The following is a 104956-nucleotide window of genomic DNA, read 5'->3' as shown; positions in this document are numbered from 1 at the left end:
GGCTTGCCGGCGGAACGGCGTACGAGATCCGCGGCGTTGGCGTCGAACGCCTCCAGGTCGACGATCGCGAGCGGCGCGTCGAGGTGTGCTCCTTACTCCTCTACCCCTACCCCTACCTCTGCCCCGCCCCTTCCCGGATGTGTCGATATGCGGCTGACGCCGTTCAGCCGTGCCGGTACGCCACCAGGGAGATCCCGACGTAGTGCACGACGAAGGCGGCCAGCGTGAAGGAGTGGAAGATCTCGTGGAAGCCGAACCAGCGGGGTGACGGGTTCGGGCGCTTCATGCCGTAGATGACGCCGCCCACGCTGTAGAGCAGACCGCCGACGATCACCAGGACGAGGACCGCGATCCCGCCGGTACGCAGGAAGTCCGGCAGGAAGAAGACGGCGGCCCAGCCCATCGCGATGTAACAGGGCGTGTAGAGCCAGCGCGGTGCGCCCACCCAGAAGACCCGGAAGGCGATGCCCACCAGCGCCGACGCCCACACCGCCCAGAGCAGCACCTGGCCCTTGGTTTCGGGGAGCAGGAGCAGCGTCAGGGGGGTATACGTCCCCGCGATGATCAGGAAGATGTTCGCGTGGTCGAGCCTGCGGAGTACGGCCGTGGCGCGCGGGCCCCAGTTGCCGCGGTGGTAGACGGCGCTCACGCCGAACAGCAGGCAGGCCGTCAGGACGTAGATCCCGCAGGCGATCCGCCCCCGGGTCGAGTCGGCGAGCGCGGTGAGCACCAGGCCGGCAAGCAGCACCGCGGGGAACATGCCGGCGTGCAGCCAGCCGCGGAGCTTGGGCTTGATCAGGTGCGGGTGGGAGGGGTCCGGTTCGGCGGCCGGGGTGCCGCAAGGGCCCCGATCGGCGGTGACGAGGCTGGTTGCGTCGGGGACGGGCGCAGTCATGGCAGGCATGGTACCTACGGAGCCGTAGGCACTGGATGAAGTCTTCGCTGCCGCGATGTGTCCGGATCTGCCCCGTGGTGATGCTCACGTGTGAGGGGCTCTGGACAGATGGGCGGCATCGACGGATGATCAAATGAGTGCGGTCGGCACCGGATGAGCAGCTACGACGCATCCGGGTCGAGGCCCCCAAGGGGCGTCACGGCGGAACCTGTAACAGAACCCCGTAAACAGAACCGCTTAAACAGAACTCCGCAACAGAAGAAGCGGCGCACCCGCCGCTGACACACAAAACCCCTCATCAGCCTTCACTTAGGAGCGATCGTGGCGCGCGACTTCGCGGCTCCCGGAACTGTCCCCACCCAGCACCAGGAGCTGGTCTCCTGGGTCAACGAGATCGCCGAACTCACACAGCCGGACCGGGTGGTCTGGTGCGACGGTTCGGAGGCGGAGTTCGAGCGCCTGGCCGAGGAACTCGTCGCCAAGGGCACGTTCAAGAAGCTCGATCCGATCAAGCGCCCCAACTCCTACTACGCGGCCTCCGACCCGTCCGATGTCGCCCGTGTCGAGGACCGTACGTTCATCTGTTCCGAGGACGAGGAGGACGCCGGCCCGACCAACCACTGGAAGGCCCCCGCCGAGATGCGGGAGATCTTCGAGGGGAAGGAGGGGAATGGTGGGATCTTCCGGGGCTCGATGCGCGGGCGCACCATGTACGTCGTCCCGTTCTGCATGGGCCCGCTCGGCTCCCCGCTCTCCGCGATCGGCGTGGAGATCACCGACTCGGCGTACGTGGCCGTCTCGATGCGCACGATGACCCGGATGGGTCAGGCCGTCCTCGACGAGCTCGGGACCGACGGCTTCTTCGTGAAGGCCGTGCACACCCTCGGCGCCCCCCTCCAGGAGGGCGAGGCGGACGTGCCGTGGCCGTGCAACACCACGAAGTACATCTCGCACTTCCCGGAGTCGCGCGAGATCTGGTCGTACGGCTCCGGCTACGGCGGCAACGCGCTGCTCGGCAAGAAGTGCTACGCCCTGCGCATCGCCTCCGTGATGGCCCGGGACGAGGGCTGGCTGGCCGAGCACATGCTGATCCTCAAGCTGACGCCGCCGAGTGGTGAGGCGAAGTACGTCGCCGCCGCGTTCCCGTCGGCCTGCGGCAAGACCAACCTGGCCATGCTGGAGCCCACGATCTCCGGCTGGACGGTCGAGACGATCGGCGACGACATCGCCTGGATGCGCTTCGGCGAGGACGGCCGCCTGTACGCGATCAACCCGGAGGCCGGGTTCTTCGGCGTCGCGCCCGGCACCGGCGAGCACACCAACGCCAACGCCATGAAGACGCTCTGGGGCAACTCGGTCTTCACCAACGTCGCGCTCACCGACGACGGCGACGTCTGGTGGGAGGGCATGACCGAGGAGACCCCGGCCCACCTGACCGACTGGAAGGGCAACGACTGGACCCCCGAGTCCGACGTCCCGGCCGCGCACCCCAACGCCCGCTTCACCGTCCCCGCCTCGCAGTGCCCGATCATCGCGCCCGAGTGGGAGGACCCCAAGGGCGTGCCGATCTCCGCGATCCTCTTCGGCGGGCGCCGCGCCTCCGCCGTACCGCTGGTCACCGAGTCCTTCGACTGGAACCACGGGGTGTTCCTCGGCGCGAACGTCGCCTCCGAGAAGACCGCGGCCGCCGAGGGCAAGGTGGGCGAGCTGCGTCGCGACCCGTTCGCGATGCTGCCGTTCTGCGGCTACAACATGGGCGACTACATGGCCCATTGGATCAAGGTCGGCGAAGGCAAGGACGCGGCCAAGCTGCCGAAGATCTACTACGTCAACTGGTTCCGGAAGGGCGCGGACGGCAAGTTCGTGTGGCCCGGGTTCGGTGAGAACAGCCGCGTCCTGAAGTGGATCGTCGAGCGGCTCGACGGCCGCGCCGAGGGCGTCGAGACCCCCATCGGCATCCTGCCGACCAAGGAGTCCCTGGACACCGAGGGCCTCGAACTGTCCGACGAGGAGCTGGACTTCCTGCTCACGGTCGACAAGGAGGTGTGGCGCGAGGAGGCCGCCCTGGTCCCCGAGCACCTGAACACCTTCGGCGACCACACGCCCAAGGAGCTGTGGGACCAGTACCGCGCGCTCGTGCAGCGCCTCGGCTGAACCCTGTAAGCCTCGCCAGCCGTCCGTGGCGCCCGGCCCGCGAACCTCCCCGGTCGCGGGCCGGGGCCGTTCAGTGGGCGCCCGCGGGCTCCCGCTCCCGCAGGGCGGCGGTGTGCGCGTCCATCCGCTCCGCGGCGAGGATCGCCGCCGCGGTGTCCGCGCGGGAGGCGGCCACGACCAGGGCGCGGCCCGCGAGGGCGTGGGCGCGCTGGTGCAGGGCCGCGAGGTGGGGCTCGTGGATGGCGGCGGCCACGGCCGACCGTACCGGCGGCGTGCCGCCGCGCAGCCGGGCCACCTGGCGGGCCAGCTGCTCGGCCGCGTCGTCCAGTTCGGCGGACGGGGCGAGGGCGCGCAGCTCGTCCGTGACGGCGAGCAGCGCCGCGAGGTGACCGGCGAGCTGGATGTCCAGCTCTTCTTCGCGGGAGCGGTGCGGGTAGTTCTGGTCGGGGGTGCCGGCCATCGTGTGGACCGACTTGCTGCGGATCGGTTCGTACATGGTGGATGGCCTCCTGGTCTCTCAGGAAGCCATCCTAGCTTAGATTCAGTCTAAAGTTGAGTCCGGTCCCTAAGGCCCAGGTCGGGACGGGGTCAAGGCCAGGTCAGGGGGGTCAGGTCAGAGCCAGGTCAGGGCTGGCTGTAGCCGTCCAGGAACGTGCCGATCCGGGTGACCGCGTCCGCCAGGTCGGAGGCCTGGGGGAGCGTGACGATGCGGAAGTGATCGGGCTCCGGCCAGTTGAAGCCCATACCGTGCACGACCATGATCTTCTCGGCGCGCAGCAGGTCGAGGACCATCTGCCGGTCGTCCTTGACCTTGAAGACCTTGGGGTCGAGCCGCGGGAAGAGATAGAGGGCGCCCTTGGGCTTGACGCAGGTCACGCCCGGGATCTGGGTGAGCAGGTCGTACGCCGTATCGCGTTGCTCGAGCAGCCGTCCGCCCGGGAGTACCAGGTCGTTGATGGTCTGCCGCCCGGTGAGCGCCGCGACCACGCCGTGCTGGGCGGGCATGTTCGCGCACAGACGCATATTGGCGAGGATCGTCAGGCCCTCGATGTACGACTCCGCGTGCGCCCGCGGCCCGGAGATCACCATCCACCCGGTCCGGTAACCGGCCACGCGATACGCCTTCGACATGCCGTTGAAGGTGAGCGTGAGCAGGTCCGGGGCGAGGGCGGCGGTCGGGGTGTGGGTCGCGCCGTCGTAGAGGATCTTGTCGTAGATCTCGTCGGAGCAGACCAGGAGGTTGTGGCGGCGGGCGATGTCGGTCAGGCCGCGCACCACGTCGTCGCTGTAGACGGCGCCGGTCGGGTTGTTCGGGTTGATGATGACGATCGCCTTGGTGCGGTCGGTGACCTTCCGCTCCACATCGGCGAGGTCGGGCATCCAGTCGGACTGCTCGTCGCAGCGGTAGTGCACGGCGGTGCCGCCGGAGAGCGAGACAGCGGCGGACCACAGCGGGTAGTCCGGGGCCGGTACGAGCACCTCGTCGCCGTCGTCGAGCAGGGCCTGCATGGCCATGACGATCAGCTCGGAGACGCCGTTGCCCATGAAGACGTTCTCGACGTCGGACTCCACGCCGAGGGTCTGGTAGTGCATGACGACCGCGCGGCGGGCCGCGAGCAGCCCCTTCGCGTCGCCGTAGCCGTGCGCCGTCCCGACGTTGCGCAGCACGTCCTCGAGGATCTCCGGCGGGCAGTCGAAGCCGAAGGCCGCCGGGTTGCCGGTGTTGAGCTTGAGGATGCGGTGGCCTGCTGCTTCGAGCCGCATTGCCTCTTCGAGAACCGGGCCCCGGATCTCGTAACAGACGTTGGCGAGCTTCGTCGACTGGATCAGCTGCATGTCGCAACTTTACGAGGGTGTTTCCGGGGTGCGCCTGGTGTTTACGGCCACGTGGGCCCCGGCAGGCGGCCCGGGGCGGGGGGCTTGCGGAAGGGAGCCTTCCATCGCAATGCGCCGGTCGGTGTGCGCGTGGGAATCCCCGGTGGCAGGTGGAGTGCGGCTTGGAAGTGCGGTGCGGGCGGAGTGGGGTGATTTGCGCCACGATGTTGCCCGGCGTCGCGTCCGCTCGGGCGTCACCGCGACCGTCGTACGGCCTGGCCCGCGAGCACATCCGTACGCCGTCCGTCCTCGATCACGAAGCGGCCGTCGATCAGGACGTGCGGGATGCCGACCGGCAGGGTGCGCGGCGCCTTGAAGGTCGAGCCCGCGGCGACGGTGTCCGGGTCGAAGAGCACGAGGTCGGCCCGGTAGCCCTCGCGGACGTACCCGCGGTCGGGCAGCCGGAGCCGGGCCGCGGGGCGGGACGTGAGGTGGGCGACGGTTTCCTCCAGGCCGAGGACGCCGAGGTCCCGTGCGTACCGCCCCAGATACTGCGGGAATGTGCCGTACGCCCGCGGGTGCGGCTTGAAGCCCTGAAGGATGCCGTCCGAGCCGCCGGTGTGCACGTGGTGCTTCATGATCGCGCGGACGTTGTCCTCGTGCCCGACGTGCTGGAGGATCGTCGACCCGAGCCGGTCGTCGATCAGCAGGCGGCGGGCGGTGGTCCAGGGGGCCTCGCCCCGCATGTCGGCCGACTCCTGGATGGTCCTGCCCACGCAGGACGCCAGACCGGGGTCGCTCACGCCCGAGATCTCGATGGTGTCCCACTCGATGGGCACACCGTGGCAGCCGTCGGACCCGATCTCTTCGAGGTGGTGGCGGATCTTCTCGGCCGTCCCGTCGTCCTGGAGGCGGGCGAGGATGGCGTCCGGGCCGCCCTCGCTGACCCAGCTGGGGAGCATCGCGACGAGGGTGGTGCAGCCGGGGGTGTACGGGTACGTGTCGAGGCTGATGTCGGCGCCGTCGGCCAGGGCGTCGTCGAGGAGGGTGAGGAGGTCGTTGGCCTTGCCCTTGTTCACCCCGAAGTTCATGGTGGCGTGGGCGAGGTGGAGGGCGCAGCCCGCCTCCCGGGTGAGGGCCACCATCTCCTTGTACGCGTCCAGGGCGCCCGCGCCGTACGAGCGGTGGTGCGGGCAGTAGTAGCCGTCGTACGCGGCCACGACCCGGCAGAGCTCGGTGAGTTCGGCGTCCTTGGCGTACATGCCGGGCGTGTACGTGAGCCCGGAGGACATACCGACGGCGCCCTGCTCCATGCCCTCGGCGACCAACTGCCGCATGCGGTCCATCTCTTGGGGCGTGGCGTCGCGGTCGTCCCAGCCGACGGCGTACATCCGGACGGTGCCCTGGGGGATCAGGTAGGCGGCGTTCACGGCGATGCCGTGGTTGCCGTGGGCGCGGTCGAGGGCGTCGAGGTAGCCGCCGACGGTGCGCCAGCTGAAGTCGATATCGGAACCGTCCCCGTTCCAGCCGGTGATGGCGTTGCGGACCTCGGCGAGGGTGCGGTCGTCGACGGGGGCGTACGAGAGGCCGTCCTGGCCGAGGACTTCGAGGGTGACGCCTTGGGCGGCCTTGGCCTCGTGGCTGGGGTCGCGGAGGAGGGCGAGGTCGGAGTGGGCGTGCATGTCGATGAAGCCGGGGGAGAGGGCGAGGTCGTCGGCCTCGAGCTCCTGTGGGGCGGAGGGACGGGGGCCGTTTCCTTCGCGGTGGATCTCGGCGATGCGGCCGTTCTCGATGCCGACGTCGGCGCGGTAGGAGGGCTCGCCGGAGCCGTCGATGACGCGGGCGTTGCGGATGACCAGGTCCATGGGGGTGCCTCTCTGAGGGGGTTTTCTCCCCGCCCCGCCCCTTCCCGAAAGCTTGCAGCGGCTTCGGGGCTGCCGCCCCGGACCCTGCTGCAGATATCGCGCTGAACGCGCTCGTCCTCAAACGCCGGACAGGCTGATAGTTGCCGGGCGGGCTGAAAGCCCAGCCCCCGCCGGGTGGGTGGGGGAGGTGGGGGCCGAATCAGCCCCTCCGGCGTTTGAGGAGCGGGGGTCCGGGGGCGGAGCCCCCGAAGCGCCGTCAGCCACGCGGCGTTAGCCGCATATTGATGCTGTCGGGAAGGGGCGGGGCTGGGGAACGAAAGCGCGTCCGGCCACGGACCGGGGCCCGGGGCGGAGCCCCGGTCGTACGGGCGCGCGGGGTGCCGTCAGAAGTACGTGCGGATGTAGTCCGTGACCGTGCCGTCCGGCTCCACCAGCGGGATCAGCTGCCACTTGTCGAAGGACGTGCACGGGTGCGAGAGGCCCATGCCGAGCCAGTCGCCGACCTCCAGGTCCGCCCCGGCGTCCGTGCGTACCCAGCCGTGCTGGTCGGAGAGGCCCGTGACCCGTACCCCCGTCGCGGGGCGCACCTCGCCGGTGCGGGTGTCCCGTACCACCTGGGCCTCCGGCAGGTGCAGGTCGTACGCCGCGTCCCGCTTGCCCGCGTTCACGAAGGCCTGCTCGGGCGTCGGCCGGGACACCACCTGGGCCCAGAGCCGGAACGCGGGCTCCAGGGCGCCCTCGTCCGGGACCCGGTTGAAGGGGGTCAACTTCCGGTAGTGGCCGTCGTCGTGCGAGACGTACGCGCCGGAGCGCAGCAACTTCATGACGGGCAGGGAGAGTTCGGGGATCTCCGCGAAGACGTTCGCCACCGCGTCGAACCAGGCCGAGCCGCCCGCGCTCACCACGATCTCGTCGAGCCCCGCGAAGCGGCCCGCCTTGTCGAAGTCCGCCGCAAGCCCGGTCAGGCGGCGCAGCCAGGACGTCACCCGCTCCGGGTCCGCCTGCGGCACCTCGCCCTCGTACCCGGCCACACCCACCAAGCGGAGCGTCTCCGTCGCCGCCACCGCGTCAGCGACCGCCGCGCACTCGGCCTCCGTACGGACGCCCGTGCGCGCGCCGTCGCCCGCGCCGAGCTCCACCACCACGTCGACCGGCCGGGACGCGCCCGCCGACCGCAGCGTCTCGTCCATCAGCTCCACGCCGCGTACCGAATCGACGTAGCAGAGGAAGCGGAAGGAGGGGTCGGAGTCCAGCTCCGTCGCCAGCCAGCGCAGCGCCGCCGCGTCCACCAGTTCGTTCGCCAGGAAGACGCGGCGAACGCCGAACGCCCGTGCCACGCGCACCTGGTGCGGCACCGCGAGCGTGATGCCCCAGGCGCCGTGCCGCTCCTGGCGGGCGAAGAGCGCGGGGGCCATGGAGGTCTTGCCGTGCGGGGCGAAGGCCAGGCCGTGGCGGGTGGAGTACGCCTCCATGACCGCGAGGTTGTGCTCGACGCGCTCGGCCGACAGGGCCAGGACGGGGGTGGTGAAGCCGCCGGTGAACAGGTTGCGGCGCTGTGCGGCCAGCTCGCCGACCGTCAGGCCCGCGGCGTCCGGCGGCAGGCCCTTGAAACGGAAGTCCACCCGTTCGTTCGCGAGTTCCGACGCGAGTTCCGTCAGGCGCTCGACGGCGTTGTCGGCGGTCATGGAGCCTCCTCCAGGCGGGGCGTCACAGGGGTTATTGCAATATATGCAACGGTCATTGCGTATGTCGCTTGATGCTGTCTAGCATCCGGGCCAACGCCGGGTCAACGGAGCCGTTGGCCCCCAAGCCGCAGGCCAAGCAGCCGTAGCCGTAGCCGCAGCCCCAGCCCCAGCCCCAGCCGTGAGGAGAACGACCCACCGTGACCGCCACCGGACCCGCCGCACCGCGCACCGCCGCCGACGAACCGGACGTCGTCGCGCTCGGCGAGTCCATGGTCGCGTTCCGGCCCTCCGGACCCGGACGCCTCGCCGATGTTTCGTCCTTCGACCGTGGCATCGGCGGCGCCGAGTCCAACGTCGCCTGCACCCTCGCCCTCGCCGGGCACCGCGCCCGCTGGGTCAGCCGCGTCGGCGACGACGGCTTCGGTGAGCATCTCGTCTCCGCCGTCGCCGCCTGTGGTGTCGATACGTCGGGGGTCGTACGCGATGCCGAGCGGCCGACCGGGATCTACTTCCGTACCGCCGGGGACCGGGCCACCGACGCCCACGAGGTCGCCTACTACCGCGCCGGATCCGCCGCCTCCGCCATGTCCCCCGCCACCATGGACCTGGACGCGCTGCGCTCCGGCCGGATCCTGCACCTGTCCGGCATCACCGCCGCCCTCTCGGACGACTGTCTCGCGCTCGTACGGGAGTTGACCGCCCCACGGCCCGGCCGCGCCCTCGTCTCCTTCGACGTCAACTACCGGATGAACCTGTGGCGGGACCCCGCGCAGGCCGGGCCCGTCCTGCTCGACCTCGCGCGCGGCAGCGACCTCGTCTTCGTCGGCGCGGACGAGGCCGAGGCCGCCTGGGGCGTCAGCGGCGGGCCGCGGGCGGTGCGGGCCGCGCTGCCCGAGCCGGAGCTGCTCGTCGTCAAGCAGGGGGCGCGCGGCGCCGTCCTCTTCACCGGCGAGGAACCGACGTACGTGCCCGCCCTGACTGTCGACGTCGTCGCCGCCGTCGGCGCCGGGGACGCCTTCGCCGCCGGGTTCCTCTCCGCCACGCTGCGCGGACTGCCCGCCGAGACCCGGCTCCGGCACGGCCACCTGATGGCCGCCGCCGCCCTCACCGTCCCCGGCGACCTGGGCACCCCGCCCGCCCGCGCCGAGGCGGACCGCCTTGCCGCACTCCCGGCCGACCAGTGGGGCACACTGCGCCTTGGCCCCGCCTGGACCCGTACCGGGGCCGGAACCGGGGAGGTAGTCACCACATGAGCCAGACCGTCGACCGGGCGCTGAGCATCCTGCCGCTGCTCGCGGAGGGGCCCGCCGACCTGGGGCAGGTGGCCGAGCGGCTGGGCGTGCACAAGTCGACCGCGCTGCGGCTGCTGCGCACCCTGCACGAACACGGCCTGGTCTACCGCCAGTCCGACCAGCGCTACCGCCTCGGCGCCCGCCTGTTCGCGCTCGCCCAGGAGGCCGTCGAGAACCTGGACGTACGGGAGATCGCGCACCCGCACCTCGTCGAGCTGAACGAGAAGATCGGGCACACGGTCCACCTCGCCGTCTACGAGGAGAACGAGGTCCTCTACATCGACAAGGTGGAGAGCCGCTACCCGGTACGGATGTACTCCCGCATCGGCAAGCCCGTCGCGATCACCGTCGCGGCCGTGGCCAAGCTGCTCCTCGCCGATCTGTCCGAGCCCGAGCGGCGCGCCGTCGCCGAGAAGCTCGACTACCCCATGTACACGCCCCGTTCGACGCCGAACGCCGCCGCCTTCCTCAAGGAGCTGGCCACCGTGCGCGAACAGGGCTGGGCCACCGACCTCGGTGGCCACGAGGAGTCCATCAACTGCATCGGCGCCCCCATCCGCGGTGCGGACGGCCGGGCCGTCGCCGCCATGTCGGTCTCCGCGCCGAATGTCGTCGTCACCGCCGAGGAACTCCTCACCCTGCTGCCGCTCGTTCGCCGTACGGCAGAGGCCATCAGTCGCGAATACTCCGGCAAGGCGCCCAACACCCCGCAGAAGGAAGCACGTTCATGAGCACCCAGCAGAACACCGCACAGAACACCGCGCAGAACACCGCACAGAGCACCGAGAAGATCGCTCTCACCCCCGCCACCCACACCACCCCGCCCGCGAAGTTCTCGCACGGCGTGAAGAAGGGCAACATCCTCCAGGTCGCCGGACAGGTCGGCTTCCTGCCCGCCGAGGAGGGCAAGGCCCCGACCCCGGCCGGGCCCACCCTGCGCGAGCAGACCCTGCAGACCTTCGCCAACGTCAAGGCGATCCTCGAAGAGGGCGGCGCCACCTGGGACGACGTGATGATGATGCGCGTCTACCTCACGGACGTGGACCACTTCGCCGAGATGAACCAGATCTACAACGAGTACTTCGAGCAGCAGGGCCTCAAGGCCCCGGCCTCCGCCCGCACCACCGTCTACGTCGGCCTGCCCAAGGGCCTGCTCATCGAGATCGACGCGCTGGCCGTCCTCGGCTGACGTGTTACTGACCCCCCACCCCTCCACCGGTACGGCGCACACCGCACCCAGCGGCGCGCCGTGCCGCGATCCGCCCTGCCCGCGCGAGCCACCCCCCGGACAATGGAGTTCCCCCCCCCATGCTGCTTGCCGCCGCCGCGCCCGCCCCCGAGGCGCCACCCCACACGGGTGGTCTCCTCGCCCTGATCGACGGCACCGCCGGTCTGCTCACCGTCGCCGCCCTCGGCATCCTGCTGCTGCTCTTCCTGATCATCAAGGTCCGGCTGCAGCCGTTCGTCGCGCTGCTCGCCGTGTCCATCGCGGTCGGCCTCGCCGCCGGCCTCTCCGTCACCGAACTCTTCGGCACCGTCCAGAAGTCCGATGTCGTCTCGATGATCGAGAGCGGCATGGGCGGCATCCTCGGCCATGTCGCGATCATCATCGGGCTCGGCACCATGCTCGGCGCGATACTCGAAGTCTCCGGCGGCGCCGAGGTGTTGAGCGGCCGCCTGCTCAGCCTCTTCGGCGAGCAGCGTGCCCCGCTCGCGATGGGCCTCACCGGCCTCATCTTCGGTATTCCGGTCTTCTTCGACGTCGGCATCTTCGTGCTCGCGCCGATCGTGTACGCGGCCGCCAAGCGCTCCGGCAAGTCGATCCTGCTGTACTGCATGCCGTTGCTCGCGGGCCTCTCCATGACGCACGCGTTCCTGCCGCCGCACCCCGGTCCGGTGGCCGCGGCCGGGCTGCTCCGCGTCGACCTCGGCTGGGTCATCCTGATGGGCATCGTCTGCGGCATCCCCGCGGTGCTCGCCGCCTGGGCGTACGCCACGTGGATCGGCAACCGGCTCTTCGTGCCCGTCCCGCACGACATGGTCGAGGCGGCGGAGGAAGCGAAGGCGGCGGTCGTCGCGGAGCAGCAGGCCGCCGGTCGTACGCCGAAGGAGGCGCCGGTCTCGCTCGGCACGGTCTTCTTGATCATCGGTACGCCGCTGGTGCTCATCCTCGCCGCGACGTTCTCGTCGATCGCCTTCGATCAGTCCACCGGGCGCTCGGTCATCGAGTTCTTCGGGAATCCCTTTGTGGCCCTGACGATCGCGCTCGTGCTCGCGTACTACTTCCTCGGCATCCGGCGCGGCTGGAGCCGTAAGTCGCTTGAACAGGTGTCGACTTCGTCGCTCAAGCCGGTCGGGAACATTCTGCTCGTGGTCGGTGCGGGCGGGATATTCGGGGCGGTTCTGAAGGGTTCGGGGATCGCGGACGCGCTGTCCGACACCTTCAACGACCTCGGTCTGCCGGTGATTGTCCTCGCGTACCTGATCTCGCTGGTGCTGCGGGTGGCGCAGGGCTCGGCGACGGTCGCGATCGTGACCACGGCCGGGATCGTGTGGCCGCTGATCGAGGCGGGGGATTACTCCCAGCCGTTCGTGGCGCTCGTCATCATGGCCATCTCGGCCGGTTCGATCTTCGCGTCGCACGTGAACGACGGTGGCTTCTGGATCGTGGCGAAGTACTTCGGGATTTCGGAGCGGGACACGTTGAAGTCGTGGACGGTGCTTGAGTCCGTGCTTTCGGTTGCCGGGTTCGCGGTGGCGGCGGTCGCGAGTCTGCTGGTGTAGGGGGTACGTAGGAAGCTGGTGCAGGGGATACGTACGAAAGGGGCCGACGCGCGCGTGTCGGCCCCTTTCAGTGCTGGCGCACTACGCCTTGCAGTACTCCTCTTCCTTGCCGATGGAGCGGTACATACAGTCCGCGTTCTCCAGCAGTTGCAGCACCGCGTCCTTGTTGCGGGAGGTCTCGCGGTCGATGACCTCGTCGGGCGGGTAGAAGCCGCCGTCGCCCGCCGAGGACGGGAACATCTCGAACGTGTACGAGAAGATCTTTTGGTCGCCCCAGAGCCAGTCGTCGATCGTGCCGTCCGTGATGTACAGGTCACTGGCCTGCTCGGGCGTGTAGCCGTTGCTCTTGGCCATGGCCTCGCCGACCGCCGCGTGTGCGTCCCGGTCGTCCTGGGTCAGGCCCTCGGCCGTGTCGTCGTACGTGTAGCCGTACGGCCAGAGGATCAGCTCGCTGTAGGTGTGGAAGTCGATGGCCGCCTTGATCTGCTGCTTGCCGTCGACCACCCGGCCGCGCACGAAGTCCGCGACGACCTTCACCTCGGTCCCGGACTCCGGCGCCGAACCCCGGTACGTCTCGGAGCCCGGGGTGCCCGAAGAGCCGCCGCAGCAGCCCCACTTGTAGTCCCAGTTGCGGTTGAGGTCGGTGCCGGTGGCGCCGCCCTGGTTGGGCTGCCGGTTGAGGCGCCAGCTGCGGTAGGAGCCGGTGGCGATGTCGTACTCGCCGCCGTCCGGGTTCACGTCCGGCACGATCCAGATCTCGCGCTCGTCGACCATCTTCTTGACCCGGTCGTCGGTGGCGTATTCGTCGCCCAGGGTCTTGAGCAGGTACAGCGCCATTTCCACCGTGAGGTGCTCGCGCGCGTGCTGATGGTGCGTGAAGAGGACCTCGGGCTCGGCCTCGTCGGTGCCCGCGTTGTCGCTGATCTTGATGGCGACGATCTCGCGGCCCTCGTACGACTTGCCGATGACTTCCTTCGTCATCAGGTCCGGGTGGGCCTCAACCGCCTTGTTGATGGCGTCCGTTGCCTCTTTGTAGTTGTGGTAGCCGGAGTCCTCCGGCGGGAAGTCCTTGGGGCTCGCCTTCTTGCCGCCGGTGCGGGCCGGAGGGCCGGCCAGCTCCTTGAGCTTGTGGCCCTGGGCGCGCAGCTTCTTGGCCTGGGCGTCGGTGGCCGAGATGACGACGGTGTGGTCGTGGGCCTCGTCGATCGAGACCCCGGCGGCCGCGATGGCCGTGCGGTCCGCCGCGCTCGACGGGCCGTGGATCTCGTACTGGCGTGTGCGTGCGTTGTCGCTGTCGGTACTCGCGGCGTTGGTCGTCTGGTCCGACGGACCGTCCGGGGGCGAGGCGTTGGCGCTGATCGGCGCCGCGATCGCCAGGGAGAGCAGGGCCGCGAGTGCGGCGGCTCTCCGGCCGCGTATGCGAAGTCGCATGAAGTCTCCTGAGATGTGGGGGTGGCTCAGTGCGACACATGGGATGCGGGTGCAGGGTGTGCGGGCCCATCGTGGGTGCCTGGCATGGACCGGTCAAGGTGTAATCCGGGCAAGGAGCGAATGATCAGCGCCCACCCCCCTTGTGCGATCGGCTCATGGGCGCTTTCGTTTGCCGTGATCAGCGCGTTGAGCGGGGGACGAGTGGAGGGCGGGCCGTTATGGCGGACACCAACGACAGCGCGAGCGGCGCGAGAGGCGCGGGCGGCGCGGGCGCGGGCTCGGGCCGGGAGCCGGGAATGGGGTCGGACCTCGGGCCGGGCAGCGGTCCCGGCATGGGTTCGGACCTGCCACCGTCCGGTTCTGCGCAGAACGGGCCTACGAAGGCCCGCTGGAAGTACATCGGTCCGGGCATCGTCGTCGCCGCGACCGGGGTCGGCGCGGGCGACCTGGTGGCCACGCTCATCGCCGGCTCGAAGTTCGGGTACACGCTGCTCTGGGCGGCCGTGATCGGCTGTCTGGTGAAGATCTCGCTCGCCGAGGCGGCGGGCCGCTGGCATCTGGCCACCGGCAGCACGCTCTTCGAGGGCTGGCGCACTCTGGGCCGCTGGACCACGGTCTACTTCGCGATCTACGTCGTGATCTGGGGCTTTGTATACGGCGCCACTGCGATGAGTTCGTCCGCGCTGCCGCTGGTGGCGCTCTTCCCGGACGGGCCCGACCTGAAGACCTGGGCGATCACCACCGGCCTGATCGGCCTGGTCTTCGTCTGGTTCAACAAGTACGCGGTCTTCGAGCGGGTGATGACCGTCCTTGTGGGCGTGATGTTCGTGGTCGTCGTGTACGTCGCGATCCGCGTCACGCCGAACCTCGGTGACGCCATCACGGGCCTGGTGCCCACCCTGCCGGACGGCTCGCTGCTCTACACGCTCGGCCTGATCGGCGGCGTCGGCGGCACCATCACCATGGCGGCGTACGGGTATTGGGTGAACGCCAAGGGCTGGACCAACACGTCCTGGATGAAGGTGATGCGGCTCGACAACCGGGCCGCGTACATCACCACCGGCATCTTCGTCATCGCGATGCTGATCGTCGGGGCCGAGCTGCTCCACGCCACCGGGGTCGCGCTCGCCTCGGGCGACAAGGGCCTGGTCGAGCTGGGCGGAATCCTCGAGGACCGCTACGGCGCCACCACCGCCAAGCTGTTCCTGATCGGCTTCTGCGCCACGTCCTTCTCGTCGCTCATCGGCGTCTGGCACGGCGTGAGCCTGCTGTTCGCGGACTTCGTGGAGCGGGTGCAGCGGGACCGTAAGGGCGTCTCCGTGGCGGAGGGGACGGTCGAGGAGGTGGCCGCGGGCCAGAAGGAGACGTCGCTCGCCTTCCGCGGGTATCTGCTGTGGCTGACCTTCCCGCCGATGGCGCTGCTCTGGCTGGACCAGCCGTTCGGACTCGTGATCGTGTACGGCGTCCTGGGCGCGTTCTTCATGCCGTTCCTGGCCCTGACCCTGGTCTGGCTGCTCAACTCCTCGCGGACGCCCGCGGAGTGGCGCAACGGCTGGCTCAGCAACTTCATGCTGGGTGCGGCGGGGCTGCTGTTCGTGGTCCTGTGCGTGCAGCAGGTGCGGGAGCTGCCCTGGTAGAGGCCGTTCGAAAGCGCGCGGAGGGGCTCGACGGCGAGGTGAGCCCCTCCGGCGTTCGCGGACGGTCTACGGCAGCCCGTGCACGTGCGGCCCGACCGACCCCGACCACGCATGGCCCGCGGACGCGTCCCAGTTCGTGGACCACGTCATCGCGCCCCGGATGTCCGGGTACGTCTTCGAGGGCTTGAACGAGCCGCAGCTCGTGCCCTTGGCCAGGCAGTCGAGGGCCGCGTTGACCACCGACGGCTCCACGTACCCGCTGCCCGCCGCGCTCGACGACGCGGGCGTGCCGATGCCGACCTGGGACGGGGAGAGTCCGCCCTCCAGCTGAATACAGGCGAGCGCGGTCAGGAAGTCCACGGAGCCCTGGCTGTAGACCTGGCCGTCGCAGCCGTTCATCGAACCGCTGTTGTAGTACTGCATGTTGACGACGGTCAGGATGTCCTTGATGGCCAGGGCCGTCTTGAAGTACTCGTTCGACGTCGACTGCATGTCGATCGTCTGCGGCGCCATCGTGATCACCAAACCCGGCGCCTTCTCGGCCAGAGACTTCAGCGCCTCGGTCATATACGTCGAGTTGAGCCCGTTCTCCAGGTCGATGTCGACGCCGTCGAAGCCGTACTCCCGCATCTGCGCGTGGACGGAGTCGGCGAAGGCCTTCGCGGAGGCCGAGTCGTTCACCGAGACGGCGCCCTTCTCGCCGCCGACCGACAGGATCACGGACTTCCCGTCCGCCTGCTTCGCCTTGATGTCGGCCTTGAACTGCTCGACCGTATAGCCGCCGAGCCCGGCCGAGTCGAGCTTGAACGTCACCTCGCCCGGCGTCCCCGTGGCGTCCGCGAAGGCGACCGCGATGATGTCGTAGTCCGCGGGCACGTCCGCGAGCTTCTGCACCGTGGCGCCGTTGTCGAAATTCTGCCAGTAGCCGGTGACGGCGTGCTTGGGCACGTCCGCCGCGCCGACCGCGGGAACCGTACGGTCGTCGGCCGTGGGAGCCGTCCGGTCGTCGGCCGTGGGGGCGGGCCCGGCCTGGGCGGTGGTCCCGGCGAACGCCAGCGCGCAGGCGGTGAGCGCCGCGAGGCCCGCACCGATGACCCGCTTACGGGTGGTGATGCGGGTGGATATGCGAGTCGTTATGTGGTGGGTGGTTACGTGAGTGGCTGTGGGGGTGGACTTGCCTGATGCGCCGTGCACTTGCTGCCTCCTGTGTGGGGGTTGAGGTGGGGGAGGAGGAGTTGCTGTGCTGTGCTGACCGTGCAATCTGGTCTAGGCCAATGGGCTTGTCAAGACATCCGGAACCCCTCGTGAAGACCTCCGGGAAAGTGTTGAGAGGGCCCTGCCCTGGATATGGTGCTGATGCGGGCATGCCGCAAGGATTCAGCGTGAACGGGGTGTGGGGGGTGGACGCGTGCCGACCGCGATAGCCGTCACCGGTTCGGATCTGGTGTTGCCGGCACCGGACCGGCAGACCCCGGCGGCAGCCGTACTCGACACCGAGCACAAGCAGTTCACCCTGGAGCAGGCGCTCGCGCAGCTGCACACCCTGGTCGAGCAGCACGGCTACGCCATCGTCCTGTGCCCCGCGTCGCTCCCCGACAAGGCCGCCCACCGGCTGCACTCCGCGCGCTCCATCCTGGAGTCCGACCGGATCGCGCTGCTCCGGCTCGACCTGCCGCCGCTCGGCCTCGCCGTCCTCGCGCTCCAGCTGCGCCAGCTCTCGCTCTGCGACTTCAGCCCCGGCGTGCTCGCCTCCGCCGCCCGGCTCCTGTCCCACTACATCTACGCCGGTGCGCTGCTCGGCTCTGTCGCCCGGCTCGACCGGGTGCCGGTCAGCCTCTCCTCGCACGCCAAGTCCTGGGTGCCCGGCTCCCAGTTCGCGGTCCTCGCCACGCCACGCAGTCGGCTCGTCCGGCTCGGCGGCGGGGCCGGGGGCGGAGGCGGGGGCGCGGCCGCGGGGCAGGGCACCGACCTCGAGGGCCCGGGCTTCGCCACCCAACTCCTGCTCGCCCGTGGCCATCTCCAGTCCGACTGGGTCACCCGGACCCTCGCGCCCGCCTGGCAGGTGCAGGGCGTCGCCGAGGCCCCGCTGCCCGCCGAGTCGAGCCGCTGGTGGGCCACCGGCAAACTGGTCGAGTTCGCCGCGGCGATACCCGACATCACGATGCTGTACCAGTTGGTGTCCTCCGTGCGGCGGGACACCTGCCACTGGTGCGGGCTCGAACTCATCGGCGACCGCTGCGGATTCTGCGCGGCGCCGCTGCCGCCGCCCGAGGACCGCGCGCTCGGGTCGGGCCGTGGCGGCCCCGGCGGCCGGGTGCTCGCACCCTCAACTCCCAGGAAGGCCATAGGTCCTTAGCCCGGACCCCGCTCGGTCCCGACCCACCGCCACCCCCAACCCCCGTATCCGATCGAGGTAGTTCGCCAGATGAACTCTCGCCAGCGCCGCGGCGTCATCCTCCTGGTCCTGTCGGTCCTGTGTGCCCTCGGGGCCTTCGCCGGAGTGCTCACCGTGATCCGCGACGTGAACTCCAAGGTCGGCCCGGAGGTGACCGCGTACCGCCTCAAGAGCGACATCGCACCGTACAAAGAGCTCAGCAGCGCCCAGTTCGAGAAGATCGAGATGCCCGAGCGGTGGCTGTCCGAGAACGCGGTCACCGACCTCGGCGACATCCGGGGCAAGATCGCCGTCGCCAAGCTGCGCAAGGGCTCCCTGCTCCAGACCGACATGATCGCGAAGCGCCCCGAACTCGCCGCGGGCGAACAGGAGATCGCCATCATGATCGACGCCGCGACCGGCGTGGCCGGAAAGATCACCCCCGGCTCCCGGGTCAATGTCTTCGCCACGTTCCAGGCCGATCAGCAGGGCGGCGGCGCGAAGGGCCAGCAGGACCAGAAGGACCAGTCGATGATCATCGTGGATCACGCCCGGGTCATCGACGTCGGCAAGCTGACCCCGCTCGACCCGCGCGAGGACGACCGCACCGGCCGCCCCACCGAGGCCGTGCCGATCACCTTCGCCCTCGACACCCTCGACGCCCAGCGCGTGGCGTACGCGGAGTCGTTCGCCGCGCACGTCAGGCTCGCCCTGGTCTCCCCGGCCGGTGACACCGCCGTACCGCCCGAGGACCGGAGCTACACCCTCGACGAGGACAAGTGAGGGCCGCCCCGTGACCACCCGCATCCTGCCGGCCGTCGGCGACCCAGACGTGGCCCGCGCCCTGGCCACCCTGCTCAGCCAGCTCCCGGAGGCCGAACCGGCCGGTCCGGTCCCGGACTCCACACGGTTGCTCGACACCCTGGGGCGGCTCGGCGGCGAGTCCGTCGACGAGCTGCCCGAGGTGGTCCTCGTCCATGAGCGCATCGGCCCGGTCCCGGCCCTGGAGGTGATCCGGGAGGTCTCGCTCCGCTTCCCGGCGATCGGTGTCGTCCTGATCACCAGCGACGCCAGCGCCGGTCTGTTCTCGGCCGCCATGGACTCCGGCGCGCGCGGCCTCGTCGGGCTTCCGCTGGCGTACGACGAGATCGAGGCCCGCGTGCAGGCGGCGGCGGCCTGGGCGGTGGGCGTACGCCGCCACCTCACCAGCGGGACGGACTCCCTGTCCGGCTCCGGCCCCGGCTCCGGCGGTACGGTCCTCACGGTGACGGGCGCGAAGGGCGGCGTCGGCACGACGCTGACGGCGGTCCAACTGGCCTTGGCGGCAAGGGCGTCAGGCCGGTCCGTGGCCTTGTTGGACCTCGACCTCCAGTCCGGAGACGTGGCGTCGTACCTGGACGTACAGTTCCGCCGCTCGATCGTGGACCTGGCGGGGATCGCCGACATCACGCCGCGCGTCCTGCAGGACGCGGTCTACACGCACGACACGGGCGTGGGCCTGCTCCTCGCGCCGGGGGAGGGCGAACGCGGCGAGGAGGTCACCGACCGGGTGGCCCGACAGGTGGTCGGGGCGCTGCGCGGCCGCTACGACGCGGTGGTGGTCGACTGCGGTACGCAGATGAACAGCGCCAACGCCGCGGCGATCGAAATGGCCGACCAGGCCGTGCTGTTGGTGACCCCGGACGTGGTCGCCGTACGCGCCGCCAAGCGCATGGTGCGGATGTGGGACCGCCTCCAGATCCGCAAGGCCGAGGAGACGGTGGCCGTGGTGAACCGCCACAGCCGCTCCTCGGAGATCCAGCCCGCGCTGGTGGAGCGCATCACGGGCACGAGGGTCGCGCGCACCGCCGTACCGGCCAACTTCAAGGAACTGCAGTCGGCGGTCGACGCGGGCCGGATGCAGGACCTGGACTCCCGTAGTTCGGTCAAGCAGGCGCTGTGGGGGCTTGCGGGGGAGTTGGGCCTTGTCACGGGCGCGGTGGCGGGGCAGGGGGCGGGGGAGTCGGGGACGCGGCGGCCGTCCAAGGCGATTGCGCGGTGGGGGGATCGGGGGTCGGTGCGGTTGTGGCGTCGGCCTCGCGGTGGTGACGACGGGAGTGACCGGGGGGACGACAGGGGCGATGGCAGGGGTGACGACGGGGGCGATGGCAGGGATGGTGGCAGGAGGGACGACAGGGGTGACGGCAGGAGGGACGGCAGCGCGCTGGGCTCGGACCGGGGTGCGGTGACGGTCGAGTTCGCCGGGATGGCTCCGCTGATCTTCGCGGTGATCGCCCTGCTGTGGCAGTGCGTCCTCTTCGGCTATACGTACTCGCTCGCCGGGAACGCGGCGGACGAGGGCGCCCGCGCGGGCGCGGTCGCGGCGGTACGGGGCGACGACCCGGCGGCGGCCTGCGAGGCGGCGGCACGGGAGCGGCTGCCGAGCGCCTGGCAGTCCACCTTCACGGCGGGCTGCGGCGAGGCGGGCCCGGTGTACCGGGCGGAGGTCGACGTGGATGTGCCGCTGTTCTTCCCGGGGTTCGACGCGGGGTGGAAGGTGTCGGGGGACGCGGGGGCGGCAAGGGAGGGGGAGGAGCGATGAGCCGCGTCGGGCGTACGCCCCGGGCTGTCCGGCACGCGTCGGCCTACGAACACGGCTGCGCTGCGCGCGCCAGGGCTGCCCACCCACCCTGCCGCCCGCCCACCCGGCACTCTCAGCCCACCCGGCACTCTCAGCCCGTCCGGCAACCACCAGCCCGTCCGGCGTTTGAGGACGAGCGCCTTCAGCGCGACATAGCGGGGGCCTGGGGGCCGCAGGTCCCCCCACGCGGCGTTAGCCGCATATCCAACACGGCCGGGAAGGGGCGGGGCTGGGGAAAGAAGCCCGCCGCGGGCGCCACCCGCGCCACCCGCGCCACCCACCCGCACCGGCACGCGGCCCACGGCGACCGAGGCTCGGTCATCCTCGAATTCACCGGCTTCCTGCCGATCCTCCTCCTCGTCGGCCTGGCCGTCATCCAACTCGGCCTGGTCGGCTACGCCTTCGAACAAGCGTCATCCGGCGCCCGCGCAGCCGCCCGCGCCGAGTCCCAGGAGGAGGGCACCGGTACCGCGGCCGGTACGGCGGCGATGAGCAGCTGGCTGACAGCGGACGTCGGCCTGGGTGGCGGCGCAAACGTCACGGCGACCGTGGAGGTCGACATCCCGACCCTGATCCCGTTCGTGGATACGGGCTGGACGGCGACCCGTACGGCGACGATGCCCCGCGACGAATGACCCGCGACGAGTGAAGAGAGGAGTGGACAGGACCCCATGAGCCTGCGAGCCCGCATAGCCGCCCCCGAGGAGCACCCCGGCCACGAGGACGACCACCTCGTCGCCATCTACCGAGCCAAGCTGCTCGAAGAGATCGACCTCGCCGAGATGTCGAACCTCGCCGCAGCCGAACGCCGCGCCCGCCTGGAACGCGTACTCGGCCACATCATCAGCCGCGAGGGCCCGGTACTCTCCACCGCGCAGCGCTCCCAGCTGATCCGCCGCGTCGTCGACGAGGCCCTCGGCCTTGGCGTACTCGAACCGCTCCTCGAAGACGCCTCGATCACCGAGATCATGGTCAACGGCCCGGATGCGATCTTCGTGGAACGCGCGGGCCGCGTCGAACAACTCCCCCTCCGCTTCGCCTCGCACGACCAGCTGATGCAGACCATCGAGCGGATCGTGTCGACCGTGAACCGCCGGGTCGATGAGTCCACACCCATGGTCGACGCCCGCCTCCCCTCCGGCGAGCGCGTCAACGTGATCATCCCGCCGCTCAGCCTGACCGGCGCGACCCTGACGATCCGCCGCTTCCCACGCGCGTACACGCTCAAGGAACTCATCGGCCTGGGCACGCTCGACGAGCACATGCTCTTGCTGCTCAGCAGCTTCGTACGCGCCCGCTGCAACGTCATCGTCTCCGGAGGCACAGGCTCCGGAAAAACCACCCTCCTCAACGCCCTCTCCGCCCTGATCCCCGACCACGAACGCATCATCACCATCGAGGACTCGGCCGAACTGCGGCTGCAGCAGGCGCACGTCATCAGCCTGGAGTCGCGCCCGCCGAACGTCGAGGGCAAGGGCCAGGTCACCATCCGCGACCTGGTCCGCAACAGCCTGCGGATGCGCCCGGACCGCATCATCGTCGGCGAGGTCCGCGGCGGCGAGACCCTCGACATGCTGCAGGCGATGTCGACCGGCCACGACGGCTCGCTCGCCACGGTGCACGCCAACACGGCCGAGGACGCGCTGATGCGCCTGCAGACGCTCGGCTCGATGTCGAACGTGGACGTCCCCTTCGAGGCGTTGAAGGACCAGATCAACTCGGCGGTGGACGTGGTGGTCCAGCTGACCCGCTTCGCGGACGGCTCCCGCAAGATCACCGAGATCTCGGTCCTTGTCTCGCGCGGCCGCGAACCGTTCGCGATCACACCCGTGGCCCGCTTCGACGCGGCCCCGCTCGGCCCCGACCGGGTCGTACGCGGCCTCTTCGAGCACCTGCCACTGCCGCGCCGCATCGCGGACCGCCTCTACCTCGCGGGCGAGCCGGTCCCGCGGGCCTTCGGGGTGGTGACGGAGGGCGGCGTGAACGTACTGCCGACGCCGACGGATGCTGGCGTGCCTGGAGAGCCCGGAGTGCCTGGTGTACCTGGAGAGCCCGGAGTGCCTGGCGTACCCGGAGAACCTGGCGCGCCTGGGGAACCCGGAGCTCCCGGAAAGGCCGTACGCCCATGAACAGCCCCGCTCTGCTCGTCCTTGGCGCCACCCTCCTCGCCTGCGCCCTGGCGGTGGCGGGCCTGCACGCGTACGCCTCCGGAAGGGCCCAGCGCCAGGCGTTGGTTGACCGCCTCACCGGTGAACCGGCGCTCCCCACCGGCCGGGGCCGCCGCTTCACGGCGGTGGACCGCAGGGTGCGCGCCACCCGCCTGGGCCGCCGCGTACAACTGAAGCTGTCGGCCACGGGCCTGGACGTGACACCGGGCGAATTCTTCGTCTATCTGGTCCTGGTGGTGGCCGCCCTGTGGCTCCTGGCGGGCACGCTCCTGGCCCCGTTCTTCGGCCCGATCGCGGGCGCGGCAGGCGCCTGGAGCGCCAACGCGTTCCTGAACTGGCAGCGCCAGAAACGCATCGAGGCCTTCATCAACCAACTCCCGGACCTGGCGAGGCTCCTGGCGAATGGCACATCGGCGGGCCTGGCCCTACGCACATCGCTGGCGATGGCGGCGGAGGAACTGGAGGCCCCGGCAGGCGAGGAGTTGACCCGGGTCTCGCACGAACTGGCGGTGGGCCGCTCCATCGAGGACACGTTGGGCGAACTGGCGGAGCGTCTGCCATCCCGCGAACTGGTGGTCCTGGTCACGACGTTGATCCTGGCGAACAAGTCGGGCGGCACGATCGTCGACAGCCTGCGCAACCTGACCCGCACCCTGGAGGAGCGCAAGGAGACCCGCCGCGAGGTCCGCACGATGCTCTCCGAGGTCAACGCCACGGCGTTCACCATCCCGTGCCTGGGCGTAGGCGCTCTGCTCATGCTGAACGCCATGAACGACGGCGCTTTGGCCAAGGTCACCGGCTCACCGCTGGGCCAGGCTCTGATCCTGATCTCGGTGGGCCTGTACGCGGCGGGTTTCATCGCGATCCGCCGCCTGGGCAAGATCGAAGTCTGAACCGAAGTCTGAGCCGAAGTCTGAATCGAATCTGAATGGAAGTCTGAGGGGAAGCGAACGGTGGGAACGATCGGGCTGCTCCTGGCGGCGCTGGCCGCACTGGCGGTGACGGGCGCGGTCGCAGGCATCCGCATGTACCGCTCGGAGGCGAAACTTCCCAAGGACCTGGCGATCGCCCTGGAGGTCGGCTCGTCCCGGGTCTCCGGACCGGGCTCGGCCATAGACCGCCTCGGCATGCGCTTCGCGCCCGCGGTGCTCCGCCTGATGGGCCCGAAACGCGTCGACGCGAAACGCCACAAGATCGACCAGGCGGGCAACCCGGGCGGCCTGACCCTGGACCGCTACGCGGCACGGCGCGCGGTCTACGGCATCTTCGGCGCGCTCTGCGCACTGTCGCTGTTCGCAAACGACGCCCCCCTCTTCGGATTCCTGGCCCTTGCCTTCGGAGCATTCGCAGCGGACGCACTGATCTGGCAAGCAATCCGGGACCGCAAGGACCAGATCGAGCGCACACTTCCGGACTTCCTGGACGTCCTGGCGGTCGTGGTCTCGGCGGGCCTGGGCTTCCGCCAGGCCCTGGAACGGGTAGCGGACCGCTACGAGGGCCCCTGGGCGGACGAACTCCGCATCACGCTCCGCCAGATGGACATGGGCGTCTCGCGCCGCCACGCCTTCGAGGAACTACGCAAGCGGAACGCCAGCGAGCAGGTCTCGCAATTCGTCACGGCCCTCCAGCAGGGCGAGGAATTGGGCGCCCCCATCGCGGACACGCTGATCCAGATCGCGGCCGACATGCGCCGCACGGACGCCCAGAACGCCCGCCGTCGCGCGGCCAAGACCATCCCGAAAACAACCCTGGTCACACTCGTCTTCATGGTCCCGGCAACGCTGCTGCTCATCGTCTGCGGCATGTTCCTGGGCTCGGACACGGACTTCGGCTCGATCCTGGGGGACTGATGTGGCCACGCGTCTCGAATCCACACCAATTCCGGTATCCGACTTCGCACAAGCAACCACTTGTGCGAGAGTCTGACCGTCAGACGCGCCGACGAGACCGAACAAGACCGACGGGGCGATTCACGCCAATGAGTCCAATGAGGCAGACCAGGCAGGCAAGTTGGTGCCGGGAGCCCTACACCGGGGACCCCGATGAGGCGTACGTTTCTCTTGACGCAAAGGTCGGAAGGGTCACACGGACGGCCGCGCCCGGAGGGGAACACTATGACGAAGATCCGTACCTGGAAGAACGCCGTGTCCGCGCGCATCCGCGGGGCACGGGGGGACGAGGGTGCCGGGTTCGTGGAGTACGCCGGGCTGTTGGTGTTGATCGCGGCGATCGTGGCGGCCGTGATGGGGCTCGGTCTCGACGACACGATCTCCAGCGCGATCGGCGACGCGGTGAACGAGATCACCGGCGGCGACTGACTGCCTCCAGGCTGAGCGACGACTCCGGCTCGACCATTCCGCTGTACGTCTGGCTGGTGGGCGTGCTGCTCTTCGTCGCGTTCGTCTTCTTCGTCTTCGCCAAAGGGGCGGTGGCACGCAGCGGCGCCCAGTCCGCCGCCGATGCCGCCGCCCTCGCCGCTGCCCAGGACGTTCGGGACGAGCTCACGGACGGCTTCCTCAACGGCATCAAGGACGGCAACTGGGGCGACTGGCTGGACGGCGACCGCTACACAGGCGACGGCTACGCGGCCGCTCAGAATCTGGCCGCCGCAAACGACGCTCAACTCAGCTCCCTGAAGCCGGGCTTCGTTAACGGCAACGCGTCCTTCAAGGCCTCGGTCGAGACCAACTACACCGTCGGTGACTCCCTCATCCCCGGTACGGAGAACAGGCGCGCCAAGGCAACGGCCACGGCGGTCATCGAGCCCCGCTGTACGGTCGAGCCGGATGCCGATCCCACAAAAGTCGTGAAGTTCACCTGTGACGGCAGTGGCCCCTGGGAGATTGATCCCAAGGACCCCGGGGATGCAGATCTCCCGGAGGCCAAGGACCTGTTCGCTGTCCACCTGGCTGACTGATGTCTACGAAGGAGTCCCGATGAAGGCCCGCAGGGCACTGACCGCAGCGGCGATAACAACTGGTTTGGTCCTCGCGGTGGCCGGCTGCGGCAGCGACGACGGTGGTGCCAAGAAGAACGCGAACTCGGAGGCGACCGCCTCGGCGAAGGACGACGAGAAGGGCGGCGAGCGGACTGAGCCCGACGGGTCGGCGGAGGACAAGGTCCTGGGCGAGTCCCAGGGCAGCAAGGCGTCGATAACCATCAACTCCGCGGTCCGTGACGAGGGCGGATTCCTCACCGTCGGTGGCACGGTCAAGAACACCAGCGGGAGCTTCTGGAATCCTGCCTCCTGGTCGGGGGACGAGAAGGAACTCTCGAGCAACGGGGCCTCCATGGCGGGCGCCTCACTTGTCGACACGTCCGGCAAGAAGCGCTATCTGATCCTTCGGGATACGGAGGGCCGCTGTCTATGCACGCAGTTCCAGGGAGGATTGAAGCCGGACGAGGAGAAGGTCTGGTTCGCTCAGTTCCCGGCTCCTCCAGCGAGCGCCACTGAGGTGGAATTCCAACTTGCCGACATGCCCCCCGCCACCATCGAGCTCTCCGAGGGTGAGTGACCCATGCGCACCGCCCCTCTCCTCACCACGGTCGCCCTGCTCACGGCCCTGACCGCAACAGGCACCACCGGAGTGGCCACCGCGGACGACGAACCGAGCGTCCCCCCGGGCTCCATGACCAGCGGCCCACCCCCCGAGGTCGACGCCACCGCCCCCGGCCTGAAGCTGGCCGACGGAGCGAAGCTGGCCCCGGCCCGAGTCCTGGACATCAAGTCGGTCGTAGAAGACCTGGGCGGCGAAGAACGCCGCGAAGACACCAACTCGGACGTGAAGTTCGCCCTGCAAGCAGAAGTCCTCTTCCCCAAGGACAGCGCGAAGCTGAACGCCGAGGCGAATTCCCGGATCAAGGCCATCGCGGACGAAATCAAGGCACAGGACCCCACCAAGGTCCGCGTCTTCGGCTTCACGGACAACCTCGGCTCGTACGGCCACGGCAAGAAGCTCTCGAAGCAGCGCGCGGACGCCGTACACGACCAGCTCTCGAAGGACCTGGGCCCGGACATCACATACGAGGTCCGCGGCTACAGCGAGGACTACCCGATCGCGTCCAACTCCACGGAAGAGGGCCGGAAGAAGAACCGGCGGGTGGAGGTCACGTTCCCACGCGGGGACACCGGCTCCGGAACCGCCGAGGGCTAAGGCGAGTCGGAACGGATCGCGTAACCGAGCTGCCTCCGTCGCAGGCGCGCGCCTTCGGCGAGGTCCGTCGGTCAGTTTGATGATGGCCAAAATCAGAGTCCCCGCGGCGGACCGATGTTCAGTCGAAGTACCCACTGGGTGCCGCTAGCGCGTAGTGGAAATACAGCGGAAATCCATCGTCCGGGTCGAGCGGAACTTCGCGGCTGGTTTCACGGGAGAGAAGCAGCGCGAGTTCCGGGTAAACAGTGACCTCGTCGTCGCTCGTGTCTGCCTCATGCCCGGCTTCGCTGATGCCCTGAATGAGGTCGCGCGCAGGGGTGCGGAAGACATCCATCCCATTGAACTTCACACGCACATCAGCGTCATCGTTTTCGAAACGCCAGGCCTCAAGGCCGGTGAGGGTTTTCCCGTCGTCCGACAGGAGGACGACTTCGAATTCGGGGTGAACGATCAGCGCTTTGAATGCCATGCGCCCCTGAGCAGGTGCGCCAACTCTCACCTCACCCCACGCGGAAGCAGCCTCTGTAGCCTTGGCGATTGGCATACCGAATCGCAACGGTCCAGCACCGGCAGGCGGGTTGAGATTCAGCTGCATCATCGCCCCTAACGTGAGCAGATCACATCCAGGGAGGCCGATCCGTCCACCTCTGAGGTCCGGACTCACTCAAAGTTCCATTCGTTGGGCTGGCGGCCGAGCGAGGGCCGGAGCAGGCGATGTCCTGGAGGAAGCTCCGGCTTGATCTCCTCCCGGTCACGTGGGGTGCAGAGATCTTCGAACTGCTCAATGAGGAGATAAGGTCAGGAGCCAGGTACCGGAAGATATGCATCATGTGTCGCGTAATACTGTACGGCTTCACAACGCTCAGCTGCGTCCGGCTCTGCACCTTCACGCCACTCGCTCCAGACCTGGAGAACTTCCTTGATCAGGAATACCTCCAGGAGGTAGTCCAATCCGGACGGTGCATCCGCCTCATCCTGTACCAGGGTTACTGGTGTGGCAGGGGTCAAACGACCGGCAGTAGCGGTATATGCAATGGCGTCATCGTCGACGTCCTCAATCTCAATGAGAAGTTGACCTGCTGGCACGTCAACCCCATATGGAATAGCCACCGACACCTCCTGGGTGAAAGAGTTCTTGTAGTCGCCCCGCAGCGGAGTGTTGCACTCTTGGAACGAGCTGCATTTGTCCTGGATTTGCAGCGTGATGCCAGGTCCAGTCAGTTGGAGACCTGCGCGATATCCCACCGCGAGGACCTACCAGTTCGTCGCGAATTCCCGGTATCAAGTTGTCCATCATTCTCGCGAAATCCGGACTTGCGTCCATTTCGCGAACGAGTGCTCTGTTTGCCTCTTGGAAGTGTGCGCCTCGCGATCTCCCCGGAAAGAACTGGGCGGGGATGTAGGTCTCGTAAGCAACAGAGTACGCATTGCCCGAGCCTACACACGGTGCGAGTCCGAGCGGGTCGCTCCAGGTATGGGGGTTACGGACGTATGCGACCGGGTTGGGGGCAGGAACGAGACCAAGCGGATCGGGGGTGAGGTAACGGGCGGTGGTGGGGTCGTAGTGGCGATGGAGGTTGTAGTGGTGATCGGTTTCCAGATCGTGGTATTGGCCGGGGAAGCGGAGTGGAGTGTAGGCGGTGGCATCGGCGTTCCAGGTGGTGGTGCCCCACAGAGTTGTCCTGGCCTGCCAGGCGATCTCGCCTGATTCCGTGAGGAGTTCCGTGGGGGTGCCGATTTGGTCGGTGACGATGGCGTAGAACGCCGTGTCGATCTCCGCTTGTGGCGCGTCAGCGGCCGGGGCGTATCGGTCGGTCTGGGCCAGCGGGGTCAGGCCGGATTCGTCGTGTTCCCAGGTGAGGGTCTGAGTACCGCTCCCGTCGGCGGATGTTGTGGTCTGCTCGATCAGCGTGGGGCCGTGCCAGGTGAACCAAGTTTCCTCGGCGGTTGACTCCCCGTCTGTGGCCAGACGTTGCTTGGATATCCGGCGGCCGAGGGGGTCGTAGGTGTACCGCCAGCGGGTGCCGTCGGGGGTGGTGACCTCGGTGAGTTGGTTTTCGGCGTTCCAGGTGTAGCGCCAGGTGTCGGGTTTACGGGACAGGCGGGTCTTTTGCCGCAGGGTGAGACGGCCGGCGGCGTCGTGCTCGTAGCGGACGTCGCCGGCGGCATCGATGCGGGTGCCGGTGTAGGTCCGTTCCCCGCAGACTTCGGCATCGGGATGGATCTCGGGCCAGTTGGCCGCGGTCTGGTTGCCGGCAGTGTCGTAGGCGTAGGTTTCGGACCAGTCGGGGGCACTCACGCCGGTAACCCGGCCGACCGGGTCGAGGGCGTAATGGCTGGAGCCAGTGCGGCTGTCGTCCAGGGAGGTCAGGTGGCCGTCGGCCCGATAGTGGTAGTCGCGGGTGCCTACGCTGTCGGCACCAGCAGCCAGGCGCTTCTGGATCAGGCGGCCGATTGTGTCCCAGGTGTGCGCGATGGTCGGTGTGCCGTCATCCAGGCGACGCAACAGCTCGCGGCCCGCGGCGTCGTGGCTGAAGGTCAAGGTGTGGCCGGTCGCGGTCACCAGCTCGGTGCGGTTGCCCGCCGGGTCGTGGGTGTACGTCGTTGTTACGCCGGTCGGGGTGGTACGCCCCACCGGGCGCCCCAGGGCGTCGTAGGTGTGGGTGACCGTGCGTCCGTTGGTCGACTCCGCCGTCAGGTGCCCCGCGGCATCATAGGCAAGAGTCAGCTCGTGGTCGGGGTTGGCGGCCGTTATCAGCCGCCCTGCTGGATCGTAGGCGTAGCTCGTGATCGTGCCTGCAGCGTTCTTGGCCGTCACCTGGCCGAGCGCGTCGTGGGTGTAGCGGATGACGTCGCCAAGCGGGGTGGTGCGGCTGGTAGTGCGGCCAGCACGGTCGTGGGTGTAGGTGATGGTGCGGTCGTCGAAGTCGGTCTCTGCCGTCAGGCGGCCAGCCGGGTCGTAGCCGTAGGTCCACCTCAGGCCCTGCGGATTGGTGACCTCACGCAGGCGCAATTCGTGGTCGTAGGTGAAGGTGTGGCGAGTCCCGTCGGGGTCGGTGCGGGCGGCCAGCACGTCAAAGCCCGTGTACTCGTAGGTGGTCGTCTGGCCCAGGGCGTCGGTGTGCGTGATGCAGTTGCCCTCGCCGTCGTACGTCCACGACTGCGCGGCACCGTCTGGGTCCTGCTGCCGGGCGAGCTTGCCCTCAGGAGTCCACTCCAGTCTGGTCACCGCACCGAGCGCGTCCGTGACCGTGGTTGGACGGCCGAAGGGGTCACGGTGGTAGCTCGTGGTGTTGCCGAGCGGGCCCTCTACATACTGCGGCAAGCCTGCCGGGTCGCACGTCACGCGAGTGGTGTTGCCCAGCGCGTCCGAGATGGTGCTGAGGTAGCCGGCGGCTGTGTAGGTACAGCGGGTAGTGGCGCCGGCCGGGTCGATCAAGGCGGTGCGGTTGCCCCAGGTGTCGTACTCGTGGCGCCAGATCGCGCCGTCAGCGTCGACGGTCTCGACCGGCAGTCCGAGCTCGTTGTACGTAACCGTGATCGTGTGTCCATCGGGGCGCGTGACGGCGGCCGGGCGGCCTTGTTCGTCGTAGGTGTAGCGGGTGGTGTGGCCGAGGGGGTCGGTGATGGATTGGAGGCGGTCGTATCGGTCGTGGGTTCGGTGGGTCTCGTTGCCGAGTGGGTCCTGTTCCCTGACGAGTTGGTAGCTGTCGTTGAACTCGTAGACGGTGGTGTTGCCGAGGGCGTCGGTGAAGAGGGTGCGGCGGTTCTCGGTGTCGTAGACGATGCTGCTGTTGAGGAACCCGTCGGCGCCTTCGGTGGCGACACAGCGGCCGTTTTCGTATGTGTAGCGGTACCAGGTGTCGTTGCGGTCCTGCCAGCCGGTGATGCGGCCGGCCTCGTCGTAGGTGAATGTCAGGGGTCGGTCGGCGGAGTTGTAGACCTCCGTGAGGTTGCCGTGGTCGTCGTAGGCGTAGCGCAGCAGGGTGGGCTGGTCGGGGGCGCTGAGCAGGGTCAGGGCGGTGACATGGCCGCTGTCGGTGGTGACGCCTATGCGGTAGCCGCCGTGGTGGACGATCTCGCCGGGTGTGCCGTCGGGTTGGTAGTGCACGGCGATGGTGTTGCCGCGCCGGTCCCGGATCTCGGTGAGGGCGAGCTCATGGGCGGGGCGGTTGGGCTGGGGGCGGAAGGCCAGCGTCTGCCCGGTGTCGGGGCGGTGGATGTTCAGGGTGCCCTGGGTTGTGCCGTCCCAGGTCAGGGGCCACCTCGGGCCTTCGACGGGCAGGATGGAGAGGTCGGGCTCGGGGACGGGGTAGTGCAGTTCCATGCCGTCCTCGGTGATGAACCGAAGGCCGGTTCCGTCGAGGAGGAGGCGCTGGTCGAGCGTTGAGGTCCAGGAGGGTCCGAAGTATTGGCCTTTGCGGATCCTGGTGCGGTGATGCCGCTGGAGGACGAGTGGCAGCACGCCGGGAAGTTCGACATCTGTGGCGGACATGACCATCTCGCCGGTCGCCATGTCGATCGGGTCGGTGCGGCAGACGAGCGACTTCATTTCGCGGCCGCGCCCGCGAACGCTCTTGGCCATCCCCTTGGCGCCGAGAGCCATGCCCTTGAGTCCCGTCTTGCCCAGGGCTTTGACGCCCTTGGCGAGACCACCGAGCGTGGTCAATCCCTTCATGCCGGGGATGCAGTCGAGGGCGGCCATGCCGACGTCGAAGAGGCTGGCTTGGCCTTTGCGGTATTTGTTGAGGGTGTCGGCGAGGACGACCAGGGCCGCGACGACCACGATGGCGGCGAGGATCGGGCCGCCGACGATCATCGCGATGACGCCGACGACGGCGACGACGACCTTGCAGACGGCGACGATCGCGTCCCAGTTCTCGGTGACGAAATTGACCGCGTCTTCCCACCAGTCACGGTTCTGGATACCGGCGTCAGAGGCTTCGTCGAGTTTGTCCTTGCAGACGCGGGCGGCGTCCTCGCGCAGCTCCCGGGCCTCCTGGGCCATGGCTTTGGCGGCGTCCAGGGCCGACTGGGCGCTGTCGACGTCGCCCTGGGCGCTGCTGCGGGCGGAGTTGGCCTGCTGGGCGTTGCGGGTGGCGGCGCGGACCTTGGACTCGTCGGGGGCTTCGGGGCCCTTGGCGTCGTCGTACGCTTTCGTCTTGGCGGTGGCGGTTTTGACCCAGTCGGTGGCCCCGTCCAGGCGGCCCTGGGCCGCATTCAGGTCTTCGCGGGCCTCGCGGCCCTTGACCAGGGCCCGATCGGCGAGGGACTGGGCGCGCTCCAGCTTGGGCCAGTAGTCGGCGAAGGCGTCGCCTGCCAGGTCGTAGGAGGTTCGGAGTTTGGTCAGGTTGCCGGGGACGCCGTCGAACTGTTCCTTGAACTTGTTAGCCGATTTTCCGGACCATCTTTGGAGCGTGTCCTCGCCGGCCATGGCGCGGATCTGGCGCAGCGCGGTGCCGACGTCTTCGGCGAAGTCGTGGAGTTCGCGGGCGAGTTTGCGTACTCGCTGCGGATCGCCGGGGACCGGGTCCCCCTCCAGGTCCAGAACGTGCCAGTCCGTCGGCCGATGACTCACGTCAACTCCCCCGTAGCACACTCAACTTCAGGCAGCGTGATACCGCAGGTCAACCCTAACTCCCGCCACTCACACGGGTGAAGAGAGATTCAGTCAGGCGGAGGGGGCTGGTCAGCCAGGAGCGGGACGGCCCGCGGTGCGGCGGTGTTGTCACACGAAGCGGAACGTGGACGTGATGGTTCAGCAAGGTGGGATGGGAGGAGTTCCTGGCTATCGACCGGTGGTGAAGCGGTCGAATTCACCGGCCCGCACGCCGAGGGTGAAGGCGTGCCACTTGTCCCGGGTGGTGGTGACTGTGGTGTCCGGGGTGTGCAGCAGGACCTTGTTGTCGGGGCCGTGGGTGATGTCTATGCCCGAGGTTTCTCCGTTGCCCTTCAGGTGGGTGAGGAGGGCGGCGAAGGTTTCGCGGGCGGTGGTGAGTATTGCTCTGGTGGGGTCGCTGCTCTCGGTCAGGAGCACCGTGCCGGTGGCGGTCGAGGCGACATGTACGCAGGAGTCGCCCTCCGAGCAGTAGGACGACTTCTGCCAGGCGTGCGGGGTCATGAAGGCTCCCTCATAGGTCGCGAATGATGTTGGCGATGAGATCCCGCGTCTTGTCGGGGTCCAGTGCGACTGCCTCCAGTAGCTGAAAGAGCGTCCGGTACTTGTGCAGTTGGGCCTCGGCGTCCAGGAATGTGAGGCCGTGGGACTGGTCGAGGTGCACTGTGTCGAGCTGCTGCACGGGGCCGGAGGCGTAGTAGATCGACTGGCCCGAGCCCGGGTAGGCACCGACCTCGAACGTGATCGCGCGCAGCGTGATGTGTTCCTGCTCGCTCATGTCCAGCAAGTGTTGGAGTTGTTGGCGGGATGTGGCGCGGCCGCCGACCTTCATGTGCAGGGCTGCTTCGTGGATGAGCGCCTCGTATGGCGTGGTCTGCTCCCCGTACAGGACTGCCTGGCGCTTGATCCGGAATGAGAGACGGTGCTCCGCGTCTGGTGGTGAGAGTTCCGTGACCGCCTGTCGGAAGATCTCGCGGGCGTGGTCCACGGTTTGGAGCAGGTCGGGAATTCGGGCCGTGACCGCGGAGCGCAACGCGGTGGCGTGGTGCTCCAGTTCGGCCAGGTCGAGGAGCGGGCTCGGCAGGATCTCGCGGTACTCCTCCCACCAACCCCGTGTGCGGTCGGTGGTCATGTCGGTCAGGGCTGTGATGAGGGCCTTGTCCGAGCAGTCGTACTGGCATGCCAGTGCGTGGATCCGCTGGGCACTCACTCCTGCGCGACCGGCCACGAATCCCGAGATCCCCACCCCGTTCCGACTCCAGCGCGTACCCGTAGCCGTCCCGGACACGGACGAGAACGGCCGCGGTCTCTTCCTCGTCGGGACGTACGCCGACCGGTGGGGTGCGTACGAGCTCGAGGACGGCATGGGCGGCGGACCTGGGAAGTTGCTCTGGGCTGAGTGTCGGAGGCCGTCTTGAACTGGGCCTCGCCCTACCACGCCCCACCGCGCGCCGGGCCGATCCAGAAAGGGCCGCTTAGCACGCCGTCTTCGACCCCCGCACCGGCTCCGGCGCGATCATGACCGACATCCACCCCACCCCGGACGGCCCGCGCTACGCGACTCGCAAGGACTTCGTCTACGGCGAGCCCGTCACCATCGCCGACTGGACGATTCCCACGGACGATCTTCCTCGGTACCCCGCGTAGCGCCCCGACGGTCTCCCGCCTGGTCGGTTGGTCGGTGCTCTTGCCGCGTCCGGGCCCGAAAGCCCTGATGGCGATCCGCTCGGCCGCCCTGATGGCGATCAGCTCGGCACGGACCGAAGCCCGCAGACGTATCTGAGAGTTGGCCGGTGCGAACAGTCCGGACGCCGACGGCAGTGTTCTCGTGCATCGAGGCTGGTCCGGCGCCGACGCGCCCCAATGCATGTTGCGCATATGATCTCGCCAACTCGAACGCCTGATCCCATACTCATGGAGGAAAACGAGTGAGCGGAAGACCTATGCCCAGACGGCTCGCCAGCCTGGCCGGCGTCTCGCTGGCGGCCACGGCGACCGTGGTGTTCGCCGCAGGACCCGCCGCAGCTGCCGGTGTCGACTCGTTCGCGTACACCGACCCCAGCAAGTACGGGTACGCGCTGTACTTCAGTGGACCGGAGCGCATGGACGTGTGCGACACCGACGTCGACGGCTACTCGGTGCAGGGCCGTATCTGGTCCAAGAGCGACAAGAGCGACATGGTCAGGGAGCTCGACGGCGGTGACTCCGGCTGTGACTCGGTGAGCTTCAACCGGGCCGCCGGAACGGTGATCTACATGCAGGCCTGCCGGTACTCCAGCGGGTCGAGCACGCCGTTCGACTGTGGCACGGTCTCGAGCAAGGGCCGCGCGTCGTAACCTGCGTAACCTGCCACGCAACAGGGCCTGCACCCAGGAGACGGGTGCAGGCCCGCAGGCCCGCAGGCCCGTTTGCGTGGCCAGCTACTGACGTCGGAGCATGGGGCAGGGAGTCGGGGGCAGCAGCATGGGGCAGGGAACGGCAGGCGCCGGAGGCTACGCGGTCAGTGCCGCGTCCATCGACGGGAGTTCGCATCTGCTCAGCGAGCTCGCCGGACTGCTGCACGCCGGGCGTATGGACGGGGAGAACGCCACCGCCTGTCGCGTTCCCCGGTCGCATCCCGAAATCGCCGAGGCCGTCGAGGACTTCGCGCGCTTCGCGCAGGGGCAGTACGGCGACATGGTGGCGCTGCTCACCGCCCTGTCCACCAAGCTGCGGTCCACCGGCAACGCCTACGTCAACGCGGAATTCGGCGCACAGGCCAAGTTGGACGACATTCTCGACAGCGGGCGGTACGTGGCGCCCGAGAACCGCTGAACCGGGGATGGAGACGAGGTAGACACCGCCATGGCTTACCGCGAGGACGTCGCCTTCCTTGAGCAGTCCAGCCCCCCGCTCATCGAGCAGACCGCCGCCGAGTACGGCCGCCTGCGCGCCCTGATGGCCTCTTGCGACGAGGACTTCCGGCGGGCCGGGAAGGTGGAGTGGGAGAGCGAGCACCGGGAGAAGTACACGCGGCGGCTGCGTGAGGCGACCGGCCTTGCCGAGCATCTCTCCGCCGCCTTCAAGCGGGTCGCCGCCGCCCTGGACGCGTACGCCAAGGAAGTCGAGCTCGCCCGCGGGCACTTCGAGAACGGGCAAGCCAGTGAGGCTCGGCTCGCTGAGGTGATGCGCCGCGAGGCGACGCCCATCACGCCGACCGCCCGGGCCGCCGAGCCGCTGCGGCAGTGGGAGGACCTGCGCGACACCACCGGCGTCCTCGACTGGGTTGCCGAACTCCTCGTCGACGTCGACGCGATCAGGGACGAGGCCGAGGACCTGTACCACGCCACCCGGGGTCATTACGGCGACGCCCAGCGCGTCGAGGCCGACGCTCGCGAGGACTGTGTGCACGAGATCCGGGCCGCGCTGCGCTCCCTGCCCGAGTTCCGCTCCGAGCGCGGCGAGCGCGGTGGTGACTTCGTCTCGCCGACCGAGCTGCTTGGCGGCGTGGACGCGCTGCGGCGGGAGGCCGCGGACGCCCGCCTCGACCCCAACGCCCAGCTTCCCGGCACCGGTTCGAAGGTCGACGCCATCCCGCGCGTCGGGCCCGACGTCGTCGTCTCGCCCGCCCTCATGCGGATTCGGTCGCGCACCTCCGGCAAGAACGCCGACGGCAACTACATCTGGGTCTACAGCAACGACGACGGCGACCGGCGCGCGTACATCCGTAACAACAAGGAGCTGCTCAGCGACGCCGCCCGCACCTCCGGCCTTCCGCCCGAGATGGTCGCCGGGATCGCCTGGAAAGAGGTTGAGGGCGCGCCCAGTTGGCTCGATGACGTGACGCCCGTCGCACGGGACATTCTTACCGGCACCGCCGACAAGGACCTGACCTCCATGGGGCCGATGTCCGTGCAGGTGCGCCGGGCCGCCGAGGTGCTCGGCTACGACCCGCAGCACCTGACCGACGCTCAGCGTGAGCAGGTCGTGGGCGCCGTCAAGGACCCGGCGCAGAACATCTACATCGCCTCCGAGTACCTCGCCCAGCTCAAGGCCGAGAGCGAGTTCGCCGACGTACCGCCGGAGCAGATGACCCGCGCGCAGATGCGGGAACTCGCCGCTCGCTACAACGGTGGTCCCTATTACGAGAGCGATATGGCGCAGCGGTACGGAGAGGACTTCGACCGGCACGTGGACGAGGCCAGGGGAGCGCTCGGGCGGTGACTTCGGTGAACTCGAAGACCTGGGACCGGGTGGGCACTGTGTTCTGCGGCGTCCTCCTGACCGCGCTGAACGGCGTGCTTCTGTTCGCTCTCTTCGCCATGCTCGTCGGTTGGTTCTTCAGTGGGGGAGAGGGCGAGTACGGCGACGTGACCCTGCTCCTCGTGCTCTGCGCACTCGTCGTGGCCGGGCTCACCTGGGTGTTCGTGAAGGCCGAGTGGCTGCGTTCGTGGTGGTATGCCTTGCCCGCGCTGTCCGGAGCCATCGCCCTGCTGCTCCGGCTCGCCCTCTGACCCCGCTGATCCCGCGCTGACGACGAGCCCTTACGCCTCGTCCTGCAGTCCAAGGCGCAAGTGCTCCACGTGGAACAGCGCCTGGTCGAGGAGTTCCGCGACGTGGTGGTCGTGGAGCGCGTAGATGATCGAGCGGCCGCGGCGCTCGGTGGCCACCAGGCCCAGGTTGCGCAGCAGTCGTAGCTGGTGTGAGCAGGCGGACTGTTCCAGGTCGGCCGCGCCGGCCAGTTCGCCCACCGTGCAGGGGCCCTCCTGGAGTCGTGCCAGGATCCGCAGCCGCGACGGGGTGGCCAGGGCCTGCAGCGTCGCGGCCACGTCCGCCGCTCCGACGGCGTCGAGGCGCTCGCGCGTGCTGCTCTTCTGGTCGATCCCGTGGCCCATGAAGGAATCGTAAGCCCCGGGGGCTCACCTCGCCCGTATGAATGAAGAGCTGTTCATGTATTCCTGTATGGTGAGGGCCAGCCCGGATACCCAGGCCCGCCCTCAGGCCACCGGTTCTCCGAAGGATCACTTCGTCATGCCTGCTGCCGTCTCCGGCGTCTCCGATGCCCCGGCGGCGCGACCGAGCCACGCCACGGCCCGGTCCGCGCCGCGCGCCCGCACCGCCCGCACCCACCCCCTCGCCCTCCCCGAGGCCCGCTGGGCCGCCGCCGCGACCGCCGCGTTCGTGTGCGCCCTTTCCCTTCAACTCCTCGGCCTCAGCGTGTGGTTGTGGGGTCCGCTGTACGCCGTCGCGTACGTCGCCGGGGGATGGGAGCCGGGCCTCGAAGGGCTCAAGGCGCTGCGCGAGCGCACGCTCGACGTCGATCTCCTGATGGTCGTCGCGGCGCTCGGCGCCGCTGCCATCGGCCAGGTCATGGACGGGGCGCTGCTCATCGTCATCTTCGCCACCTCCGGCGCCCTGGAGGCCCTCGCCACCGCCCGCACCGAGGACTCCGTGCGCGGCCTGCTCGACCTCGCCCCGGCCACCGCCACCCGGCTCGATCCGGACCCGGACCCGGACCCCGACTCGGCGAACGGGGCCGAAGCCTGGACCGAGACCGAAGCCCCCGCCGCCGAACTCGCCGTCGGCGACCAGATCCTGGTCCGCCCCGGCGAGCGCATCGGCGCCGACGGCCGCGTCCTGGACGGCGCCAGCGAGGTCGACCAGGCCACCATCACCGGCGAGCCGCTGCCCGCCACCAAGGCCCCCGGCGACGAGGTCTTCGCGGGCACCGTCAACGGCGCCGCCGGTGCCCTGCGCGTCCGCGTCGAACGCGACCCCTCCGACACCGTCATCGCCCGCATCGTCGCCCTCGTCGAGGAGGCGTCCCGCACCAAGGCGCGCACCCAGCTGTTCATCGAGAAGATCGAGCAGCGCTACGCCTGGGCCATGGTCGCCGCCACCCTCGCCGTCTTCGCCACGCCGCTCGCCCTCGGGGCCGACGACCTCACCGGCTCCCTGCTCCGCGCCATGACGTTCATGATCGTGGCCTCGCCGTGCGCGGTCGTCCTCGCCACCATGCCGCCGCTGCTCTCCGCCATCGCCAACGCCGGGCGCCACGGCGTCCTCATCAAGTCCGCCGTCGTCATGGAACGCCTCGGCCAGATCGACACCGTCGCGTACGACAAGACCGGCACCCTCACCGAGGGCACCCCGAAGGTCACCGGCGTCCGGCCCGAACCCGAACCGGGCTTCTCCGAGGACGAGTTGCTCGCCCTCGCGGCCGCCGCCGAGCTCCGCAGCGAACACCCCATCGGCGCCGCGATCGTCGAGGCCGCCCGCCGTCGCTCGCTCCCGCTCCCCGAGTCGTACGACTTCACCTCCACCCCCGGCCGCGGCGTCGCCGCCACCGTGGCCCCCGGCCGCCGCGTCGAGGTGGGCGCGGAGCGCCGCCTGCTGCCCGCCTCGGAGCAGGCCGAGCAGCAGGCCGAGCGGAGGGCCGAGCACATGGCTGCGCACAAGGCCGAGCGGAAGGCCGAGGCCGACGACGGCGGCGGCACCACCACCGTCCTCGTCCTGGTCGACGGCGCCCCCGCCGGGCGCCTCACCCTCGCCGACCGGCTGCGCCCCGACGCCCCCGAGGCGGTCGCCGAGCTCGCCCGCCTCACCGGCACCCCACCCCTGCTCCTCACCGGAGACGGGCCCGGAGCGGCAGCGGCCGTCGCGGCACAGGCCGGTTTCGGCGACGTACCGGAAGGCGACGTGCCGGAAGGGGACGTACCGGAAACCGTGCAGTCCGGACTCCTGCCGCAGCAAAAGGCCGAGGCCGTACGGGAGTTGGCGGAGGTCGACGGGCGCAAGGTGCTCGTCATCGGTGACGGCGTGAACGACGCGCCCGCGCTCGCCGCCGCGCACATCGGCGTCGCGATGGGCCGGGCGGGCTCCGACCTCGCCCTGGAGACCGCGGACGCGGTCGTCGTACGCGACGAACTCGCCGCCGTGCCGCGCGCCGTGGCCCTCTCCCGGCGCGCCCGCCGCCTGGTGATCCAGAACCTGTGCATCGCGGGCACCTTCATCGCGATCCTGGTCGTCTGGGACCTGGCGGGGCATCTGCCGCTGCCCCTCGGCGTCGCGGGCCACGAGGGCTCCACGGTCCTGGTCGGGCTGAATGGTCTGCGGCTGCTTCGCGAGTCTGCCTGGCGGGGAGCGGGAGCAAAAACCGCGTGAACAGTCGCGTGAACAGCCTTGTTAACGTTGCTAGTTCAACTTTTCAGTCGCACAGGCCGCCCAGTGATCCCTCGCACTTTCACTTCGGAAATAGCGCAGCAAATTTGGACAAGTCGCCCCGGTTGAGTCCGCATCGTTATCGGATGGGCTCGCTCCACATGTAGCCGTCACGTAAGTTCAGACCAAGGGCGATTCGCGTCGGCAAAGCCACGCGGTGCGGCACCGCGTGGTGGAGGGGGCTGCGCGGTGCCGCGAGCCCCCCATAGGGTCACGGCGTGCTCGCCATGTTGACCGCTCTCGCCGCCTGTTACGGGGCACTCGCCGGGCTGCTCGTGCCGCGCGCGGCACACCGCCTCGCCGTCGCCCCGGGCGAGCCCTGGCGCGCCGACTGCCCCGACGGCCACCCGCTCACCGGCCCGGCCCGCGGCTGGCTGGGCGCACCCCGCTGCCCGACCTGCGCGACCACACCGTACGCACTCGACGCAGGGGAGGGGCGACTCGATACAGGGGAGGGCCGACTCGGCGCCGAAGACAGCCAACTCGCCCCCCGCACCCCCCACTTCGGGCCCCGCACCGCCCGCCTCGGCCCCCACCCCGCCTACCCCATCGCCGTCACCGCCCTCGTCTGTGCCGCGCTCGCGGCCGCCACGGGGTACCGGCCCGAGCTCGTCGTCTGGCTGGTGCTCGCGCCCTTCGGGGTGCTGCTCGCCGCCGTCGACCTCGCCGTGCACCGGCTGCCGGACGTGCTGACCCTGCCGCTCGCCGCCGCGGCCGTCGCGCTGCTCGGCGCCGCCGCCCCGTTCCCGGCCGCCGCGGGCTCCTGGCCGGGGGCGCTGCTCGGCGGGCTCGCGCTCGGCGGTGCGTATCTGCTGCTGTTCCTGGCCCGGCCGAGCGCCCTCGGCTTCGGTGACGTCAAGCTCGCGCTCGTTCTCGGGGTAACCCTTGGGTGGTACGGCTCCGGCGCCCTGATCCTGGGCTTCCTCAGCGGCACCGTCTACGCCGCCGGACACGCCCTCGCCCTTGTGCTGCGGGGCCGCGCGGGCCTCAAGACCGCCATGCCGCTCGGGCCCTGCATGCTCGCCGGGGCGGTCACCGGACTGTTGCTGGGCGGTTTCGCAGCGTAGTGGCGGCACGCCGGTGCACACGGCATCGCTTACGAAGGGTTATGGTGGAAACCCCCCCTCGGGCCGGTCCGTATCCCCCCCACGGACCGGCCCGTTTTTTTGCCCCGCTCCGGGACACCGCCAGTGGGCCGGCGGGCTGCTTTCGCTAGCGGGCCAGTTCTTCCGCCGGCGGGCTACTTCCGCCCGGCCCAGATGTTCGTCCCCGGCGTCGACACCGCGAACCGGTCGATCTCCGCCAGCTCCTCGTCCGTGAGCTTCGCGCCCCGGAGCGCCGCCACGTTCTCCTCCAGCTGACGCACGCTGGACGCGCCGATCAGGGCCGAGGTCATCCGCTCGTCCCGGAGCACCCAGCTCAGCGCCAGCTGTGCGAGGCTCTGGCCGCGGCTCTTGGCGATCTCGTTCAGGCCGTTCAGCCTGCGTACGACCTCGTCGCTCAGCAGGTTCGGGTCGAGCGACTTGCCCTGCGTGGCCCGCGAACCCTCCGGGATGCCGTCGAGGTACTTGCCGGTGAGCAGCCCCTGGGCGAGCGGAACGAAAGGGATACAGCCCATGCCCTCGTCCTCGAGGGTGTCGAGCAGCGCGTCGTCCTCGGTCCAGCGGTTGATCATCGAGTACGACGGCTGGTGAATCAGCGGCCGTACGCCCATCTCGCGCAGGAGCCGCGCCGCCTCGCGGGTCTGCTCGCTGGTGTACGAGGAGACACCGGCGTACAACGCCTTGCCCTGCTGCACCGCTGAGGCCAGCGCGCTCATCGTCTCCTCGAGCGGGGTGTCCGGGTCGAAGCGGTGCGAGTAGAAGATGTCGACGTAATCCACGCCCATCCGCTTCAGGGACGCGTCGAGCGACGCCATCAGGTACTTGCGCGAACCCCACTCGCCGTACGGGCCGGGGTGCATCCGGTAGCCCGCCTTGGTCGAGAGGATCAGCTCGTCGCGGTACGGGGCGAAGTCCTGCTTCAGGAGCTTGCCGAAGTTCAGCTCGGCGGAGCCGGGCGGCGGACCGTAGTTGTTCGCCAGGTCGAAGTGCGTGACGCCCAGGTCGAAGGCGCGGCGCAGGATGGCGCGCTGCGCGTCCAGGGACCGGTCGTCGCCGAAGTTGTGCCACAGGCCCAGCGAGATCGCCGGGAGCTTCAGGCCGGAATGGCCGGTGCGGCGGTACTCCATGGAGTCGTAGCGGTCGCCCGCCGCTTGATACAGAGCGTTGTCGTTCATGAGAACGAAGCTACTTCAGTACGCCCCTGCCACCGGGCACCCGTGGGCCGTCCGGGCCCGAGCGACGGTAGGGTGCTGGCCCAGGTCCTGTCGGGCCACATCTGCCATCTGCACGGAGGGGCTGAAGAGAGTGAACCTGCGCGACCTGGTGTACGGGCTCTACGCACGCCGGGTGGAGGGTCGCCTCGACCACACCCAGGTGCCGGGGCACATCGGCGTCATCCTCGACGGCAACCGGCGCTGGGCGAAGGCGTCCGGCGGCACCACGGCCGAGGGGCACCAGGCGGGCGCGGAGAAGATCTCGGAGTTCCTCGGCTGGTGTGCCGAGACGGACGTCGAGGTGGTCACGCTCTGGATGCTGTCCACGGACAACCTCGACCGGCCAGAGGCCGAACTCGTGCCGCTGCTCGGCATCATCGAGGACACCGTGCAGAGGCTCGCCTCCGACGGCCGCTGGCGGGTGCACCACGTCGGCCAGAAGGATCTGCTCCCGGCGCGCACCCAGTCCGTACTCAAGGAGGCCGAGCAGGGCACCGACCGGAACAAGGGGATACTTGTGAACGTCGCCGTGGGTTACGGCGGCCGCCAGGAAATCGCCGACGCCGTACGGTCCCTGCTCCTCGACCACGCCGAGCGCGGCACCTCGCTCGAGGACCTTGCCGAGATCGTCGACATCGATGCCATCTCCGAGCACCTCTACACCCGTGGTCAGCCCGACCCGGACCTCGTCATCCGCACCAGCGGCGAACAGCGGCTCTCGGGCTTCATGCTCTGGCAGAGCGCACACTCCGAGTACTACTTCTGCGAGGTCTTCTGGCCCGCGTTCCGGAAGGTCGACTTCCTGCGCGCGATGCGCGACTACGCTGCGCGGCATCGGCGTTACGGGGCCTGAGGTGGCCGGTTTTCTGCCCCGGCCCCGCCCCTTCCCGTAACTGGGGCCCGCGGCGAAGCCGCTGATGGATGCAGCGCCCCCAGCCCCCCCTTTTCGCGCTGGACCAGGGGTTGGCGCGTAGCGCCTCGGTTGAGGGTGGTGGTGGGAGACGGGTGGGCGCGCTCGTCCTCACACGCCGGACGGGCTGGGTTGTGTTACCCAACGTTCGCTTACGCGTCGTCACATGCCTGGCATGGGCGAACGCGTTCGAGGGCATATCACCTCCAGGTCGACCCCCGCACCAGATGGGGTCGCATCTCAGCGGGCGGCATGGGGTCGTCCGCCCGGGAGGCCCTTTGCACCGGATGGACCGTACTTCGTACGGACTCGCGGAGGGCCGGAGCTCGGCCCGTGCATGGGAGCCGAGCCCGGTCCAGTCCCCCGCGACGCCGTCGCTCCCCGACCTCTCCGAGGGGGTACGTCCTTCCGTGGTGACCAGCACTAAGCGCCGCACGCCCGACAGGCGCACCTATGTTCTAGACACCAGCGTCCTGCTGGCCGACCCGAACGCCCTGCACCGCTTCGACGAGCACGAGGTGGTGCTGCCGATCGTGGTGGTCACGGAGCTCGAGGCCAAACGGCACCACCCCGAGCTGGGCTACTTCGCCCGGCAGGCGCTGCGCCTGCTCGACGACTGCCGGATCAGGTACGGGCGGCTCGACGCCCCCATTCCCCTCGGCGACCTGGGCGGCACGCTGCGCGTCGAGCTCAACCACTCCGACCCCGGCATCCTTCCGGCCGGTTACCGGATGGGGGACAACGACTCGCGGATCCTGGCGGTCGCCCGCAATCTCCAGGCTGAGGGGTACGACGTGACGGTCGTCTCCAAGGACCTGCCGCTGCGGATCAAGGCGTCCTCGGTCGGCCTGCTCGCGGAGGAGTACCGGGCCGAGCTGGCCATCACCGACTCCGGCTGGACCGGAATGTCCGAACTCGCCCTCTCCGGCGAGCAGGTGGACCTGCTCTTCGAGCAGGACTCGATCCACGTTCCGGAGGCCGCGGAGCTACCGGTGCACACCGGGCTCACGCTGCACTCGGAGCGCGGCAAGGCGCTCGGGCGGGTCACGGCCGAGGGCGATGTGCGCCTGGTGCGCGGTGACCGCGACGCGTTCGGCATCAAGGGCCGCAGCGCCGAACAGCGGATCGCGCTCGACCTGCTCCTCGACCACGAGGTCGGCATCGTCTCGATGGGCGGCCGGGCGGGCACCGGCAAGTCGGCGCTCGCGCTCTGCGCCGGTCTGGACGCCGTACTCGAACGCCGCCTGTACCAGAAGGTGATGGTCTTCCGGCCGCTGTACGCGGTGGGCGGCCAGGAGCTCGGCTATCTGCCCGGCACCGAGGCCGAGAAGATGGGCCCCTGGGCGCAGGCGGTCTTCGACACGCTCTCCGCGGTGACCTCGCGTGAGGTGATAGAGGAGGTCACGGCGCGCGGCATGCTGGAGGTGCTGCCGCTCACGCACATCCGCGGACGCTCGCTGCACGACGCGTTCGTGATCGTCGATGAGGCCCAATCCCTGGAGCGGAACGTTCTCTTGACCGTTCTGTCCCGAATCGGGGCGAATTCCCGGGTCGTACTGACGCATGATGTGGCGCAGCGCGACAACCTCAGGGTCGGGCGGTACGACGGCGTGGTGGCGGTCGTGGAGCGCTTGAAGGGGCATCCGCTGTTCGCGCACATCACGCTGACGCGCTCGGAGCGTTCGCGGATCGCGGCCCTCGTGACCGAAATGCTGGAAGAGGGTCGCATCTGATGCGCCTTGGGAAGTCTTAGGTATCTGCCCGGACTGTCCCTTCTATGAGGGGCCGGTCCAACTCTGAGGCGATACGCAGTAGTTGGCGCCGTCCGGTGAGCGGGAGAGCTTAGCCGGGCGGCGCCGAGCTGTACGCGCCTTTCCGTAAAACCCCAGGCACAAACGGGGTGTGAGCTTTCACACGCAACGCAGAATTGCCTTGCCCCATCCCGGTCCGGCAGAGTCGTGGTCCTGTCAGGCCCCGCATGCGGCACTTGCGTACCCCCAGCGGTACGGAACCCCAGAACTTCATAGCGACGCCGCATGCCACCCGCTTCACAAGCGGTCGCTCCCGCAAGGGAGTTGCCGCTCAGGGTCCGAGCCGCCCGTGACCGCGTATCAGGGAGGCCAGCGCAAGGGGCACGATTGCGCCCGGAAGGTCACCGGACGGGCGATGCTGGAAGGAATGCATGTGAGCCGGATTTCGGTCCGGGGATTCGCAGTGGCCTCGGCCACCGCGGTCACCACTGTCGGCGCCGTCGTGGGCGTTGCCTCGGGCAGCACCCAGCCGTCCAATGACATGGAGGCAACGGCCGCGTCCGGCGAGGGAACTCTCCTCGCGGACATCCCCGCGGGTCAGCAGGCGCAGGTTCAGACTGAGTCGCTGGCACAGCAGGCAGACGCGCAGGCCGTCGCCGCAGACGCGGCCGCGCAGAAGTCAGCGGAGGAGTCGGCCCGCAAGCAGGCCGCCGAGGACGCCGTAGCCAAGAAGGAAGCAGCGGAGAAGAAGGCCGCCGCCGAAGCCGAGGCCAAGGCTGCCAAGGAGCGCGAGGAGAAGCTCAAGGCCAGCCGCGCCGAGGCTCGGGCCGACGCGGACTCCTTCGCCCAGCAGAGCTCGTACACGATCGCCGAGACCCAGGCGATCGCGCGCCAGATGGTTCCGGCGGACCAGTTCCAGTGCTTCAGCAACATCGTGGACCACGAGTCCGGCTGGAACTACAAGGCCACCAACCCGTCGTCCGGCGCGTACGGCCTCGTACAGGCGCTGCCCGGCTCCAAGATGGCCTCCGCCGGTGCCGACTGGCAGACCAACCCGGCCACGCAGATCAAGTGGGGCCTGAACTACATGAACGACCGGTACGGCAGCCCCTGCGGCGCCTGGGACTTCTGGCAGGCCAACAGCTGGTACTGAGCCCGAAGTTCCGCTGGCCGGACGCTCAACTCCGCGAAGCCTCTCACCGTCCTTCGGTGGGGGGCTTCGCGCGTGTACGGTCATGCAGACGAAGAACCGGGGCCGGGGGGAATCGGTGTCAGTGGCGGGGACCAAGGGCGGTAAGGGAAGGATCATGTCGAGACTGCCAGGGTGGCTCGAGCGGCTCGGCGAGGGTCTGACCCGACTCGGTGAGCGCCTGGACGAGCGACGCGCGGGGATGGAGAGCGGGGAGCAGGGCCCGGGCGCGGGCATGGGGGCAGGCCAGGAGCGGCCGGACGAGGCGGGGTTGGGCAAGACCCCGCCGCCGGGCGGTGCGCGGCCTGACGAGACACCCGCGGGCGAGACCCCGGCGGGCGAGACTCCCGCAGGCGAGTCCCCCGCGGGCGAGGCCCCGGCAGGCGAGTCCCCGGCGGGAGAGACTCCGGCGGGCGAGGCGCGGCCGGACCGGGGCAAGGCGGCCGAGAAGCCGCATGTGCCGGCGCCGCCCGCCTACGCGCCCGCGGTGGCTCCGAAGCCGGAACCGGTGGCCGCGGTGCCGTGGGGGCTGCGGGTCGCGGCCGAGGCCGGTTGGCGGCTGCTCGTCCTGGCGGGTGCGCTCTGGGTCCTTGCCCAGGCGATCACGTCGATCCAGCTCGTCGTCATGGCGTTCCTGGCCGCTCTCCTGATCACCGCGCTGCTCCAGCCCACGGTGCACCGGCTGCGCCGCGTCGGGCTGCCGCACGGCCTTGCCACGGCGGTCACGTTCATCGCGGGCTTCGTGGTGATGGGCCTGGTCGGCTGGTTCGTGGTGTGGCAGGTGATGGAGAACCTGGACACGCTCTCCACCCGGATCCAGGAGGCCATCGACGAACTCCAGCGGTGGCTCCTGGAGAGCCCGTTCCACGTCACCGAGGACCAGATCAAGGACATCGCGAACAATCTGCGGGAGACCATCGGGACCAACACCGAGGAGATCACCTCGGCGGGGCTCGAAGGCGTCACGGTGATCGTGGAGTTCCTGACCGGCATCCTGCTCGCGATGTTCTCCACGCTGTTCCTGCTCTACGACGGCAAGCGGATCTGGCAGTGGTCCCTCAAGCTCGTCCCGGCGCCGGCCCGGCCGGGCGTCGCGGGGGCGGGGCCGAGGGCGTGGCGGACGCTGACGGCGTACGTACGCGGCACGGTGATCGTGGCCCTCATCGACGCGATCTTCATCGGTATCGGCATCTACTTCCTCGATGTGCCGATGGCGGTGCCGCTGGCCGTCTTCATCTTCCTGTTCGCGTTCATCCCGCTGGTGGGTGCCGTGATCTCCGGGGCGCTCGCGGTGGTCGTGGCGCTGGTGACGCAGGGCATCTTCACGGCCCTGATGGTGCTCGTGGTGGTGCTCGCGGTGCAGCAGATCGAGGGGCATGTGCTCCAGCCGTTCATCCTCGGCCGGGCGGTGCGGGTGCATCCGCTGGCCGTGGTGCTCTCGGTGGCGGCCGGCGGGCTGATGGGCGGGATCGGGGGCGCGGTGGTGGCGGTGCCGCTGGTCGCGGTGGCGAACACGGTGGTCGGTTACTTGCGTGCGTACGCCCACGAAACGGCGATGCGCCGCACTCCGGGCCCACACGGCGCGACGGCGGTGGCGGTGGCCCCCACCACGGAGCCGCCGCCCGCCCCGCCGACCTAGGGCCCGTCTTCCCGATCTTCGCGGGCCCTAGCTGTTGCGCGACGTGTAGGACTTGTCGGTCAGGAGGCCGTCGGTGAAGAAGAACTTGATCGTCGGGTAGGACTCCTCGACCGTGCCGGTGCACCGGATCTCGGTCTTCCAGCCGCCGGAGGACGGGTGGTTCGGGTGCTCGACCCACATGTCGGTGCACGCGGTGCCCTCGGTGGCGGCGTTGATCTCCGCCAGCGTGTCGCCCTTGGCGAACTGGTCGTACTCGGCCTTGGTCATCGTCGCGGGCTTGTCGTGGGTGTACCAGCCGTAGGCGAACGAGTAGTTCTTCTCCTTCCGGTACAGCTGGTCGCTGCCGTTGAAGGTGAAGGTCGCGGTCTGGTCGACCCATTGGTTCCGGGTCCAGCACGTCAGGACGCTCCCGTTGCCGGAGCAGTGGGGATCGGTGCCGATGGTGTCCTCGACCCGCTGCTTGCTCGTGCCTAAGGCGATGGCGTCGTACTTGGCGCTGGTGAGGTAGTTGTCGTCCGGATCGGGCTTGGCCGACGCCGACGCCGAAGTGGTCGTGGCGGCAGAGCCGGCGACAGCGGCGGCGAGTGCGAGGGCGGCGAGGCAGCGTATGCGCATGAGCGTTCTCCCATCAGGAAGGGCGTGGCTCATGAGTGTGCTCCGCGGCGCGGGCCGAGCGCGACAACTTGCGCGAAAAGGCATAACAGCCCCCACCCGGAAGCCGGGTGGGGGCCGCGATGTGCCGCAATCTGCCGCAAAGTGCTGCGATGTGCGTGGTGTCCGCGGAATTACTCCGCGAGGACGGCTTCCGCGTCGAGCGTCGCGCCGACCGCCTGGAGGACCGACGCGATCTTCACGGCCTCCTGGATGGTCTCGCGGTCGACCCCGGCCTTGCGGAGCACCTGCTCGTGCGAGTCCAGGCACATCCCGCAGCCGTTGATCGCCGACACCGCGAGCGACCACAGCTCGAAGTCGACCTTGTCGACCCCGGGGTTGCCGATCACGTTCATCCGCAGACCGGCGCGCATCGTGCCGTACTCCGGGTCGGAGAGCAGGTGCCGCGTGCGGTAGAAGACGTTGTTCATCGCCATGATGGCGGCGGCCGACTTCGCGGCCTGGAACGCCTCCGGCGACAGGTTCGCCTTCGCCTCGGGCTCCAGCTCGCGCAGCACCTTCGGGGAGCGGGACGCGATCGCGCAGGCGAGCACGGTGCCCCACAGCTGCTGCTTCGGAAGGTCGGAGTTGCCGATGACCGAGCCGAGGTTCAGCTTCAGGTCCTTGGCGTAGTCCGGGACGGCGGACTTCAGTTCAGCGAGTGCCATATCGGTTCAGTCCCCGCTCACTCGCCGGAGAGGAGCGCGACCGGGTCGAGGGTGTCCTCGCCCTTGGACCAGTTGCACGGGCAGAGCTCGTCGGTCTGGAGGGCGTCGAGGACCCGCAGGACCTCCTTGGGGTTACGGCCGACGGAACCGGCGGTCACCATGGAGAACTGGATCTCGTTGTTCTGGTCCACGATGAACACGGCACGCTGCGCGAAGCCGTCCTCGCCCTCGACACCGCAGTCCCGCATCAGCTCGTGCTTGGAGTCGGCGAGCATCGGGAAGGGCAGGTCGCGCAGGTCGTCGTGGTCCTTGCGCCAGGCGTGGTGGACGAACTCGGAGTCGCCGGAGACGCCGAGGATCTGCGCGTCACGGTCGGCGAACTCGTCGTTCAGCTTGCCGAAGGCGGCGATCTCGGTGGGGCAGACGAAAGTAAAGTCCTTCGGCCAAAAGAAGATGACCTTCCAACCCTCATACGTCTTGTGGTTGATCTGCTCGAACTCCTTGCCCTTCTCCAGCGAGACGCAGGCCGTCAGATCGAACGTGGGGAACTGATCACCAACAGTGAGCACTTACTCTCCTTGTGCGTCGTAAGTCCCTTTTGAGGACTTACGTGAGGGGTTGAACGGTGTAAACCGTGCCACGGAGTGGATTGATCAGGGAAATAAGCAGGGCTTGGCGATCTGATCGCCGATAACTATCAGTCGCGACTGAGGGGATCGACTCGACTGAACGACCTGCGCTAGTCGGCCCAAACAACCTCGATCAACTCCGGAGCGAACCGCTTACCTCGGCCTGCGGGATGGATGAGAACCGCCCGGATGCTCTGCTTCAGCCGGTGCTTCTTCTCCGGGATGCTGTAGCTGTCCCAGTCCTTGAGCACGTCCGCCGAGGCGTTCTGAGGCTTGACTTTGCGGGCCATCAGATTCGTGCGTGCGCGGGTGAGCTCGGTGCGTTCCTCCTCCAACTCCTCGATCATGTCGAGGGCGGTCGACATGGAGATGCGCTTGGCCCGGCGTCGCTCATTCACCTCTTCGATCTCCTGGGCGATCTCGGCAAGACGGCCGTCGTGCTGGGTCTCGTCGACCTCTTCGGCCTTGTGCGCCATGCCCAGGCTCTTCTTCAGCTCCGCGAAGAAGAGGTCAACGACGTGCTCCTCCACCGGCGGGCCGACGCGGCTGATGCCGCCGCAGCCGCCGAGGTTACTGAGACAGGCGTACCGGTATCCGTAGCGGTCGTGCGCGCTCGTCCCCTTCTGATACCAGTTGGCGATCATGGGGAAAGAGCAGATGCCGCACCGCGCGACTCCGGACAGGAGGTACTTCTCCGACGTGCCGTGGGTCAACGTGTCGCCGCTCTTCCGCGCCTCCTTGCGCGCCTTGATCGTTTCGACGCAGGCGGCCCATTCTTCGGGCGTACAGACGGCTTCCCAACTGCCCGTGACTGGCTTGCCGTCGACGTAGACGACGTGGTCGGGCATCCAGGGTTTCTTCGCCCCGCGCCGGTCGGCCTGCGGCAGGTATGTCATGTAGCCGCAGTTCCTGGGGTTCACGAGCCGGGCCTCAACCGTGCTGTGTTGGAGGTTGTAGTCGTTGGCGTCGGCGTTCTTGCGCTGCTTGGTCGCCTTTGGGGCGTAGCCGAGGGCGATCCATTCCTTGCGCACCCGCCCGACCGTCTTGCCGCCAGGGATGGCCAGGATGGCGTCGCGCAGGTCTTTGGCCTCCTCGGGGTGGAGCGTCCGTCGGTCCTCGCGCCATCCGAAGGCGCGAGGCGCCCCGTGCATCCGCCCTCGCTCGGCGTTGGCCCGATTGGTTCCGCTGACCCGGCGCTTGGTGTTCGCGACCTCCACGCCGCCCAGGGTGGCCTGCACCATGAACATGCAGCGACCCTCGATGGTCGACAGGTCTGTACCGCCTTCTACGGCTCGTCCGATGAGTTTCGGGTTGATCAGGTAGAGGCGATTGAGGCGGGCGGCGTCGAACTCAAGGCGAGCGAGGCGGTCAGCGTGCGTGAAGACGATGCCGCGTATGACACCGCTCTCCAGGTCCTTCAGCATCTGCTCGAACTCTGGCCGGACAACCATAGGATCAGAGGCCGGGATGTTGTTGTCGTTGTACTCGCGGACGACGGTCCAACCCTCGTCGGCAGCAAGCTTGCTGTTCTTCGCGAATTGGTCGGCTACCTGCTCCCCCTCCTCGCGGTCGGTGGTCCCGGCCTTGAGTGCCTTGTCCTCGGACAGTCGTCCGTACGAGCCGACAGGTATCACGTCGTTCCCCTCCCTGGACCGCTCAGCAAGCCGTCCAGCGGCGTCCTCGCGGATCACGGCCATGATCGTTGCCTGGAGGCGAGCCTACGCAAAGAGGGTTGATCAGTGGTCTTGTTTTCAAAGAACACCACGCGCCCTCCTAGACTGGGTCAGGGTGATCGGAGGTACCTATCAGTGGCCCGTAGTAATGCAGTGGCCCGTAGCAACAAAGGGCGGCAGCCCACCCTCGCCCAGCTGCGTGCCTTCGTAGCCGTGGCCGAGCATCTGCACTTCAGGGATGCCGCCGCCGCGATCGGGATGAGTCAGCCCGCGCTCTCCGGTGCCGTCTCGGCGCTCGAGGAGGTGCTCGGCGTGCAGCTGCTCGAGCGGACCACCCGCAAGGTGCTGCTCTCGCCCGCGGGGGAGCGGCTCGCCGCGCGGGCGCAGCAGGTGCTCGACTCGGTCGGGGAGCTGATGGAGGAGGCGGAGGCGGTGCGCGGGCCGTTCACCGGGACGCTGCGGCTCGGCGCGATTCCCACCGTGGCGCCGTATCTGCTGCCGACGGTGCTGCGGCTCGTGCACGAGCGCTACCCGGAGCTCGATCTTCAGGTGCATGAGGAGCAGACCGCTTCGTTGATCGATGGGCTGCTCGCCGGGCGGCTCGACCTGCTGCTGCTCGCGGTACCCCTTGGGGTTCCCGGGGTGACCGAACTCCCGCTGTTCGACGAGGACTTCGTGCTCGTCACGCCGCTCGATCACTGGCTCGGCGGGCGCGAGGGCATCCCTCGTGAGGCGCTGCGCGAGCTCAATCTGCTGCTCCTTGACGAGGGGCATTGTTTGCGTGATCAGGCCCTGGACATCTGCCGGGAGGTGGGGCGTGCCGAGTCCGCGGCGACCACCACCGCGGCCGGGCTCTCCACCCTGGTGCAGCTGGTGGCCGGGGGGCTCGGGGTCACGCTCCTGCCGCGTACTGCCGAGAGGGTGGAGACCTCGCGGTCCGGCCAGCTGCTCACCGGTTACTTCGCGGAGCCCGCGCCGTCCCGGCGGATCGCGCTCGCCATGCGGACGGGCGCGGCCCGCAGCGCCGAATACGAGGAACTGGCCGCGGAGTTGCGCGGGGTGCTGCGGTCGCTTCCGGTCCGCGTGACCGGGCGGGCCGTCGACTGAGCCGGTCGACTGAGCCGGTTGGCTGAGTCTGTCGGCTGAGTCTGTCGGCCCGCCCGGTAGCCGCCAGGGCGGCTCACTCCGTACGCAGCCCCTCCGGCCGCATCAGTTTCAGCAGCGGCGGCAGGCTCAGTGCCGTGACCAGGAGGACGACCACCGCGCCGATCCCCGACATCGAGGCCACCGACGCCCAGTCGACCCGGGCGGGCCGGGCCGCCATGCCGAGGAGTACCGCGCCCAGCGTCAGGCCCACCGCCGAGGCGAGGACCAGACCGAGGACGATCGGGACCGCCGTCTGCCACAGGACCGACAGGCTCAGGGTGCGGCGCCGGGTGCCGAAGGCGACCAGGGACGACAGGAGCTTCTTGCGTTCGCGCAGCTGCTCCAACTGCGAGACGAGCAGGCTCGCGCCGATCAGGACCAGGACGCAGGCGGCGCCCACGAACAGGCCGGTACGGACGGTGGCGAAGCGGGCCGCCTGCTTGCTGGCCGCCATCGAGAAGGACGTGACCCGGGGCGACACTTGAGCCGCCGCCGTGCGCACCTGCTCGATGGCGTCCGGCACGGAGCGGTCGAGCTGGACGTACAAATGGCCCGTCCGGGCGGCCGTCGCGGCCTTCGGGAAGGCGCTCGGCGTCGCCAGGAAGCCGCCGGTCTCCACGCCGCGCGGGTCCTCGCGGGCGTCGGCGCGCTTGACCTTCGCGGGCAGCTTCCAGGTCATCGGGTGGGCCCGGGTGTCGCCGCCGTACGACGGGTCGAGCCAGAGCGTCCGGCCGGGGCGGGCCAGCTTGGGGGTGTCGTCGTCGTACTTCGCGCCGTGTACCTGGAAGAGGTCGCCCTCCTTGCAGGACGGCAGCTCGGCCACCTCGCGCAGCGCCGCGCAGCTGCCGACGGTGAGGGAGCTGTACTGGTCGGGGTCCTTGCGCTTCTCGCCGATCTCGACGGAGGTCAGCGGCTGGGTCACCTTCCGTACGCCGTCGGTGCCGCGCAGCCTGTCGTACGCCTCCTGGGTCTGGCGCGCGGAGTCGGGGGACCGGGGCACCATGACGTTCACCTGGGCCCGGTTCGTGTCCTGCCCGGTGGACTTGGTGTAGTCGTTCTCGACTCCGGCGAACAGCATCTGCAGGGCGATCGCCCCGGCCACCGCGACCGCGATGCCGTTGACCATCCGGGCCGCCGTGCCGCTGCTCAACTGCAGCCTGCGGACGGCCATTTGCCAGGCCACCGGGCCCGCGCCGAGCCGTGCCACGGTGGTCTCGACGAGCCAGGGGAGCAGCGCCGTGATGCCGATGAGGAGGAGCAGCACACCGCCGGTCACCATGATCTGGTTGAACTCGCCCCGTTCGTTGCCCTGCCCGATCATCGGGTAGAGCAGCCCGAGTCCGGCGAGCGGAAGCAGCAGCCGCCACCACAGGCGGCGCCGGGCGGGCTTGGCGGTGCGTACGACCCCGAGCGGCTCGATGACGACGGAGCGCAGTGCGAACAGCGTCACGGCCACCGCGGCGACCGGCACCGCCACCGCGACCAGGAGCGCGAGCGCGGGCGTCGGGTCGAGATCGGCCGGGAAGACGCTGACGTCCATGACCTCGACCTGGCCCGCCAACTGCCGGGCACCGAGGAAGACTCCGGCGCCCACGACAAGGCCGAGCAGCGCACCGGCGAGCGCCTCACCGGCCGCGACCCGGCGCACCATGCGGCCGTCGGCGCCGATCAGGCGGAGCGCGGCGAGCCGGCGGTCGCGCCGCTCGCCGCCGAACCGTACGGCCGCGGCGATGAACACGGCGACCGGGGTGAGCAGCACGACGAAGACGACCAGGGTGAGCAGGAGCAGGATCGGATCCATGCCCTCCGGCTGCTCGGTGGCGCCGAAGGAGTCCATGCGCTCGGTGTCCGGGGCGCCGGGCACGAGGTCGTCGGCGCCCGCGAAGAAGACGAGTTCGCCGGGGCCGGTCAGGCCGTCGTCGCCGATGGTGCCGACGATCTTGTCCCCGGGCAGCCGGTCGCGCAGCAGCTTGTTGTCGTCGCTTTCGAGGAGCTGGCCGAGCGCGGGCGAGACGATCAGCTCGCCGGGCTTGGGATACGCGGAAACCCCGGGCGGCAGCGGGGCGTTCGGGCCCTCCGGCTGCGCCAGGCGGCCGCGTACGTCCTTCTCCCGGAACTCGGTGTCGACCCGCGCGAGCACCACGGTGTCGTCGGCCTTCGGCATGACCTTGACGCGGTACTGGAGGTCGGTGCGGGCGTCGTTGCGCGCGTCGCGGTTGCCGAAGACGTTGGGCACCGCGGTGGTGACGAGCAGCAGGGCGACGCCGAGGCCGACGCCGACGGCGGTGAGCGAGGTGCGCACCCAGCTCTCGGCGCCGCCGCTGAAGGCGAAGCGGAGGCCCATGCCCAGGTCGCGCAGCCAGGAGCCGACCGTGGTGCGGTTCATACGGCGCGTCATATGGCGCGTCATACGGCGCGCTCCATGTCCCGGGACCGGCCGTCGCGTACGACGATCTCGCGGTCCGAGTAGGCGGCGACGCGGGTCTCGTGGGTGACGAGGACGACGGCGGCGTTGGCCGAGCGGGCGGCGTCCGTGAGCAGCTCCATCACGCGCTCGCCGTTGAGTGAGTCGAGGGCGCCGGTCGGCTCGTCCGCGAAGATCACCCGGGGCCGGGTGACCAGGGCGCGGGCGACGGCGACGCGTTGGCCCTGTCCGCCGGAGACCTCGCCGGGCCGCTTGCCCGCGAGGTCGTCGACCTCAAGGCGCTCCATCCAGCTCAGCGCGGTCCGTTCGGCCTCCTTGCGCTTGGTGCCGTTCAGACGCAGCGGCAGGGCGACGTTCTCGACGCACGTCAACTCCGGTACGAGCTGGCCGAATTGGAAGACGAAGCCGAACTCGCCGCGCCGCAGGGCGCTGCGCTCGGCGTCGTTCATCGCGGTGAGGTCCCGCCCGTCGTACGTGATGGAGCCCGCGTCGGGCATGACGATCCCGGCGAGGCAGTGCAGGAGCGTCGACTTGCCGGAGCCGGAGGGGCCCATGACGGCGACAGTCTCGCCCGGGTGTATGGAGAAGTCTGCGCCGTCCAGGGCGGTCGTGGGTCCGTACGCCTTGCGCAGCCCGCTCGCGGTGAGGAGCGAGCCGGGCGGGGGTGTGGGGGGTGTGGAGAGGGTCATGCGCCGACCGCCTTTCCGAGCTTGTCGAGGCGGGCGGCGGTCAGTTCCAGCCAGCGCAGGTCGGCCTCGAGGTGGAACAGGGCGTGATCGCAGATGAGTTGGTCCGCGAGGTCGCCCTTGCGCTTGCGGTCGGTGAGGATCCGCATCATCCGCAGATGCTCGGCCCGCTGGGTGTCGAGCAGGTCGGCGGCGTCGCGGCCGGTGAGCAGGGCGAGGACGACCTTGGTGTAGAGGGTCGAGGTGAGATACGGCTCGGGCTTCTCGGGGTTCGCGAGCCACCGCTCGACGTCGGTGATCCCGGCGTCGGTGATGGCGTACCGCTTGCGCTCCGGCCCGCCGCCGGCCTCTATCCCGTCGACCTCCACGAGGCCGTTCTTCAGGAGCCGCGACATGGTCGAGTAGACCTGCCCGTAGTGCAGGGGCTTGTCGTGGCCGAACTTCTCGTCGAAGGCGCGCTTGAGGTCGTAGCCGTGGCGCGGCCCGGACTCCAGGAGTCCTAGAAGGGTGTGACCGATGGACATGCGAAGCACAGTACACGGTGTGTATACCTCGCGTGTATAGCCGGGGTGTATAGCGGATGGGTGCCGATGTGGAGCGGGTGCGGTGCGGGTACTCCGGGTGGCCTTCCTGGCTGGTCAGGCGGGGTCGGGGCCCGAATATCACGATCCGGAGAACATCGGGGACAGCAAGGCATCCGTACGGCCGGGCCAGGAGTCGCAGTAGTCGGCAGAACCAGGAGAACCGCCGAACCGGTGGAGCGGTGAACCGCAGAACCGGTGAGCCGGTGAACCGAAAGAACCTGCCCCCGACCAGAAAGGCCCCACGTGAAACTCCGTCGTTCCCTCGCCGTGGCCGTCGCCGCCGCGGTGACCATGCCCGTCGCGCTGACAGCCGCCACCCCCGCGTTCGCCGCCGTCGCCGCACCCGCGGCCCGTACGGCCGATCAGCCGACCTACGCGGAGTTGGAGAAGGCCGCCGCCGACGCGAAGAAGGCGTACGACGAGGCACGCGCCGCAGAGGAGCAGGGCCGGAAGGAGCTCGAGGCGACCCTGGACGCCCTGGACGCCGACGACCACCCGCTCAAGGCCGCCTGGCTCGCCGCGGACAAGGCGGCGAAGGAGGCGGCCACCGCTGAGTCGGCCGCCGGGACGGCGCTGACGGATGCGCGCGCCGCACTGGAGAAGGCCACCACCGAAGAGGAGAAGGCCGAGGCCCAGAAGGCGGTAGAGGACGCCGAGTCCGCGCTCGCAGCGGCCGAGAAGGCCCGCGGGGAGGCCGACGCCAAGGCGAAGGCGACGCGCACGGCGCTCGACGACGCCCGGGTGGCGGCGGTCCGCAAGTACAGCGTCCTGCAGACCGCCCACGACAAGGCGCGCAAGGCCAAGGAAGCGGCGGACAAGGCGCTCGCCGCGGCGAAGGAATGCGTCCGCGAGGAGGGCCTGACCGCCCTCGCGCACGGCCTGCCGTCGAAGGTCGTGGCGGGCACCCCCGTGAACTTCACGCTCCGCCTCACCAACGACACCGAGCACACCCTGACGGTCGACCCGCTGGTCTTCTTCCACGAGGAGGGTGCCCGCGCCGGTGCGCCGAACCGCCTGAAGGTCGAGTGGTCGAACGGCTCCAACTGGCAGACCCTGAACGGCGAGAAGCCCGAACACCTCGCCCCCGTCGGCCCCATGAAGCCGGGCGCACGCGACGAGCTGAAGATGCGCCTCACGGTCGACCCGAAGGCGGCGCCGGGCGAGGCGATCGCGCTCTTCGCGGCGGACGCGTCGAGCGACTACCGGCCGTGCGTCTACGGCCCGATGAAGCGGTACGACATCGGGCTGCTCCCCAAGGGCAGCAAGCCGGGTGAGATCGACGACGCGAAGCCGGGCAAGCCGGGGGTGGGGGACGACAAGCGGCCGGGCGCCGACGGCTCGGATGCCACGTCCGGTAACTCCGGTAAGAAGGGCAAGGACGCGGGCCCGTCGGCCCAGGGCGGCACGGACAAGGCTCCGGTCCGGGGCGACCTCGCCGAGACGGGCTCGTCCTCGGCGCTGCTGCCGCTGGCCGGAGCGGGAGCGGCGGCGTTCGCGCTGGGTGTGGGGGCAGTGCTCGTGGTGCGGCGGCGCAAGAACAGCCCGTCCGGCGTTTGAGGAAGGCGGGGGTCTGGGGGCCGCAGGCCCCCGGTCAACCCCCCTCCTCCGGCGACGACTTGGGCGGCCGCCCCCGCCGGGGCATAGGCCCCGCCGCCCCCGGCAGCCGCCCCGCCTCCGCCAGCGCCCGCCGCAGCAGAAACTCGATCTGCGCATTGGCGGACCGCAGCTCGTCCCCGGCCCACCGGGCCAACGCGTCGTACACCAGCGGATCGAGCCGCAGCAGCACCTGCTTCCGCTGCTGCGGCTTCCGCTTAGGGGTCTCGCCGGACCCCGGGTCCGACGGGGTCACTGGTACAGCGTCCCCGTGTTCACCACCGGCTGCGCCGAGCGGTCCCCGCACAGCACCACCATCAGGTTGGACACCATCGCCGCCTTCCGCTCCGAGTCGAGCTCCACGATGTCCTGCTCGGTGATCCGGGCGAGCGCCCCCTCGACCATCCCGACCGCACCGTCCACGATCTGCCGCCGCGCCGCGACCACCGCACCGGCCTGCTGCCGCTGGAGCATCGCGGACGCGATCTCCGGGGCGTACGCGAGGTGCGTGAACCGCGACTCGATGATGTGGACCCCGGCCGCCTCCACGCGCGCGTGCAGCTCCACCGCGAGCTTCTCGGTGATTTCCTCGGCGTTCTCACGCAGCGAGAGCCGCTCCTCGTCGTACGAGTCGTACGGGTACTCGATGGCGATGTGCCGCACCGCGGCCTCGGTCTGCGTCGAGACGAACTCCAGGAAGTCGTCCACCTCGAACATCGCCTGCGCGGTGTCCTCGACCTTCCACACCACGACCGCGGCCAGCTCGATCGGGTTGCCGTAGGCGTCGTTGACCTTGAGTACGGCGGTCTCGTGGTTCCGCACCCGCGTCGAGATCTTGCTGCGGGACGTCAGCGGGTTGACCCAGCGCAGCCCGTCCGTACGGATCGTGCCGCGGTAGCGCCCGAAGAGCTGGACCACGCGGGCCTCGCCCGGCGCCACCATGTTCAGACCGCACATGGCGAGGAACGCGGCGATGCCGACGAGGACCCCGACGACGATCAGTGTGGCCTTGGTGCCCGCCGACTCGAACCCGGTCGCCAGGACGACCATCCCGGCGCCGACGAGCAGCCCCACCAGGCCGAGCAGCAACGCCACCCCGCCGCCGATGGAATGCGCGGCGAACTCCCGCACCCGCGGCGCGGGCATCTCGGGCCCGTCGGCGCGAACTTCTACGGACGTGCTGCTCGGTGCGCTGTCGTTCGGGCTGCCGTCCCTGGTCTCGTATGCGCTCATGATGCGAACTCCCCGTACTCCCCGTAGTGGTTGGTCTGTGTGGTGGCCGGTCGTGTCGTGGTTGGTCTGCCGACTGGTCTATCACCAGCCTAGCAAAGTGCTAGCACTTTATCCCTGCCGTGCAACCCTTCGCGCCCCCCAGTGGTCGGTTCCCATAGGACAGGTGCTGATTGTCACGTCCGGAAAAGGCCGGATCGACAGTCCTTTGTCCGCATGGCCGGTGTTAGCTTCATGAGCTGACCCGGGGGAAGCCGACTTGACTGGAGCGACGGAGTAATGGGCCGAGCGGAAGCGAGACGAGCGCGGCAGCGCGGCGGCGGTGCCCGCCGTGCGACGCCTGCGCGGTCGCAGTCCGAGGGCATACGTCCCCGGGGGTCCCGTCGTGCGCCGAAGCGCGGCGGCCGGATACGCCGCCTCTTCACCTGGAAGAAGGTCCTCGGCACTTTCCTCGGTCTGGTGCTGCTCGCCATGGGCGGCTTCATCGCCCTCTATCTCCTCGTGCCGGTGCCGGACGCGAAGGCCGAGGCCAGGCTCGAGAGCAATACGTACAAATACCGCGACGGCACGGTCATGGCCCGCACCGGTAAGGTCAACCGGGAGATCGTCGGCCTCGACCAGGTGTCCAAGGAAGTGCGGAACACCTTCGTCGCCGCGGAGAACAAGACCTTTTACGAGGACCAGGGCGTCGACATCAAGGGCACGGCCCGCGGCCTGCTCAACACCGTGACCGGCAAGGGCAAGCAGGGCGGCTCGACGATCACGCAGCAGTACGTCAAGAACTATTACCTCACCCAGGACCGTACGGTCACCCGCAAGCTCAAGGAGCTGGTGATCTCCCTCAAGGTCGACCAGCAGAAGAGCAAGGACGAGATCCTCGCCGGGTACATCAACACCAGCTACTACGGGCGGAACGCGTACGGCATCCAGGCCGCGGCCCAGGCGTACTACGGCGTCGACGCCCAGAACCTGTCGGTCGAGCAAGGCGCCTATCTCGCGGCGCTCCTTCAGGCGCCGAGCCAGTACGACTGGGCGGTGGCCTCGCCGCAGAGCAAGAAGCTCGTGAAGGCGCGCTGGAACTACGTACTCGACAACATGGTCGAGGAGCACTGGCTGCCCGCGAGCGAGCGGGACGGCATGAAGTTCCCGGTGCCCGACAAGCCCAAGCCCTCCGCGGACGAGAAGGGCCAGATCGGCTATCTGGTCGAGGAGGCCAACATCCAGCTCGCCGCCCGGCTCGCCGAGCGCGACGGCCTGTCCAAGGACGACGCCAACGCCTTGGTCCGGAGGGGCGGTTGGACGATCACCCTGAACATCGACAAGAACAAGCAGGCGGACCTGGAGAAGGCCGTCAAGAAGCAGCTGACCGAGAACCTCGACTCGGACAAGCGCAAGGTCGACGCCGCCGTGCAGGCCGGTGCGGTCTCCGTGGACCCGAAGACCGGCGGCGTGGTCGCGCTCTACGGCGGTGAGGGCCGCGCCAAGCACTACATATCCAACGCCACCCGCGACGACTACCAGCCGGGTTCCACCTTCAAGCCGGTGATCCTCGCCTCCGCCCTGGAGAACGACGCGCAGACCCAGACCGGCGAGCCGATCCGGGCCAGCACGATCTACGACGGCACCAGCGGCCGCCCGGTCAAGGGCGGCGAGAAGCCCTACGCCCCGCCGAACGAGGGCAAGAAGGACTACGGCGACGTCACCGTCCAGCGCGCCATGGACAAGTCGGTGAACTCGGTCTACGCACAAATGGGCGCCGACGTCGGCATGGACCGGGTGCAGCAGACCGGGATGGCCCTCGGCATGGACGAGTTCTCCACCGACCCGGCGATGACGCTCGGTTCCATGGGCGCGAGCCCGATGGAGATGGCCGGGGTGTACGCCACCCTCGGCAACCACGGCAAGAAGGTCACCCCGTCGGTACTCAAGTCCGCCGAGCACCCCGGCCGCGCCCCGGTCGAGGTCGACCCCCTCGGTGACCAGGTGATCGAGCGGCAGACCGCGGACTCGGTGACCTCCGTGCTGCGCGGCGTCGTCAACGACGGCACCGGCGCCGCGGTGGCCACGGGGCAGTACGCGGGCAAGTACGCGGCGGTCGGCAAGACCGGCACCTCCGACAACAACGTGTCGGCGTGGTTCGCCGGGTACACGCCCGAACTCGTCACCGTCGTCGGCATGTTCGGCGAGGCCCCGGAGGACGGCGGCGGCCTGGACCGCCCGGACAAGTCGCCCGCGGGCCCCGGCGACCACGTCTCCCTGGCCGGAGCGGGCGGCGACGGCAAGATCCACGGCAGCGGCTTCCCGTCCCGGATCTGGGCGGCGTACACGCTGGCCGCCCTGAACGGCGGCTCGGACGCCAAGTTCGACCTGGACACCGACATGGGCGTGGGCGTGGCGCCGACCCCGACCCCGACGCCCACTCCCACGCAGGAGCCGACGGACGACACCTCGTCCGCGCCGCCCACGACCTCGGCCCCGCCGACCTCCGAGGCCCCGACGACCTCGGCCCCGCCGACGACTTCGGCCCCGCCGACGACCGGCCCGACGGACATCCCGACGACCGGCTCACCGACCCCGAGCGAGTCGTGGAGCATCCCGACGGAGGACGAGGACAGCGGGAACGGGAACGGGCGGGGGCGGAACTGATTTATAGCCCCTCCGGCGTTTGAGGAGCGGGGGTCCGGGGGCGGAGCCCCCGAAGGCCGTCAGCCACGCGGCGTTAGCCGCATATCGACACAGCCGGGAAGGGGCGGGCCAGGGGCTAAGACCGATTGAGCTCGAACCACACAACCTTCCCCGTGGAGAGCCGAGTAGCCCCCCACCGTCGAGCCAACCGGTTCACCAGATACAGCCCGCGTCCGCCCTCGTCCGTAGCCCGCGCCTGCCGCAGCCGCGGCAACTGCGGTACGTCGTCGCCGACCTCGCAGCGCAGCACGTCCGTACGCAGCAGGCGCAGCGTGATCGGCCGGGTCGCGTACCGCACCGCGTTGGTGACGACCTCGCTGACCAGGAGCTCCACGGGGTCGGTCAGCTCTTCGAGGTCCCAGCGGGCGAGTGCGCGGCGGGCGAGGCGGCGGGCCCGGCCGGGGGCGGCGTGCTCCGGCTCCAGGTTCCAGTACGCGACGTCGCTGGGCGCGATCCCGTTGAAGCGGGCGGCGAGCAGCGCGATGTCGTCGTCCCGGTCGCCGGGGCCGAGCATGTCGAGCACCTCGTCGCAGAGCGCCTCCAGGGGCGGCGGGTGGTCCGGGCCGGTCAGCTGGGCGGTGGCGGCGAGCCGTTCGCGTAGCTGCTCGATGCCGGTCCATACGTCCCTGAGGCGGGACTCGACGAGCCCGTCCGTATAGAGGAGCAGCGTCGCGCCCGCCGGGGCGTCCAGCTCCACGGCCTCGAAGTCGACGCCGCCGACGCCGATGGGCGCCCCGGCCGGGACGCGGAGCACCTCGGCGCGGCCGCCGATGTGCAGCAGGACGGGCGGCGGATGTCCGGCGTTGGCGATGGTGATGCGGTGCGTGACCGGGTCGTACACAGCGTACAGGCAGGTCGCCATGCGGTCCGAGCCGAGCCGTTGGGCCTGCTCGTCGAGGTGGTGCAGGACCTCCTGCGGCGGCAGGTCGAGCCCGGCGAGCGTCTGCGCGGTGGTGCGCAGCTGACCCATGATCGCGGCGGAGGTCATGGAGTGACCCATCACATCGCCCACGACGAGCGCGACGCGGCTGCCGGGCAGCGGGATGGCGTCGTACCAGTCGCCGCCGACCCGGGCGGTCTCGGCCGCGGGCAGGTACCGGCTGGCGAGCCGGACGCCGGTCGGCTGCGGCAGCGTCTCCGGGAGCATGGTGCGCTGCAGCTCGTCGGCGATGTACGCCTCGCGGCCGTAGAGCACGGCCTTGTCGATGCCGAGCGCGGTGTGCGTGGCCAGCTGGGCGGCGACGAGCAGGTCGTCCTGCTCGAACGCGGCGCGCTCGGGCCGTCTGAGGAACACGGTCGCGCCGATCACCCGGCGCCGCCCGCGCAGCGGAGCGAGCAGCGCGCGGCGGCCGTCCGGCAACGCGTGGTCGCCGCCGAGCAGTTCGGGCAGGGCGAGCCGGGCGGCCGGGCTGTCGCCGAAGACCGGCCGTACGCCGCGCAGGACCTCCGCGAGCGCGCTGCCGGAGCGCACCTCGCAGAGCTCGGCCGCGGCGATGTCGGGCTGTACGGGCAGCGTGGGCGACAGGACGCCGGTGTCGGTGCCCATGCCGGAGCCGCCGGTGTCGTCGATGGACTCGGGTATCCGGTCGGTACGGCGAAGCCGCAGCACGACGGGGCCGACCGGCCGCTCGTCGCCGACCGGCAGCGGGTCGCGCAGGTAGACGAGGATGGCGTCGGCGAAGGTCGGCACGGTGGCGCGGCAGAGCCCCATCACGATCTCGTCGAGATCGATCCCGCGGGCGATGCGCCGGGTGGCGGCCCCGACGAAGCGGAGCCGGTCGGTCTCCCGGCGCGCTGCGTCGCCTCCGGTGGATCCTGCGGCGGGCCCTCCGGCGGACCCGCCTACGGAACCGCCGCCGGGACCCGCTCCGGCCCCGCCGTCGGTGCCACCTGGAGCGGGGGCGGGGGCGGGGGTGGGGGCGGGTGAGGGGATGCCGGGTGCGGCGGTGGCGGCGCCGGACGCGTCGGGACCGCCAGCCGCACCGGGGCCGCTCGGGCCGCCCGGCGCACCGGGACCGCTCGGGCCGCCCGGCCCACCGGACTCGGCGGACCCTTCGGAGGCGGGACGCCGGGCGTGCTCGGCGCCGCCGGGGCGGTGGGCGGCAGCGGCGTCCCCGGGTGCCGGGTGCTCGTTCTCCTCAGGTCGCGGCCGGTGGGCGCCCGGCTCCGGGTCCGGGGTGTCCGGGTGACCGGCCTTGGTGTGGCCGGAGCTCGTGCCGTCGGCGGGGCGGCCCTGTGCCGGTAAGGCGGCGGCGCGTGGGCCCGGGCCGCCCGCGGCGCCGTGGGCGGCCGGGGTGGCGGTTTCGTCAGAGGTGGGGGGTTCGTCCGGGGTGGCCGAGGAACGCAGCAGCGCCCCGCGTGGGTCCGCGGGGGCGGCCGGCCGGGCAGCCCGTGGCTGCCTGCCCTCGTGCGAGTTGGAGTGCTCCGTCACGCGTTTCGAATCCGTCCGTCCGGGGCTGCGCGCCGGGCGCGCCGTGAAGTCCGGTGGTGCAGCCGTGAAGACCGGTGATGCATCTGGCTCAGCCGCGCCGACAGTTGAGGAACAGTTGGTGCTCGGGTGGTACGTCGGGGCTCGCGGGCGCGTACGCGTACGCGTCCTCCCCTACGACCTCCAGACCCGCGGCGCTCACGACCTGGCGCAATTCGTCTCGCAGGTAACCGGATACCCGGATTGTGTGGCCCAGGAACGGAATTGGTGCGCCGTCCAAGTCGGCCTCGACCATCGACAGCGAGAGCAGGCCACCGGGCCGAAGCAGCGAGCGCAGCGTCCGCAGCGCCCCCGGGATCTCCGTACGCTCCAGCATGAGCAGCGTGAAGTAGCAGGCCACGCCGTCGAATTGACCGGTGCCGCCGGGCCCGTCGGGGCGCAGCTCGACCAGGTCGCCCTGCCGGAACTCGCCCTCGGGCACGTGCTTCCGGGCCAGTTCCACCATGGTCCCGGAGAGGTCGACGCCGACGACCGAGTGCCCGGCGTCCGCGAGCCGCCGCGCGGTGGGCATCCCGGTACCGCAGCCCACGTCGAGCACCCGGGAGCCCGGCGCGAGGGACTCGGCCAGCCAGTCGACCGCCGCGAGCTGCCCCTCCTTGTGCGGAAAGGCGTCGTCGTACCGCGCACCGATGGCGTCGAAGGCGGCAGCCTGCCCGGAACGGTCAACCGGACCGCCTTGATTGGCCGGATCTGATCGTTCCACGGTCGTGTCCGCGGTCGTGTCCGCGGCCGTGTCTGTGTCCGCGTTCGCGGCCGTGGCCGCGCGTTCCGGCGTGGGCGTGGCGCCGCGGTCGCCCGCCGCGTGCCCGTCGTTCTCTTCGCTCACGTCCCTGCCGCCCCTCGGTGACGTCCGGTCAGGCGCCGGAATCGCCTGGTCAGTTGCGTTTCCGCGCCGCCGCTCGGCGGCGCTCCCGGCCCCCTGGCCCCGGCCGGGTCCTTCGGCCCCGGTCCGGTGCTCCGGTCCGGTGCTCCGGTCCTGGTCCGTCCGCGCCTTTGCGCCCTTGCGGACGACGATCCTACGTTTGGACCATGGGGGCGCAGCAAGGGTCTCATGGGGACACACGCGCGGGCGTACGATCCCAGTCCACCGGAAGCTCCGGCACAGGCCAGGCCGGGTCGGGCCGCCAGTGCTGCCAGCCGTCCGCGAACGGCGGCCCCCACGCCTCGATCCGCTCGATCGCCGCCCGCCCCGCGGAGCGCACCTCTGCCGCCTGTGCGGGGCGCATCAGACCGACCCGCTGTGCCTCGGCGAACTCGTCCTCGTCCAGCCACTGCCAACTGCCGTCCGGGTGCACGGAGATGTCCAGAAAGTGGTCCTCCGAGTCGACGCCGCCCTGCCAACGCGCTTGCGGCGCCTCGAGGTTGACGTACCAGTTCTTGAACCGCCAGCCGGGCTCCCAGAACAGCCAGACCGACCACGGTTCGGCGGGCCGGGCGAGCTTGAGGATGCCGGTGCCGAACCAGCGGTCCCGTCGCACGGCGCGGGGTTTGGTGTAGCGGGTGGCGAGCGGCTCGCGGCGTACGGGGGTGCCGTCGGCGAGCACGGGTTTGACGCACTCGGTGCCGGGGGCCATCCAGACGGCGAGCAGCTCGGCGGTGTCCTGAACGACGGTCACGGGGCGGCAGATGTGGAACTGGCTCCCGGCGTTCTCCCGGTACCGCCACAGGATCTGACTGCCGGGTGCCCAGCGTCCGGCCCCCCTGCGCCCACTCCGTGAGGTTGTCGTATCCGTCATGACCTGATCTTAGTGGCCGACTTTCTCCCCGGCCCCGCCCCTTCCCGGGAAGTGCCCCTACGGCCGCGTCATCCGCAACACATCCAGCGCCGCGTCCAGTTGCTCCCTCGTCAGCAGCCCCCGCTCCACATACCCCCCATCGAGTACGACCTCCCGAATGGTCCGCCGCTCCGCGAGCGCCCGCTTGGCGACCTTCGCCGCCTCCTCGTACCCGATGTACTTGTTCAGCGGCGTGACCACGGACGGTGACGACTCCGCGTACTCCCGCGCCCGATCCGCGTTCGCCGTGATCCCGTCCACGGTCCGGTCCGCGAGCAGCCGGGACGAGGTCGCGAGCAGCCGCACCGACTCCAGCACGTTCTTGGCCATCACCGGAAGCATGACGTTGAGTTCGAAGTTCCCGGCCGCACCCGCCGCCGCCACCGTCGCGTCGTTGCCGGTCACCTGTGCCGCCACCATGAGGACCGCCTCCGGGATCACCGGGTTCACCTTGCCGGGCATGATGGACGAACCCGGCTGTAGATCCGGCAGGTTGATCTCGGCGAGGCCGGTGCGCGGACCGGAGGCCATCCAGCGCAGGTCGTTGGCGATTTTCGTCAGGCCGACCGCGATGACCCGCAGTTGCCCACTCGTCTCCACGAGCCCGTCGCGCGCGCCCTGCGCCTCGAAGTGGTCGCGCGCCTCGGTCAGCGGAAGCCCGGTCGCGCGGGCGACCTCGCTGATGACGGCGGCCGAGAAGCCGGGCGGCGTATTGATCCCGGTGCCCACCGCCGTGCCGCCGAGCGGGAGTTCGGCGAGCCGGGGCAGCGAGGCCCGCAGCCGCTCCACGCCGTACCGCACCTGCGCCGCGTACCCGCCGAACTCCTGGCCGAGCGTGACCGGCGTCGCGTCCATCAGATGCGTCCGCCCCGATTTCACGACCTCCGCGAACTCCCCCGCCTTCCGCTCCAGGGCGGTCGCCAGGTGTTCCAGGGCCGGGATGAGGTCATGGGTCACGGCCGCGGTCGCCGCGATGTGGATCGACGACGGGAAGACGTCGTTCGACGACTGGGAGGCGTTCACATGGTCGTTGGGGTGCACGTCCCGGCCCAGGCGCTCGCTCGCGAGCGTGGCGAGCACCTCGTTGGTGTTCATGTTGGAGGACGTGCCCGACCCCGTCTGGAAGACGTCGACCGGGAAGTGCTCGTCCCAGCGCCCCTCGGCGACCTCAGCCGCCGCCGCCTCGATCGCCTCCGCGATGTCCTTGTCCACGACGCCGAGTTCGGCGTTCACCTTGGCCGCGGCCGCCTTGATCCGGGCCAGCGCCTCGATGTGGGCGCGCTCGATGCGCTGCCCGGAGATCGGGAAGTTCTCGATGGCGCGCTGGGTCTGGGCCCGCCACTTGGCGTCCGCGGGGACCCGCACCTCGCCCATGGAGTCGTGCTCGATCCGGTAGTCGTACCCGTCCTTCTGGCGCTCGGCGTCCATTGTCGCCACCTCCTGTGATCCACAGCGTCTGTACGGATCACAGTTGTTCCCAAACCGGGGAGGCGCGAGTAGGCCGAGCGGCGTGGTCACCCGGTCGAGGGCTGCCACGCGGTGACGACGATCTCACGGAGGCCCGCCGTGCACCCGGAACCGCTCATGCAACGGAGTTCGCGGCCAACTGGTGGCCGACTGCCACGGCCAAAATTCCGACGGTGGTAGTCAGCCGTGTCCATCGGGTGATGTCTCGGCGTGAGAGGTCAAAGGTCAGCCAGGCACAGCCCATGCCCACGGCGAGCGCGATGAGCCACACCCCCATGCCCGCGCCGTCCTTGAGGGACGCCACGAGCGTGTACAGGCAGAACAGTGCGAGCGCCATGGCGAACACGCTGTGCATCCAGAGCCCTATCGCTCTCCCGGTACGTGGTTTCGGCTGCTGCCCCTGGAAGTGTGCCCGCAGTTCCGCGGGCTGCGGCGGCATGGGTGACGGGTTCCTGTCATAGGGGCCACTGTCGTATCGATCGCCGTGATGAGTTGCCATGGCAGGAGATCGTAGTCTCCCGGGTTCCCCACCCCAGCTGCTCTGAGCTCGTGGTCCCCAACTGCCGCCCACAACCGCTGGTTAGGCTTTGCCCATGTTCCCACCCAGCACACCCGCACCGTCCCCGAACGCCACCGTCATAAAGACCGGCCGTGGAAGCGCGCTCAAGGCTGTTCCCTGTGCGGTCATCGCCATCGCCATCGGAATCGTCGGCATATTCGGTGCCGTAGTGGTCGCCACCGGGAATCAGAAGGGCGAGTCCAGCGTCAGCGGATACGCCGGCGTCCTCTTCATGATCGTCATCGGTGTCTTCGGCGTCTGCGTCCTGATCCCCGTCTGGAGTGACCGCAAGACCCGGGTGCTCGTCGACCAGACCGGACTGTGGCTGCAGAAGGGGCAGCTCCAGAACGTCATCCCCTGGCACACCCTCGCCGGAGTCGGGCTGTACTGGAGTAACTTCGGCAAGGGCACCAAGATCTATTCGCTTGAGCTCTGCCCCTCTGGCCCCATCGACCGCGACGACCCGACTCTGTGGGCCCTGGTCCGTGACGAGGATCCGATCCACCCACACCTGCCCCGCCTGCGCTACCGGCTCCCCCTCACCGCCGCTAACCAGCGCTCGGTGGTCGCGGCCGTCTACCAGTATGTCCCGAACCTCTGGCTCGGCGAGTCCCAGCGCCCGGAAGGCCACATCGGCCGGCCCGACGTCAAGGGGCACAAGCAGCGCACCCGGAGCCGCTGAGGGCTCGCAGAGACGCAAAGAGCCGCAGGTTGGCCACTGGCACACTCCGGTCGGCGACCGGCACCAACCGAACCGGACCCGTGATGCGCCGCTCAACAATGCTCATGCCATAAGTAGCGTCGTCCCGCCTCGGCGGGATGGCTGACTCATTTCGGTGTGAACTCGTACTGCAACTCATAGAGATGCCCGGCTTTGGCCATGACGGTGGCCTCGATGGGGCGCTCGTCGTCGCTGTACACGACGCGCAAAGTGCGGAGTACGGGAAGGCTGCTGGAGAGTCGGAGGGCCTGGTACTGCTCCTGCGCGGGGACGCGGGGACCCGATCCACACTGAAGCGGGGCTGGTATCCCAGCTCGGCCAGGAGGGCGGGGGTACCACCCTTGATCCTGCGGCGTTCCATCATGGCCGTGCCGCGGGCGATGTCCAGCGGGTATTAGGACTTCACCAGTTCCACCGGCTCGTCATCGATCGTGAGCACCTGGCAGCGGAGCAGAGCCCTGTCGCCCTCGGGGAGCCGCAGTGCCGCAGCAGCGTCGGGCGGTATGGCTTCCCGTACCTCCAGTAGCTTGCTGCGTGCGTGAGCGCCGGAGTTTCGTGGCCTCGGTGAGCCAGCGGTAGGGCTCCCCTGAGCGCGCCGGAGCCATGTAGGCGGCTGGCCGCATGGTCCGCTGCCGGTGTTCGCGGACGGTGACAGCGGCACCGGTCTGGAAGACGTCGACCGGGAAGTGCTCGTCCCAGCGCCCCTCGGCGACCTCCGCGGCCGCCGCCTCGATCGCCTCCGCGATGTCCTTGTCCACGACGCCGAGTTCGGCGTTCACCTTGGCCGCGGCCGCCTTGATCCGGGCCAGCGCCTCGATGTGGGCGCGCTCGATGCGCTGCCCGGAGATCGGGAAGTTCTCGATGGCGCGCTGGGTCTGGGCCCGCCACTTGGCGTCCGCGGGGACCCGCACCTCGCCCATGGAGTCGTGCTCGATCCGGTACTGGCCCTTCCGGCCTTCGTCGTTCGTCATCATGATCGCCTCCGTACAGGGGAGCACCGGGCCGCGGCCCGCTATTCCGGTTCGGACTTACGGCGATCATCCTCACGGAACGCGAGCGCCGGGCGCGCGAGTGCCGCGCCGCGCCCGTGTTTGTCCGTCCCGCTCCATCCCGGCCTCGGCCGGACGGGCGGAGGCGCGGTGACCGTCGGACAATGAGGGGTGGGCCCAGGGGCGAATCACCACCCCACGGGAGGCAGCAGATGTCACGCAGCTTCAAGAGGATCGGTGTGCTCGGCGCCTGTCTGACCGCGGCCGTCGCCTTCGGCGTCCCGGCCTCCGCCACCACCGCCCAAACCGAACCCCTCGATTTCACCCTCTACGTCAAGGAGGTTCCGGCCGACGAAGGCGAGCAGGAGGAGGGCCAGGCACCCCGGGTCGGGGACACCTTCGCCATCGCCGAAGACGTCTATCGCACCAAGGGTGGCGACAGGGTCGGCCGGGGCGGCGTGACCTGCACCGTCGTGCGCGCCGGGAACCCGAGCGACATGCACTGCGTGGGCACGTACGCGCTCACCGGGGAACCCGGCGGACAGATCACCGGCCAGACGCTGCTCTCGGTCAAACTGACGGAGGAGGAGCAGGAGCCGTTCGACATCGCCATCACCGGCGGAACCGGCGACTTCAAGGACGCGCGCGGCTCCATCCGCTCGACCCCTGACGGGGACTATGACCGCCTGGAGTTCAGCGGCACCCGCTGACCACCGGAACGGGGGCCCCTGCCCGGGCCCCCGTGACCGGCTTGTCCGGGTCAGCCCAGACCAGGGCCGCGCACCGGGATGTGGGTGAACGTCGGCTCCGGGGCCGGGTTCTGGAAGAAGTCGTTCCCCTTGTCGTCGACCACGATGAACGCCGGGAAGTCCTCGACCTCGATCTTCCAGACCGCCTCCATGCCGAGCTCCTCGTACTCGAGCACCTCGACCTTCTTGATGCAGTCCTGCGCGAGCCGCGCCGCGGGCCCGCCGATCGACCCGAGGTAGAACCCGCCGTGCGCGGCGCACGCGTCGGTGACCTGCTTCGACCGGTTGCCCTTGGCCAGCATGACCTTGGAGCCGCCCGCGGCCTGGAACTGCTCCACGTACGAATCCATCCGCCCGGCCGTCGTCGGGCCGAAGGAGCCGGAGGCGTACCCCTCGGGCGTCTTCGCGGGTCCGGCGTAGTAGACCGGGTGGTCCTTGAGGTACTGCGGCATCTCCTCGCCCGCGTCGAGCCGCTCCTTGATCTTGGCGTGCGCGATGTCGCGGGCCACGACGAGCGTGCCGGTGAGCGAGAGCCGGGTCTTGACCGGGTGCTTGGTCAGCTCGGCCAGGATCTCGTCCATGGGACGGCCGAGGTCGATCTTGACGGCGTCCAGGTCCGGGCCCGCGCCCTGGGTGAGCTGCTCGTCGGTGGTCTCCGGCAGGTACTTCGCCGGGTCGGTCTCCAGCTGCTCCAGGAAGACGCCCTCGGCGGTGATCTTCGCTACGGCCTGCCGGTCGGCCGAGCAGGACACGGCGATCGCGACCGGGCAGGACGCACCGTGCCGCGGCAGCCGCACCACGCGCACGTCGTGGCAGAAGTACTTGCCGCCGAACTGCGCACCGATGCCGATCTTCTGGGTCAGCTCGAAGACCTTCTCCTCCAGCTCCTTGTCGCGGAAGCCGTGGCCGAGCTCGGAGCCCTCGGCCGGGATCTCGTCCAGGTAGTGCGCGGAGGCGTACTTCGCGGTCTTCAGGGCGTACTCGGCCGACGTACCGCCGACGACGATCGCGAGGTGGTACGGCGGGCAGGCTGCCGTACCCAGGGAGCGGATCTTCTCCTCCAGGAACCGCATCATGGACGTCTCGTTCAGGACGGCCTTGGTCTCCTGGTAGAGGAAGGACTTGTTGGCCGAGCCGCCGCCCTTGGCCATGAAGAGGAACTTGTAGGCGCCGCCGTCGGTCGCGTACAGCTCGATCTGGGCCGGCAGGTTGGAGCCGGTGTTCTTCTCGTCCCACATGGTCAGCGGGGCCATCTGCGAGTAGCGCAGATTGAGCTTGGTGTACGCGTCGTAGATGCCGCGCGACAGGGCCTCGCCGTCCTCACCTTCGGTGAGGACGTTCTGGCCGCGCTTGCCCATGACGATGGCGGTGCCGGTGTCCTGGCACATGGGGAGCACGCCCGCGGACGCGATGTTCGCGTTCTTCAGGAGGTCGAGCGCCACGAACTTGTCGTTCGCGGACGCCTCCGGGTCGTCGATGATCCGGCGCAGCTGGGCCAGGTGGGCCGGGCGCAGATAGTGCTGGATGTCGTGGATGGCGGCCTCGGCGAGCTGGCGCAGCGCCTCCGGCTCGACCTTGAGGAACGTGCGCCCGTCCGCCTCGAAGGTGGAGACGCCTTCGGAGGTCACCAGGCGGTACGGCGTGGTGTCCTCTCCCGTGGGAAGCAGATCGGTGTACGCAAACTCCGGCATGACGCCCATTCCTCACTCGGCAGACAGCGGCCGGCCGCCCTTGGCCGGCGCCCTTAAGGGTAGGACCCGGAGCCGACCCTGAACTTGTGAGGTAAGGCTCAGTAGGACCTCACATCCTCTAGTCGCGATCTATCGCGTTTGGGTACGGTGGCCGTCGTGGATCTGGAGAAGCACCCCGAGACCCCCGAGGCTCCGGCGGCCCCCGCCGAAGCCCCGGCACCGTCCGCCCTGCGCGCCTCGGACGCCGACCGCGACCGCACCGCCGACATCCTGCGCGAGGCCCTGGCCGAGGGCCGGCTCACCGCGGAGGAGCACGCCGAGCGGGTCGAGGGCGTGTACGCCGCGAAGACCGTCCCCGAACTGGAGCCGTACGTACGGGACTTGCCCGGTGGCGCGGGCCCGCGCCCGGCCGCCGAGCCCGCGCCCGACCCGGCGCTCGGCCCGACGCCCGGCACCGTGCCCGCCGAACCGGACGACAAGCTGGTCGCCGTCTTCAGCAGCTCCACGCGCAAGGGCCGCTGGCGCGTGGGCCGCAGGACCCATGCGTACGCCGTCTTCGGCAGCGTCGAAATCGACCTCACCGAGGGGCTGTTCGAGTACCGGGAGGTCGTCATCAAGGCGGTCTCGGTCTTCGGCAACGTCGAGATCAAGGCCCCGGAGAACATCTCGCTGCGCGGCAGCGGCACCGGCGTCTTCGGCAACTTCGAGGTCGACACCCTCTCCTCGCCCGACCCGGCCGCCCCGGTGGTGTACGTCGACGGCTTCTCGGTGTTCGGGAACATCGAGGCAAGACCCAAGCGCGGCAAGCTGATTGAGGATCTGCATCAATACGTCGGCCGGTATGTGGGCAGGCATCTGCGCAAGCACCTCGACTGACGCGGCTTGACCGGGAAGCGGCGGGGGAACTTCCGTGCACCGGAACTCAGTGCATAGGGCCGCGTACAGCGGGTAGGCCTTGCTGCGTCGTCTCTCGCTCGCGAAGCCGTCGTCAGGAGTTGACCGTGCTGCATGTTCCGCATCAGTCCCTGCAGGTCGCCGCAGTTCCGACAGGCGGGGTGCCGACGCGAGATCAGGAGGTGCCGTGGCACTCGGAGGCGGTCTGCCGCCGAGACGAGGCCGGCCTCTTCTTCGCCCCCTCCAAGGAGCCGACCGCCGCCCGCCTCGCCCGTGAGGAGGCCGCGAAGCGGGTCTGCGCCCGCTGCCCCGTGATGGTCGAGTGCCGCGAGCACGCTCTGCTCCAGCCCGAGCCGTACGGCGTGTGGGGCGGCCTCACCGCCGCCGAGCGCCGCGTCGTCCTGGCCCGCCGTCGGCGGCGCGACCTGGAGCTGCAGAAGACGGCCCGGTCGGCGGACCGCATCGCGCCCGCCGTCTGACGGCGCCTTCGTACGCGATTCCTCTCCGTACGCGGTTGGGGCGCCCTTCACACAAGAGGGCGCCCCAACCGCGTATCGGAAGGGGCCGGTTGGAGCGAAGAGGCTACTTGGCGCGGTCGAAGTCGATCGCGCTGTAGGCGCGGAGCTTCTCCAGCTTGTGGGTGGAGTCGATCTGCCGGATCGTGCCGGACTTGGACCGCATCACCAGGGACTGGGTGGTCGCGGTCTCGGCGCGGTAGCGGACCCCGCGCAGGAGCTCGCCGTCGGTGATGCCGGTGGCGACGAAGAAGACGTTCTCGCCGGAGACCAGGTCGTTGGTGTAGAGCACGCGGTCGAGGTCGTGCCCGGCGTCGAGGGCGCGCTGCTTCTCGGCGTCGTCCTTGGGCCAGAGCTTGCCCTGGATGGTGCCGCCCAGGCACTTGATCGCGCAGGCGGAGATGATGCCCTCGGGGGTGCCGCCGACGCCCATCAGGAGGTCGACGCCGGTGCCCTCGCGCACGGCCATGATCGAACCGGCCACGTCGCCGTCGGAGATGAACCGGATCCGGGCGCCGGTCTCGCGGATCTCCTTGACGATGCCCTCGTGCCGGGGCCGGTCCAGGATGACGACGGTGACGTCCTCGGGCGCGGAGCGCTTGGCCTTGGCGACCCGGCGGATGTTCACCGAGACCGGGGCGTTGATGTCCACGTAGTCCGCGGCCTCGGGGCCGGTGACCAGCTTGTCCATGTAGAAGACGGCGGACGGGTCGAACATGGTGCCGCGGTCCGCGGCGGCGAGCACGGCGATCGCGTTCGGCATGCCCTTGGAGCACAGCGTGGTGCCGTCGATCGGGTCCACGGCGATGTCGACCTCGGCGCCGGTGCCGTCACCGATGCGCTCGCCGTTGAAGAGCATCGGGGCCTCGTCCTTCTCGCCCTCCCCGATGACGACCACGCCGTTCATCGAGACGGTCGAGACCAGGGTCCGCATGGCCCGTACCGCCGCGCCGTCGGCGCCGATCTTGTCGCCCCGCCCCACCCAGCGGCCGGCGGCCATCGCGGCGGCCTCGGTGACCCGGACGAGCTCCAGGGCGAGGTTGCGGTCGGGAGCCTCGGGCGAGACCTCGAGCGCGGACGGGAGGTGATGCTGCTGCTCGGTCATCGGAGCGCACCTTTCTGATACGACCATGAGGCCGCGCCCGTAGAGCGTCCGTGAGGGCGATGACGGGCGACGGGTGAGCGGCCGGTGAGGGTATGGGCACGACTCTATCTGTAGGTCGACAAAATGAGCAGCGGGCCCAACGCATGAGCGCATCACCACACCTGCGACCATGGGGGACGTGGCAGGTATGAAAGGCACGAAGACGGTCCGGGACATGCTCCTCTCGCTGGCGGTGGTCGGCGTCATGGTGGCGGTCATCTACGTCTTCATCCCGCATGACGAGACCCCGCAGCCCCTGAAGCGCGTGGACTACAAGGTCGAGCTGGCGACGGCCCAGCGCGCCGCCGCGTACCCGGTGCTCGCCCCCGAGGGTCTGTCCAAGGACTGGAAGGCGACCTCGGTGCGGTTCAACGCCACCGACGGCGACCACTGGCACCTGGGCTTCCACGCTCCGGACGGGAAGTACGTCGCCGTGGAGCAGTCCACCGAGAGGGCCCCCGTCTTCGTCGACCAGGTCACCCAGCAGGCCAAGGACACTGGCGACGTGGAGCGGATCGGCGGCGAGGAGTGGAAGCGCTACCGGGGCGAGCGGTACGACGCCCTCGTCCGCACGGAGAAGGGCGCGACGACGGTCATCACCGGGTCGGGCTCGAGCGCCCAGCTCAAGCAGATGGCGGCGGCCCTGAAGGCGTCCTGACGTCCTCGGCACGGTGTGCGTTCCGGCATGACGAAGCCCCCGGCGAGCGGCCGGGGGCTTCGTGGTGTCCGAGAGGTACGACTCAGACGGTGTCCGAGAGGTACGGCTCAGACGGTCGTGATGACCTCGTCGTACGCGAGGCGCGGCGAGCGCGGGAACCAGGCGTCCGGGCCCGGCTTGCCGATGTTCACGACCATCAGCGGGGTGTGGTCGGCGTCCAGGAACTCCTTCTGCACACCGGCGAAGTCGAGGCCGGTCATCGGGCCCGCGGCCAGACCGGCGGCGCGGACGCCGATGATGAAGTAGGCGGCCTGCAGCGCGCCGTTCACCGTGGCGGCCTGCTCGCGCACCGGGCGCTCGGAGAAGAAGGCGTCCTTGGCGGCCGGGAAGTGCGGGAACAGCCTCGGCAGCTCCTCGTGGAACTCGTTGTCCACGGAGAGGATCGCCACCAGCGGCGCGGCGGCCGTCTTCGGCTGGTTGCCCTCGGCCATGTGCCGCACGAGGCGCTCGCGGGCCTCGGGGGAGCGGACCAGGGTGATGCGCAGCGGCGACTGGTTGAAGGCGGTGGGCCCGTACTTGACCAGGTCGTAGATGGCCTGGACCTGCTCCTCGGTGACCGGCTCGTCGGTGAACGTGTTGGCGGTGCGGGCCTCGCGGAAGAGGAGGTCCTGGGCGGCGGCGTCGAGTGCGAGGGACATACGGGGCAACCTTTTCGGTGCGGTGTTCCACATGATCCGGGGGGATCTGGCTTACGGAACCCGACACTACGCCGAACATGTTTAACCTTCAACCAAAAGTGGGGGTGAAGTGATCGGCTTCACAGTCGGCCTCACGGCCGCATACGTGGCGTGAGGCCCCGCTACTCCTCGTCCTTGCCCTCGTCCTCGCCCTCCCCGGCTGCTTCCTCCTCGGCCAGCGCCGCGTCCAGGCGGGCGCGGGCGCCGTCCAGCCAGCGGCGGCACACCTTGGCCAGCTGCTCGCCGCGCTCCCACAGGGCGAGCGACTCCTCGAGGGACGTGCCACCCGCCTCCAGTCGGCGTACGACGTCGACCAGCTCGTCCCGGGCCTGCTCGTACCCGAGGGTGTCGTCGGCGGCCGCGGTCCCGGCGTCCGTATTGCTCATCTGCTCCACCTTGTTGATCGGTTCCGTCCTCACTGCTCGGCTCCCTCGGCCACCCGGACCGTGAACTCGCCCTCGGCGACCCGGGCCCGCAGCTCCTCGGCCGCGGTCACGTCACCCGGCGTGCGCACCACATGCCCGTCGGACTTCTGGAGTACGGCGTATCCGCGCTGAAGCGTCGCCGCCGGGGACAGGGCCACCACGCGCGCGTGCGTATGCGCCAACTCCGAGTCGGCGCGGTCCAGAAGGTGGCCGACGGTGCGTCGGCCCCGCTGAAGCAACGCCGTGACCTGCTCCTCGCGCTCGTCGATCATCCGGTGCGGATGGGCCATGGAGGGGCGCGACATGGCGACCTCCAAGCCGTGCTCCTCCCGGTCGAGCCGTGCGGTCACCGCCCGCCGGGCCCGCTCGCGAAGGAGCCGCACCCGGTCGTACTCCTCTCCGACGTCCGGGACGACCTTCTTGGCGGCGTCCGTGGGCGTGGAGGCGCGCAGATCGGCGACCAGGTCGAGCAGGGGCGCGTCCGGTTCGTGCCCGATCGCGGAGACGACCGGCGTACGACAGGACGCGACCGCCCGTACCAACTGCTCGTCCGAGAACGGAAGGAGATCCTCCACGCTGCCGCCGCCCCGGGCCACGATGATCACGTCCACGGCGTCCAGCTCGTCGAGCTCCTTGACCGCCTGCACCACCTGGGGCACCGCGTGCACGCCCTGCACCGGGACGTTGCGCACCTCGAAGCGGACGGCGGGCCAGCGGTGCCGCGCGTTCTCCAGGACGTCCCGCTCCGCCGCCGAGGCGCGGCCGCAGACCAGGCCGATGAGCTGGGGCAGGAACGGAAGCGGCCGCTTCCGCTCGGCCGCGAACAGGCCCTCCTTGGCGAGCGACTTCTTCAACTGCTCGAGACGGGCGAGCAGTTCGCCGACGCCCACCGGCCTTATCTCGGCGGCACGCAGCGAGAGCTGCCCGCGCGGCGCATACCACTCCGGCTTCGCGTGCACCACGACCCGGGCGCCCTCGGACACGACGTCGGCCACCGCGTCGAAGACCTGCCGGTAGCAGGTGACGCTCACCGAGATGTCGTGCGACGGGTCACGCAGCGTCAGAAAGACGACCCCGGCACCCGGCCGCCGGTTCAGCTGCGTGATCTGCCCCTCGACCCACACGGCACCGAGCCGGTTGATCCATCCCCCGATGAGCCGCGAGACCTCACCGACGGGCAACGGAGCGTCCGCGGACGTGTTGAGAGCCATGCGTGGAGCGTAATCGCTGCCGCTGACAAGGCTTCCCGATGCTTCTGGATAACGTCTCCGTGCCGTCGGCTCGGTTGCCGCTTCTGGGGGCTGCGCCCCAGACCCCCTTCATCGCGCTGAACGCGCTCGTCCTCAAACGCCGGACGGGCTTTTTAGACGCTGCACCACAAACACCCCTAGCCCCACCACCAGCCACACCGCCCCCACGATCTGCGCGGAGTGCGATGCCTCCACGATCACGGCGATCGTCACCACGGCCCCGAGCGCCGGCACAAGCAGATGCCGCCACCAGCTGACCGGCCCGCCCCGGCGGCGTACCACGAACCAGCCCACCACCGACGCGTGCAGGAGCGTGAACGCCGTGAGCGCCCCGATGTCGACCACCGACACCAGGTGGTCCATGCCGTCGTCCCGGTCCGCCGCCCACACCGCCGCCACCAGCGTGATCACCGCGGCGATGCCCAGGGCCACCCGCGGCACCCCGGAGTACGTGCGCGCGAGCAGCCCCGGAAGCCGCCGTTCCCGGGCCATCGCGAAGAGCAGCCGCCCGGCTGCCGCCTGCCCGGCGAGCGCGGCGAACGCGGCGCCGATCGCCTTGCTGACCGCCACCGTGTCGTGCAGCCAGGTGCCGACCGACGTATCCACCGCGACGTAGAACGCCGCGCCCTGCTTGCCCGGTTCGGCCGCGAGCTCGGCCGACGACACCGGTTCGAGCAGCGCGGCGAGGTACGTCTGCACCACAAAGAGGAAGCCCGCGAGCGCCAGGCAGAACAGCACCGCCCGCGCCACCTTCGCCGAGCCGCCGGTGACCTCCTCCGCGAACGACGCGATCGCGTCGAACCCGAGATACGAGAGCACCGCGACCGACACCGCGCCCATCACCGCGGTGATCGCGAAGCCCTGCGAACCGTCCCCGGTCAGCGGCGACAGCCAGCCCCGCTGCGCCCCGTCCCGGATCAGCACCACTACCGCGGCGACGACGAAGACGACAAGCACCGCGATCTCCATCGCGAGCACCGCGAATCCGACCCGCGCGGCCGCCCGTACGCCCCACAGATTGAGGCCGGTCGTGATCACCACGGCGAGCGCGGTCCACACCCACTGAGAGACCGCCGGTACGAGCTCGTGCATGGCGATTCCGGCGAAGAGATACGCCACGGCCGGGATCAGTACGTAGTCGAGCATCGCCATCCACCCGGCGATGAACCCGGGCCCTTCGCCGAGCCCCTTGCGCGCGTACGTGAACACGGAACCGGCCTGCGGCGCGACCTGCACCATTTGGGCGTAGCTGAACGCGGTGAATGCCATCGCGATGGTCGCCACCACATAGACGAGCGCGACGGCGCCGTGCGACTTGGCGTCGAGGGTGCCGAACACTCCGACGGGTGCCATCGGCGCGATGAAAAGCAGCCCGTAGACCACCAGGTCCCGGAACCCCAGAGTCCGGCGGAGTTTCCCGTCTCCGTCCTCGCCCTGGCCACCGCCACCGTCACCGGCCATCGCACGCCTCCAAGCCCGGCCGCACCGCCCGCATCACCCCGCATCACCCCCGTATCCACCGAGGCCGCACGCGGCATCGGCCTCCCCAGTCTCCCCAAGGCGTCGATCTTTGACGCGCTGAGGGCGGCCTTACGATGGGGGGCATGACTGCAACGCCTGCCGCGCCCGCCGCACGCCGCGTCCTGCTCGCCGCCCCTCGCGGCTACTGCGCGGGCGTGGACCGCGCCGTGATCGCCGTCGAGAAGGCCCTGGAGCAGTACGGGGCGCCGATCTACGTACGCCACGAAATCGTGCACAACAAATACGTCGTGCAGACCCTCGAGAAGAAGGGCGCCATCTTCGTAGAAGAGACCGCCGAGGTCCCCGAGGGCTCCATCGTGATGTTCTCCGCCCACGGAGTGGCCCCGGTCGTGCACGAGGAGGCCGCCGACCGGAAGCTCGCCACCATCGACGCCACCTGCCCGCTGGTCACGAAGGTGCACAAGGAAGCCGTCCGCTTCGCGCAGGACGACTACGACATCCTGCTGATCGGCCACGAGGGCCACGAGGAGGTCATCGGCACCTCCGGCGAGGCCCCCGAGCACATCACCCTGGTCGACGGCCCCGAGGACGTCGCCAATGTCGAGGTCCGCGACCCGGACAAGGTCGTCTGGCTCTCCCAGACCACGCTCTCCGTGGACGAGACGATGGAGACCGTCGACGCCCTGCAGAACAAGTTCCCGAACCTGCTCTCGCCGCCCAGCGACGACATCTGCTACGCCACGCAGAACCGCCAGCTCGCGGTGAAGCAGATGGGCGCCGAGTCGGACCTGGTGATCGTGGTCGGCTCGCGGAACTCCTCCAACTCCAAGCGCCTGGTCGAGGTCGCCAAGCTCGCCGGTGCGAAGGACGCCCACCTGGTGGACTTCGCCGACGAGACCGACGAGTCCTGGCTCGAGGGCGTCTCGACGGTCGGCGTGACCTCCGGCGCCTCGGTCCCGGACGTGCTCGTCGAGGAGGTCCTGGCGTGGCTGGCCGAGCGCGGCTACGCGGACGTCGAGACCATCACCGCCGCCGAGGAGTCGATCACCTTCTCGCTCCCCAAGGAGCTCCGCCGCGACCTGCGTGCCGAGGCCGAGGCCCTGATCGAGAAGCGCGGCGGCTCGCTCGCCGAGAAGTGAAACGGCGGCTCGCCGAGGAGTGAACGTCGAGCGGACACTGCCGACCAGCGGCCGCCGAGAAGTGACGTCCGGGAAGTGACTGTCAGTCCCGCGTCGTAACGTGGGGTTCATGCAGATCTTCGGCGTGGACATCGGCGGGTCCGGCATCAAGGGCGCCCCGGTCGACCTCGACCGCGGCGGCCTGGCCGAGACCCGGCACAAGGTCCTGACCCCGCACCCGGCCACGCCGGACGGCGTGGCCGACGGCGTGAAGGAGGTCGTCGGCCACTTCGGTTGGTCGGGCCCGGTCGGCATCACGTTCCCCGGCGTCGTCACGGGCGGCAGTACGGTCCGTACGGCGGCGAACGTCGACAAGAGCTGGATAGACGTCGACGCCCGCACCCTGCTCGGCGCGCGCCTCGGCGGCCAGCCGGTGACGGTGCTCAACGACGCGGACGCCGCGGGCGTCGCCGAGATGCACTTCGGCGCGGGCCGCGGCCGCAAGGGCACGGTCATCCTGCTGACCCTCGGCACCGGCATCGGCAGCGCCGTCTTCACGGACGGCCACCTGGTGCCCAACACCGAGCTCGGCCACCTGGAGCTGCACGGTCACGACGCGGAGACCCGCGCCTCCACCAAGGCCAGGGACGACGAGCAGCTGAGCTGGGAGCGCTGGTCGCGCCGGGTACAGAAGTACCTCGCCCACGTGGAGATGCTGTTCTCGCCGGAGCTGTTCATCATCGGCGGCGGCGTGAGCCGCAAGGCCCACAAGTTCCTGCCCCTGATCGAGGACATCAAGGCAGAGATCGTCCCGGCGGAACTCCTCAACAACGCGGGCATCGTGGGCGCGGCGATGGCCGCGTCACAACCGACCGAACACTGAGAACCACCCGCACAACCGAGAACCACCCGCACAACCGGCCGAACACCGAGAACCGTCCGCCTCAGACGCCTCAGACGCCTCAGACGCCTCAGACGCCTCAGACGCCTCAGACCCGCCCACCCGTGTTAGTGGAGGAACCCGCGGGCTTCGCGGAGGAACCCGTGGACCGCTGAGGACTCCGCGGCCCGACAGGCCGCCGCTGGGCTTCGTTCGGCCGCCCCGCAGCTGCTCCCCTCGTCCCCGCCCTCCTCCCCGCCGTCCCCGCGGCCCGCCCCGCGCGAGCCGCCCGGGCCGCCCGCTTGCGGGCCATCAGCCGCACCTTTCGTACGATCACGATCACCCCGGCGATGAGCGTGCCGCCGTACAACCAACCGGCCTGGAGCGCGAGTTCCGTCACCACGCCCATCAGCTGCCCGGCGAACCCCTCCGAGCCGGGGGAGATCGGCGGCAGCCCCACCGCGAAGGCGATCGGTACCGCGATCGGCGCGGTGATCAGCTCCTTGGGCCGCACCCAGAGCGCCGTCAGCGCGCTCACCGGCAGGAAGAGCACCCCGTACACCACCCCGGAGCCGTCGAAGAGCAGCCGCACGAGACAGGCGAAGAGCAGCATCAGGGCGGCGCAGAAGAGCCCGCTGCCGAGCCCGGTGAGCCGTGGGTTGGGCATCGAACACACCGCGTGCACGCCCCGCCGCACGCCGGCCACCACCCGGTGCAGCACGCGAAGGACCCGGACCAGCGGGGTCGCGGGACCGGTCGGCCGGGGCGCGGCCCGGTAGACGGTGCCAGGGCTGGACCCGGCGCCGGGCCGGGAGGCCTGCGGTGGCAAAGGCGCAGGTCGTTGCGTAGGGTCATGCTTCGGTCGCGCCGTGTAGTGCTCCACCGGTCCAAACTAGGCAGGCCGGGGCCGCCGCGGGCGCCTTGGACACGCGCTTTGGTGGAGCTTGGCCGTGCGTTCGATACGTCGCCCCGGCGTGCGCACCACAGCCCGTAGACTGGGGGATCGGCCCGATCGGCGTACCACCGGACCAACTGGACCACCCAGGACCACCCAGGACCACCGGGACCCGGCCGAGCCACCGCCCCCACCCACCACCACCAGTCAGTCGTACGGGAAGTCGGTAAGCGTGTCGCTCACGATCGGAATCGTCGGTCTGCCCAATGTCGGCAAGTCGACCCTGTTCAACGCCCTGACCAAGAACGACGTTCTCGCGGCCAACTACCCGTTCGCCACGATCGAGCCGAACGTCGGCGTGGTCGGCGTCCCCGACGCCCGCCTGGACAAGCTGGCGGAGATCTTCGGCTCGCAGCGCATCCTGCCCGCCACGGTCGACTTCGTGGACATCGCGGGCATCGTGCGCGGCGCGAGCGAGGGCGAGGGCCTGGGCAACAAGTTCCTGGCGAACATCCGCGAGTCCGACGCGATCTGCCAGGTCATCCGCGCCTTCCAGGACGAGAACGTCGTACACGTCGACGGCAAGGTCTCGCCCAAGGGCGACATCGAGACGATCAACACCGAGCTGATCCTCGCCGACCTCCAGACCATCGAGAAGGTCCTGCCGCGCCTCCAGAAGGAGTCGCGCATCAAGAAGGACATCGGCCCGAAGGTGAAGGCGGTCGAGGAGGCGCAGGCCATCCTGGAGGAGGGCAAGACCCTCTTCTCGGCAGGCATCGTCAACGGCGGCGAAAACGAGGAGCTCCTCCACGACCTCCACCTCCTGACGACCAAGCCCTTCCTCTACGTCTTCAACGTCGACGAGGACGAGCTGACCGACGAGGCCTTCAAGGAGGAGCAGCGCGCCCTGGTCGCCCCGGCCGAGGCGATCTTCCTGAACGCCAAGCTGGAGGCGGACCTGGCGGAGCTCGACGAGGAGGACGCCCTCGAACTCCTCCAGTCCGTCGGCGCCGACGAGCCGGGCCTGGCCACCCTCGCCCGAGTCGGCTTCGCCACCCTGGGCCTGCAGACCTACCTCACGGCCGGCCCCAAGGAAGCCCGCGCCTGGACCATCAAGAAGGGCGCCACGGCCCCCGAGGCCGCCGGTGTGATCCACACCGACTTCCAAAAGGGCTTCATCAAGGCCGAAATCGTCTCCTTCCACGACCTGACCGAAACCGGCTCGGTAGCCGAGGCCCGAGCCAAGGGCAAGGCGCGCATGGAGGGCAAGGATTATGTGATGCGGGACGGGGACGTGGTGGAGTTCCGGTTCAACGTGTGATGGAGCAACGGAAGGCCCGCTGACCTGTACCGGAGCGGTTAGCGGGCCTTTCCGGGCGCATCCTGCACATCCGCCACCGCGCGCTCGAGCGCTGGCTGCTCCCCGGTGGGCACCACCAGCCGAGCGACACCCGCCTCGTCGACGCGGGCCGTTCACAGGGTCGACCTGATCAGGAATTCGTGCCGTTGCTACGCTCTCGGGGCATTCGCAGCCGAGACGGAAAAGGAAGAGGATCTACGTGGGGGACGTAGAGGCGGACCTGGGGCGCATACGTGAGTGCGCCAGAGCTTTGAACCGTATCCATAGAACCTTCACTCACGACGCGAACCCGGCGCTGTGCTACAGCCAATCGGCGCTGGGTTCGGATCAAATCGTCGATGTCTTCTCGGAGTTCTCCAGTAACTGGGAGATCCACCGCAAGAAGCTCGTCGAGGAGCTGGAAGGGCTCGCCAAGCTGACGAAGGCGGCCGCGAAGGGCTTCGAGAAGATCGACACCGACCTCGCCAACGCGCTCCGTAAAGCGGACAAGGCCCACAAGAAGGGCGAAGGCTGATGGGGCGGCCGGCGGCGCACCGCTGGGACGTCCTGGATGAGCCCTCCGATCCGATTCCCGGGGATCCGTACTCCGTTGCCGAAATCGGCCGGAAGATGCGCGATACCGCCGACAGAATTCAGAAGCAGGCTGCGGAGATCAAGGCCCTGAGGGACGTCGACACCTGGAAGGGCAAGGCGGCGGACAAGTACCGCGAGTTGGCCGAGGGTGCCGAGGACAAGCTCCGCAAGGCGTTTGACCGCTACGACGTGGGAGCCAAGGCGCTCGGGACCTCGGTGCGGGAAGGGGTGTGCTCGAACGAGTACGCCTCCGAGCTCCAGCGTGCTCAGGACATGGCAGACGCGGCCCTGAAGCGCGCCGAGGCAGCGGACGATGAGAAGAAGTCCGCCAAAGCCGCGTTGTCCGGCCAGCCCGACGACACTCCGAAGGACGATCCACAGCGGAAGAGGCAGGATGAACGCGTCGAAGACGCGGACTCCGCGCTGTCCAAGGCGAAGGCCGACCTGACGGAGGCCAAGCGCATCCGGGATGACGCCGCCAAGCGCGCGGCGGACGCGATCCGTGAGGTCATCGACAACGACGGGCTGAAGGACAGCGGCTGGGACAAGTTCACGAACTGGGTCTCGGAGAACGCGGATATCCTCAAGGCGATCAGCAAGTGGGCGGGGCGGATCGCCGCGGTCTTCGGCACGCTGGCAGTTCTGGTCAACTTCATTCCCGTCATCGGCCAGGCCCTGTCCGCCGTCTTCGGTGCGATCGCGCTGGTCGCCGGCATCGTCTCGCTGGCCTCGAACCTGCTGCTGGCCCTGGCCGGGGAAGGCAGTTGGGTGGACGTGGCCCTGGACGTCGTCGGCGTCGCGACCTTCGGCATCGGCCGTGCGGCCATGGCCGGCGCCCGCGGTGCCGCGACGGGAGCGAAGGCACTGGCGCGGACGAAGCTCTTCAAGGACGCGACGGCGAGGGGCATCAAGGCCGCCAAGGCGTGGAAGATCGCGAACAAGGGGTCCGCCGGGTCGCCGGTGGGCAAGCTGCATCGCGCTGCCGTCGACAACCTGCCCGCCAAGCCCCTCAACGGTGCCAATGGACTTCTCGAGGGCCTCAACCCGAAGTCGATCGCCAAGGAGACGTGGGACGCGGGTAAGTCCTTGGTCGGCAAGGCCGAGTTGCCTAATCTCAGCGGTTTGCAGAACTCGCTGAAGAACATCGCCCCGGAGGCCCTCGCCGACCCGAAGGTCGCCGACGCCGTTGCCGACTCCTTCCGGCACTCCAAGATCGCCGACGCCGCCGACATCGCGGGGGCCGGCATCGCCGTGTCGAATACGGACAAGGTGGACGCCTGGGCCGATGTCAAGGATCCGTTTGTTGCCCGCGTAGGAGGGAACCTGTGATCCTGGACCGAAAGACCCCACCTCCGCTCGTAACCACGGGGCCAGTGCTGCGTCCGGTTGCCGTGGGGCCGCCCGCGGTCGATGTCCCCAGGCGGGCGCGACTGAGCTGCGACCGGCAAGGGCTGGTGTTCACCGACAGGTACGGCCGAGTGCACCGTTATCCGGTGGGTCGGGACGGGATCGCCAAGGCGGTGCTCGCCCGGGGGCCGGCGCCGGATGTGTGGGGGCACGGCGGACCTCCGAGCCCTGGGGCGATGGGGACGTTGCAGCTGCAGGACCGCGACGGCCGGCTGGTACTCAGCCTGCGCGTCGATGACTGGCTGCCGGAGGCCTCGGGGCTGCACGGCGCGTACCCCGACGGGCTGGCGCTCCTGCACCGCAGCGGGCTCGCCGAAGTGCTGGACGTCTGCCGTATACCGCTGGAGACCGTGCGGGACCCTCAACACCCCTCGCTCGACCGCGTGTCGTGGTTCGCAGCCGCTCGCACGCATCTGGCGCCGGGGAAGCTGATGCCCCGCTGGTATCTGTACACGCGCCGGGTCGCCCTGACGCTGTGGGCCGTAACCATGAGTCTCACGATTCTCACGGATGGCTCGGTCCTCTGGATGCCCACGGTGATGGGGGCCAGCAGCGCGCTCTGGGCGCTGAACTATGTGGTGCTGTGCCTGTGGTCGCGGTGGCGGGACCGTCGCACACGGCCCGAGTACGAGACCCGTATCTCCCCGGCACCGGCCCCGGAAACGGACGCCACCGTGCGGTTCGTCTCCACGGCCGCGGTCTGCGTACAGGACGACGACATCGTGCTGGTCTCCGGCACCGGAGAGGAGCGCTGGCTGTCCCGCTCGGGGCCGCACGCCGTGACGGATTTGGTGCGGGTCCTTGAGCACGGTCGGCCCCGCTATGTGGAACTGCGTGGGGTCGAAGGCGTCGTTCGCAGTGTGTTGCCGTGGGATGCCTGGTTCGGTGGGCCGGGCGGCCCGGAGCGGTGGCGGTCCCTGGTGGCCACAGCCGGTCTTCCCAGCCGGTCCGAGGAGATCGACAACGGTGCGAAGCGGAAGAGCCAGCGTCAGACTGAGGCAACGAAGGCGAGGGACACGCTGCGTTTCGCGGACTCCTTCTACCTGGCTCCGTACTCGCCGAAGAACGCCCGCAAGTACACCCGCATCCCGGAGGGGCCGCACCGGGTGTTCGGCGAGCGCATCATTCAGTGGCCGATGGCGGGATTCGCCTTCGGGTACGGGCAGGCTCTGGTCCGCGACGGCGAGCCGGCCCTCGGCTGGCCGACGCTCGTGCTCAGCGGCGTCACCCTCCTCGTCATCATCCCGAACGCCGCTCGCCAGCTCGCCAGCCGCCTGTGGCTCGACCGACCCGCACGTATCCCGTCGCAGGAGTCCGCATGACCGACCAAGCCCTGGCGATGACCGACCAAACCCAGGCGATGACCGCCGAGTCCGTAGAAGGCGGCGGACCGCCGTCCGACTACCGCCTCCTCGTCCCGGATGACTGGTTCCGCATCCTCCTGGAGCCCGAGCGCCGGATCGCGGCGGTCGACGCGCTCGTCGAGCGGCAGTACCGGGGCATCGACAACGCCCCGCATCTGAAGGACCAGACCCGCCAGGAGCTGTTGAAGCAGTCCAAGAAGGCCCACGCCAAGGGCGGCATCGAGCTGTTCGTCAGCCTGCAGAAGGCGGGCCCCGTCGGCATCCCGGCCTCGCTGCTCGTCACCTTGGCCGCCCCCGAGCACCCGGGCCAGGTCCCGCCCGAGACGTTGGCCCGGACCCTGTCCGACGACGGGCCGATCGGGCAGCAGATCACCATCGAGGAGCTGCAGGCCGGGCCAGCCGTACGGGTACGCACTCGCACCATGCCGCCCGAGGACGACCCGAGCGCCAGCCCGCTCCCGGTCACCGCGGTGGACTACCACATACCCGTCCCCGGCAGCAGCGCCTACCTCCTGCTGGCGTTCTCCACGCCGCTGGACCCGATCGCCGATGCGATGGCCGAGCTGTTCGATGTCATCGCCGCCTCACTGACCTGGACCGGAGGGCCGAGCACATGACCGGGATCGCCAACGTCACCGTGCACGCCCCCGGGGACTGGGTGCCGCTCTCCCTCGATCCGGCCGAGGACCCGCGGGCCTGGGCGACGGCCCAAGCCGAGGAGCTGGCCCGGGAGTTCACCGCGGAGGGCCACCGGCCGAAGGTCCGCAGCCTCGCCCGCGACCTGGAGGCGCTCGCGACATCCAGCAGGCGGAATCTTGCGTTCGCCGCCTTCGGCCTGTACATCGGCGGCAGCGACGAGCGGTTCGCCCACCTGGACGTCCGGCTCGTGGAGCCGGACGAGGTGGTACCCGAGGTCACGCTGGAATGGCTCACCGAGGTCGTCGCCGACAACGAACTCGGCACTCCGGAAGTCAAGGAGGTGGAGGTCGGCTGCGGCCCGGCGGTGCGCATCCGGCAGGCCTACGCCGGGGCCAGGAAGGGCCTGTTCGGAACGGCGCAGGTGATCTACTCCGTCGTCTACGGGATCAAGCCGCGCGGCTGTGACAGCGCCGTGCTGCTGAGCTTCACGTGGATCGGCGCCGGGCTCAGCCCGGACCTGGAGGAGATGGCCGACCAGATCGCCGACGACCTCGAGGTCGAGCTGGCGGAGGACTGAAGCCGCGACCCTTCCGACGGGGTGCTCACTGCTCACCCCAGGCGGTGTACCCGGCGGGCGGCGTCTTGGCGAGCCACTCGCGCAGGTACGCCGTCGTCCACCCCATGTCGAGCGGAGGCTCGCCTCCAACCACTGGTTTGGTTGGCACGGGACACGGGGCTGACTCCCTCGGGTCCGGAGGAATTCCGATCAAGGCGTCGCCCGATGGCAGGGCACCGCGCCACGCCCGGCCCCGGCCCGTCTGTCCGCGCGGTCCGCGCGGTCCGCAAGGAGTCCGCAGGATGATCGAACGGGCTCAACTCCAACCAACTTCACCAACCGTAGTAATGCCAGGTCAGAGGGGGCCTGGTGCCTCCGGTGCAGGTCAGCGGAACGGGTCATGAGTTCCGCTTCAATGCGTGAGTGGATGAAGTAACGCCACGTTGGCGGCTTGGCAAACATGCGGGTCAACTGGGGCCGACTCTTCCGGGAGTCGGCCCCTTGCTGTTTCCCGTGCTGGTACCGGCCTTGTCCATCTCGTCACGGGCAACGAGATCGTGATCATCGTGGCTCGGTACCGCTACTGAGCGCTAGGTCGTCCGTGTTGGATTGCCGGTTCCGCGCCGGGGCGCCGATCAGCTCTCGCAGCTTTTCGCGTGTCTCGACGTCGGTCGAGTACATCACCGTGCCGATCATCCCTCGCGTCAGCAGAACCTTGTACGTGTTGCGGATCAGCCGGTCCACATCCGCGTCCGGAGTCGATTTCTTGAAGACCGGATCCTTGGACGCCGTACGGTCGGTGACCCAGCGGTCACCGCGCCACACCAGGTCGGGGCCGATGATGACGCCACTCCAGTCGTACTCGAAGCCCTGCGCCGTGTACACACAGCCCACTTGCCCGAAGCCGGCCGGATCGGTTGCCCACAGCGCGGCCGGAGGCGCTCCGCTGACGGCCCGGTCACCGAACACGTTCCAGGGCCGTTCCCACTCCCCGACGATGACGTCTGCGGGCAGTGCCTGCCCGGGTGGCACCTTCTTCGTCCACTTCCAGCAGTAGCCGGCGGACATGCGCGCGCTGTACTTCCGTGAGCGGCGGTCGTCGAGGAAAGCCTCCATCTCCTGCGGACTGTTCGCGAGCAGGAGTTGCATCTTGCCGTCGGGCTCCCACACCACAGGACCACCCGGCTCAAGGCCCAACAGCCGTACCACCCAACGCAGATACGCATCGCTGCCACCGCACCGGAACTGGCTGTCCAGTGGCACCACCTGACAGTGGAGCCCCTTATTCGCAGCCGCTGCCTTGATCTCCGTGACCGTGCCCATCTCGCCGGGTCGAACGACCTGATGCTCGTCCAGCAGGAATACCGGGACGCGCGCCGCGTCGATGAGTTCCTCGATCTGGGCTTTGCCGGTACGGTTCGATGCCGGCGTGTAGCGGTTGGCCGATGTCTCCCGTATGCGGTGAGCCTCGTCGCATATCAGGACATCGAGACTGTTGCGCTCGGCGGTCATGAAGCTGTTGAAGTACTTGAAGAGATCCTGCACCTCTCGCTTCCGAGCGCCTGCGACCTTCCGCATTGTCGTCGTGAATGAGCTGGAGCCCGTTGCGTGCAGCGCAGTGGTGCCCTGCCGGTACAGCTCACCGGGAAGCCCGTCGGGCCGCAATGACAACCCGTAGATTAACCCCGGGCTGTGGCGGAGTAAGGGCGGGCCCCAGGAGGCCCGCCCACCGCCTGACTCAGCCGAGGCGGTGCACCACGGCCTGCACCAGTACCCACATCAGGTTCGAGCCGAGGCCCGCCGTGATGCCCACCAGGACATCACGGACCCAAATGCGGTTCTTGGGCGTGTACTCGACAGCAGCCATAGGAATGCGTCCCCTTCGGTTGTGACCGGTGACGGATGCCGGATGGCTCCCGCCGGGAGCGCACCATGGGTCCGCGTCACCGAACCAAAAGGGCCTACGTATCCGCAGGTGACGTCGCGTACATCCTCTGGGAGGACACGCGGTGCAGAGCAACGCTAACTCACGACTGGACGCCGTGGTCAAGGAGTTAAAGCCGGGGGAGCGCCGTCAAGCTGGCGTCGAGAGATGGAAACAGGCAGGTCGCGTCGGCACCGCTTCCACTCAGTCGAGGGCTTCCCCACGCCACGAGGCTTCCCGTTGGTTCGGCCACCGGTCCATCAAGTGCCCCTTGACATAGCAGCCAGGGGATGGCCGCTCTGTGTCGGCAGGTCAAACGGGTGAGCCCCCTTGTGGGTGCACCCGTTTCGCGTTGCCCGGGCGGGCACGTGATAGAAAGTGGGGCGATCGTTCAGGTTTCTCGTGATGTGCCGCGGAGGCCCTCATGCACTACTTCACGCTGCCCGAAAACGCCCGAGGGGTGTGCGATGGCTAACCCCTACCGCGAACTGTTCTCGGCTCCCGGTGCCCGGGGATTCTCGGCGGCCGGGCTGCTCGCTCGGCTGCCGTTGCCGATGACGCACATGGGCATCCTCACGATGCTGTCCGAGCTGCGTGGGGAGTACGGGCTTGCGGGCGCCGTCGCCGGTACGTTCACGCTGTCCATGGCGCTGATAGGGCCTCAGATCTCGCGTGTGGTCGATCGGTTGGGGCAGGGGCGGGTGTTGCTGCCCGCTACCGGTGTCAGCGTCGCCGCGCTCGGTGGGCTGCTGCTGTGTGCGTACTACGAGGCGCCCGACTGGACCTTGTTCCTGTTCGCGCTGCTTGCCGGGTTCATGCCGAGTATGGGTGCCATGGTCCGGGCCCGCTGGACGCACCTGTACCGGGGCTCGCCGCGGCTGAATACGGCGTACTCGCTGGAGTCGGTCGTCGACGAGTTGACGTACATCATCGCGCCGGCCATCGCCGTGATGCTCGGTACCACTCTCTTCCCCGAGGCCGGGCCGATGGTGGCGATGGCGCTGCTCGCCGTGGGGGTGCTGCTCTTCGTGCCGCAGAAGAGCACCGAGCCGCCCGTGCAGCCGCGGAGCCGGACCACCGGGCGCTCGGCGATCCGTACGCCCTCGGTTCTGATGCTCGCGCTCACCTTGATGTTCGGGGGCGCCATCGCGGGAACCGTCGACACCATGGGTCTCGCGTTCGCTCAGGAGCAGGGGCAGAAGGGCGCCGCCGGGATCGTCTTCGCCGTCTACGCGATCGGGTCCGCGATCTCCGGACTCACCTTCGGGGCCCTCAAGTTGAATGTGCCGCTGCACAAGCTCCTCGTGATCGGGGTGACCGGTACCGCCCTGACGACCCTGCCGTTCCTCGTCGTGGACAGCATCGCGACGCTCTCCGTCGCGGTGTTCGTCGCCGGGGTGTTCTTCGCCCCCACGATGGTCACCATCATGGGGATCGTCGAGAAGGTCACCCCCGCCGCCCAGCTCACCGAAGGGATGACCTGGATGATCGCGGGTCTTCAGGTCGGTGTGGCGCTCGGCGCCGCCGCCTCCGGTCAGGTCGTGGACGTCTTCGGCACCCGGTCCGGGTTCCTCGTCGCCCTTGTCGTCGGCGCGCTCGCCCTGCTCACCACCCTGCTCGCCTACCGTCATCTGCGCTCCGAGACCGAGCGGGCCGAGGCGGTACGTGAGGAGGAGGCGCCGCTGGCCGTGCACGGCTGACGCACCTGCCGGTGCCCCCTCCTCCCCCGGGAGGGGGCACCACCCGCCGGGTATCGTCGCCGTGAGAACGAGCAGGGCCACGGACCGGGAGAGCCACACTGTCCCCCACACCTTCGAAGTCCTCGGACGCGGACGAGACGACGACGAGCGTCGACGGGCGCCGGGCCAAGGGCGCTCGGCGCAGGCAAGCGCTGATCGACGCCACGCTGCGCGTGATCGAACGCGACGGAGCATCGGGCGTGACCCATCGCACCGTCGCCCGCGAGGCGGAGCTTCCGGCCACGGCCAGCACGTACTACTTCGAGTCCATCGACGCACTGCTCACCGCCGCGCTCACCTCCTGCATGAACGAGGACGCCGACCGGGTGCGCGCGCTCATCGACGCTCCCGACAACGGCGAAGGCGGCGACAAGCGGACCGCGCTCGCCGCCCTGATGTCGGAGGCGGTCGCCGCCAAGGGGCATCTGCTCGCCGAGTTCGAACTGTGTCTGCTCGCCTCGCGCCGACCGGAGCTGCGCGGCCCGACCCGGCGCTGGAAGGACGCGCTGTGCGCATTCGCCCGGCTCTTCACCGACGACCCGCTGCGCGTGCAGGTCTTCGCCAACGCGTACGACGGTCTGCTGCTCCAGGGGCTGCTCGCGGATGAGCCGCCCACCACGGCCGAGTTCGAGGCGATGGTGGGGCAGCTGCTCCCCGGGGGCCCCGGCGCGGCTGCGCGCTAGGACCGTCTCTGGCGAATCCAAGGCGTGAAGCGGGTTCAGCCTGTCAAACGTAGCCCCTATTGGTCCATGAGTTAACAATTCCCGACATGTGCGGGTACGATCGCGGACGCGCTCAGCGCAGCCGCAGATCCGAACCTGGGGGGAACTGATCATGGTCCGCGTCGTGGTCGCCGATGCTCACGCAGCAGCACGGGCGGGCTTCTGCCTCCTGGTGAACTCCGCGCCGGACATGGAAGTGGTGGGAGCCGCGGCCGACGGGAAGGCCGCGGTGGAGATGGCCCGGTGCTCCCGGCCCGATGTGGTCCTCATGGACACGCACCTGCCGGAGATCGACGGCATCGAGGCGACGGCACGCATCACCGGCGACGACCGCTCGCGGCCCGTGCGGGTGCTGATGCTGACCATCCATGACGACGATGACCATCTGTTCCGTTCGCTCGACGCGGGTGCCACCGGCTTTCTGCCCGTCGACACCGAGCCGGAGGATCTCCTCAAGGCCATCCGCGCCACCGCGGACGGCCAGTCCTGGCTCAATCCGAAGCACACCCGGCGTCTCATCGAGAGCCATCTCGCCCGGCGGACGAGCTGTCCCGAGCCGGGCTTCGGTCCCGGCCCCGGCCTCGCGCTCGCGGAGTTGAGCAACCGCGAGCGCGAGGTCTTCGCCCTCGTCGGGCAGGGCCTCACCAATCAGGAGATCGCCGAGCGGCTCAGCCTGAGCCCCCTCACGGCCAAGACGTACGTCAGCCGGATCATGGCCAAGCTCGGTGCCCGCGACCGGGTCCAACTCACCATCAGCGCCATCGAGTCGGGCCTGACCCGTACCAAGGCCGTCGCCGCACCGGCGCCACCGACCCCCGCCTCCGGGCGGACGGTTCGGTTCAGCCCTGTGTCACCAGGTCGTGGGCCGCGTCCCTGATGATGCGTACGGCCTCCTCGATACGGTCGCGATGCGTACGGTGCGAGACCACGCAGGCGCGGATCACGAAGCGGCCGCCGAGATTGGTGCTCGACAGGAACACCCGCTTCGAGTGGTTGATGCGCTCCAGGAGCCGCTGGTTGAACGCGTCCGCCTGCTCGTCCGTCGCGCCCCGCGGGACGTAGCGGAAGGCGACCGCCGTCAGATCGGGCTCGAGCGGCACCTCGAAGCCCGGCATCGCGCGCAGCTCCTCGTAGAGGTACCGGGCCAGTTCGAGCTTCTCCTCCAGGGCGGCGCGGAACGCGGCCATGCCGTGCAGCTTGATCGGCAGCCAGAGGCGGAGTCCGCGGAAGTCGCGGGAGAGCTCCATCGAGTACTCCGAGAAGCTGGGTATGCGCTCCTCCAGGCCCTCCATGTCCTGGAGATAGTCCGCCGCGACGTGGTGCGCGTCCCGCAGCCGCTTGCCGTCGCGCACGATCAGCGCGCCGGTGCCGTAGGGCGTGAACAGCGCCTTGTGCGGGTCGAGGGTGATCGAGTCGGCGAGTTCGATCCCGGCGAAGAGCCCCCGACCGTACTCCGTCATCCGGAACGGGCCGCCGTACGCCGCGTCCACGTGCAGCCACATGCCGTGCGCGCGGGCCAACTCCCCGACGGCCGCGATCGGATCGACCGCGCCGGTGTTGGTGGTGCCCGCCGACGCGGTGACCATGAACGGGTGCAGGCCCGCCGCGCGGTCCGCCTCGACCATCGCGGCCAGGGCGTCCACATCCATCCGCAGCCATGCGTCGGTCGGCACCAGGCGCACCCGCGCCTTCGGGAACCCCGCCAGATAGCCCGCCTTCGCGCACGAGGCATGCGACTGCTCCGACGTATAGAGGACACCGCGGGAGAAGTCCTCGCCGAGCTTCGCCTTGCGCGCGGCCACCACCGCCGAGAAGTTGGCCATGGAGCCGCCCGAGGTGAGCACGCCGCGTGCCTCCTCGGGGTAGTCGAAGAGGTCGCACAGCCAGCGCACCGCCGTCGCCTCGATCTGCGCGATCGCGGGCGCCATTCCGGCGAGATTCACATAGCGGTTGAAACCGGCCGCGAGCAGATCCGCGAGAGCCGAGGCGTACAGACCGCCACCCGGTATGTACGCGAGGAAACCGGGCCCCGAATTGTTGATCGCCTTCTGCGATGCCAGGGCCACGGTGTCAAGCAACTGCTCGAAGGGGGCGCCCTCTTCCGGTGCGCTCTCCCGGAGCCGGTCGGCGAGTTCGACCGCGCCTTCGAGATCGGCGGCCGGGGCCTCGGGAAGGCCGTTGATGAATTCCTCGACGACGGAGAGCGCGGCCTGCCCCATGGTGTGCATTTCGGTGGCAGTGGGTTCGAGCGGGTAATTGTGCATGGCACGCATCGTAACCACAGCATGCGTGACCAGCGGATTTCTGTATCCCCGGGGAGAACCCGGGTCTACCCCGGGAGACCCGGCGACTCGGTCGACCTCCACCAGCGACGTACGGGAAAGTGATGACACCAGCGGGATGTTCGCGGCGCGCACCCCGAATAGCTTTTACGGCATGACATTCGCGACCGCCGAAAACCCGGCAACTCCCAAGACCGATAACGCAGTTGATGCCGAGCACCTCGACGCGTACGACATCCTCACCCGGGCCCGCAGCGCCGCCACCGTCCTTCGTGAGCGCGCCGAAGACATCGAAGAGAACCGGCAGTTGCCCGCCGATATCGTCGAACTCCTCCGTGACACCGGCGTGTTCCGTATGACCATGCCCGCCGACCGGGGCGGCCCCGAACTGACCTCCGCCCAGCAGGTAGAGGTCATCGAGGCCATCGCCTACGGTGACGCCTCCGCCGCCTGGTGCGCGATGATCGGCGCCGACTCCGGGATCTTCGCCGGGTACCTCGACGAGGGCGTGGCGCGCGAACTCTTCCCGCGCCTGGACACGATCACGGCCGGGTTCATCAACCCCACCGGCCGCGCCGAGCGCGTGCCGGGCGGCTACAAGGTCAGCGGAAACTGGGTGTTCGGCAGCGGGATCACCCACGCCGACCTGGTACTCGCGGGCGTACGGGTCTTCCACGAGGGCGAGCCCGAGCCGTCCGCCGACGACCCCGCCGATCCGGTGCAGTGGCGGGTGATCGTCGCGCGGCGCGAGGACTTCGAGATCCACGACAGCTGGTACACCACCGGCCTCGCGGGCAGCGGCAGCCGCGACTACTCCACCACGGACCTGTTCGTGCCCGAGGAGCACACGTTCAGCTTCTCCGCGCCGCGCCACCCGGGCCTGCTGCACGCCGCACCCGACGCGATCCTGCGCAACATGCCGGGCGTCCCGCTCGGCCTCGCGCGCGCCGCGCTCGACCACGTACGCACCCTGGCCGAGGGCCGGGTCGACCGTGCGACCGGAACCCCCTGGGCGCGGTGGGAGCGCGTCACGACCACGCTCGCCGAGTGCGAGATGGACCTGGCCGCGGCGCGTTCGTACGTGTTCGCCGGCCTGGACGCCCAGTGGGAGCGGCTCAAGACGGGGCAGGAGCCCACGCCCGACCAGCGCGTGTCCACCGCGCTCGCCCGCTACAAGGCGTTCCACACCGCCCACTCGATCGTCAGCCGACTCTTCGCGCTCGTCGGCGGGTCCGCGATCTACCGCAAGCGCTCGCCCATGGACCGCTGGCTACGCGACGTCACCACGATGTGCCGCCATGTCGATGCGGGAGAGCAGAACTTGAAGGCGGCGGGTGAGCTGTTGCTCGGCGGGAGCATTCCGCAGAAGACCCTCCTTTGGTGACCGCACCGACTTCGGTGACCGCACCGACTTTGACGACGGCACCGACCGTCTCCCTCACCTTCACGCCATCAGGAAGTCGTACGATGCCCGTAGAATCCACCCAATTCCGTTCCCTCATGGCCACGTTCCCCACAGGCGTCGCCGTCGTGACCACCGGGGAATTCAATGGGGAGCCGTCGGGGCTCACCGTCTCGTCGGTGAGCAGTGTTTCCCTTGACCCGCCCACCTTGCTCGTCTGTCTCAACCGGAAGAGCCACACCCTTGGCACCCTGTTGCGACAGGGCACCTTCGCGGTGAATCTGCTCCATTCCGGCGGGCAGGACGCGGCCCGGATCTTCGCCTCCGGGGACAAAGACCGTTTCGGGCAGGTCACTTGGGAACACGATCCAGAATTCGGCGGCCCGCATCTTGTCAACGACGCCCATTCCATTGCCGATTGCCGGGTGACCAGTTCGCTCGCCATGGGAGACCACCAAGTGATCTTCGGTGAGATCCATCGCGTGGAGCAGCAGTCACCGGAGGAAGCGGCCCCGCTCCTTTACGGAATGCGCCGCTTCTCCACCTGGCCGACCGCAGCCTGACCCGACGCCCGACAAGGAACCCACACCACGATGTCATCGCCCCCGCCGGCCACGCGCCGACTCCGCTCCCGGCTCGCCCTCCTGGCCTTCGCCCACCTCATCATCGGACTCGACTACAACATCGTGTTCGTGGCTCTGCCCGAGATCGCCACCGAGGTGGGATTCTCCGCCGGGTCCCTCCAGTGGGTGGTGAGCGGGTACACGGTCGCGTTCGGTGGCTTCTTGCTGCTTGGCGGGCGGGCCTGCGACCTGTTCGGCAGGCGCCGCATCTTCGTCCTTGGCCTGTCCCTGTACGCCGCGTCCTCCCTGGTCGGCGCGCTCGCGGGCGCACCCGAGGTGCTGGTCGCGGCCCGTGCCGGACAGGGCTTGGGCGGCGCCTTCCTCACTCCGGCGACCCTGTCGCTCGTCACCACGTCCTTCGCGGAGGGGCCCGAGCGCAACAAGGCCCTCTCCGTGTGGGGCGGCGCGGCGGGCTGCGGCATGGTGCTCGGATCGCTGCTCGGCGGCGTACTGACCGAGTGGTTCGGCTGGGAAGCCGTCTTCTACATCAACGTGCCGCTGGCCCTCGCGGGACTCCTGCTCGCCGGTCCGCTGCTCCCGGCCGACCAAGTACGCCGCGACGGCGGGACGTTCGACCTGTTGGGCGCAATCACGGCGACCGCCGGATCGACCCTGTTCGTGTTCGCCCTCGTGCAGGGCCCCGAGGCGGGCTGGGCCGCGCCCGAGGTGCTCGCGAGCGGCGGCGCGGGCCTGGCCCTGCTCTGCGTATTCGCGCGGACCCAACTGCGCGGCCGCGACCCGCTGATGCCGCTGCGGCTCTTCCGTAACCGCAACCTCAGCACCGGCACCGCCACGACGTTCCTGTTCATGGCGACCTTCGGGGTGCTCGCCTACTTCCTCACCCTGTACCTCCAGGACGTGCACGGCTTCAGCGCGCTGCGGACCGGCTTCGCGTTCGTCGTGCCCTGCGCGGGCGTGCTCGTCGGCACCGCGCTCGGCGGCCGTCTCGTCACCCGGCTCGGCCTGCGCAGGACGCTGACCCTCAGCCTCGTCCTGGGCGCCGCCGCCACCCTCGTCTTCGGGCTCAGCCTCGACCCGGCCGCCTCGTTCGCGGCGATCGTGCCGAGCCTCGCGCTGCTCAGCCTGGCCCAGGGCATCGTCTACACCGCGATGTACGCGGCGGCCACCACCGGAGTCGACGAGCAGGACCAGGGCATCGCGTCCGGCATCGCCAGCACCGGTGAGCAGATCGGCAGCGCCGTGGGCCTCGCCATCCTGGTCGCCCTGGCCAACCAGGGCACCGCCGACCGGACCGGCGCCGCCCTGCGCGCCGCCGTCAACGACGGCCTGCGGACAGCGGTGTTCGCGGCCGCGGCCGGAATGGCCCTGATGGTCCTGGTGGCCCAGAACTTCCGGCGCCCCGCCCCCCGCACCGTGACCCCGACCGAGCTGGGAGAAAGCGAACGACGTGCCGACGTCCCTGCATGACCCCAAGCCGAGCCCACGCCTGGAACCACCCCAACCGCCTCCACCGCCACCCGTCGAAGAAGACCCCCAACAACCCCAAGTACCTCAACAACCCCAAGAACGCCAAGAACCCCAAGAACCCCAAGAACCGGCGAACAAGGGGACTCTGACCGGACGCCACCTGACGATGATGGCCATGGGCGGGGCGGTGGGTACCGGCCTGTTCGTCGGCAGCGCGGAGACCATCCGCAGCGTCGGCCCGGGGGCCCTGCTCTCGTACGCCCTCGCGGGACTGCTCGTCCTGATGGTGATGCGGATGCTCGGCGAGATGGTCGTGGCCCGCCCCATGTCCGGCTCCTTCGCCGACTACGCGCGCACGGCGCTCGGCAACTGGGCGGGCTTCACCATCGGCTGGCTGTACTGGTACGCCTTCGTGGCGATCGTCGCCATCGAGGCGATCGCGGGCGGCCGCATCCTGCACGGCTGGCTGCCGGGCCTGCCCGCCTGGACGCTGAGCCTGCTCGTACTCACCGCCATGGCCGCGGTCAACCTGGTCTCGGTACGGTGCTTCGGCAACGCCGAATTCTGGTTCTCGGTGGTGAAGGTGGCCGCGATCCTCACCTTCGTGGCCCTCGGCGGCGCGTACGTCCTCGGCTGGTGGCCGGGCCGACACGGGCTCGACCTGTCGGGGCTCACCGCGGACGGCGGGTTCCTGCCGCACGGCCCGGGCGCGGTCCTCACCGGCACCGTGGCCGTGGTGTTCGCGTTCGGCGGCACGGAGATCGTCACCCTCGCGGCGGCGGAAAGCGCCGACCCGGCCCGCGCCGTGGCCCGGGCCACCCGCCAAGTCGTCTGGCGGATCGCGCTGTTCTTCCTGTGCTCGGTGTTCCTGGTGGTGGCGATCGTGCCGTGGCAGCAGGTCACGGCCGCCGAAAGCCCGTACGTCGCCGCCATGGAGACCATGGGCATCGCCTCGGCAGGGACGGCCATGACGGTCATCATCCTGACCGCACTCCTGTCCGTCCTGAACTCCACGCTGTACGCGTCATCCCGCATGCTGTCCGCCCTGTGCACCCACGGCGACGCGCCCCGGTCCCTGCTCCGGCCGAACCGCCGCGGCGTCCCCGCGAGGGCGATCCTCCTGGGCACGCTCATGGGCTACGTATCCGTGGCGGCCCAGGCCCTCTGGCCCGAGCGCGTCTTCGGCTTCCTGCTCAACTCCACGGGCGCCGTACTCGTCTTCATGTACCTCACCATCGCCCTGTCCCACCTACGCCTCCGGGCCCACACCCCGCCCGAGAACCTCACCTTCCGCATGTGGGGCTTCCCGTACCTCACGTACCTCACGATCGCGGCCCTCCTCGCCGTCCTGGTGTCGATGCTGTTCCTGGAGTCCGCCCGGCCTCAACTCCTGATGAGCTTGGGGAGCCTGGCAGTGGTCCTGGCCGCGTACGGGGTGCATGCGCGGCGCGGAAGGTGACCGGCGGTGGACGTTCGGTGGGGTGGCTTCTCAGTGGGGTGGCTTCGTGGTCAGCAGATCGATCCCGCACAGCTCGGCCAGGCTCTCCGCGGTCGCGGTGAGTGGCGCGCGCAGCTCGGCGAGGGCCGCACGCATCTCGGCGGCCAGCGGCCAGGCGCGCTCGTGCTCGACAGGGCTGACGCCGTGCGGCCGGGTGGCCTCATGCATGTGGAGCGCCGGATGCCAGGTGGAGAGGAACGGGCGCAGGTGCTGATTGAGGAGGGCGGCGGCGAGGGCGGGAAGGGTGTGCGGAACCGGTGTCTCGGCGGCGATGCGGTGGAGTACGTCGCGGGTGGTGGCGAACAGCGTGTGCAGGGAGGTCAGGGCCTCTCGGAGCGAGCCCTGCTCCGGTGACAGGGGTTGCACCCCGACCCGCGTGATGAGCTCGACCTGTAGGTCGAAGGCAGCGGACCGCTCGACCGGCCCGGGGCAGGTGAGCTCTTGGGGCCGTGGATGCGCGGGGGCCGGGGGTCGTATGCCCGTGGACGGGGCAGGGGTGGTGACCGCGGGTGCCGGTGCCGGTGCCGGTGCCGGAACCGGTGCTGGCGCCGGGGACGTGGCGAGAGCGTGGAGGAGCACGCGGCGGAGATCTTCCTGACGGGCGGTGTCGCTGTCGTGTCGGCGTACGGCGCGGGCCAGCAGGGGATGGACGGTCCAGGCCGCCTCGGGTGCCGGTTCGGGGCGCAGGGCGCCGGAGCCGAGCAGGGTGTCGATGGCCTCGGCCACGAGCGGGCCTGATTCCCAGGGGTCGTAGGGCGTCACGGTCGACAGCACGTTCTCGAGCAGGGACTGGCTCAGCGGGGCCGGGCAGGCAAGGGCGAGCAGGCGCAGTACGTCGTCGACGGGGCGTTCGCCGCTCAGCGGGCGGGTCAACAGACCGGCGACGAAGGGGACGTGACGTGAGGGGGGCGTCTGGTCGGTGGGTTCCTTGGGGGAGAGCACATCGGCACCCGGGGAGTGCAGTCGGTTGCGTGCGTGTGTGAAGCCTGCGGCGGACGCGAGGTCCGAGATGAGGTCGAGCGCCTGCGGATGGCCGCCGACGTCGTGCACCAGGGCAAGGGCAGCCGCCAGGTCCAGCTCGTCCTGGGGCGGGCGATGGGCGGTAAGCAGCCGCAGCCCGTCCGCCTCGGAGAGCGGAGCCACGTCGATGACCTCGGCGAAGGCGGAGTACCGCAGCGAGCGGGTGGTGATCAGGGTGGCGGCGAGCAGGTGGGGTCCGCGCAGCTGATGCAGCTGGTCCTTGGGCAGGCCGTCGGGCACCCCGTCCACGACCCAGAGACAGGGGGTGCCGCGCTCGCCGAGAGCGATCGCCAGGCGGCTGAGCATCTCGGGCAGGGACCGGCCCACCCGCTCCAGACCGAGAGCGGCCGTCACGGTGGAGATCTGTTGGGCGTACGCCTCCATCGTCGCGGCAACGGTGGAGCCGATGCAGGCGTGCAGATCGAACCAGAAGATCCCGCCGGGGAAGGCGGGGCTGAACCGCAGCGCGTACTCCTGGGCGAGCAGGGACTTGCCGATGCCGGGCATGCCCCGCAGCTGTGCCGAGCGACCGGCGCTGGACTGGGCGACCAAGGGGGCACGGTGACGGTTGAGCGCGGTGTGGATGTGCCACTGCTCCGCAAGGCGGTCGACGAAACGGGCCGACCCCGTACGAGCCGGGGCGGGCAGCCAGGGCACGAGCGCGTCGGAGGTACCGCTGCCCATGGGCGAGGGCAGCGAGGCCGTGTGGGCCGCGACGCGGGCGGCAAGCCGGTCCGCCGCCTCCGGGGTGGCCGGCCACGGCCAGTGCCGTGCGTCGCGGAGCTCGAGCGGGTGGATGTGGTCGCTGGTGGGCTCGGGGTTGACCACAAGGACGCGCTTACGTGGGTCGCCCTCGCGCTGCCCGGCCAGATAGGCGTACGTCAGCTCCCACTGGCAGGCGCGGCGCTCCGGATAGTCGGCCGAGTACACGGCCAGGAGGACCTTCGCGTGCATGAGCGCGTGCGTGATCGTCGTGCTGATGGAGGTGAAGTCGTCCACGGCGGTGTCATCGACGAACACCCGTAGCCCCTGGTCCTGCAATCCGGCGACGAGCACGCCGGTCCGCTGGGCGTCGGAACGGCTGTAGCTGACGAACACATCCCAGACGGTGCCCGCGACCTCGGCCGTCATGGCGTCCGCACCCGGGTAGGCCCGTACCGACCGCCCGCTTGGCCGCCCGCTCGGCCTTCCCCTCGGCCTTCCCCTCGCCCTTCCGCGGCGACGGGCGGTGGTCCCGCTACACGGCTCGCTCGAAAATCACCGGGGGGGGGGTGCCGATAGACAGGGACGCCCGGTGCGGCGGCGGGTTCGGAGAAACGGAGCATGGTCACACGCCCATCATGCGACACCCCGGACATGCGGCACGCGCCGCGGGCACCCGGTGTCTGTCGGCCGGGACGGTGCTCGCTCGGTTGTGGTCAGGTGGGTGTGTGCGGTGTGATCGTCGGCAGCGTGTGGTGAACGGAGTTGGGGGGCCGGGGTGTTCAGAAGGGCAGCTACGGCCGTCGTGCTGGTAGTGGCCGCGGCGGCTGTGGGATGGGCGGTCGGGAATGTGGCGTACCACGTCACCTCGGCCGGTGGGGAGATCCAGTTCGGTGCGGTCGGTGCGGTGGCGGGCACGTTGGTGATGGTCGGGGTCCTCGCTCTGCGAGGGCTGCAACTCGAGTCCGCGACGGTCAATGTGCCGCCGTTGGGTGACGTCACCTTCATGGTGGCCAAGGACCAGGCGAGCATTGCCTGGAAGATCTTCTTCGAGGCCTCCCGCCGGGTCGTCACCCAGCCGCTCGACTCCGACTCCGGGCACCTGCGCGAGGCACTCAGCTCGATCTACGCGTGGATCCAGTACTCGGCGGAGCTGCTGCGAGAGGGCGGCGGGCCGACCGAGACCTCGCGACGGGGCGCCCGCAGCGTGGAGAACCTGTGGTCCGAGATGTACAACCGGCACATCCGGGTGTTCCAGTCCTACTGGCACAAGGAGCTCCAGGAGTTCGAGCTGACCAATGCCTCCGGAGCCCCCGAGTCGACCTGGTCGCGGGACGCGGAATGCCGCTACGAACTCCGCGAGATGCAGCGCGCGGTACGCCCCTACATGCTGGGCATGGCCGAACTCGCCGGCATCACGGAACCGGAGTCCTTCATCCCGGACCTGCCCGAACTGCCCCGCCCCGAGACCCTGGGCGAGACTCCCTTCAGCAGGCGCTCGACACCGGGTCCTCGTACGCCGCCGGAGCAGTGACCGTTTCGGCGCGGACACCGGCAGGATCCCGACGTCCTGCCGGATGGTCCGGTCGCGCGATGCGGGGCGGATGTCGAACTCCCCCTACCCCGGGGTCGGGTTGCCGCTGCCGCCGTAGCGCATCTCCCGCGGGCTCACCCCGTACCGTCGGCGGAAGGCCGTGCTCAGGGCGCTGGCGGAGGAGAAGCCGGAGGCGTGGGCGAGGTCGGCGATGGTGAGGTGGTCGCAGTCGGCGCAGCGGAGGCGGTCGCGGACCAGGCGGAGGCGTTCCTCGCGGATGAGTTCGCGGGGGGTGGTGCCGACGTGCTGGAGGGCGAGCTGGACCTGGCGCAGGGACCAGCCGAGGGCGCGGGCCATCGTGGCGCCGGTGAGGTGGGGGTCGGCCGCGTGGTCGCGTGCGTACCGGCGGACGCGTTTCTCGACCTCCGCCAGATGGCCGGAGGTGTCGGGGCGGTCGTCGCCCACGGCGAGCATGCGGAGGAGTTCGGCGATGCGGTCGGTGACGGCGTCGAAGTTCCGGTCGGTGAGGGTGTCGCGCTCGTCGTAGAGGGTGGCCAGCATGGTGGCGACGATGTGGCCGAGGCCGGTGGTGAGGTCGAGGCCGGTGGAGAGCGGCGACTTGCGGCTGAGCGGGTCGTCGATCTCGCGGGCGGGGACGGTGAGGATGAAGGCGCTGGTGTCGTCGGCCTGGAGGCACTCGAAGGGGGCGCCGAAGGTGAGGAGGGCGCCGCTGCCGGGGGCGAGGGAGGTCTCCTGGCCGTCCTGGCGGAGGATCATGCTGCCGCTGAGCGGGACGAGGAAACGGTAGTCCTCGTCCGGGTCGGTACGGATCTGGCGTGCCGTACGGACGTACTCGATCTGGTCGGACCGGTAGCGGACGAGCTGGTAGGTGTCCGTGCGCTGGCGGAGCGTCTCGCCCAGGAAGTTGTCGGTGTGCCGGTAGCCGTACTCCATGCGGGACTGGTACGTGGCGATGTGCTCACGCCAGTAGTGGGCGCGCTCCTGCGGCGGGACGTCTCCGGTCGTCAGCGCATCCACGCTGTACGTACCCGCGTACACCGAACTCCTCCTCTGGCCAAGCCACTTCGCGTCAGCGATCATTTCACAACCCATCCCGCCCGACGCCGCTGCGTTCGATGACAATTTCTTTGCGCGCGCGCACAAGTCCGTGCGGGGTAGCGGGAGTTAGCATCGTCCGCTCCGTAGTTCGCTTCTGCCTCAAGAACCTCTAGGACCTCTATGACATACGACATATCGGAGGCGGTGGTGTTCTGGTGCCTTGCCGTCGGCCTGCTCGCCGTCGCCGTTCTGCTGGTACGCCAGCGCGGGATCACCGCGCGGACGCGTCGGCGGAACGGGGAGCTGGCGGACGGGCTGCGGGCGCGGGACGAGGAGATCCGGCACCTGGTCGCCGTGCGGCTGCCCGCCCTTGAGGGGAACGCGCCGCACAGCGTGGGCAGCCGCCCCCAGGACACCGGCCTCCTCGACGAGCGGCTCGCGTACACGGACTTCGCCAAGAGTCTCGACGGCGTGCTTGAACGCTTCACCGGCGCGGTCGCCCATGCGCAGGAACGCGCCGACCGCTCGGCGAAGGCCGCCCTGAAGACCTCGATGCGCGCCATCCAGGCGCTCGCCAATGAGCAGCAGGTCGCCATCTCCGACATGCAGGACCGGCACGATCATCCCGACGTGCTGCGTGACCTGCTCGAAATCGACCATGCGAACGCCCAGTTCGGGCGGCGTGCCCAGGCCATCGCCGTGCTCAGCGGTTCCTGGCCGGGGCGGCAGCGCGCCGCCTCCGCGCTGACCGATGTCGTACGGGGAGCGAAGTCGCGCATCCGTGACTACCGGCGGGTGCAGATCCACGGGCAGGCCGATATCGCCCTGGAGAGCCGTGCGGTGGAGCCCGTGGTCCTCGCCATCGCCGAATTGCTCGACAACGCCGCGCGGCACTCGCAGCCCAACACCAGCGTCGAGGTCAACGTCCAGGCGGTGCACAACGGCGCCTGCGTCGTCATCGATGACGCGGGCGTCGGTATGGACGGGCAGGCGGCGGAGCGCGCCGCGCTGCTGCTGTCCGGGCGGCAGGCCGTGAACGTCACCCAGCTCGACGATCCGCCGCAGTTCGGCTTCGCGGCGATCGGCGTGCTCGCGGCGCGGTACGGCTTCAGCGTGTCCGCCGACACGCGGTCGCCGTACGGGGGTGTGCGCGCCGTGGTGTTCCTGCCGGCGTCCCTGCTCACCCATGTGGACCGCGACAAGGCGCCCCCGGCGCCCCC

93 protein-coding genes and 3 pseudogenes are annotated in these 104956 nt (G+C 69.6%); 54 read left to right on the top strand and 42 right to left on the bottom strand.

Features of this window, described 5'->3' with window-relative positions:
- On the top strand, positions 1-203 hold a 203-nt coding region (locus tag ACWD10_RS28035; protein ID WP_451095776.1), incomplete at its 5' end, for a hypothetical protein.
- Here the strand turns inward: ACWD10_RS28035 and trhA are convergent.
- Positions 164-895, bottom strand: a complete 732-nt coding sequence (gene trhA / locus ACWD10_RS28030; RefSeq protein WP_451095774.1) for a PAQR family membrane homeostasis protein TrhA — start codon at positions 893-895, stop codon at positions 164-166. The genes ACWD10_RS28035 and trhA overlap by 40 nt on opposite strands.
- Before the next feature lie 321 nt (positions 896-1216).
- On the opposite strand from trhA, the gene ACWD10_RS28025 reads away from it, so the two are divergent.
- A complete protein-coding gene (locus ACWD10_RS28025; protein WP_451095772.1) occupies positions 1217-3049 on the top strand; it encodes a phosphoenolpyruvate carboxykinase (GTP) in 1833 nt (610 codons plus the stop codon).
- Positions 3050-3119: 70 nt separating this feature from the next.
- Here ACWD10_RS28025 and ACWD10_RS28020 read toward each other — a convergent pair whose 3' ends face one another.
- The 4 genes from ACWD10_RS28020 to ACWD10_RS28005 form a co-directional block, all read right to left on the bottom strand.
- Positions 3120-3545, bottom strand: coding sequence for an SCO4983 family protein (locus tag ACWD10_RS28020; protein WP_451095770.1), 426 nt, complete (start codon positions 3543-3545; stop codon positions 3120-3122).
- Between the two features lie 128 nt (positions 3546-3673).
- Positions 3674-4885 (bottom strand): pyridoxal phosphate-dependent aminotransferase, encoded by a 1212-nt coding sequence (locus ACWD10_RS28015; protein WP_451095768.1) that lies wholly within the window; start codon positions 4883-4885, stop codon positions 3674-3676.
- 233 nt (positions 4886-5118) lie between these two features.
- On the bottom strand, positions 5119-6729 hold the full coding sequence (locus tag ACWD10_RS28010; protein WP_451095766.1) for an N-acyl-D-amino-acid deacylase family protein: 1611 nt from the start codon (positions 6727-6729) through the stop codon (positions 5119-5121).
- A gap of 383 nt (positions 6730-7112) precedes the next feature.
- Positions 7113-8414, bottom strand: a complete 1302-nt coding sequence (locus ACWD10_RS28005; RefSeq protein ID WP_451095764.1) for an amino acid deaminase — start codon at positions 8412-8414, stop codon at positions 7113-7115.
- A gap of 197 nt (positions 8415-8611) precedes the next feature.
- Between ACWD10_RS28005 and ACWD10_RS28000 the strand changes: the two genes are divergently transcribed.
- From ACWD10_RS28000 to ACWD10_RS27985, 4 genes are all read left to right on the top strand, one after another.
- Positions 8612-9667 carry a sugar kinase gene (locus ACWD10_RS28000; protein ID WP_451095762.1) on the top strand — a complete coding sequence of 352 codons (1056 nt, stop codon included), beginning with the start codon at positions 8612-8614 and terminating at the stop codon, positions 9665-9667.
- The gene (locus ACWD10_RS27995) at positions 9664-10437 is read left to right on the top strand and encodes an IclR family transcriptional regulator (protein WP_451095760.1); all 774 of its coding nucleotides are present in this window, start codon (positions 9664-9666) and stop codon (positions 10435-10437) included. Before ACWD10_RS28000 ends, ACWD10_RS27995 begins: the two co-directional genes overlap by 4 nt.
- The gene (locus ACWD10_RS27990) at positions 10434-10895 is read left to right on the top strand and encodes a RidA family protein (protein ID WP_451095758.1); all 462 of its coding nucleotides are present in this window, start codon (positions 10434-10436) and stop codon (positions 10893-10895) included. The genes ACWD10_RS27995 and ACWD10_RS27990 overlap by 4 nt, the downstream gene beginning before the upstream one ends.
- Positions 10896-11014: 119 nt before the next feature.
- The gene (locus ACWD10_RS27985) at positions 11015-12490 is read left to right on the top strand and encodes a GntP family permease (RefSeq protein ID WP_451095756.1); all 1476 of its coding nucleotides are present in this window, start codon (positions 11015-11017) and stop codon (positions 12488-12490) included.
- Positions 12491-12571: 81 nt separating this feature from the next.
- On the opposite strand, the gene ACWD10_RS27980 is transcribed toward ACWD10_RS27985, so the two are convergent.
- Positions 12572-13921, bottom strand: coding sequence for a M14 family metallopeptidase (locus ACWD10_RS27980; protein WP_451095754.1), 1350 nt, complete (start codon positions 13919-13921; stop codon positions 12572-12574).
- A gap of 332 nt (positions 13922-14253) precedes the next feature.
- On the opposite strand from ACWD10_RS27980, the gene ACWD10_RS27975 reads away from it, so the two are divergent.
- Positions 14254-15558 carry an Nramp family divalent metal transporter gene (locus ACWD10_RS27975; protein WP_451095796.1) on the top strand — a complete coding sequence of 435 codons (1305 nt, stop codon included), beginning with the start codon at positions 14254-14256 and terminating at the stop codon, positions 15556-15558.
- 66 nt (positions 15559-15624) lie between these two features.
- Here ACWD10_RS27975 and ACWD10_RS27970 read toward each other — a convergent pair whose 3' ends face one another.
- Positions 15625-16683 carry a chitinase gene (locus tag ACWD10_RS27970; protein WP_451095794.1) on the bottom strand — a complete coding sequence of 353 codons (1059 nt, stop codon included), beginning with the start codon at positions 16681-16683 and terminating at the stop codon, positions 15625-15627.
- A gap of 283 nt (positions 16684-16966) precedes the next feature.
- Between ACWD10_RS27970 and ACWD10_RS27965 the strand changes: the two genes are divergently transcribed.
- The 11 genes from ACWD10_RS27965 to ACWD10_RS27915 all read left to right on the top strand — a co-directional run bounded on the left by ACWD10_RS27965 (position 16967) and on the right by ACWD10_RS27915 (position 26874).
- On the top strand, positions 16967-17914 hold the full coding sequence (locus ACWD10_RS27965) for a hypothetical protein (RefSeq protein WP_451095752.1): 948 nt from the start codon (positions 16967-16969) through the stop codon (positions 17912-17914).
- Between the two features lie 69 nt (positions 17915-17983).
- Positions 17984-18715, top strand: coding sequence for a Flp pilus assembly protein CpaB (gene cpaB / locus ACWD10_RS27960; protein WP_451095750.1), 732 nt, complete (start codon positions 17984-17986; stop codon positions 18713-18715).
- 10 nt (positions 18716-18725) lie between these two features.
- Entirely contained in the window at positions 18726-20513 is a 1788-nt protein-coding gene (locus ACWD10_RS27955; RefSeq protein ID WP_451095748.1) for an AAA family ATPase, read from the top strand.
- Entirely contained in the window at positions 20510-21187 is a 678-nt protein-coding gene (locus ACWD10_RS27950; RefSeq protein WP_451095746.1) for a TadE family protein, read from the top strand. Before ACWD10_RS27955 ends, ACWD10_RS27950 begins: the two co-directional genes overlap by 4 nt.
- A gap of 36 nt (positions 21188-21223) precedes the next feature.
- Complete coding sequence (locus ACWD10_RS27945; RefSeq protein WP_451095744.1) at positions 21224-22681, top strand: ATPase, T2SS/T4P/T4SS family; 1458 nt, start codon at positions 21224-21226, stop codon at positions 22679-22681.
- Positions 22678-23613, top strand: coding sequence for a type II secretion system F family protein (locus ACWD10_RS27940; protein WP_451095742.1), 936 nt, complete (start codon positions 22678-22680; stop codon positions 23611-23613). Before ACWD10_RS27945 ends, ACWD10_RS27940 begins: the two co-directional genes overlap by 4 nt.
- A 60-nt stretch (positions 23614-23673) precedes the next feature.
- Complete coding sequence (locus ACWD10_RS27935; protein ID WP_451095740.1) at positions 23674-24570, top strand: DUF5936 domain-containing protein; 897 nt, start codon at positions 23674-23676, stop codon at positions 24568-24570.
- A 264-nt stretch (positions 24571-24834) separates the two neighbouring features.
- Positions 24835-25038, top strand: a complete 204-nt coding sequence (locus ACWD10_RS27930; RefSeq protein WP_451095792.1) for a hypothetical protein — start codon at positions 24835-24837, stop codon at positions 25036-25038.
- Positions 25035-25637 (top strand): pilus assembly protein TadG-related protein, encoded by a 603-nt coding sequence (locus ACWD10_RS27925; protein WP_451095790.1) that lies wholly within the window; start codon positions 25035-25037, stop codon positions 25635-25637. Before ACWD10_RS27930 ends, ACWD10_RS27925 begins: the two co-directional genes overlap by 4 nt.
- A 19-nt stretch (positions 25638-25656) precedes the next feature.
- Positions 25657-26235: a hypothetical protein gene (locus ACWD10_RS27920; RefSeq protein WP_451095738.1), complete on the top strand. Its 579-nt coding sequence runs from the start codon at positions 25657-25659 to the stop codon at positions 26233-26235.
- Positions 26236-26238: 3 nt separating this feature from the next.
- The gene (locus ACWD10_RS27915; protein WP_451095736.1) at positions 26239-26874 is read left to right on the top strand and encodes an OmpA family protein; all 636 of its coding nucleotides are present in this window, start codon (positions 26239-26241) and stop codon (positions 26872-26874) included.
- A 118-nt stretch (positions 26875-26992) separates the two neighbouring features.
- Here the strand turns inward: ACWD10_RS27915 and ACWD10_RS27910 are convergent, their stop codons facing one another.
- The 5 genes from ACWD10_RS27910 to ACWD10_RS27890 all read right to left on the bottom strand — a co-directional run bounded on the left by ACWD10_RS27910 (position 26993) and on the right by ACWD10_RS27890 (position 33719).
- Positions 26993-27472 carry a hypothetical protein gene (locus ACWD10_RS27910; protein ID WP_451095734.1) on the bottom strand — a complete coding sequence of 160 codons (480 nt, stop codon included), beginning with the start codon at positions 27470-27472 and terminating at the stop codon, positions 26993-26995.
- A 200-nt stretch (positions 27473-27672) separates the two neighbouring features.
- Entirely contained in the window at positions 27673-27984 is a 312-nt protein-coding gene (locus tag ACWD10_RS27905; RefSeq protein WP_451095732.1) for a hypothetical protein, read from the bottom strand.
- Positions 27962-32452 carry a DUF6531 domain-containing protein gene (locus ACWD10_RS27900; protein WP_451095730.1) on the bottom strand — a complete coding sequence of 1497 codons (4491 nt, stop codon included), beginning with the start codon at positions 32450-32452 and terminating at the stop codon, positions 27962-27964. Before ACWD10_RS27900 ends, ACWD10_RS27905 begins: the two co-directional genes overlap by 23 nt.
- Before the next feature lie 210 nt (positions 32453-32662).
- Positions 32663-32995: a DUF397 domain-containing protein gene (locus tag ACWD10_RS27895; RefSeq protein ID WP_451095728.1), complete on the bottom strand. Its 333-nt coding sequence runs from the start codon at positions 32993-32995 to the stop codon at positions 32663-32665.
- Between the two features lie 10 nt (positions 32996-33005).
- Positions 33006-33719: a DUF5753 domain-containing protein gene (locus tag ACWD10_RS27890; protein WP_451095726.1), complete on the bottom strand. Its 714-nt coding sequence runs from the start codon at positions 33717-33719 to the stop codon at positions 33006-33008.
- Positions 33720-33970: 251 nt separating this feature from the next.
- On the opposite strand from ACWD10_RS27890, the pseudogene ACWD10_RS27885 reads away from it, so the two are divergent.
- The 5 genes and pseudogenes from ACWD10_RS27885 to ACWD10_RS27865 all read left to right on the top strand — a co-directional run.
- A pseudogene (locus ACWD10_RS27885) lies at positions 33971-34138 on the top strand (Uma2 family endonuclease); the annotation flags it as partial.
- 281 nt (positions 34139-34419) lie between these two features.
- Positions 34420-34827, top strand: coding sequence for a hypothetical protein (locus ACWD10_RS27880; RefSeq protein WP_451095724.1), 408 nt, complete (start codon positions 34420-34422; stop codon positions 34825-34827).
- Positions 34828-34954: 127 nt separating this feature from the next.
- On the top strand, positions 34955-35305 hold the full coding sequence (locus tag ACWD10_RS27875; protein ID WP_451095722.1) for a hypothetical protein: 351 nt from the start codon (positions 34955-34957) through the stop codon (positions 35303-35305).
- Positions 35306-35335: 30 nt separating this feature from the next.
- Entirely contained in the window at positions 35336-36694 is a 1359-nt protein-coding gene (locus ACWD10_RS27870) for a hypothetical protein (RefSeq protein WP_451095720.1), read from the top strand.
- On the top strand, positions 36691-36984 hold the full coding sequence (locus ACWD10_RS27865) for a hypothetical protein (RefSeq protein WP_451095718.1): 294 nt from the start codon (positions 36691-36693) through the stop codon (positions 36982-36984). The genes ACWD10_RS27870 and ACWD10_RS27865 overlap by 4 nt, the downstream gene beginning before the upstream one ends.
- 30 nt (positions 36985-37014) lie before the next feature.
- Here ACWD10_RS27865 and ACWD10_RS27860 read toward each other — a convergent pair whose 3' ends face one another.
- The gene (locus ACWD10_RS27860) at positions 37015-37365 is read right to left on the bottom strand and encodes an ArsR/SmtB family transcription factor (protein ID WP_451095716.1); all 351 of its coding nucleotides are present in this window, start codon (positions 37363-37365) and stop codon (positions 37015-37017) included.
- Between the two features lie 136 nt (positions 37366-37501).
- Between ACWD10_RS27860 and ACWD10_RS27855 the strand changes: the two genes are divergently transcribed.
- Positions 37502-39634 carry a heavy metal translocating P-type ATPase gene (locus tag ACWD10_RS27855; protein ID WP_451095714.1) on the top strand — a complete coding sequence of 711 codons (2133 nt, stop codon included), beginning with the start codon at positions 37502-37504 and terminating at the stop codon, positions 39632-39634.
- Positions 39635-39918: 284 nt separating this feature from the next.
- Positions 39919-40758 carry a prepilin peptidase gene (locus tag ACWD10_RS27850; RefSeq protein WP_451095788.1) on the top strand — a complete coding sequence of 280 codons (840 nt, stop codon included), beginning with the start codon at positions 39919-39921 and terminating at the stop codon, positions 40756-40758.
- Positions 40759-40931: 173 nt separating this feature from the next.
- Here ACWD10_RS27850 and mgrA read toward each other — a convergent pair whose 3' ends face one another.
- Positions 40932-41969, bottom strand: a complete 1038-nt coding sequence (mgrA, locus tag ACWD10_RS27845; protein WP_451095712.1) for an L-glyceraldehyde 3-phosphate reductase — start codon at positions 41967-41969, stop codon at positions 40932-40934.
- A 130-nt stretch (positions 41970-42099) separates the two neighbouring features.
- Between mgrA and ACWD10_RS27840 the strand changes: the two genes are divergently transcribed.
- The 4 genes from ACWD10_RS27840 (at position 42100) to ACWD10_RS27825 (ending at position 47497) form a co-directional block, all read left to right on the top strand.
- Positions 42100-42861 (top strand): isoprenyl transferase, encoded by a 762-nt coding sequence (locus tag ACWD10_RS27840; RefSeq protein ID WP_451095710.1) that lies wholly within the window; start codon positions 42100-42102, stop codon positions 42859-42861.
- Positions 42862-43328: 467 nt separating this feature from the next.
- Positions 43329-44651, top strand: coding sequence for a PhoH family protein (locus ACWD10_RS27835; protein WP_451095708.1), 1323 nt, complete (start codon positions 43329-43331; stop codon positions 44649-44651).
- A 451-nt stretch (positions 44652-45102) separates the two neighbouring features.
- Complete coding sequence (locus tag ACWD10_RS27830; protein WP_451095706.1) at positions 45103-45822, top strand: aggregation-promoting factor C-terminal-like domain-containing protein; 720 nt, start codon at positions 45103-45105, stop codon at positions 45820-45822.
- 154 nt (positions 45823-45976) lie between these two features.
- Complete coding sequence (locus ACWD10_RS27825; RefSeq protein ID WP_451095704.1) at positions 45977-47497, top strand: AI-2E family transporter; 1521 nt, start codon at positions 45977-45979, stop codon at positions 47495-47497.
- 27 nt (positions 47498-47524) lie between these two features.
- Here the strand turns inward: ACWD10_RS27825 and ACWD10_RS27820 are convergent, their stop codons facing one another.
- The 4 genes from ACWD10_RS27820 to ACWD10_RS27805 all read right to left on the bottom strand — a co-directional run bounded on the left by ACWD10_RS27820 (position 47525) and on the right by ACWD10_RS27805 (position 51142).
- Positions 47525-48112: a BLIP family beta-lactamase inhibitor gene (locus ACWD10_RS27820; RefSeq protein WP_451095702.1), complete on the bottom strand. Its 588-nt coding sequence runs from the start codon at positions 48110-48112 to the stop codon at positions 47525-47527.
- 170 nt (positions 48113-48282) lie between these two features.
- The gene (locus ACWD10_RS27815; protein ID WP_451095700.1) at positions 48283-48816 is read right to left on the bottom strand and encodes an alkyl hydroperoxide reductase; all 534 of its coding nucleotides are present in this window, start codon (positions 48814-48816) and stop codon (positions 48283-48285) included.
- Between the two features lie 17 nt (positions 48817-48833).
- Positions 48834-49385, bottom strand: a complete 552-nt coding sequence (locus ACWD10_RS27810; protein WP_451095698.1) for a peroxiredoxin — start codon at positions 49383-49385, stop codon at positions 48834-48836.
- A 170-nt stretch (positions 49386-49555) separates the two neighbouring features.
- On the bottom strand, positions 49556-51142 hold the full coding sequence (locus ACWD10_RS27805) for a recombinase family protein (protein WP_451095696.1): 1587 nt from the start codon (positions 51140-51142) through the stop codon (positions 49556-49558).
- Positions 51143-51271: 129 nt separating this feature from the next.
- On the opposite strand from ACWD10_RS27805, the gene ACWD10_RS27800 reads away from it, so the two are divergent.
- Positions 51272-52225, top strand: a complete 954-nt coding sequence (locus tag ACWD10_RS27800) for a LysR substrate-binding domain-containing protein (RefSeq protein ID WP_451095694.1) — start codon at positions 51272-51274, stop codon at positions 52223-52225.
- Positions 52226-52298: 73 nt separating this feature from the next.
- On the opposite strand, the gene ACWD10_RS27795 is transcribed toward ACWD10_RS27800, so the two are convergent.
- The 3 genes from ACWD10_RS27795 to ACWD10_RS27785 are packed head-to-tail and all read right to left on the bottom strand — an operon-like array spanning position 52299 to position 55899.
- Positions 52299-54650: an ABC transporter permease gene (locus ACWD10_RS27795; protein WP_451095692.1), complete on the bottom strand. Its 2352-nt coding sequence runs from the start codon at positions 54648-54650 to the stop codon at positions 52299-52301.
- Positions 54651-54670: 20 nt separating this feature from the next.
- Positions 54671-55378 (bottom strand): ABC transporter ATP-binding protein, encoded by a 708-nt coding sequence (locus ACWD10_RS27790; protein ID WP_451095690.1) that lies wholly within the window; start codon positions 55376-55378, stop codon positions 54671-54673.
- The gene (locus ACWD10_RS27785) at positions 55375-55899 is read right to left on the bottom strand and encodes a PadR family transcriptional regulator (RefSeq protein WP_451095688.1); all 525 of its coding nucleotides are present in this window, start codon (positions 55897-55899) and stop codon (positions 55375-55377) included. Before ACWD10_RS27785 ends, ACWD10_RS27790 begins: the two co-directional genes overlap by 4 nt.
- Positions 55900-56202: 303 nt before the next feature.
- Here ACWD10_RS27785 and ACWD10_RS27780 point away from each other — a divergent pair, with 303 nt between their 5' ends.
- Positions 56203-57516: an LAETG motif-containing sortase-dependent surface protein gene (locus ACWD10_RS27780; RefSeq protein ID WP_451095686.1), complete on the top strand. Its 1314-nt coding sequence runs from the start codon at positions 56203-56205 to the stop codon at positions 57514-57516.
- A 34-nt stretch (positions 57517-57550) separates the two neighbouring features.
- Here ACWD10_RS27780 and ACWD10_RS27775 read toward each other — a convergent pair whose 3' ends face one another.
- Both ACWD10_RS27775 and ACWD10_RS27770 read right to left on the bottom strand, forming a co-directional pair.
- The gene (locus ACWD10_RS27775; RefSeq protein WP_451095684.1) at positions 57551-57808 is read right to left on the bottom strand and encodes a hypothetical protein; all 258 of its coding nucleotides are present in this window, start codon (positions 57806-57808) and stop codon (positions 57551-57553) included.
- Complete coding sequence (locus ACWD10_RS27770; protein WP_451095786.1) at positions 57805-58698, bottom strand: SPFH domain-containing protein; 894 nt, start codon at positions 58696-58698, stop codon at positions 57805-57807. Before ACWD10_RS27770 ends, ACWD10_RS27775 begins: the two co-directional genes overlap by 4 nt.
- Positions 58699-59061: 363 nt before the next feature.
- On the opposite strand from ACWD10_RS27770, the gene ACWD10_RS27765 reads away from it, so the two are divergent.
- Positions 59062-61428, top strand: a complete 2367-nt coding sequence (locus ACWD10_RS27765) for a transglycosylase domain-containing protein (RefSeq protein ID WP_451095682.1) — start codon at positions 59062-59064, stop codon at positions 61426-61428.
- Positions 61429-61543: 115 nt separating this feature from the next.
- Here ACWD10_RS27765 and ACWD10_RS27760 read toward each other — a convergent pair whose 3' ends face one another.
- From ACWD10_RS27760 to ACWD10_RS27740, 5 genes are all read right to left on the bottom strand, one after another.
- A complete protein-coding gene (locus tag ACWD10_RS27760) occupies positions 61544-63898 on the bottom strand; it encodes a SpoIIE family protein phosphatase (protein ID WP_451095680.1) in 2355 nt (784 codons plus the stop codon).
- 88 nt (positions 63899-63986) lie between these two features.
- A complete protein-coding gene (locus ACWD10_RS27755; protein WP_451095784.1) occupies positions 63987-64658 on the bottom strand; it encodes a class I SAM-dependent DNA methyltransferase in 672 nt (223 codons plus the stop codon).
- A 346-nt stretch (positions 64659-65004) separates the two neighbouring features.
- A complete protein-coding gene (fomD, locus tag ACWD10_RS27750) occupies positions 65005-65691 on the bottom strand; it encodes a cytidylyl-2-hydroxypropylphosphonate hydrolase (protein ID WP_451095678.1) in 687 nt (228 codons plus the stop codon).
- Between the two features lie 57 nt (positions 65692-65748).
- Positions 65749-67158 carry a class II fumarate hydratase gene (locus ACWD10_RS27745; protein ID WP_451095676.1) on the bottom strand — a complete coding sequence of 470 codons (1410 nt, stop codon included), beginning with the start codon at positions 67156-67158 and terminating at the stop codon, positions 65749-65751.
- Positions 67159-67312: 154 nt separating this feature from the next.
- Positions 67313-67534: a hypothetical protein gene (locus ACWD10_RS27740; RefSeq protein ID WP_451095674.1), complete on the bottom strand. Its 222-nt coding sequence runs from the start codon at positions 67532-67534 to the stop codon at positions 67313-67315.
- A gap of 256 nt (positions 67535-67790) precedes the next feature.
- Here ACWD10_RS27740 and ACWD10_RS27735 point away from each other — a divergent pair, with 256 nt between their 5' ends.
- Positions 67791-68438: a hypothetical protein gene (locus tag ACWD10_RS27735; protein WP_451095672.1), complete on the top strand. Its 648-nt coding sequence runs from the start codon at positions 67791-67793 to the stop codon at positions 68436-68438.
- A gap of 686 nt (positions 68439-69124) precedes the next feature.
- On the opposite strand, the pseudogene ACWD10_RS27730 reads toward ACWD10_RS27735, so the two are convergent.
- Positions 69125-69448 (bottom strand): annotated as a pseudogene (locus tag ACWD10_RS27730) (lyase family protein); the annotation flags it as partial.
- 230 nt (positions 69449-69678) lie between these two features.
- Here ACWD10_RS27730 and ACWD10_RS27725 point away from each other — a divergent pair.
- Positions 69679-70176 carry a hypothetical protein gene (locus tag ACWD10_RS27725; RefSeq protein WP_451095670.1) on the top strand — a complete coding sequence of 166 codons (498 nt, stop codon included), beginning with the start codon at positions 69679-69681 and terminating at the stop codon, positions 70174-70176.
- A 50-nt stretch (positions 70177-70226) separates the two neighbouring features.
- Here the strand turns inward: ACWD10_RS27725 and ACWD10_RS27720 are convergent, their stop codons facing one another.
- Positions 70227-71906, bottom strand: a complete 1680-nt coding sequence (locus ACWD10_RS27720) for a fumarate hydratase (protein ID WP_451095668.1) — start codon at positions 71904-71906, stop codon at positions 70227-70229.
- Between the two features lie 156 nt (positions 71907-72062).
- Between ACWD10_RS27720 and ACWD10_RS27715 the strand changes: the two genes are divergently transcribed.
- Together ACWD10_RS27715 and ACWD10_RS27710 are read left to right on the top strand one after the other, a co-directional pair.
- Positions 72063-72782, top strand: a complete 720-nt coding sequence (locus ACWD10_RS27715; protein ID WP_451095666.1) for a DUF1707 SHOCT-like domain-containing protein — start codon at positions 72063-72065, stop codon at positions 72780-72782.
- 125 nt (positions 72783-72907) lie between these two features.
- Positions 72908-73279, top strand: a complete 372-nt coding sequence (locus ACWD10_RS27710) for a WhiB family transcriptional regulator (protein WP_451095664.1) — start codon at positions 72908-72910, stop codon at positions 73277-73279.
- 103 nt (positions 73280-73382) lie between these two features.
- Here the strand turns inward: ACWD10_RS27710 and glpX are convergent, their stop codons facing one another.
- Positions 73383-74420 (bottom strand): class II fructose-bisphosphatase, encoded by a 1038-nt coding sequence (gene glpX / locus ACWD10_RS27705; protein ID WP_451095662.1) that lies wholly within the window; start codon positions 74418-74420, stop codon positions 73383-73385.
- 178 nt (positions 74421-74598) lie between these two features.
- Here glpX and ACWD10_RS27700 point away from each other — a divergent pair, with 178 nt between their 5' ends.
- A complete protein-coding gene (locus ACWD10_RS27700; protein ID WP_451095660.1) occupies positions 74599-75117 on the top strand; it encodes a DUF4245 domain-containing protein in 519 nt (172 codons plus the stop codon).
- Between the two features lie 107 nt (positions 75118-75224).
- Here ACWD10_RS27700 and ACWD10_RS27695 read toward each other — a convergent pair whose 3' ends face one another.
- The 4 genes from ACWD10_RS27695 to ACWD10_RS27680 form a co-directional block, all read right to left on the bottom strand.
- Positions 75225-75815, bottom strand: coding sequence for a malonic semialdehyde reductase (locus tag ACWD10_RS27695; RefSeq protein ID WP_451095658.1), 591 nt, complete (start codon positions 75813-75815; stop codon positions 75225-75227).
- A gap of 161 nt (positions 75816-75976) precedes the next feature.
- A complete protein-coding gene (locus ACWD10_RS27690; protein ID WP_451095782.1) occupies positions 75977-76240 on the bottom strand; it encodes an exodeoxyribonuclease VII small subunit in 264 nt (87 codons plus the stop codon).
- Between the two features lie 29 nt (positions 76241-76269).
- Positions 76270-77490, bottom strand: coding sequence for an exodeoxyribonuclease VII large subunit (xseA, locus tag ACWD10_RS27685; RefSeq protein WP_451095656.1), 1221 nt, complete (start codon positions 77488-77490; stop codon positions 76270-76272).
- A 132-nt stretch (positions 77491-77622) separates the two neighbouring features.
- Positions 77623-78990, bottom strand: coding sequence for an APC family permease (locus ACWD10_RS27680; RefSeq protein WP_451095654.1), 1368 nt, complete (start codon positions 78988-78990; stop codon positions 77623-77625).
- Between the two features lie 134 nt (positions 78991-79124).
- Here ACWD10_RS27680 and ACWD10_RS27675 point away from each other — a divergent pair, with 134 nt between their 5' ends.
- Together ACWD10_RS27675 and ppgK are read left to right on the top strand one after the other, a co-directional pair.
- Positions 79125-80150, top strand: coding sequence for a 4-hydroxy-3-methylbut-2-enyl diphosphate reductase (locus ACWD10_RS27675; RefSeq protein ID WP_451095652.1), 1026 nt, complete (start codon positions 79125-79127; stop codon positions 80148-80150).
- A gap of 109 nt (positions 80151-80259) precedes the next feature.
- Positions 80260-81012: a polyphosphate--glucose phosphotransferase gene (gene ppgK / locus ACWD10_RS27670; protein ID WP_451095650.1), complete on the top strand. Its 753-nt coding sequence runs from the start codon at positions 80260-80262 to the stop codon at positions 81010-81012.
- Between the two features lie 106 nt (positions 81013-81118).
- On the opposite strand, the gene ACWD10_RS27665 is transcribed toward ppgK, so the two are convergent.
- Positions 81119-81838: a DUF6542 domain-containing protein gene (locus tag ACWD10_RS27665; protein WP_451095648.1), complete on the bottom strand. Its 720-nt coding sequence runs from the start codon at positions 81836-81838 to the stop codon at positions 81119-81121.
- 298 nt (positions 81839-82136) lie between these two features.
- Here ACWD10_RS27665 and ychF point away from each other — a divergent pair, with 298 nt between their 5' ends.
- From ychF to ACWD10_RS27635, 6 genes are all read left to right on the top strand, one after another.
- Positions 82137-83225, top strand: a complete 1089-nt coding sequence (ychF, locus tag ACWD10_RS27660) for a redox-regulated ATPase YchF (protein WP_451095646.1) — start codon at positions 82137-82139, stop codon at positions 83223-83225.
- Positions 83226-83463: 238 nt separating this feature from the next.
- A complete protein-coding gene (locus tag ACWD10_RS27655; protein WP_451095644.1) occupies positions 83464-83778 on the top strand; it encodes a hypothetical protein in 315 nt (104 codons plus the stop codon).
- Complete coding sequence (locus ACWD10_RS27650) at positions 83778-85166, top strand: putative T7SS-secreted protein (protein WP_451095642.1); 1389 nt, start codon at positions 83778-83780, stop codon at positions 85164-85166. The genes ACWD10_RS27655 and ACWD10_RS27650 overlap by 1 nt, the downstream gene beginning before the upstream one ends.
- A gap of 254 nt (positions 85167-85420) precedes the next feature.
- Positions 85421-86566, top strand: a complete 1146-nt coding sequence (locus ACWD10_RS27645) for a hypothetical protein (protein ID WP_451095640.1) — start codon at positions 85421-85423, stop codon at positions 86564-86566.
- Entirely contained in the window at positions 86563-87225 is a 663-nt protein-coding gene (locus ACWD10_RS27640; RefSeq protein WP_451095638.1) for a hypothetical protein, read from the top strand. The genes ACWD10_RS27645 and ACWD10_RS27640 overlap by 4 nt, the downstream gene beginning before the upstream one ends.
- The gene (locus ACWD10_RS27635; RefSeq protein WP_451095637.1) at positions 87222-87824 is read left to right on the top strand and encodes a hypothetical protein; all 603 of its coding nucleotides are present in this window, start codon (positions 87222-87224) and stop codon (positions 87822-87824) included. The genes ACWD10_RS27640 and ACWD10_RS27635 overlap by 4 nt, the downstream gene beginning before the upstream one ends.
- A 25-nt stretch (positions 87825-87849) precedes the next feature.
- On the opposite strand, the gene ACWD10_RS27630 is transcribed toward ACWD10_RS27635, so the two are convergent.
- The 3 genes and pseudogenes from ACWD10_RS27630 to ACWD10_RS27620 all read right to left on the bottom strand — a co-directional run bounded on the left by ACWD10_RS27630 (position 87850) and on the right by ACWD10_RS27620 (position 89670).
- Positions 87850-87972, bottom strand: a complete 123-nt coding sequence (locus ACWD10_RS27630; protein ID WP_451095635.1) for a hypothetical protein — start codon at positions 87970-87972, stop codon at positions 87850-87852.
- 392 nt (positions 87973-88364) lie between these two features.
- Positions 88365-89453, bottom strand: a pseudogene (locus ACWD10_RS27625) (DNA/RNA helicase domain-containing protein); the annotation flags it as partial.
- 88 nt (positions 89454-89541) lie between these two features.
- Positions 89542-89670, bottom strand: coding sequence for a DUF6408 family protein (locus tag ACWD10_RS27620; protein WP_451095633.1), 129 nt, complete (start codon positions 89668-89670; stop codon positions 89542-89544).
- A gap of 524 nt (positions 89671-90194) precedes the next feature.
- Here ACWD10_RS27620 and ACWD10_RS27615 point away from each other — a divergent pair.
- The 3 genes from ACWD10_RS27615 (at position 90195) to ACWD10_RS27605 (ending at position 93065) form a co-directional block, all read left to right on the top strand.
- Complete coding sequence (locus tag ACWD10_RS27615) at positions 90195-91427, top strand: MFS transporter (RefSeq protein ID WP_451095631.1); 1233 nt, start codon at positions 90195-90197, stop codon at positions 91425-91427.
- Positions 91428-91525: 98 nt separating this feature from the next.
- A complete protein-coding gene (locus tag ACWD10_RS27610) occupies positions 91526-92149 on the top strand; it encodes a TetR/AcrR family transcriptional regulator (protein ID WP_451095780.1) in 624 nt (207 codons plus the stop codon).
- A 151-nt stretch (positions 92150-92300) separates the two neighbouring features.
- Entirely contained in the window at positions 92301-93065 is a 765-nt protein-coding gene (locus ACWD10_RS27605) for a response regulator (RefSeq protein WP_451095629.1), read from the top strand.
- Here the strand turns inward: ACWD10_RS27605 and ACWD10_RS27600 are convergent.
- Complete coding sequence (locus ACWD10_RS27600; protein WP_451095627.1) at positions 93028-94452, bottom strand: pyridoxal phosphate-dependent decarboxylase family protein; 1425 nt, start codon at positions 94450-94452, stop codon at positions 93028-93030. The genes ACWD10_RS27605 and ACWD10_RS27600 overlap by 38 nt on opposite strands.
- A gap of 172 nt (positions 94453-94624) precedes the next feature.
- On the opposite strand from ACWD10_RS27600, the gene ACWD10_RS27595 reads away from it, so the two are divergent.
- The 4 genes from ACWD10_RS27595 to ACWD10_RS27580 are packed head-to-tail and all read left to right on the top strand — an operon-like array spanning position 94625 to position 99382.
- Positions 94625-95854, top strand: coding sequence for an acyl-CoA dehydrogenase family protein (locus tag ACWD10_RS27595; RefSeq protein WP_451095625.1), 1230 nt, complete (start codon positions 94625-94627; stop codon positions 95852-95854).
- A complete protein-coding gene (locus ACWD10_RS27590; RefSeq protein WP_451095623.1) occupies positions 95851-96435 on the top strand; it encodes a flavin reductase family protein in 585 nt (194 codons plus the stop codon). Before ACWD10_RS27595 ends, ACWD10_RS27590 begins: the two co-directional genes overlap by 4 nt.
- 30 nt (positions 96436-96465) lie before the next feature.
- Positions 96466-97923 carry an MFS transporter gene (locus ACWD10_RS27585; RefSeq protein WP_451095621.1) on the top strand — a complete coding sequence of 486 codons (1458 nt, stop codon included), beginning with the start codon at positions 96466-96468 and terminating at the stop codon, positions 97921-97923.
- A gap of 19 nt (positions 97924-97942) precedes the next feature.
- Positions 97943-99382 (top strand): amino acid permease, encoded by a 1440-nt coding sequence (locus ACWD10_RS27580; protein WP_451095778.1) that lies wholly within the window; start codon positions 97943-97945, stop codon positions 99380-99382.
- A 30-nt stretch (positions 99383-99412) separates the two neighbouring features.
- Here the strand turns inward: ACWD10_RS27580 and ACWD10_RS27575 are convergent, their stop codons facing one another.
- Positions 99413-101572 (bottom strand): TIR domain-containing protein, encoded by a 2160-nt coding sequence (locus ACWD10_RS27575; protein ID WP_451095620.1) that lies wholly within the window; start codon positions 101570-101572, stop codon positions 99413-99415.
- A gap of 376 nt (positions 101573-101948) precedes the next feature.
- Between ACWD10_RS27575 and ACWD10_RS27570 the strand changes: the two genes are divergently transcribed.
- Entirely contained in the window at positions 101949-102677 is a 729-nt protein-coding gene (locus tag ACWD10_RS27570) for a hypothetical protein (RefSeq protein ID WP_451095618.1), read from the top strand.
- Between the two features lie 84 nt (positions 102678-102761).
- Here the strand turns inward: ACWD10_RS27570 and ACWD10_RS27565 are convergent, their stop codons facing one another.
- Complete coding sequence (locus tag ACWD10_RS27565; protein WP_451095616.1) at positions 102762-103736, bottom strand: AraC-like ligand-binding domain-containing protein; 975 nt, start codon at positions 103734-103736, stop codon at positions 102762-102764.
- Between the two features lie 180 nt (positions 103737-103916).
- On the opposite strand from ACWD10_RS27565, the gene ACWD10_RS27560 reads away from it, so the two are divergent.
- A partial coding sequence (locus tag ACWD10_RS27560; RefSeq protein WP_451095614.1) for an ATP-binding protein occupies positions 103917-104956 on the top strand: 1040 nt, incomplete at its 3' end.

The organism is Streptomyces sp. NPDC002851, from assembly GCF_053591935.1.
Note: the sequence above shows the minus strand (reverse complement) of the source record. Positions and strands in the feature narration are given on the sequence as shown.

What these genes read in the sequence shown, in the direction of transcription:
- trhA (WP_451095774.1), bottom strand. Translation starts at nt 895, where the DNA reads ATGACTGCGCCCGTCCCCGACGCAACCAGCCTCGTCACCGCCGATCGG.
- ACWD10_RS28020 (WP_451095770.1), bottom strand. Translation starts at nt 3,545, where the DNA reads ATGTACGAACCGATCCGCAGCAAGTCGGTCCACACGATGGCCGGCACC.
- ACWD10_RS28015 (WP_451095768.1), bottom strand. Translation starts at nt 4,885, where the DNA reads ATGCAGCTGATCCAGTCGACGAAGCTCGCCAACGTCTGTTACGAGATC.
- ACWD10_RS28010 (WP_451095766.1), bottom strand. Translation starts at nt 6,729, where the DNA reads ATGGACCTGGTCATCCGCAACGCCCGCGTCATCGACGGCTCCGGCGAG.
- ACWD10_RS28005 (WP_451095764.1), bottom strand. Translation starts at nt 8,414, where the DNA reads ATGACCGCCGACAACGCCGTCGAGCGCCTGACGGAACTCGCGTCGGAA.
- ACWD10_RS27995 (WP_451095760.1), top strand. Translation starts at nt 9,664, where the DNA reads ATGAGCCAGACCGTCGACCGGGCGCTGAGCATCCTGCCGCTGCTCGCG.
- ACWD10_RS27990 (WP_451095758.1), top strand. Translation starts at nt 10,434, where the DNA reads ATGAGCACCCAGCAGAACACCGCACAGAACACCGCGCAGAACACCGCA.
- ACWD10_RS27985 (WP_451095756.1), top strand. Translation starts at nt 11,015, where the DNA reads ATGCTGCTTGCCGCCGCCGCGCCCGCCCCCGAGGCGCCACCCCACACG.
- ACWD10_RS27980 (WP_451095754.1), bottom strand. Translation starts at nt 13,921, where the DNA reads ATGCGACTTCGCATACGCGGCCGGAGAGCCGCCGCACTCGCGGCCCTG.
- ACWD10_RS27975 (WP_451095796.1), top strand. Translation starts at nt 14,254, where the DNA reads ATGGGTTCGGACCTGCCACCGTCCGGTTCTGCGCAGAACGGGCCTACG.
- cpaB (WP_451095750.1), top strand. Translation starts at nt 17,984, where the DNA reads ATGAACTCTCGCCAGCGCCGCGGCGTCATCCTCCTGGTCCTGTCGGTC.
- ACWD10_RS27950 (WP_451095746.1), top strand. Translation starts at nt 20,510, where the DNA reads ATGAGCCGCGTCGGGCGTACGCCCCGGGCTGTCCGGCACGCGTCGGCC.
- ACWD10_RS27945 (WP_451095744.1), top strand. Translation starts at nt 21,224, where the DNA reads ATGAGCCTGCGAGCCCGCATAGCCGCCCCCGAGGAGCACCCCGGCCAC.
- ACWD10_RS27940 (WP_451095742.1), top strand. Translation starts at nt 22,678, where the DNA reads ATGAACAGCCCCGCTCTGCTCGTCCTTGGCGCCACCCTCCTCGCCTGC.
- ACWD10_RS27930 (WP_451095792.1), top strand. Translation starts at nt 24,835, where the DNA reads ATGACGAAGATCCGTACCTGGAAGAACGCCGTGTCCGCGCGCATCCGC.
- ACWD10_RS27920 (WP_451095738.1), top strand. Translation starts at nt 25,657, where the DNA reads ATGAAGGCCCGCAGGGCACTGACCGCAGCGGCGATAACAACTGGTTTG.
- ACWD10_RS27915 (WP_451095736.1), top strand. Translation starts at nt 26,239, where the DNA reads ATGCGCACCGCCCCTCTCCTCACCACGGTCGCCCTGCTCACGGCCCTG.
- ACWD10_RS27910 (WP_451095734.1), bottom strand. Translation starts at nt 27,472, where the DNA reads ATGATGCAGCTGAATCTCAACCCGCCTGCCGGTGCTGGACCGTTGCGA.
- ACWD10_RS27895 (WP_451095728.1), bottom strand. Translation starts at nt 32,995, where the DNA reads ATGACCCCGCACGCCTGGCAGAAGTCGTCCTACTGCTCGGAGGGCGAC.
- ACWD10_RS27875 (WP_451095722.1), top strand. Translation starts at nt 34,955, where the DNA reads ATGGGGCAGGGAACGGCAGGCGCCGGAGGCTACGCGGTCAGTGCCGCG.
- ACWD10_RS27870 (WP_451095720.1), top strand. Translation starts at nt 35,336, where the DNA reads ATGGCTTACCGCGAGGACGTCGCCTTCCTTGAGCAGTCCAGCCCCCCG.
- ACWD10_RS27860 (WP_451095716.1), bottom strand. Translation starts at nt 37,365, where the DNA reads ATGGGCCACGGGATCGACCAGAAGAGCAGCACGCGCGAGCGCCTCGAC.
- ACWD10_RS27855 (WP_451095714.1), top strand. Translation starts at nt 37,502, where the DNA reads ATGCCTGCTGCCGTCTCCGGCGTCTCCGATGCCCCGGCGGCGCGACCG.
- ACWD10_RS27850 (WP_451095788.1), top strand. Translation starts at nt 39,919, where the DNA reads ATGTTGACCGCTCTCGCCGCCTGTTACGGGGCACTCGCCGGGCTGCTC.
- mgrA (WP_451095712.1), bottom strand. Translation starts at nt 41,969, where the DNA reads ATGAACGACAACGCTCTGTATCAAGCGGCGGGCGACCGCTACGACTCC.
- ACWD10_RS27825 (WP_451095704.1), top strand. Translation starts at nt 45,977, where the DNA reads ATGTCGAGACTGCCAGGGTGGCTCGAGCGGCTCGGCGAGGGTCTGACC.
- ACWD10_RS27820 (WP_451095702.1), bottom strand. Translation starts at nt 48,112, where the DNA reads ATGCGCATACGCTGCCTCGCCGCCCTCGCACTCGCCGCCGCTGTCGCC.
- ACWD10_RS27815 (WP_451095700.1), bottom strand. Translation starts at nt 48,816, where the DNA reads ATGGCACTCGCTGAACTGAAGTCCGCCGTCCCGGACTACGCCAAGGAC.
- ACWD10_RS27805 (WP_451095696.1), bottom strand. Translation starts at nt 51,142, where the DNA reads ATGGCCGTGATCCGCGAGGACGCCGCTGGACGGCTTGCTGAGCGGTCC.
- ACWD10_RS27795 (WP_451095692.1), bottom strand. Translation starts at nt 54,650, where the DNA reads ATGAACCGCACCACGGTCGGCTCCTGGCTGCGCGACCTGGGCATGGGC.
- ACWD10_RS27790 (WP_451095690.1), bottom strand. Translation starts at nt 55,378, where the DNA reads ATGACCCTCTCCACACCCCCCACACCCCCGCCCGGCTCGCTCCTCACC.
- ACWD10_RS27785 (WP_451095688.1), bottom strand. Translation starts at nt 55,899, where the DNA reads ATGTCCATCGGTCACACCCTTCTAGGACTCCTGGAGTCCGGGCCGCGC.
- ACWD10_RS27770 (WP_451095786.1), bottom strand. Translation starts at nt 58,698, where the DNA reads ATGCCCGCGCCGCGGGTGCGGGAGTTCGCCGCGCATTCCATCGGCGGC.
- ACWD10_RS27765 (WP_451095682.1), top strand. Translation starts at nt 59,062, where the DNA reads ATGGGCCGAGCGGAAGCGAGACGAGCGCGGCAGCGCGGCGGCGGTGCC.
- fomD (WP_451095678.1), bottom strand. Translation starts at nt 65,691, where the DNA reads ATGACGGATACGACAACCTCACGGAGTGGGCGCAGGGGGGCCGGACGC.
- ACWD10_RS27745 (WP_451095676.1), bottom strand. Translation starts at nt 67,158, where the DNA reads ATGGACGCCGAGCGCCAGAAGGACGGGTACGACTACCGGATCGAGCAC.
- ACWD10_RS27740 (WP_451095674.1), bottom strand. Translation starts at nt 67,534, where the DNA reads ATGGCGCTCGCACTGTTCTGCCTGTACACGCTCGTGGCGTCCCTCAAG.
- ACWD10_RS27735 (WP_451095672.1), top strand. Translation starts at nt 67,791, where the DNA reads ATGTTCCCACCCAGCACACCCGCACCGTCCCCGAACGCCACCGTCATA.
- ACWD10_RS27725 (WP_451095670.1), top strand. Translation starts at nt 69,679, where the DNA reads ATGTCACGCAGCTTCAAGAGGATCGGTGTGCTCGGCGCCTGTCTGACC.
- ACWD10_RS27720 (WP_451095668.1), bottom strand. Translation starts at nt 71,906, where the DNA reads ATGCCGGAGTTTGCGTACACCGATCTGCTTCCCACGGGAGAGGACACC.
- glpX (WP_451095662.1), bottom strand. Translation starts at nt 74,420, where the DNA reads ATGACCGAGCAGCAGCATCACCTCCCGTCCGCGCTCGAGGTCTCGCCC.
- ACWD10_RS27695 (WP_451095658.1), bottom strand. Translation starts at nt 75,815, where the DNA reads ATGTCCCTCGCACTCGACGCCGCCGCCCAGGACCTCCTCTTCCGCGAG.
- ACWD10_RS27690 (WP_451095782.1), bottom strand. Translation starts at nt 76,240, where the DNA reads ATGAGCAATACGGACGCCGGGACCGCGGCCGCCGACGACACCCTCGGG.
- xseA (WP_451095656.1), bottom strand. Translation starts at nt 77,490, where the DNA reads ATGGCTCTCAACACGTCCGCGGACGCTCCGTTGCCCGTCGGTGAGGTC.
- ACWD10_RS27680 (WP_451095654.1), bottom strand. Translation starts at nt 78,990, where the DNA reads ATGGCCGGTGACGGTGGCGGTGGCCAGGGCGAGGACGGAGACGGGAAA.
- ACWD10_RS27675 (WP_451095652.1), top strand. Translation starts at nt 79,125, where the DNA reads ATGGGGGGCATGACTGCAACGCCTGCCGCGCCCGCCGCACGCCGCGTC.
- ppgK (WP_451095650.1), top strand. Translation starts at nt 80,260, where the DNA reads ATGCAGATCTTCGGCGTGGACATCGGCGGGTCCGGCATCAAGGGCGCC.
- ACWD10_RS27650 (WP_451095642.1), top strand. Translation starts at nt 83,778, where the DNA reads ATGGGGCGGCCGGCGGCGCACCGCTGGGACGTCCTGGATGAGCCCTCC.
- ACWD10_RS27645 (WP_451095640.1), top strand. Translation starts at nt 85,421, where the DNA reads ATGGGGACGTTGCAGCTGCAGGACCGCGACGGCCGGCTGGTACTCAGC.
- ACWD10_RS27640 (WP_451095638.1), top strand. Translation starts at nt 86,563, where the DNA reads ATGACCGACCAAGCCCTGGCGATGACCGACCAAACCCAGGCGATGACC.
- ACWD10_RS27635 (WP_451095637.1), top strand. Translation starts at nt 87,222, where the DNA reads ATGACCGGGATCGCCAACGTCACCGTGCACGCCCCCGGGGACTGGGTG.
- ACWD10_RS27620 (WP_451095633.1), bottom strand. Translation starts at nt 89,670, where the DNA reads ATGGCTGCTGTCGAGTACACGCCCAAGAACCGCATTTGGGTCCGTGAT.
- ACWD10_RS27615 (WP_451095631.1), top strand. Translation starts at nt 90,195, where the DNA reads ATGGCTAACCCCTACCGCGAACTGTTCTCGGCTCCCGGTGCCCGGGGA.
- ACWD10_RS27605 (WP_451095629.1), top strand. Translation starts at nt 92,301, where the DNA reads ATGGTCCGCGTCGTGGTCGCCGATGCTCACGCAGCAGCACGGGCGGGC.
- ACWD10_RS27600 (WP_451095627.1), bottom strand. Translation starts at nt 94,452, where the DNA reads ATGCACAATTACCCGCTCGAACCCACTGCCACCGAAATGCACACCATG.
- ACWD10_RS27595 (WP_451095625.1), top strand. Translation starts at nt 94,625, where the DNA reads ATGACATTCGCGACCGCCGAAAACCCGGCAACTCCCAAGACCGATAAC.
- ACWD10_RS27585 (WP_451095621.1), top strand. Translation starts at nt 96,466, where the DNA reads ATGTCATCGCCCCCGCCGGCCACGCGCCGACTCCGCTCCCGGCTCGCC.
- ACWD10_RS27575 (WP_451095620.1), bottom strand. Translation starts at nt 101,572, where the DNA reads ATGACGGCCGAGGTCGCGGGCACCGTCTGGGATGTGTTCGTCAGCTAC.